Here is a 115343-nt window from a genome sequence, read left to right as displayed (position 1 = left end):
GACATGCAGCTCATCCCGGACGTGACGACGGCCTACGTGGACCCGTTCCGCGCCGAACGCACTCTGATCATGGTCTTCGACATCTACAACCCGCGGAACGGCGAGATCTACGCCCGCGACCCGCGCCAGGTGGCGAAGAAGGCGGAGAAGTACCTCGCGTCCACCGGCATCGCGGACACGGCGTTCTTCGCGCCCGAGGCCGAGTTCTACATCTTCGACGACGTCCGCTACGAGGTGAAGCAGAACTCGAGCTTCTTCGAGGTCGACTCGGAGGAGGGCGCCTGGAACACCGGTCGTCGCGAAGAGGGCGGTAATCTCGCGAACAAGACCGCGTACAAGGGCGGCTACTTCCCGGTCTCGCCGGTCGACAAGACGGCGGACCTCCGCGACGACATCTCGCTCAAGCTCATCGACTCGGGCCTCGAGCTGGAGCGCGCGCACCACGAGGTCGGCACGGGTGGTCAGCAGGAGATCAACTACCGCTTCGACACCATGGTCCACGCGGCGGACGACATCCTCAAGTTCAAGTACATCGTGAAGAACACGGCCGAGCAGTGGGGCAAGGTCGCGACCTTCATGCCGAAGCCGTTGTTCGGCGACAACGGGTCGGGCATGCACACCCACCAGTCGCTCTGGAACGGCAGCGAGCCGCTCTTCTACGACGAGAACGGCTACGGCGGCCTGTCCGACCTGGCACGGTGGTACATCGGCGGGCTGCTGAAGCACGCGCCGGCCGTCCTCGCGTTCACGAACCCGACCATCAACTCGTACCACCGGCTGATCCCGGGCTTCGAGGCTCCGGTCAACCTCGTCTACTCGGCCGGCAACCGCTCGGCGTCGATCCGCATCCCGATCACCGGGACGAACCCGAAGGCCAAGCGCATCGAGTTCCGTGCACCGGACGCCTCGGGCAACCCGTACCTCGCATTCGCCGCCCAGATGATGGCGGGCCTCGACGGCATCCAGAACCGGATCGAGCCGCACGAGCCGGTCGACAAGGACCTCTACGAGCTCCCGCCGGAGGAGGCCAAGAACATCCCCCAGGTGCCGTCGTCCCTGCAGGAGGCCCTCGCGGCCCTCGAGGCGGACCACGAGTTCCTGCTCAAGGGCAACGTGTTCACCGAGGACCTCATCCGCACGTGGATCGACTACAAGTACGAGAAGGAGATCCTCCCGTACGCGCAGCGCCCGCACCCGTTCGAGTACGAGATGTACTTCGGCGTCTGAGCTGTCGCCAGAAGGGCCCCGCATCCGACAGGTTGCGGGGCCCTTCCTCGTTGGTGGCGGTCGGCCGCACGGCGAGCAGGAACCGGACGGGAGGCGCGGGTCGGCGCCGCCCCGTGCCTCCAGTTCGGTGGTGGCGCCCACCTGCACCCCGTGAGTGAGCAGCAATCGTCGGGTGGGGGGCCCGGAGGCGACGATTGCTGCTCACTCGCGGGAGCAGGGCCCGGCCGGGACCCGGCCGGGCCCGGTGCCCGACTAGCGGGACGTGGCGAGGAGGTCCGACGCTCCGGCGGCGACGCTCACGGGTGCACCCGTGACCGGGGTGGCCCGACCCAGGGACCGCACCGTCCAGCCCGCTGCGACCCAGTCCGCGACCGGGATGCAGTTCCGGGCGTCGATGACGACCGGACGGCCGACGATCGTCGCGAGCGCGACCGGGTCGGCCCCGATGATGTCGTCCCATTCGGTGAGCACCAGCACCATGTCGGCGCCCTCGATCGCACCCGCCATCGTGTCGGAGTACGTCAGGGTCGGAAAGCTCCGCCGTGCGGTCTCCACCGCCTCCGGGTCCCACAGCGAGACCTGCGCACCGCGGAGGTGCAGCGCCGCGGCGACGTTGAGCGCCGGCGAGTCCCGGACGTCGTCGGTCAGGGGCTTGAACGCCGCGCCGACGACCGCGATCCGACGGTTCAGGACGGAGCCCTGCGCGGCCTCGATCGCCATGTCGATGACCCGCTGCCGCTGCCCCATGTTGATCTCGTCGACCTGCTGCATGAGTCCGACGACACGCTGTGCGCCGAGCTCGGTCGAGCGGTGCATGAGGGCGCGGATGTCCTTCGGGAGGCAGCCACCACCGAACCCGAGACCGGCGTTCAGGAACTTCCGACCGATCCGTTCGTCGTGGCCGAGCGCGTCGGCCAGCGTGCTGACGTCCGCCCCGGCGATGTCACACAGCTCGGAGATGGCGTTGATGAACGAGATCTTCGTCGCGAGGAAGGCGTTCGCGCTCACCTTGACGAGCTCGGCGGTCGCCAGGTCCGTCGCGATGACCGGCGTGCCCGTGGCGAGCGGCTCGGCGTAGACCTCGCGGATGACGGCGTCGGCGGCCGGCGACGCCCCGCCCCAGACGAGGCGGTCCGGGCGGAGCGTGTCCTCGACCGCCTTGCCTTCGCGCAGGAACTCGGGGTTCCAGATCAGCTCAGCCTCGATGCCCTGCGGCGCGAACTCCGCGACGAGGGTCCGGAGCCGCGCCGCGGTCCCCACCGGCACCGTCGACTTGCCGACGATGAGGCCGGGGTGCGTCAGGTTCTCGGCGACGTTCCGCGTCGCGGTCTCGACGTACGTCAAGTTCGCGGCGTGCGATCCCGCGCGCTGGGGTGTGCCGACGCAGATGAAGTGCACGTCGCTCGCGGCGACCGCCTCGGCGATGTCCGCGGTGAACCGGAGCCTGCCGGTCGCCACGTGCTTCGTGATGAGCTCGGGGAGCCCGGGCTCGAAGAACGGGACCTTGCCGGCCGCGAGGGCGGCGAGCTTTGCGGGATCGACGTCGACGCCGATCGTGTCGAACCCCATCTCGGCCATCGCCGCCGCGTGCGTGGCGCCGAGGTAGCCGGTGCCGATGACGCTGATGCGGGGTGCCGGCCGCGTGTCCGCGGATGTCGAGTCGGTGTCGTTCGTCATTGCGTGACCTCCTGCAGGTCGAAGTTGGTGTCGGTTCGCCGCATCCCGGCCGCGAACGCCGCGAGGCTGTCCGGGCGGGAGTTGAGACGCCAGTCGTTGGTGCTCCGGACGCCGTCGACGTAAGTGGTCGCCACCTCGCTGAAGTACGCGAAGCCGATCACGTCGTCGTTCGCGGGGTCCGCCAGGGCGTCGAAGAGGGAGCTGAGCCACGCGGCCTTCTGCGTGGTCGTCCCGGACTCGGTGGCGCCGATCTCGGCGAGGAAGATCCCCTTGCCGGGCGCGATGCCGCGGACCTGGGCCAGGGTCGCGCCGAACGTGTTCGCGAACGTCGGCGTCTCGGTCGCGCTGCGGTAGTACCCGCTCATCCCGACCCAGTCGACGTACTCCGGGCCCGGGTAGTAGGCAGCGAGGTACGCGGGCGTCATCCGGTCCTTGTTGCCGAGCTTGTCGATGCGTGACGGGGACCAGTCCCAGATCACGTAGTCGTTCGCGCCCTGCTCCTGGAAGATCGTGTGGACGTACTGCCACATCGCGACGTAGCTGCCCTTGGCGTTCGGGTAGGTGACGGCTCCGGTGACGGGGTCCTTCCGCGGCGCACCCTCGGACCAGTTGTACCAGGTGCCGTTCATCTCGTGGTCGAACCGGATGACCATCGGCTGCCCGTTCGCGGCGACCGCCTTCGCGTACTGCGTGATGTAGTCCTTGAACGCCGGTCCCATGATGTCCGCGTTCGTGTAGCCGGCGACGTACGGCGCGTCGTTCCCGGACAGGGCCGGCGTGGTCTCCCACGTCATCACCGGCAGGCGGCCGTTCGCCCACGAGCGCTGTACGGCGCTCGCGTTGAACGCCTGGTCGAAGCCCTGGAAGTACCCGTCCATGTTCGTGGCGGTCCCGACCTGTCGGGACACCTGGTCGTACTCGGCCCAGTTGAAGGGCGACTGCGCCGTGTAGAGCCCGTACCAGCGGGACTGCTGCGCGAGGACCTCGGCCTTGGTCGGTGCCACGGGTGTGCTCGCCGTTGGGGTCCGGGACGGTCCGGCGGTCCCGGTCGCCGCGGGCTTGGTGCCGGCGGTCACGGTGTGCGACGCTCCTCCGGCCCTGCTCCCGGCGGCTGCTCCGGCGCCGCCCGTGCCGATGCTCGCGGCGGCCGCCTTCGCGCTCCCGAGTGCGGACTGCGCGGATCGGAGCTGCTGCTGGAGGGTCGCGATCTGCTCGGCGCGGGAGGCCCCGGAGGTGTTCGCGGTGTGCAGCTGACCCTCGAGCTTCCAGATCTGCTGCTGCGCGGCGTCGAGCTTGACCTGCAGTGCGTCCGCCGTCGCGGCCTTCCGGGCGGTCTTCTCCGCGGCGGTGTCGACGCCGAGTGCGTGGTGCACCGCAGTGCTCACCGGGCCGGACGGGGACGCCCAGACGGTCCAGGTGATGAGGGACAGGGCGACGACGATCGCGGCGGTCCCGACGGCGGTGCGCTTGGCGTGCTTGCTCGACGGGGCCCACCACGATGCGGTGTGGTGCATGGGACTAGACAATGGTGAGTGCCTCCAGGACGAGGATCGCCGCACCGATGAGGTACGGGATCACCGCGTAGGGGTTGACGCGCTTGGCCGGTGTCACGGCGGCCTTCCGCGCGATGCGGGCTTCGCGGGTGGTCTCGCGACGTGTGGCGAGCGCCGTGGCGGTGGATCGGGTGGTGACGTCCGCGTCCGCGGACACGGCCGGGCGCGGTGCCGCGAACCCGAACATCGCGTCGAACTCGTCGTCGACGGCGGGCTGACGCACCTCGTCGATCCGGTCGATCGGACTGACCGGTGTCTGGTCCATCCCGGGGACCGGCGAGGCCGGTCCGGACTCCATCGGGCCACCGGCGTAGGCGCCGGCCCGGGTCCCCCAGCCGCTCGCGTGGGCGAGCCGGAAGAAGCCCAGCAGCCGGATCGGCATCAGGAAGAAGGTGGAGACGATGATGAACATCGGGAGCCGGAAGAAGTCCGACGGCTTCTCGGCGAGGTGCCGCATCTGCCGGATCGCCATGCTCAGCACACTCGAGACCACCATCAGCGCGGCGACGTAGACGAACCCCGTCGAGAACCCGTACTGCTGGAGGATGCCCTGGTACAGGTTCTCGCCCTGCCCGGTGAACGCGCGGTAGATCCACCCCGCGATGACGCCGAAGAGCATGAACGGCAGGATGATGTCGGTGAGGAAGAACGCCGCGAGGACCGGGGCGTGCCCGAGCATCCACGGCAGCATCCGGAGCGTGTTGTACTGCGAACCGCGGGCCCACCGGAGCTGCTGCTTGAACAGCTTCTTCACCTGCAGGGGCGCGTCCGTGTAGACGAGCGACGTGTACTGGTAGACGGTCCGGTAGCCCTCCTTCAACGTCAGGTTGGTGAGCGTCCGGTCGTCGGAGACCTCGAGGAACACGCCCATGAACTTCTCCGTCATGAACTTGTCCATGACCCGGGCGAGGATGTTCCGCCGGAACGCGATCGTCCGGCCGGGCAGGCACCCGATCTGCCCGAGCACGCTCTGCGCCGGCATCGAGTAGAGGGCCCGGGAGTTCTCGAGCCAGTCCGCCCACCGGGTGATCCAGCTGCGCTCGGGCTCGAGGATCCGCTGGCGGGTGGTGACACCGCCGACGGACTCGTCCGCGAACGGCTTGACGAGCTCCTCGAGCGTGCCCGACGTCCAGACCGTGTCGGAGTCGACGAGGATCGTGATGTCGCCTGTCGACATCTCGGTCCCGATCGCCACGGCGTTGCGCTTGCCGGGGATCGGGGTGTGGGTCCAGGTGACGAGCGGCGCGAACTCCTCGCACACCTCGACGAGGCCCTCGTTCGGCTTCCCGTTGATGACCACGATGATCTCGCCGGGACGCTGCTCGACCATGCGGCCGATGACGTCGCGGAACAGGTCGAGGGGTTCGTCGACGACCGGCACGACGACGCTCGTCGTGCCGGTGTAGGTCCCGGTGAACGGGCGGTAGCGGGCGGAGAGGACGACCTTGGCGATCCAGAGCACCCAGATGATCGCCGAGTACACGGCGAACAGGTAGAACTCCGGGTGACCGTCGACCATCTGTCGGATCTGGAGGATGAAAGTGAACATCGATCCCTGCTTCAACGTTCGAGGGGGAGATTTCGCACCATCGGGAAATCGGGGTCGGTTCGGGTGCCTCCATTTGACCCGGCGGGTGCGACATCCCGCAACGCGGCCCGCACACGGGGGTGTTACCAACGCGTTACGGGGTACATGTCAGTCCACCGTTCTGTCCACATCGGTTGTCCACCGTGGTGCTGACGGCAGATCGGAGGACACGCCGGGAGCCGGTCCCGGACTCAGACCGACGCGACCGGAGGGTCCCCTCAGGCTCGAGCCATCCCGAAAACCCCTGGTCAGGCGGCGTTCCGGCGTTGCCATGCGCCCCGTTCGGGGGTGGAATCCTGCGCGGTGGCCGTCATCGAGGTCGGAACCTGCCCACAGTGCCGGACGCACGATGAGCAGGGGTACAGGTCCCGCCGGAACGGGGGACGGTTCCCGACACGAGGATTTAACCTCGGGAGCCTCGCCGCCCGCCACCCGAAATTGACATCCCGGGCGTGTCGGACGGGTCCTCAGGGTGTCGGCTGGTCGTCCGGCCGCCCGTAGAACTCCCGCTCGAACACCTGCCGCGCCCGTCGTGTGGTGGCGAGGTAGTCCTGCTCGAGCTCGGACGCCGACCCCGGCGGGTACTCGAGCAACCGTGCCACCCCGTCGAGCTGGGAACGATCCGACGGCAGGACGTCGGTCGTCCGGCCGGACCACAGGACGAGCGCGCTCCTCGCCCGCGACGCCAACAGCCACGCCGCCTCCAGCCGCTCGGCGTCCACCGGCAGCACCAGCCCGGCGGTCGCGGCCGCCCGGAGCGCCGAGAGCGTCGCCGTGGTGCGGAGACCCGGCACGTCCAGCGCGTGCCGGAGCTGGAGGAGCTGGACGAACCACTCGACGTCGCTCAGTGACCCGCGGCCGAGCTTGAGGTGCCGTGCCGGGTCGGCGCCGCGCGGCAGCCGCTCGGACTCCACCCGGGCCTTGATCCGCTTCACCTCGCGGACCTCCTGCGCGCCGATCCGTTCCGGGTACCGGGTGAGGTCGGCGAGGTGCTCGAAGTTCCGGAGCAGCCGCTCGTCACCGACGGCGCCACGAGCCCGGAGGAGCGCCTGCGCCTCCCACGTCAGCGACCACCGCGCGTAGTACGCCGCGTACGACTCGAGCGTGCGCACCGGCGTGCCGTTCTTCCCCTCCGGCCGCAGGTCGATGTCGAGGTCGAAGGGGAACAGCGCGTCCTCGGTGAAGCGGTTGATGCGCGTCACGATGCGCGCGGCGGCCTGTGCGGCGACCTGCCGGTCCCACCCGTCGGCCCGGTAGACGTAGAGGATGTCGGCGTCCGACCCGAACCCGAGCTCCCGTCCGCCGAACCGGCCCATCGCCACGATCCCGAACTCGAACGGGGCGGGCGAGGCGTCGACCACGGCCGGGACCGGGTCCGGAGTGCCCCGACGGGCCAGGGCGAGCGCGCCGGTGAGCATCGCCTCGGACACGTCGGTGAGCGCGGTGCCGAGGTCGGTCACCCGGATCCGGCCGATCACCGCCGTGATGCCGAGCCGGAGCGTCTCGCGTCGGCGGGCCGCGCGCAGGGTCGCCGCCGCCGCGTCGTCGTCGTCGCGGTGCCGCGCAAGCGTCGCGGCGACCTCGGCGAGGAGCGAGGCGGACGATCGCGGCCGGAGGGCCTCCGGGTCGTCGAGCCACCGCGCCGCCTCCGGGATGCGCTCGAGCAGCCCGGACAGGAACGCCGATTCCGACAGCACCGTCATGAGGCTGTGCGCGGCGCCGGAGGAGTCCCGGAGCATCCGCAGGAACCAGTTGGACTCGCCGAGGGAGTCGCTGAGTCGTCGGAACGCGAGCAGCGCCCGGTCGGGGGCCGGTCCCTCCGCCATCCACCGGAGGAGCACGGGCAGGAGGGTCCGCTGGATCGTGGCACGCCGGGACACGCCCTGGGTCAGCGCCCGGATGTGGTCGAGCGCGCCGTCCGGGTCGAGGAACCCGACGCCGGCGAGGCGATCGCGCACCTGGTCGCTCGTCAGCACGATGCCGTCCTCGGTCGTGGACGCCACGGCGGAGAGGAGCGGGCGGTAGAACAGCCGCTCGTGGAGCCCGCGCACCTCGAGCTTCACGGCGCGCCACCGTTCGACGAGGGAGGCGGCACCGACCGCGAGGCCGCTCGACCGTGCCAGGATCCGCAGGTCCTCCTCGTCGGAGGGCATCAGGTGCGTCCGCTGGAGCCGCCGCAGCTGGATGCGGTGTTCGAGCACGCGGAGCAGCGCGTAGTCCGGGCCGAACCGCGCGGCCTCGGGACGACCGACGTACCCGGCCTCGGTGAGCGCCGCCATCGCGTCGAGCGTCGCGCGCTGCCGCACGGTGTCGTCGGTCCGGCCGTGCACGAGCTGCAGGAGCTGGACGGTGAACTCGACGTCGCGGAGTCCGCCCGGACCGAGCTTCAGCTGCCGATCGACCTCGTCGTCCGGGATGTGGTGGGTGACCCGCTCCCGCATGTGCTGCACCGACTCGACGAACCCCGGGGATGCCGACGACCGCCAGACGAACGGTGCGACGGCCTCGACGTAGCGCTCCCCCAGCTCGACGGAGCCCGCGATCGCCCGCGCCTTGAGGAGCGCCTGGAACTCCCACTGCCGCGCCCACCGGCCGTAGTACGCCAGGTGCGAGTCGAGGGTGCGGACGAGCGCCCCGTCCTTGCCCTCCGGCCGGAGGTTCGCGTCGACCTCCCACAGGGCGGGTTCGACGGCGAGGTCGGTGATCGCGTGCGTCGCCGCGATGGCCAGTCGCGTCGCGATGAGGACCGCCCGGTCCGTGCCGATCGCGGGCGTGCCCGCGGCGTCGTCGGCCGCGACCGGCTCGGTCACGAAGATGACGTCGACGTCGCTGACGTAGTTGAGCTCCCGCGCGCCGGCCTTGCCCATCGCGATGACCGCGAGCGGGGTCGCCCGGACCTCCGCCGCGGGGAACGGGACCTCGCGTCGCGCGATGTCGACCGCGACGTCGAGCGCCGCCCCGGCGAGGTCGGCGAGCCCCCTGGCGACGGCCGGGAACGCCGCGGTCGCGGACAGGCTCAGGACGTCGAACAACGCGATCTGCGCCAGGTGGCGGCGGTACCGGACCCGCAACCGGAGTCGCGCCTCCTCTCCGGTCCCGCCGTCCACCGCGGCCGCCAGGGAGTCGCGGTACGCGTCCTGGGTCCACGGTGCGATGACCGGCTCGAGGAGGAGCGTCAGCTCGGCGGGGCGTCGGTGGAGGAAGTCCGCGAGACCGACCGACGCGCCCGTCAGCCGCACGAGCCGCTCGGTCGCCGCGTCGTCCGCGAGGATCGCGTGCATCGCGCCGGGCGCGACCTCGAGGAGCCGGTCGACCGCACGGAGCGCCCCGTCCGGGTCGGCGGTCTGGCCCCAGAGCTCCGGCCACTCGACGACCCGGAACGGAGCCGCGAGGTCGGTCCGCGCCTGGAGTGCCGCGATCCGGTCCCGGCTCTCCGACAGGTCGGCGAAACCGAGCCGGGCGAGCACGCTCCTCGACGCCGTCGTCGTGGTGTCGCTCATGTCATCCGTCCGATGGGGGCCCGGAGGCCTCAGAGCATCCCGAGGTTCGTGTCCAGCTCGAACGGCGTGACCTGGTCGCGGTACGCCTTCCACTCCTGCCGCTTGTTGAGCAGCACGAAGTTGTACACCTGCTCCCCGAGCGTCTCCGCGACGAGCTCGGAGTCCTCCATCAGGCTGAGCGCGTGGTCGAGGCTCGCGGGGAGCTGGCTGTACCCGAGGGCACGGCGCTCTGCGTCGGTGAGGCTCCAGACGTTGTCCTCGGCCTCGGCCGGGAGCTCGTAGCCCTCCTCGATGCCCTTGAGGCCGGCCGCGAGGAGCAACGAGAACGCCAGGTACGGGTTCGCAGCGGAGTCGATGGCGCGGTACTCGACGCGGCTCGACTGGCCCTTGTTCGGCTTGTACAACGGGACACGTACGAGCGCCGATCGGTTGTTGTGCCCCCACGTCACGAACGAGGGGGCTTCGTCGCCGCCCCAGAGCCGCTTGTAGGAGTTCACGAACTGGTTCGTGACGGCGGTGATCTCAGGCGCGTGCCTGAGGAGCCCCGCGATGAACTGGCGCCCCATCGTCGAGAGCTGGTACTCGGCACCGGGTTCGTAGAAGGCGTTCTGGTCGCCCTCGAACAGGGACAGGTGCGTGTGCATCCCGGAACCGGGCTGGCCGGAGATCGGCTTCGGCATGAACGTCGCGTAGACGCCCTGCTCGATGGCGACCTCCTTCACCACGGTGCGGAAGGTCATGATGTTGTCGGCCGTCGTCAGGGCGTCGGCGTAGCGCAGGTCGATCTCGTTCTGCCCGGGGCCGGCCTCGTGGTGGCTGAACTCCACGGAGATGCCGAGGTCCTCGAGCATCCGGACGGACCGACGACGGAAGTCGTGCGCGCTCCCGCCCGGGACGTTGTCGAAGTACCCCGCGCTGTCCACCGGGTCCGGCTTGCCGTGCTTGAGGTTCCGCGAGTTCAGCAGGTAGAACTCGACCTCGGGGTGGGTGTAGAACGTGAACCCGCGCTCCCCGGCCCGGGCGAGCGTCCGCTTGAGTACGTTGCGGGGGTCGGCGACGGCGGGCTGGCCGTCCGGCGTCGTGATGTCGCAGAACATCCGGGCGGTGGGGTCGACCTCGCCGCGCCAGGGCAGGATCTGGAACGTGGAGGGGTCCGGGTGCGCGAGCACGTCGGCCTCGTAGGAGCGGGTCAGGCCCTCGATCGCGGAGCCGTCGAACCCGATGCCCTCGGCGAAGGCGCCTTCGACCTCGGCGGGAGCGATCGCCACGGACTTGAGCGTGCCGATGACGTCCGTGAACCAGAGTCGGATGAACTTGATGCCGCGCTCCTCGATGGTGCGGAGCACGAAGTCCGTCTGCTTGTCCATCAACGCCCTCTCCCACAGCACGCGGGACGCTCCCCGCGGTCCTCACTAGGGTAGTGGTCATGCCCCGACTCCGCTTGGCGCTCGCCCAGACCAACCCCGTCGTCGGGGCCTTCGCACGCAACGCGGACGGCATCCTCGCCGCGACCAGGGACGCGGCGGCGCAGGGCGCCGACCTCGTCGCCGCCGGCGAGATGGCGATCTCCGGCTACCCCATCGAGGACCTCGCGTCCCGGCCGTCGTTCCTCCGTGCCGCACGGGAGGCCGTGGAGACCCTCGCACGTCGCCTCGAGGAAGCAGGCCTCGGCCACGTCCCCGTCGTGGTCGGCCACCCGGACGGACCCTTCGAGCCGCGTGCCGTCGACGTCTCGACGGCGCCGACCGCGATCGCGAAGAACTGCGCGAGCATCCTGCAGCACGGCCGCGTCGTCGCGACGACGGCCAAGTACCACCTGCCGAACTACTCCGTGTTCGACGAGTACCGGGTGTTCATCCCCGGCGACGACCTCCTGGTCGCACGCATCGCGGACGTCGACGTGGCGATCATCATCTGCGAGGACCTCTGGCGCGACGGTGGCCCGGTCGCCCGCGTGCTCGACGCCGACGCGGGGCTGCTCCTCGTCGTGAACGCGTCCCCGTGGGTGGCCGACAAGGACGAGGTCCGACTCCCCCTCGTCACCCGCCGGGCCACCGAGTCGGACACCGTCGTCGCGTACGTCAACATCGTCGGCGGCCAGGACGACCTGGTCTTCGACGGCGACAGTGTCGTCGTCGACGAGCACGGCACGATCCTCGCCAGGGCACCGCGGTTCGAGGAGCACCTGCTCGTCGTCGACGTCGAGCCCGCGGCCGCGACCGATCCGGTGGTGACGGAGGACGTCCAGCGCGTCAGCCTCGACGCCCCGGACACCACCGCGGGTGACCGGGGACCCGGCGACCGTCCGGCGCGTCCCGCCGACATCGCCGTGGAGACCGAGGACCTCCGGCAGATCTGGGACGCGCTCGTCCTCGGGACGCGCGACTACGTCCGGAAGAACGGGTTCCGCTCGGTCATCCTCGGGCTCTCCGGCGGCATCGACTCCGCGGTGTGTGCCGCGATCGCCGTCGACGCCATCGGCCCGGACAGCGTGTTCGGCGTCTCGATGCCGTCGCAGTGGTCCTCGGACCACTCGCGCTCCGACGCCGACGACGTCGCCGAGCGCCTCGGCGTCCAGTACCGGACCGAGGCGATCGTCGACCTCGTGCGGCCGTACGAGGACCAGCTGCACCTCACCGGGCTCGCGGCGGAGAACATCCAGGCCCGCGCCCGCGCACTCGTCCTGATGGGGCTGTCGAACCTCGACGGACACCTCGTGCTCACCACCGGCAACAAGACCGAGCTGAGCGTCGGCTACTCGACGATCTACGGCGACTCGGTCGGCGGGTTCGCCCCGATCAAGGACGTCCCGAAGACCATGGTGTGGGACCTCGCCCGCTGGCGGAACGCGCACGCGGCGAGCCTCGGGCAGACCGAGCCGATCCCGGAGAACTCGATCTCGAAGCCGCCGTCGGCGGAGCTCCGCCCCGACCAGAAGGACGAGGACTCGCTGCCGCCGTACCCGGTGCTCGACGCGATCCTCGACCGCTACATCACCAAGGCGCAGGGTGCGGCGGACATCGTCGCGGACGGGTTCGACGCCGACACCGTCGCCGAGATCACGAAGCTCGTCGACCGCTCGGAGTGGAAGCGCCGGCAGGGTGCGATCGGCCCGAAGATCTCCGGCATGGCCTTCGGCCGCGACCGCCGCCTGCCGATCACGTACCGGCCCGAGTCCTTCGAGTAGGCCACCGACGGACGGGAGGGACGGTGCATGCCCGCACCGTCCCTCCACTCCGTCATCTGGTCGCGTCAGCGATCGTCAGGATTCTGCGTCCCACTGCTCGTTGTTCTTCGCGATGCGGTCGAGGGCGTGCTCGGCCTCCTCGCGCGTCGCGAACGGACCGATCCGGTCGCGCTGCGGGGACTGCGGGCCCTGCTCGGCCTGGCCGGTCTTGTCGTTGAACCACCACTGGGACTCGATGCGCTCGTCACTCATGCGCCAGAGCGTACCCATAGCGGACGGACCGCGACCGAGCCGCCCCGTCGCGCTGGCTAGACTCGTCACCATGCCCCGGGACGAACACGGACACCTGACCGCCGGCCGGATCTCCCCCCTCCGCCAGGTCCCGCAGGGCATCGCGCGGCCGGAGTACGTCGGCCGGGTCGAACCACACGAGCACGGCCTCGGCGACACGTACACCCCCGACGAGGTCGAGCGGATCCGCACGGCGGGCCGGATCGCGTCCCAGGCGATCGACGCCGTCGCCGCCGCGATCGTCCCCGGGGTCACCACCGACGAGCTCGACCGGATCGGCCACGAGTTCATCGTCGGCCACGGTGCCTACCCGTCGACGCTCGGCTACCGCGGGTACCCGAAGTCGCTCTGCGCGAGCGTCAACGAGGTCATCTGTCATGGCATCCCCGACGACACCGTGCTCGAGGACGGCGACATCGTCAACATCGACGTCACCGCCTACAAGGACGGCATGCACGGCGACACGAACCGCACGTTCATCGTCGGGAGCGCGTCCCAGGAGGTCCAGGACCTCGTGACACGCACCGAGGAGGCCATGCACCGCGGCATCCGCGCCGTCGCCCCCGGTCGCCAGGTCAACGTCATCGGCCGGGCCATCGAGTCCTACGCGAAGCGCTTCGGCTACGGCGTCGTCCGCGACTACACCGGCCACGGCGTCGGTCGTGCCTTCCACTCGGGGCTCATCATCCCCCACCACGACGCCCCGCAGTACGACACCGTGATCGAGACCGGCATGGTGTTCACCATCGAACCGATGCTCACCCTCGGCGGCATCGCAGCGGACATCTGGGCGGACGACTGGACCGTCTCCACCCGCGACAAGTCCGTCACCGCGCAGTTCGAGCACACCATGCTCGTCACCGAGCGCGGTGTCGAGCTCCTCACCGTCTCCTGACCCCCTCCCCTCCCAGCTGGACCTCCCGGAAGGCAACACACCATGGCATCTCTCGCGGTCGGCGTCGACATCGGCGGCACGGGCATCAAGGGGGCGATCGTCGACACCGAGTCCGGCGAGCTGACCACCGATCGGATCAAGAAGGCGACCCCGGACGGCGGCAAGCCGCACGACATCGTCGCCGTCGTCGTCGAGATCGTCAACGAGCTCGGCGTCGACGCGGATGCCCCGGTGGGCGTCTGCTTCCCCGCGGTCGTGCAGCAGGGCCGGACGATGTCCGCGGCGAACGTGTCGAAGAAGTGGATCGGCTTCGAGGCCGAAGCACTGTTCGAGAAGGAGCTCGGCCGGCAGATCCACTTCGTCAACGACGCGGATGCCGCCGGGTTCGCCGAGCAGCAGTTCGGGGCGGCCAAGGGCGTCGACGGGCTCGTCATCATGACGACGCTCGGGACCGGCATCGGCACCGCGCTGATCAACGACGGCGTGCTCATCGTCAACGCCGAGCTCGGACACATCGAGATCGACGGCGTCGACTACGAGACGAAGGCCTCCTACGCCGCCAAGGAGCGCGACGACCTGTCCTGGAAGCACTGGGCGAAGCGCCTGCAGAAGTACTACTCGCACCTCGAGGCGTACCTCTCCCCCGAGCTCTTCGTGGTCGGCGGTGGCATCTCGAAGCACCACGAGGAATTCCTGCCGCTCCTCGACCTGCACGCGAAGATCATCCCCGCGACGCTCCGCAACAACGCCGGCATCATCGGCGCGGCGGCGCTCGCCTCGGGGTCCAAGGCCTGACGCCGAGGGAACCCGGCGGCGGCGCCCCGCGTGCGGACCCCGCGGATGCGGACCCCGCGGATGCGGGGTTCGTGCAGACGGGCCGGCCGTACGCCGGGTTCTGTCCCGCCGCTCTCGCGGCGGTGACGGCCATCTATCTCGGACCGACGTCGCCGTCGGCCTCCAGCGGTCCACCCGAGGACTCAGCGAGCAGCTTCGACGTCCTCTGTCTGACCTTGCTCCGGGCGAGGTTTACCGAGCGGATCCGGTCACCCGGACCCCTGGTGGTCTCTTACACCACCGTTTCACCCTTACCGCCGAGTTGCCCCGACGGCGGTCTGTTCTCTGTGGCACTGTCTCGCGGGTTGCCCCGGGTGGGTGTTGCCCACCGCCCTGCTCTGCGGAGCCCGGACGTTCCTCGGCACCTCCGGAGAGGTGACGCGACCGCCTCACCGACCCGTCTGCAGAGAGCAGCCTACCGGCTGGCGGGACCGCTACAGCCCGGACTCGTCCGTGCGGACCAGGATCGCCTCGCTGTCGGGGCACAGGAGGACGTCGTCCGGCGCGGACGCACGGACCGCGGCGAGGTCCGACGAGCCGAGCGCGACCCCGGACGCCAGGGACACCCCACCCTGGAGCAGGCTCGCCCCGAAGCCGTACCGGGCACGCTGCCGTTCGTACAGCGCCAACAGGTCGGCGGGGACGCGGTCGGCGATCGCCGCCCGGTTCGCCTCGATGTGCGCACGGTCCTCGGTCAGCGACGCGATGCCGCTGTCGCGGTTCCTGGCGAGGGTCGCCTGGCGCGCGTCGAGCTCGGCGAGCTGCGTGCCGAGGTCGCCGACGCGGGCACGGAGGGTGTCCATCCGCTCCATGAGTTCGAGCTCGCTGGTCTCGAGGTCCCCGAGGCGACGCTGCAGACTCGACATCTCGCTCTCGAGCCCGGCGACGTCCTTGCTGCTCGAGGCGTGCTGGAGCAGGGTGGTGTCCCGTTCCAGGCGCGCCTGCACGGTGGCGGAGTCCGACTCGAGGCGGGCGAGGTCGCGCTCGGCGTCCTCGACGTCGCCGGTCGCCGAGCCGTACTCGGAACGGACGGCGGCGGTCCGCTGTCCGAGCTCGGCGAGCTCCGCACCCTTCTGCAGCGCGGTGATGCGGTGGGCGATGCGCGTGACGTCGTTGTCGTGGCGCTGGAGGTCGAGGAGGAGGACCTGGTCCTCCGGGGCTGCCTTCATGCGGAGGCTCCTTCGGTGTGGGTGGAGGTCTGGACGGGCAGCACCGCGAAGTCCCACGGGTCGGTCCGGAGGTCGCTCACCGTGACGCGCACACCGGCCGCGGCCCGCAGTTCGGCTGCGGCGACGTCGAGCCACAGCCACTCGGTCGCCCAGTGGGACGTGTCGACGAGCGCCGGCCCGCCGGTGAGCATCGCCTGTTCGCGGAACTCGGACGCCGGGTGGTGCCGGAGGTCGCTCGTCACGTAGACGTCCGCTGCGAGCACCTCGGCGTTCCGGAGCAGCGAGTCGCCCGCGCCCGCGCAGAGTGCGACGGTGCGGATCGGTCGGTCGTGGTCGCCCGACACCCGGACGCCCGAGGCCGTGGCCGGGAGGACGTCGGCGAGGCGTCGTGCCAGGGCGCCGAGCGTGGTCGGTTCGGCGAGCACGCCGACCCGGCCGAGACCGTCCGCGTCGGCGCCGCGTTCGAGGGGGCGCTGCTCGGTGAGCCCGATCGCGTCCGCGAGCACCGCCGACGTGCCGGTGGCGACGACGTCCGCGTTCGTGTGGGCCGCGACGAGCGCACACCCGCCGCGGATCAGCGTCGCCACCACGGCGCCCTTGGCGGTGGACTCGGCGACGGTCGTCACGCCGCGCAACAGCAGCGGGTGGTGCGCGAGGAGCAGGTCGGCGCCGGACGCGACGGCCTCGCGCGCCGTGGCCGGGACGGCATCGACGGCGAGGTGCACGTGCTCCACGACCGCGTCCGGATCGCCCGAGACGAGCCCCACCGAGTCCCACGACTCCGCACCGCCGAGCGGCCAGAGCGTGTCGACGACATCGAGGACCTCACGGAGCGTTGGCACGGACCGAGTCTACCGACGAGCGCCCCGGGGCCGGACCGGCGCCCGACGACGACCGGTCCGCCAGCCGTCAGCGGCGCACCACGCGGAGCAGACGGGCGACGAACCGCGCCCACCAGGACGGCCGCGCGGTGGCGACCGTGGTGGCCGGGGTCTCGTCGACGACGGGACCGAGCGGGAAGACCGTCGGGACCTCGCCGGTGTTCCCGGAGTGCGTGCGGACCGCTTCCTCGAACGCGGCCCGGTGGATCGCGTTCGGGCCGGTCGCGGGCTGCACGAGCGGCGTCGGACGCTGCGGGCCGAGCACGGGCTGCAGGATGCCGTCGGCGTCCGGTGCCGTCCGGAGCGTGGCCGTGATGATCGAGGAGGGGCCCGTCGCGGACGACCCCACGATCGCGGACGTTCCCTCGGTCGCGGACGACCCCACGGTCGCGGACGACCCCACGGTCGCGGTCTGGAGGCGCGGCGCTGCGGCGCGGCGACGCGCCCGGCCCGCGAGTTCGGTGCGTTCCGCGAGCGCGTCGGCCAGGATGTCGGCGAACGCCTCGGCGGCGAACGCGCGCGCGGCGACGACCTCCGGGTCGTCGCTGTCGTCGACCTGCGCCTCCCACGCGGCGAGCCGAGCGAGGTCCGCGTCGCGTCGGTCGAGTTCCTGCGCCATGAAGTCGATGCGTTCGATGGTGGTGCGCCCGCTCGACGCGCCGACCTCGACCGCGAGGTCGCCGAAGGCCAGGGCCATCCGCGCCGGCGGCTCCGGGAACGAGGGGGCGCAGACGGACGCGTGCCGACCGCGGTCGCGTCGGAAGGCCGGGGCATCGTCCGCGGGATGGTCGTCGGTCGGGACGGACAGGTGCTGCTCGACCTCGTCCCCGTGCGGCTCGTCCGCGGGCATCTCGTCCGCGGGCATCTCGTCCCCGGGGACGTCGGGTCGCCGCACCGGCCCGGTGACCGGCGGGACGACCAGGTCCGGCATGTACGGCGAGGTGGTCGCGGGAGCGTCGCGGAGCCACTGCTCGAGCTCACGGCCGAACGGGTCGACGAGGGCCGTGCGCGTGCCTGGCTGCGTGTCCATAGGCGGATGATAAATATCGGGACGGACGATCTGTGGGAGATCCGCGGTGTGTCGCCGGAGTCCGTGTCATGTCGCACCTCGCCACGGCACCCGTCGGCCTGTCCGCTCGGACCGGTTCGTCAGCGCGCGGTGCCCGCCGTCACGACGAGGAGTCCGCCGCCTCGCCGAGGAGCCGGCCGAGCAGGTCGCGTCCCGCGGGCCAGGCGCCGAGGCCGCTGGCGACGTTGACGTGACCGAGGTCGCCGACGTCGACGAACGTCGCTCCGAGCGTCGCCGCGAACCCCCGTGCCCGATCGATCGCGCAGAACGGGTCGTCGGCGCTCGCGACGAGGAGCACCGGGGTCGAGACCGCCGCGTGCGGGGCACCGAACCCCGTCGCGTCGTCCGGGAACGCGGACGCGTCCGGGTCGGGCGGCGCGACGAGCAGTGCGCCCCGAACGGCGTCGTCATGCCCGCCGACGTCGTGCTGCTCGAGCCAGGCCCAGGCCGCGAGGCACCCGAGGCTGTGCGCCACGATGACCGTCGCGCTGCCCGGGGCCGCCGCCGCACTCGCCCGGACGGCGTCGTCGATCGCCGCGACCCAGTCGTCGCGGTCCGGGTGCTCCCACGACGACGGAGCGATCCGGGCCGCCCGGTCCCCCCAACTCCGTTCCCAGAGCGTCTGCCAGTGGGTGTCGCCGGAGTTCCAGATCCCGGGGACGACGACGTAGCGGACGGAGGCGGGTTCCCGGGTCACCGGTGCAGCGTATCGCGGGGGAACTCGCCGAAGCGGGCCGCGTACGACGCCGAGAACCGCCCGAGATGCCCGAAGCCCCACCGCCGTGCGATCGCTGCGACCGTCGTGTCGGACGGGCCGGAGCGTCGCAGGTCCTCCCTGGTGCGGTCGAGCCGGATGCCGCGGAGCACCGCGTTCGGGGCCTCCCCGAGCTGCCGCTGGAACGCCTGTTGGAGCCCGCGGACACTCAGGCCGACCGCGCGCGCGACGTCGGTCGTCGTGATCCCCCGGTCGGCGTTCGCGTGCATGTACTCGACCGCGGCACCGACGCGTCCGGTCCTGCCCCCGGCCGGCGTCGCGGGCGCGAGCACGCGGTGCGGGAAGGTGGCGAGCAGAGTCCGCGCGGTGGCCAGCGACACCTCGGTGAGCAGCACGGGCGTCGGCGCGTCCCGACCGGCGAGGGTCCGCGCGGCGACGGAGACCGCCTCACGCCACCGGACGAGCGCGTCGCCGTCCGGCGTGGCCTGGTGGTCGAACCACAGCGGTCCCGGTTCCGTGCCGGCACGTTCGGCCGCGAGCTCTTCGAGGAAGCGCCGCTCGAAGTGGACGAGGTTCTGCTCGACGTCCGCGAGCGCGAACCCGTAGGGACGCCCGGTGGGGAACATGTGCGGCCGTCCGACGCGCATGCGGACCTCGTCGCGACCGATGTCCAACACGCCGGAACCGCGCGTCAGCCAGTTGACGACGTAGTCGACGTCCGGTTCGATCTCCCCCTCGATCGCAGCGCCGAACCGGGACCCGCGGAGCTGCATCCCACCGCCGCCGATCATCGTGTGCCGGTACGAGAACGCCCCGGTCTCCCGGACCCGGAACCCGCTCCCGCGGTACTCGGCCGCGAACAGGGCGACCGCGTCGTCGGCATCCGACCCGGCCGCCTCGAACCGTTCTCGGGGGTCGTGCTCGCTGCTCATCGGCAGGATCATGACATGTCACGACATCGTGGCCGAAGCCGATCTTGGACGCAGTGCGGAAACCGGCTACCGGTGCACTGCCGGACGGGAGGATCGTGGCCGGACCGCCCCGCGCCTCCCGGCCGACCCGTGGTCCGGTCGGTCCGTCGGGCGGTTCAGTCGGCGGTGACGTCCCAGAGCCGCCGCGTCCCGAGCCCGACGACGTCGAGCGCCAGCTCGGCGTACATCGCGTTCGCCCAGGAGAACCACGGGCGGGTGTACTCCGTCGGGTCGTCCATGTGGAACGACTCGTGCATCGCACCCGTCCCCGCGTCCGTGTCGAGCAGCGTCCGGAGCCGCTCGAGGCGGACGTCGGGGTCGAGGCTCGTGAGCCCCTCCACCGCGATCGCGATCGGCCAGATGTGGTCCGGCGGCGTGTGCGGGCTGCCGACGCCGTGTGCGGCGGTGCCGGCGTACCAGGTCGGGTTCGCCGGGGACAGCACGAAGTCCCGGGTCGCGAGGTACCGGGCGTCATCGGCCGGGATGCCGGCCGTGAGCGGGAGGGACAGCAGGCTCGGCATGTTCGCGTCATCGGTGCGGAGGACGCCGCCGAGACCGTCGACCTCGTAGGCGAGCGTGCCGTCCACGACCCCGTGGCGCTCGACGCCCTCCCGGAGTTCCGCGGCGAGCTCGGACGCCGACTCGGCGAGCGCGTCGTCGCCCCGAACCTCGGTGGCGAGCCGCGCGACACCGTCGAGCACCGCGGCGGCCGTCAGGTTGGCCGGGACGTTGTAGCCGTACACGCAGGCGTCGTCGCTCGGACGGAACCCGCTCCACGTCATGCCGGTCACGCCGACCGGGGCTCCGGCACCGTCCCGGGCCAGCGTGTCCGTCACGGGGACGTCGCGGCGGACGAACCGGTACGCGGAGCGAGCCGCGTGGTCCTGCTCGGTGCGCCACAGGTCGATCACCGTGCGACACGTCGCCGCCCAGTCGTCGTCGAGGTGGTCCGTCCGTCCGGTCGCCCGGGTGAACCGCTCGGCGAGCTGCAGGGGGAACGCGAGGGAGTCGACCTCGTACTTCTCCTCCCAGACCCAGGGGTCGTCGCACAGGTCGGCGTGGTCGTGCGCGGCACCGGACGGCTCGGCGTTGAACGCGTTCGCGTACGGGTCGCTCCGGATCTGCGCGTACTGGCGCCGGAGGACGGCGACGACGAGGGCCTGGAGCGACTCGTCGCCGTCGACGAGCGCGAGGTAGGGAGCGAGCTGCACCGTCGAGTCCCGGAGCCACATCGCGGGGATGTCGCCAGTGAGGACGAAGGCGGTGCCGTCGGGCATCCGCGTGATCGTCGTCCGGAGGGTGTCGTCGAGCGCGCGGACGAGGGTCGCGCCGAACCGCCGGTCGCCGAGGGCGTCGAGGCGCCGGACGGCTTCGTGCACGACGGGGTGGTCGGCGACCGAGACGGGGAACGCGGGGGCGTCGGGGATCGCGTGGTCGTCGGCCATGGTGCTCCCCCGGTGTCGTCCGTCGTCGTGGACGGAGCCACGATACCGTGGTCCGACCGCACCGAGGAAGGCACGCCGTTGTTTACCGATCTCCCCGAGGACCAGCTCCGCTCCTACACCGGGAGTGTCGTCGAACCGCCGGACTTCGACGCCTTCTGGACCGCGACGCTGTCCGCCGCTCGCGCGTTCCCGATCGACGTCCGCCTCGTCCCCGTCGACGCCGGCTTGACGACGCTCAGCGTGTTCGACGTGACCTTCGCCGGTCACGACGGCCAGCCGGTGCGGGCGTGGCTCACCGTCCCCGCGGGTGCCGACGGCCCGTTGCCGGCGGTCGTCGAGTACATCGGCTACAACGGCGGCCGCGGACTCCCGACGGAGCGGCTGTTGTGGGCCTCCGCGGGCTACGCGCACCTGCTCATGGACACGAGGGGCCAGGGCGCCGGGTGGGCGGTCGGCGACACGGCGGACCCGGTCGGCTCGGGCCCCGCGGTCGGCGGGATGATGACCCGCGGCATCGAGTCCCCGGGCACCTACTACCACCGCCGCCTCACGACGGACGCGGTGCGGGCGGTCGACGCCGCACGGGCGATCGACCTCGTCGACGCCGAGCGCGTCGCGGTCCTCGGCGTGAGCCAGGGCGGCGGTCTCGCCATCGCCGTCGCCGGACTCGTCGAGGGGCTCGCGGGCGTGTTCCCGCGCGTGCCGTTCCTCTGCGACTTCCCGCGGGCGGTCGTCGTCACGGACAACGACCCGTACAAGGAGATCGGCCGGTACCTCGCGGTGCACCGTCCCCGGACCGAGCAGGTGCTCGCCACGCTCGCCTACTTCGACGGCGTCGTGCACGCCCGGCGGGCCACCGCGCCGGCGTGGTTCTCCACCGCCCTGATGGACCCGATCTGCCCGCCGTCGACGGTCTTCGCGGCGTACAACGCCTACGCGGGACCGAAGGAGATCACCGTGTACCCGTTCAACGGCCACGAGGGCGGCGGCCAGCACGAGGACGCGGCGACCCTGCCGGTGCTCGCGGAGCTGCTGCGCGGCGGACGCACGTCGTAGCGGGCCCCCGCGCCGCTCACCCGGCCCGGTGCCGGGCCCACAGCTGGGACGCGAGACCGAGTCCGATGAACCCGAGCATCACCACGCCCATCGCGACCGCCGTCCCGCCGAGCACCCCGGCGAGGGGCGTCCCGAGCCCGCCGAGCCCGAACGTCAGGCCGCCCTGCAGCGCCGCGGCCGTCCCCGGCACCGCCCGGCCGATGGCCTGCGTCCGCGTCGCCGCTGCGGGGAGCACGAAGCCCCACCCGGCCGTCACGAGCGACAGCGACGGCCACACCACCGCCGCCCCGAGCCCGGCCACCGCCCCGACGAACACCCCCGCCGCCCCGATGGTCCCGGCGAGCAGGCCGATGACGAGCAACCGGTCCTCGTCGACCCGCCCGACGATCCGCCGGAACACGAGGGTCGTGACGATCATCATCGTCGCGTTCGTCGCGAACACGATCGTGTACAGCCCCTCGCTGAAGCCGAACTGCTCCTGGAACACGAAGGAACTCGTCGCGATGTAGCCGAAGAACCCGATCGTCGAGAGGCACCCCGTCACGAGGTACCACCGGAACCGCGGGATGCGGAGCAGCGACTCCATCCGGCGGAGGTTGGCGCCGATGCCGACCCCGCCGCGTCGGTCGTGCGGGAGTGTCTCGGGGAACCGGAGGAGCACCGTGACGAAGAGCACCGCCCCGAACGCGGCCAGGACGACGAACATGAGCCGCCACGTGCCGACGGTGAGGAGCGCTCCGCCCGCGAGTGGCGCGACGACGGGCCCGACGGCGTTGATGGCGGCGAGCGTGCCGAAGACCCGTGCGAGCACGGTCGGTCCTGCCACGTCGGTCACCATCGCCCGTCCGGCGACCGTGCCCATCGCCCCGGCGAGCCCCTCGAGCACCCGCGCGACGAGGAACGTGCCGATGTCCGGCGACAGCGCACAGACCACCGAGGCGAGCGCGAACACGGCGGTGCCGACGAGGAGCATCCGCCGCCGTCCGATGCCGTCGCTGATCGGCCCGGCGAGGACCTGGCCGACCGCGAACGCGACGAGGAACGCCGTCAGGGAGAGCTGCACCGTGCCGGTGGTCGTGTGTAGTTCGCGAGCGATCGCCGGCAGGGCCGGGATGTACATGTCCGTGGCGAACGGCGACACCCCGACGATGAGCGCGAGGGGGAGGATCGGTGGGAGCCTCGCGACGATCCGCTCCCCCGTCGTCCTCGCCGTCATGCGCCCAGGCTATGCCCGACGAGGACGACCCGGTCTGGCGTCAGCCCGTGTTCTGCAGGCCGGCCGCGATCCCGTTCACCGTGAGGAGGAGGAGCCGGTGGTCGGCGTCGTCCGGGTCGCGCCCTGCCGCGGGGTCCCCGCCGCGGATCGCGCGGAGCGCCCGGAGCTGCAGGTGCGACAGGGCGTCGACGTAGGGGCTGCGGAGCCGGACGGCGCGGCTGAGCACCGGCCGGGCGGCGAGGACGTCCGCCGAGCCGCTCGTCGCGAGGACCCACTTGCGGGTGAGTGCCATCTCGTCGAGGACCTTCGCCGCGAGGTCGTCGCGGTCGGAGAGGGAGAGGTACTCGCGCGCGATCGCCTCGTCGGTCTTCGCGAGCGACATCTCGACGTTCTTGATCATCGCCGAGAACAGCGGCCAGGACCGGTAGGCGTCCTGCAGGACCTCGACGTCGCCGACCGCGGCGAGCGCCGAACCGAGGCCGTACCACCCAGCGAGGTTGATGCGCGCCTGCGTCCAGGAGAACACCCACGGGATCGCCCGGAGGTCCTCGAGCGACTCGACCGACAACCCCCGCCGGGCCGGACGGGAGCCGAGCGGCAGCAGCCCGATCTCCTCCATCGGGGTCACGGTCGCGAACCACGGCGCGAACCCGTCGGCCTCGACGAGGTCGAAGAACGCCGCCCGGGAGACGTCGTCCATGCGCTGCGCCAACGCCCCGAAGCGCTCCGCGGCGGCCGACGTCACCGCCTCGTTCGACGGGCTGGACGCGAACAGGGCGGCGGCGGCCATCTGCTCGATGTGCCGGGCGCCGATCGTCTTGTCGCCGTATTGCGCGAAGATCACCTCGCCCTGTTCGGTGATCTTGAACCGGCCGTCGACGGATCCCGGCGGCTGCGCGAGGACCGCTTCGTTGGCCGGACCGCCGCCACGGCCGAGGGACCCACCACGACCGTGGAACAGCGTCAGGTCGATGTCGTTCTCCTGCGCCCACGCAGCGATCCGCGCCTGGGCATCGTGGAGCGCGAACGTCGCGGACACCGGGCCGACGTCCTTCGACGAGTCCGAGTACCCGAGCATGACCTCGAGCTGTCGGCCGGTGGCCGCGAGCCTGGCCTGGACGGCCTCGGTGCGGACGACCTCGGCGAGGATCCCGGGTGCGGCGTGCAGGTCCGCGAAGGTCTCGAACAGCGGGACGACGTCGAGCACCGGCACGGCGATCCCGTGCCGCTCGGCGGCGGCCTCGGCGAGGGCGTGCACGTTCGCGAGGTCCTCGGCCGACCGGGTGAAGGACACGACGTACCGGCGGGCCGCGTGCACGCCGTAGCGGGTCTGCAGGTGCGCGATGGTCGCGAACACGGCGAGGACCTCGACGGTCATCGGGTCGAGTCGGTCCGACGTCGGACCTGCCGCGCGGACGTCCTCGAGTGCTGCGCGGTGCACCTGGGAGTGCTGACGGACCTCGAGCTCGGCGAGGTGGAACCCGAACGTCTCGACCTGCCAGACCAGGTTCTGCAGCTCGCCGTTCGCGGTGCGGTGCGCGCCTGCAGCCCGGAGGGAGTCCTGGACGGTGCGGAGGTCGGCGAGCAGTTCGTCGGGCGTGCCGTACGCGAGCGGGGTGTCGCCGCGCCGGGTGGCGTCGATGCGCGCCGCGGCGAACAGCAGGACGCGTCGATGGACCTCCTGCGGCGACCGGATCCCGATCTGGTCGTGGACGTCCGCGTCGAGCCCGTGCTGGGCCGCGGCGAGCTCCGCGAGCGCTGCCGACGCGGGGGTGTCCTGGTCGCTCAGCGTCAGCGTGGCACCGATGCGGCTCGTCGCACGGAAGAGCCCGAGGAGGACGTGCTCGGCGGCGATCTCGGCGGCCTGCCGGGTGACCGCCGCCGTGACGTGCGGGTTGCCGTCGCGGTCGCCGCCGATCCAGGTGCCGAGACGGAGGAACGCGGGCGCGCGCACCGGGCGCCGTCCGGCGTCGACGCCGAGCAACCGGTCGTCGAGCAGCCGGTAGACCTCCGGCACGATCTCGAAGAGCGTCTGGTCGAAGACGCTCATCGCGGTGCGGACCTCGTCGAGCGGCGTCGGCCGGGTGGTCCGGAGCGGTGAGGTGCGCCAGAGCGTCTCGATCTCCTCGAGCATCCGGCGCTCGGTCTCCGCGGCCGCGACCTCGTTGCCGGGTCGGTCGCGCGCGTCCAACAGGTCGGCGATCCGGCGGATGGTGGTCGCGACCGCCCGGCGTCGGGCCTCGGTCGGGTGGGCGGTGAGCACCGGGTGGAACCGCAGGTTCGCGAGTCGTTCCGCCGCGGCGTCGGCACCGACCTCGTCGACGAGCCGGGCGAGGGTCGCGGAGAAGGAGTCGGCCGCTGCGCCGGAGGAGTCCGAGCGGGTCCGGAGCACGCGGACGCGGTGGTGCTCCTCGGCCAGGTTCGACAGGTGGAAGTAGCACGTGAACGCCCGGGCGACCTCCTCGGCGCGCTCCTGGTCGAGGCCCGCCACGAACGCCTGAGCGCGGTCCACGGCGTCGTCCGCACGGCCCTCGTACGCGTCGATGACGGCGGCGCGCAATGTCTCGACGTCGTCGTACAGGGCGTCGCCGCCGGACTCGCGGAGCACCCGGCCGAGCAGGTTGCCGAGGACCCCGACGTCGCGACGGAGGTCGGCGTCCACCGCGCCGCTGACGTCGTCTCGGGCACGGTCGAAGCGTGCGCGGGACCGGGCGGCGTCGTCGATCGTGCTCATGTCGTCCTCTCGGGCGGGGGTCGGCGTCGGGTTCGAGTGTAGGGAACCGATCCGTTCCGTGACGACCGCGCGGCGCGCGGCAGACACACAGCCACTGCACCTACGGTTGGGCAACCGCACACGCGGGAACTCGACGTCGGCCGAAGGGCCGTTCCCGACGGAAGCAGTCGCCATGACGACCAATCCGCTCATCTCCGGACGCGGCACAGCCGAGTCCGCCGGACGCCGCCCCGCGGCGCTCATCTCGGTCCCCACCGACCTCGCAGCCCAGACGACCGCTGCGGTCCGCATCACCCGAGCATCCGGCTTCATCAAGACCCGCCCGCGCGACGGCGCCCCGAACGGCACGTCGTCGTACTCGGCGATCCTCGCGCTCGTCAAGGACGCGGGCCTCCTGCAGCGCCGGACGGGTTTCTACTGGAGCGTCTTCGGCGTGCTCGTCGCGACGCTCGCCGCCGCGTTCGTGCTCTTCGCGGTGCTCGGCGACTCCTGGTACCAGCTCATCGTCGCCGGGGCGCTCGGCATCCTCTTCACGCAGTTCGCGTTCCTCTCCCACGAAGCCGCGCACCGCCAGATCTTCGCCTCGCAGAAGTGGAACGACCACACCGGCCGGTACCTCGGGGTGTTCGTCGCCGGGCTGAGCTACTCCTGGTGGATGAACAAGCACACCCGCCACCACGGGAACCCGAACACGGTCGGCAAGGACCCGGACATCGCGCCGGACACCATCTCGTTCCTCGAGGAGGACGCCGCGAAGACCTCCGGGCTCGTCCGCTGGCTGACTCAGCGCCAGGGGTACGCGTTCTTCCCGCTGCTCATGGGCGAAGGACTCAACCTGCACATCGTGGCCGTCCGGTCGCTCATCACGGGGCAGAACACCAAGGGCAAGGCGAAGGACCGGATCATCGAGTCGTCGCTGCTCGTGGCGCGGTTCGGCATCTACCTCGGCGCGGTCTTCACGTTCCTGCCGTTCGGCATGGCGTGGGCGTTCCTCGGGGTGCAGCTGGCGGTGTTCGGCATCTACATGGGAGCGTCCTTCGCTCCGAACCACAAGGGCATGCCGATCATCGCGCACGACGCCAAGGTCGACTTCTTCTCCCGCCAGGTCCGCACCTCGCGCAACATCCGCGGGGGTGCGTGGGTGTCGCACCTGATGGGCGGGCTGAACTTCCAGGTCGAGCACCACCTGTTCCCGAGCATGGCCCGGCCGAACCTCCGTGCTGCACGACTCCTGGTCCGCGAGCACTGCGCCACGCTCGACGTGCCGTACACCGAGACGACGCTCGTCAAGTCCTACGGCATCGTCGTCCGCTACCTGAACCGGGTGGGCCTCGCGGCCCGCGACCCGTTCGACTGCCCGCTCGCCGCGGAACTCCGCGTCGGCTAGCTCCGGCGGCACTCTGCGTCGCGCGCGACGGGGACAGACGGGAGGCCCGGTGCAGGTGACCTGATCAGGTCGCGTGCACCGGGCCTCCCGTCCGTGTCGGGCGATGTGGGGAGGTCAGGCCTCCACGTCGCCGCGCCAGCCGGCGCCGGTCGGTGCGGCCGACTCGACCCGCTCCTTGAAGTTCTGCAGGTCCTTCTTGATGGCGGGACCGCCGACGCCCGCCGCGGACCCGACCTTCTCGAGGAACCCGGTCGGCTCCCAGTCGATCTGCGCAGTGACGCGGGTCTGTGCGTCGCCGAGCTTGTGGAACGTGACGACGCCGGCGTGCTCCGCGTCGCCGTCCTTCGTGGTCCACGCGACGCGCTCGTCGGGGTGCTGCTCGGTGATGATCGCCCGGAACGAGCGGGTGACCGGCCCGATCTTGACGGTCCAGTCGGTCGTCGTGTCGTCGACCTGCGTGATCGACTCCACCTCGTCGAGGAACGTCGGGAACTCCTCGAACCGGGTCCACTGGTCGTAGGCCTGGCGCACGGGGACGTCGACGTCCACGGTCTCGATGATCTGGGTCATGGGTGCTCCTCTGGTCGGGTCGCGACCCGGTCCGGGTCGCGGTCGCGTCGTCCCGACGGTAGGCGCGCCACCGCGTGCCGTTCCCAGGACGCTGTCCCCCGGCACCGCGTCCGGTACCGGCCGTGGGTGGCGTCGGCGTCGGCGTCGGCGGTCGGCGGTACCGTCCGGGCGTGACCACCACAGCGTGCGCGGCGGAGCGGTGCCGAGGACGAGTGCCGGGCGACGCCCCCGTCCCGCTCTGCGCCCAGCACCTCGACGTGGCACGGGACTTCGCGGACCGGTCCCTCGGCACCCCGGACGTCCTGCCCACCCCCTGTCCGCTCTGCCGCTCCCGGGTCGGCGTGCGCTACCCGTCGGCCTGGATCTGCGCCGTGTGCGAGTGGCGGTACGGGGAGGTCCCGGATGCGGAGCTCCCACCGCCGCGCGTCGACGTCGTCTACTACATCCGGTTCGACGACCGCATCAAGATCGGCACCACCGCGAACCCCCGGCAGCGGCTCGCACGGCTCTGGCACCAGGAGCTTCTCGCGTTCGAGCGCGGCGACCGGACCGTCGAACGCGTGCGGCACGAGCAGTTCGCGGCGTTCCGGCACCCGGGGTCGGAGTGGTTCGCGGTCCACGCCGAGCTCGATGCGCACGTCGAGCTGCTCCGCGCCGGACAGCCGGACCCGTGGGCACGCCACGCACGCTGGACGAGCGAGGCGCTCGCGCTCCGGACCTGACCCCGGCGCGCGGCACCGGCGCGCGGCTCCGGCTCCGGCTCCGGCTCAGCGGAGGTACGCGTCGACGAACAACGGACCGCGGATCTCCCGGAGGACGTCGAGCAGCCGCGGGATCGTCTGCCTGGTGAGCCCGGACGTCTGCAGGTCCCACGGTCCGAGCGGCTCGAGCTTGCCGGTGCGGATGCGGACCACCTCCCAGCCGACGGCGCGGAGCGCCCGGTCCTTCCGACGGTCCGAGTCCTCGCGTCGCCCGACGTGCTCGAGGCCGTGCCGCCCCGTGGAGTCGTACTCGATCGCGACCTGGAGCTCCGGCAGGACGATGTCCGGCCAGGCCTCGACGTGGTCGTGGAACGGCCGCGCGAGTCGGACGGCGTTCATGCCCTCGGTGTGCTCCAGGCGGGCCGCGAGGTCCGACCGGAGCTGCGCCTCGACCGCGGACGCCGGGGCCGGTGCACACTCGCTCCGGAACGGGACGCCGTCCGCCAGGCGCGGGGTGCGGTCACAGACCGGCCGGGAGGCTCGCGGTCGCGTCCGCCCCGGCCGTCGCGGAGGTCCCGGGGTCGCCACGAGCGGGCCCGGTGCCCCGCCCGGTCCTGCGGGCGGTGCGGGGAACGCCGGCGCCGGTCTCGGCGAGGCCGACTCCGGGAGCGGCGGTGCGCCCGCCGGGACGGTCGCACCGAGGCGCGCCCAGGCCTCCGCCGCCGCACGCACCACGCGGGTGGAGCCAGGGCGGGCGAGCGCGGTGCACTCCGGACACCACGAGCTCCGCCGGCGTTCGCGACCGGGCCGGGCGCGCTGCTCGGCCGGTGTGGCGACGAACCGGTGTCCGGCATCGCACTCCCACGTGAGCCAGACGTCGGCCGCGGGCGGGATCTGGGTCAGGACGATCCAGTGGTTGAGGTCGGGGTGGTACTGCCGGACGAGCACCGGGTAGGGCGCCCACGCGTCGCGGAACTCGCCGACCGCGTAGGGCTCGGCTCGGTCGCGCGACCACTGTCGTCGCGCCCACCACATCGCGATCGGCTCCGGCACGGCGGCAGCGTACGTCGCGCCACCGTCACTCCCGGGGGCAGCCCACGGCTCCCCGGGCCGCAGGCCGGTCCGGGCATACTGCTGTGATGGCGTCCCGCAGTGTCCTCGACCGTCTCCTCGCCGCCGTCCCGGAGGACCTCGCCGGGGCTCGTCGGGTCGCGCGGTCGGTGGCGGACGCCGGGGGCCTCGGCGACGCCGACCTCGACGAACTGCTGGGGAGCGAGGCGCACGGACTCCGTCTCGTCGCGGTCCTCGCCCTCGTCCAGCGGTACGCCGACGCCGACGGCGACGAACGTGCGCAGCGGGCCGTCGTGGAGCGGTTCCTGGACGCCGCCCGGGCCGAGCGCCTCGACAGCCGGGAGCTCGTCGACCTCGGTGCCGAACGGATCGTCGGCGACTGGTACGTCGATCGTCCCCGGAACGGGATGTTCGCCCTCGCGAAGAGCGACGTCGTCTGGGTCCGCCGCGCGGCGCTCGTGGCGACGCTCGCGTTCGTCAAGCGCGGGGACGCGTCGACGAGCCTCGACATAGCCGGGCGGCTCGTCCGCGAGACCGGAGCCGACGTCCAGACCGCCCTGGGACTCGTCCTCCGGGAGGTGGGCAAGCGGGCCGACCATGAAGCCCTCCGCGCGTTCCTCGACCGGAACGCCGGTCGGATGCGGCCGCTCGCCCTCGCCGGTGCGACCGAGCACCTGCCCGACGTCGACCGGGAGCGCTACGGGGTGTCGTGACCCGGCGTGCCGACTTGCACTCCGTATCCATCTGGTGAAGTATCAGCAGACCACCCGGTCGACGGTGACCGGGACCACGGAACGGGGCACACCATGACCAGGACGACCACGTCGGCGCAGCCGGAGCCGTACACGATCACCATCTCGACCGCCACGGCGGATCCGCTGAGCGTCCTCCTCGCGGGCGGGTGCCGCGAGGACGACTGACCGGTCATCGAAACCACTCAGTGAGTGGTTTCGGGTAGGCTCGTCGGAGTCGTGCCGCGGCATCGAGGCCTCGGCGCACCCCGAGAAGGAGTTCCCATGTCAGGACCATCAGTGCAGATGTACTCACTCCGCGACGCCGCCGCGGTCGACCTCCCCGGCACCGTCGCCCGCGTGCGCGAGATCGGCTACGAGCACGTCGAGCCGTACGCGTTCCAGGACAACGTCGACGCGTACACCACTGCGTTCGCGGACACCGGCATCACGGCACCGAGCGGCCACGCGGCCGTGATCGACGCCGACGCCCCCGAGTCGATCTTCGACGCTGCGGCCGCACTCGGGATCGGCACGGTCATCGACCCGTTCATCCCGACGGAACGCTGGCAGAGCGCCGACGCCGTGCGGTGGATCGCCGACCGCGTCAACACCCTCACCGAGCAGGCGACCGCGCGCGGCCTCAAGTTCGGGTACCACAACCACCAGTGGGAGTTCACGAACCGGGTCGACGGCCGAACCGTCTACGACCTGTTCGTCGAGCAGCTCTCCCCGGACGTCGTGCTCGAGCTCGACACGTTCTGGGCCACCGTCGGCGGCGCCGACACGCCTGCGGTCCTCCGCTCCCTCGGCGACCGCGTCGTCGCCATCCACGTCAAGGACGGCAAGGTCACGGGCGACATCGCGACCGCGCTCCCGTCGAGCGAGAGCGCGCTCGTCGTGCCGGATGCGCTGAAGGCCGCGTTCGAGAACCAGACGCCCGCCGGCCAGGGGGACGTCGACGTGGCATCGATCCTCGCCGCCGCGCCGCATGCCCTCCGCGTCGTCGAGTTCGACGCCTACAAGGGCGACGTCTTCGAGGGCATCGCCGAGTCGCTCGCGTGGCTCCGGGACAACGACGCCGCGGGCGCCACCGCATGAGCGGCTCCGGCATCGCCGGCGTCGGCATCATCGGCGCGGGCGTCATCTCCGACCAGTACCTCGCGAACCTCACGCAGTTCCAGGACGTCGAGGTCCGGTTCGTCGCGGACGTCCTGCTCGACCGTGCCGCGTCGCAGGCCGCCGAGTACGGCGTCGCTGACCACGGCACGGTCGAACAGCTGCTCGCCCGTGACGACATCGAGGTCGTCGTCAACCTGACACTCCCCGCCGGCCACGCCGACGTCGACCTGCAGATCATCGCCGCCGGCAAGCACGTGTGGAGCGAGAAGCCGGTCGCCACCGACCACGCGTCGGCGGCCGCGGTGCTCGACGCGGCGGCGGCCGCGGGCGTCCGCGTCGCCTGTGCACCCGACACGGTGCTCGGCGCCGGCATCCAGAGCGCGCTCCGGGCGATCGCGCGGGGTGACATCGGGACGCCGCTCACCGCGACGACGATGTTCCAGGTCCCCGGCCCGGACCTCTGGCACCCGAACCCGGACTTCCTCTACGCCGAGGGTGCCGGCCCGCTGTTCGACATCGGTCCGTACTACATCACGACCCTCGTGCACGCCTTCGGCAGCGCGAGCCGGGTGCACGCGGTCTCGTCGAAGTCCCGCGAGACCCGGACGGTCGGTTCCGGCCCCCGTGCCGGCGAGGAGTTCCCGGTCGAGGTGCCGACGCACCACGCGGCGCTCATCCAGTTCGCCGGCGGGGAGTCCGCGCAGACGACGCTGTCGTTCCAGCACGCGCTCCCCCGCTTCGGGTTCGTTGAGATCAACGGCACGGACGGCACCATCTCGCTCCCCGACCCGAACGTGTTCGAGGGCGAGTCGACCCTCTGGACCCTCGGTCGGGACGAGCCGACGACGCTGCCCGCGGTCGGCTCGACGTGGGGTCGGGGTACCGGTGTCGTCGACCTCGTCCGCTCGGTCCGTGCCGGTGTCGACGAGCATGCGTCCGGCGCGACCGCGATGCACGTCCTCGACGTGATGCTCGCGATCCGTGACGCGGCCGCGTCCGGCGACCCCGTCGACGTCGCGTCCTCGGTCGGTCCGATCGGCACCCTGCCGGAGGACTTCGACCCGGCCGCACGCACCCTGTGACGGAGCCGACGCTCGCCTGACCGGGACGCTCCGGACGGACGGACGGGAGGCGGGGTGCCAGCTGGCACCGCGCCTCCCGTCCGTCCGCTGGTGCGGCCTCGCGCTACTGGTCCGTCCGCGGGCCGGAGGCCGGCATGATCGTGCCGAGCACCCGGAGCACCCGCTCCGCGTCGACCTGGTCCGGGTCGAGCAGCCACTGCACCTGCAGCCCGTCGGAGGCGGCCATCACGAGCGACGCGAGGTCCTCGGCATCGAGGTCGTCACGGAGTCGAGCCTGCCGCTGGTCCCGCCGGATGACGTCGGCGAGCTCGGCGCGGAGGGCGCGGAAGCGGGCCCGGATGAAGTCGCGCGCCACGGGATGGCCGTCCTGCACCGCGGCGGCAGCGAGCGCGGTGTAGAGCTGCACGAGCCCCGGGACCGTCCGGTTGCGGTCGGCGCTCGCCCGCATGTCGTCGACCGCCGAGAGGAGCGGGTCGTTCGACTCGACGACGTGCTCCTCGTACTCGCGGTACACGGCGACGAGCAGGTCGTCGCGGGTCGGGAAGTAGTGCCGGAGGGCTGCCTGGGAGAGCCCGAGCCCGCTGGCGACGGTCCGGAGCGACGACGCGTCGACGCCGTGCTCCCCGATGAGGCGGATCATCTCGGCCAGGATCTGTGCGCGCCGGACCGTGCCCTTCGGCGATGACGGCGACGGGGCGGTCGAGGGGGTCGACGGACGGTCCTCGTCGGGATCCGGTGCGCTCGCCATCCCCCCAACGTACCGGGCGGCGAACTTGGACATGTCCGAGAGTTCCGTTCCGGCGCGGGAGTGCGTAGCCTGTCTGGCATCGGCCATTCCCCCCAGTGGCCGGTCACGCCCCCGGGTTCCAGACGCTGTCCCCCCACAGCCGTCGGAGCCGCGGGGGCTCCTCGCGCCCGGCCCGGCCCCGGGCGGGCTCGGTGTCGGTGTCGTCCGGGTCGGAGTCGTCAGGGTCGGTGTCGTCCGGGTCGGTGTCGTCCGGCTCAGAGCAGCTCGTACCGGCCGACGAGCGTCTCACCGCGGACGAGCAGCCGCTCCTCGGCCGACGTGGGCGTGAACTGCGGGTCGAGGAACATCTCGTCCCGCACCTCGACGACGAGCCGGTGCACCTCGTCGAGCCGGGTCGCCGTCGCGCCCGGCGCGCGGACACCACTCGGCAGCCGCAGGCGTCGATCGGCGCGGGACACCCGGTCCCGGAGCGCCTCGAGCCCCACGATCAGCTCCGGGAGCTCCAGGGCGACGCGACGTCGGACGACACCGCCGGCAAGGGCCGGGATCGCGAGGCCCGCCGCCACCAGCACCACCGAGACCAGCAACAGCGGCGCGTACGCGCGGTTGACGGTGTCGGCCGTGTCCGTCCGGCCGGTCACGGCGATCACGTCCCGGACGACGAGCAGCACCGCGGTGACCACGGACGACGCGCAGCCCGCGATCAGGATTCTGATCCCGAGCCGGACCGCCCGCGGCGCGGACGCGTACCCGGAACCGAGGCACGCGATCCCGGCCGCACCGAGCGTGACTCCGAAGTAGACGAAGTGCGACATCGAGTAGACCATCGCGGCGAACTGGTCGCCGTAGTGCGACATGAACGCCGTCTGCGTGCCGTCGACCATGTCCACGTGCGCGAACGCCACCGTCTGGACCGCGACGACGCCGAGCGGGACGACCCAGGCCGTCCCCGGGCGCGGGACGCGGCCGCCGACGGCCGTGGTGATGCCCCGGGACAGGAACGCCACCGCACCGACGAAGAGGGTCTGCTTCAGCAGCTCCGCGCCGTTGCCGCCGCCGAGTGCATCGTCGATCGCGATCGCGAGGCCGTGCACGGCGACGGTGAAGGCCAACGCCATCAGGGTGGCAGCGGTCAGCACGGACGTGTCCCGCCCACGGCGGACCGGGAAGACACACGCGCCGACGACGATCCACATCACGGCCGGCAGAGCGAGCTCGATCACGGGGTCGTCACGAGAACACGCTGAGGAACTGCGACAGCCGAGGGGGCCCACGACGGATCAGACGGGCGAACGCGTCGGCGAGGAGCTCCGCGGCGATCTCGGTCGCGTCGTCGAAGTGCGATCGACGGGCTCGGAGGACACCGCCTCGGTCGTCGGTCACCGTGCCGGGGAGCACCGTGGTGTCCGCGGCGACCACCACCCCGGTCAGGTCGAGGACGAGGTGGCCGATCTCGTGCAGGACGAGCGCGTCGCGGTGGCGGGCGGACCGGGTCGGTGCGATCAGGATCTCGTCGTCGTGCTCGCGTGCGTTCCACCAGCCGCAGGTCGTGGTGCCGGCGAGCGTCGGCAGTTCGACGACGCTGATCGGCCGCCGACGCAACGTCGCGACGTGTGCGACGATCCCGTCGACCGTCAGCGTCTCCGGCGACGGCAGGCGGGCGAACGCGGTCGACGCCATCTGCTCACCGTCGTGGTGCGCCTGGAGCCGAGGGTTCCTCGCGGACATGACGCAATCCTACGTGCTCAGTCGCGCCCGGCGGCCTGCTGGTCGAGGTACTGCGCGATCGCCTCGTACGCAGCCGGATCGGTGTCGCCGAGGTTCCGGGCCGCGAAGTGCTGCACCCGGGCTCGTCGGAGTGACCGGACGAGGTGCATCTCCGCCGCGATCGACGCCGGGAGGTCGTCGTCCCCGCGCAGGTACGCGACGTCCACACGGAAGAGCTCTGCCAGCCCGTCGAGGACGTCGACGTCGCGGATGCGCCACGAATCGCCGCTCAGCATGTACCCCCAGCGGGCACGGGAGAGGGGGATGCCGCGTTCCTCGAGGAACGTGTTCACCTCGGCGAACGTGTACGGGGTGCCGCGGACGGCCTCGACGTGGTCGAGCAACAGTGCCAACCGCTGCGCGAGCCGGCGGGGCTCGGGACCTTCCGCACTCTGCGGGTCGTTCATGACGGACGGCGCCTCCCCGTTGTCGGTACGGATCCGGATGCCGGCATCGAACGGACTCGCACAGCACTCTGTCTACCATGGTGCGATGGCCGACCGCTCCACACCCGCCGTGATCGGATCATCGCTCTCCCCCGCCGACGAGGCGCTGTTCGGGCCCTACCGTCGCGCCGTCCTCACCGAGCTCGGCCCCGACTTCCGGCTCGGGTTCAAGCTCGCCTACTTCGCGAACTTCGCGTCCCCCGCGATCGCCGGTCCGCTCGACGCGTCGGCCGAGATCATGCGGGAACCGATGCGACGCGCGAAGGACACGTCGATCGTCGTGTACGAGATCATCGCGAACGGGTTCGAATCCGCACGAGGGAGCCGGATGACCGAGCTGCTGCGGCGTGTGCACCGCGACGTCCCGGGGTCCGCGGACGACTTCCGGTACGTGCTGCTGGCGCTCCTCGTGATCCCGATCAGGACCGTCGACCGGAGTGGCGCCCGGCGGACCACGGCGGCCGAACGAGCGGCGGCCACCCGGTTCTACGACCGGCTCGGCACCGCGATGGGCCTCGACGACATCCCGGGCACCTACGCCGAGGCCGCCGCGTTCTGCCGCCGCTACGAGCGAGCGAACGCGCGGCGGAGCGAGGCCGGCGACCGGCTCATGGCGAGCACGCTTGCCGCACTGCTCGGTTCCGTCCCGCAGTCCCTCCGGCCGGTGGCGGGCGGGGTCGCCCGGTTCGTCGTGAGCGCGCTGTTCGGCGACCGGACGCTCGCGCTCGCGCTCGGGCTGCCGGTCGTTCCGACACCGGTGGCGCGGCTCGTCGCCGCCGTGCGGCGCGCCGGCCGACGTCGCGGAGCCGGACGGGAGGCGCGGGTCGAGTTCACCAGCGGGGAACGTTCCCGGGTGTACCCGGCCGGGTACGTCCTCGACGACATCGGCCCGGCCGCCGGCAGGCACCGCTCCGTTCCCGGAGCGATGCCTCCCCCCAGTGGCGACCCGACGACCTGGACATGTCCAGGTCCGGTCGAAGACTAGCCCAGATCGGGTGTCCGCACCCGCATCGATGATGCTGAGCGTCCGTACAGTTCCGTCCGTCATGGTCGACGCCATGTCTCGGACCCTCGCCATCGCGGGCGCGCTCACGGCGCTCATGCTCCTCGCCGGCTGCACCGCGGGCGGTGGGCCGGACCGCCCTCGTCGGACGAGCGTCCCGGAGCCGACCGGCCTCACACGCGGGGAGTCCGCCCCGACCGGCACGCCGCGCGACGTCCTGACCGGACTCGACGCTCCGTGGTCGGTCGTGCTGCACGACGACGTCGTGCTGCTCAGCGAGCGCGACTCCGGCGCGGTGCTCGAGATGACGGCGGACGGAACCCGGACCGTCGGGACCGTGCCGGGTGTCCGCCACGGCGGCGAAGGCGGCCTCCTCGGACTGGCCGTGCGCGACGACGACCTCTTCGTGTACTCCACCGCGACCGACGGCAACCGGATCGAACGGTTCCCGCTCCGGGGCGGACCGGGCGCACTGGCACTCGGCACGCCGACGACGATCCTCGACGGGCTGCCCGCGAACACCTTCCACGACGGCGGCCGCATCGCCTTCGGACCCGACGGCATGCTCTTCGCGTCCGTCGGGGACGCAGGCGTGCCGACCGACGCCCAGGACCGGTCGTCGCTCGCGGGCAAGATCCTCCGGATGACGCCGGACGGCGACGTGCCGATGGACAACCCGTTCGACGGCTCGCTCGTCTGGAGCCTCGGACACCGGAACGTCCAGGGTCTCGGGTGGCTCGCGGACGGTCGGATGGTCGCCGCCGAGTTCGGGCAGGACGACCGGGACGAGCTGAACGTGATCGAGCCGGGGTCGAACCACGGCTGGCCCGAGGTCGAGGGCACCGGGGGGACGTCGCGGGGGTTCGTCGACCCCGTGCAGGAGTGGGCCACGGACGACGCGAGTCCGAGCGGACTGGCGGTGATCGGCGACACCGTGTTCGTCGCGAACCTCCGCGGGGCGATGGTCCGCGGGATCCCGGCGTCGGACCTCGGGTCCTCGCACGAGTACTTCGCCGGCGAGTACGGGCGGATCCGCACCGTCCTCGCCGCGCCCACCGGCGATGCACTGTGGTTCGTCACGAACAACACCGACGGGCGCGGCGATCCGCGTGCGGGCGACGACCGGATCGTGTCGGTCGACCTCAGCCGCTGACCGGCACCCGCGCCGGGGATCCCGGCTCGGATGCCGTCGCACCGGTGCCCGGGGTCGGGACGACGGCCGGCACTGCGAGCTCGAACACCGTGCGCGCACCCGGCAGGCAGACCAGGTCGCCGCCGTGCGCCCGCGCGATCCCCCGGGCGATCGGCAGCCCGAGGCCCGCTCCGCCGCTCCGGTCGTCGCGACCGGCGTCGAGCCGGACGAGTCGGTCGAACACCCGTTCGCGGTCGCCCTCCGGGATGCCGGGTCCGTCGTCCGTCACACGCACCACGCCGACCGCGCCGTCCTCCCGGTCGCCGGTCGTCACCTCGATCCGCACCGTGCCGGCTCCGCCGGTCGCGCGAGAGGCGTTCTCCACCAGGTTGCCGATGACCTGTCCGAGTCGGTCCCCGTCGGCGCGCACCGACACCGGCCCCTCCGGTTCACGCACGTCGACGACGAGGCGTGGCGACCGGAGCCGCGCCCGCTCGGCCTCGACACGCGCGACGGACCCGAGCGACACCGGCGCGATGTCGAGCCGGAGTCCTCGGTCGACGCGCGCCATGAGCAGCATGTCGTCGACGAGGCGCGACGCCCGACCCGCCTGGCGGACGACGTGCACCGCCAGGTCTTCACGCTCCGCCCGGTCGAGCGGCGCCCGCACCAGCGTGTCCGCCGCCGCGCGGATGCCGGCGACCGGGGTGCGGAGCTCGTGCGCCGCATCGGACAGGAACGACCGCATCCGCGCCTGCGCGTCGAGTGCGTGTCGTTCGGCGCCCTCGACGGCGTCGAGCATCTCGTCGAACGCGACCGCGACCCGCCCGATCTCGGTGGTGCGCCGCGCCGGCTGGAGACGCCGTCCGCGGTCACCGCTCGCGATCGACCTGGCCGCGAGCGTCATCTCGTCGAGCGGCCGCATGGTCCGACGGACGACCAGCACGAGTCCCGCGGCGGCGACGAGCATGAACGCGGTCGAGGCGCCGAGCATCACCCAGCGGAGCTCGCCGAGCACCTCGTCCACGGACCCGGTCCCCGCCGTGAGCCGGATCGTCGACCCGTCGCTCAGGTGCGAGACGAGCGTCACGATCCGCCCCTCCTCGGTGACCGTCGACGAGGTGACGCTGACGCGGGACGACGCACGACCGGCCGCGGCGGCGGCACCGGAGCCGGCCGTGCCGGAACCGCCGGCCGACGTCGATCCGGCGGCCGATCCTCCAGGCCGCCCGTTCGTCGGAAGCGGGACGGCCGCCGGGTCCGGCGGCCCCTTCTTGAGCTGTGCGGGCGTGGGGCCGGCGTTCACCGACCCGCCGTCGGCAGCGGTGATCGTCACCGACAGGCCCTGCATCGACAGGCGGTCCGCGAGGTCGTTCGAGTCGACGGTCCCGACGAGCGCTGCCGCGGCGGCCGCGCGGTCGTGCAGGCGGTCCTCGATCTGGCCGCGGAGACGGTCGCCGAGCACCGTCTCGACGGTGACGCACAGCGCGCCGAGGAGGACGGCGAGCAGCACCAGGACGGCCACCACCGTGCGGGCGCGGAGCGACCCCGTGCGGAGCGACGCGCTGCGGAGCGACGCGCTGCGGGGCGACGCGCTGCGGGGGGTGCGGGGGCTCATACGGCGTCCGCACTGAGCCGGTAGCCGAGCCCGCGCACGGTGTGGATCAGCCGCGGACCACGCACCTCCATCTTGCGACGCACCGCGCTCAGGTGCACCTCGACGAGGTTCGGGTCGACGCTGTCGTACCCCCACACCTGGGTGAGGATCTGACCCTTCGAGACGGTGCGCCCCCGGCTCTCCGCCAGGAAGGACAGCAGCCGGAACTCCGTCGCTGTGAGGTCGAGCGCCACCCCGGCGCGCCGGGCCACGGCGGCCTCCGGGTCGAGGACCAGGTCCCCGATCTCCAGCACGGACGGGATCCGTCCGCGTCGGCGGAGCACGGCCGTGACGCGGGCGACGAGTTCCGCCATCGAGAACGGTTTGACCACGTAGTCGTCGGCGCCCTCGGCGAAGCCACGGAGCCGATCGTCGACGTCGTCGCGGGCGGTGAGCATGACGATGGCCGCGTCGGACGAGGTGCGGACCCGTCCGGCGAGCTGGATCCCGCTCGCACCGGGCAGCATCCAGTCGAGCAGGACCAGGTCCGGCACGAAGCGGACGATGTCCTGCAGGAGGGCCGAGCCGTCCGCCGCGTCGAGCACGACGAGCCCCGCGTCACGGAGGGATCGGGACACGGACACGCGGATCGTCTCGTCGTCGTCGACGACCAGGACGCGGGCAGGAGTGGTCACGGCGGACACCGTACGTCGACGCGGCAATCACGAAGCATGGAACGAGCTGGGACGACCCTGTGCTTCAGTCATGCTTCAGATTCGGTCTCGACCGTGGAGTTCGTCGGCAGGAACGCCGACCCGGCCGCACGCCGGACGACGAACGGGAGACATCATGACGAACAAGGACGAGCACGGTGAGGACCAGCCAACCCGCGAGTACCCGCGGTCGGCGCAGCCGACCGAGCAGTTCCCGGCATCCCTCGGATTCGAGGACACCGCCCACGACGAGCGTCGGACGGGAGGCGCAGGATGGTCCGCGTCGTCGGCCGCCGGCGAGCAGGGCGGTCGCCGGGTGCACCTCGGGCGGCGGATCGGGATCACGGCGGCGGTCGCCGCGGTGATCATCGGCGGCGGTGTCGGGGTGACCGCTGCGGTGGCGGCGGGCAACGCGGGCGGCGGGTCGCCGGTGGCGATCGCCTCGGGCGCACCGTCGGGTGCCCCGTCCGGTGCGCCGAAGGGCGCGCCCTCCGGTGCCCCGTCGGGTGCGCCGAAGGGTGCACCCTCGGGCGCTCCCTCCGGTGCGCCGAAGGGCGGCAAGGCCGGCGACCCGGCGGTCGGGCCGGCCGGTGGACCGGCGGCCGGCGGCGGGGCGTGCGCCCCGGGCGCCCCGGCAGCCGGTGGCGCTCCGGCCGGCGGTCCCGGTGCGGGTGGACCGGCGGCGGGCGGACCGGCGGCGGGCGCGGACGGTGCCACGGCACCGTCGACTGATGCTCCGACGCCGCCGAAGGGTGCTCCGAAGGACGCGCCGAAGCCGGGCGCGGACGCATCCGGCGCACCGTCGGCTCCGGCGGATGCGCCGAGCGGGCAGCCGACGTCGGGGTCCTGACCCGAGTCCTTGCATCGACGCCGGCGCGGGCCGTGCTGCTCTCGGGCGGTGCGGCCCGCGCCGGCGTGCATGCCTGCTTCGTCAGGCCGTCGGGACCAGCACCCGGGAGGGCCGCGTCGCCGCGCCGAGTCCACCGGCGTGGTGGGCCCGGCCGGGCTCGAACCGACGACATCCACGGTGTAAACGTGGCGCTCTACCAACTGAGCTACAGGCCCCCGCACGCACCGGGCGCACCCACCGGGCAGACGCACCGGGCGGACGCGTCGAGTCTAGCCGCGCACCGCCGCTCCCCCGGCTCGCCTTGTAGCGTCGACCGCAGCGCTCGGCAGCGCTCGGCGACACACGACGACGACGACGAAGGTGGATGCATGACGATCGCACACGACCCCGACCAGCACGGCGACGCGGCGGGAGACCCGGTCAGCCGACCACGCCGGGCGCTCGTCGTCCGTGGCGGGTGGGACGGACATGTCCCGGTCGAGGCCACCGACTCGTTCCTCCCGTTCCTGCGGGAGCACGGGTTCACGATCCAGGTCGAGGACTCCCCGGCTGCGTACGCTGACGAGGCCGTGATGGCCGACGTCGACCTCGTCGTGCAGAGCGTCACGATGTCGACGGCGACCGACGCCGAGGTCTCCGGTCTCCGGGCGGCGGTGGCGCGCGGCGCGGGACTGGTCGGCTGGCACGGCGGCATCGCGGACTCGTACCGGGCGAGCGCCGAGTACCTGCAGCTCATCGGCGGCCAGTTCGTCGCGCACCCCGGTGGCGCGGTCGAGCACACGATCGCGTTCACCGACCTCGGACGCGCCCACCCGGTCACGGCCGGCCTCGCCGACTTCACGCTGGTCACCGAGCAGTACTGGGTCCTCAGCGACGACCTCGACGACGTCCTCGCGACCACCACGCACGCGGCACGCGACCAGTGGGCCCGGGCGGTGACGGTCCCCGCGGTGTGGACACGGGCCTGGGGTGACGGCCGGGTCGTCGTGGTCAGTCCCGGGCACGACCTGGCGGTCCTCGACCACCCGAGCGTCCGGACCATGATCGAGCGCGGTGTCCTCTGGGCCGCCGCCGAGCACGCGGAGTCCGGCCGATGAGCGCCCGGCACGGCATCGGCATCGTCGGGCTCGGCGTCATCGCCCAGGCCTACCTCGAGACGCTGCGGGACCATCCCCGGATCCGCATCGCCGCCGTCGCCGACCTCGACGCCGCGCGCGCCGAGGCAGTCGCCGCGACGCTCCCCGGCACCGACGCCGTCCCGGTCGACGACCTCCACCGCCACCCCGGCGTGCAGACCGTCCTCAACCTCACCATCCCCGCCGCGCACACGGAGGTCGCCCTCGCCGCGATCGCCGCCGGCCGGTCGGTCTACGGCGAGAAGCCCCTCGCGGTGACGATGGCGGACGCCGACCGGGTCATCGAGGCGGCCGACGGTGCCGTCGCTGCCGATCCGGGCCGGAGGGTGCGCGTCGGCTCGGCGCCGGACACCGTCCTCGGGACCGGGACGCAGACGGCCCGAGCGGCGATCGACGACGGCATGATCGGCCGCCCCACGGCCGCCGTCGCGACGATGGTCACCCCGGGGCACGAGGCCTGGCACCCGAACCCGGACTTCTACTACCGGGAGGGCGGCGGTCCGCTCCTCGACATGGGTCCCTACTACGTCACGGCGCTGGTGCACCTCCTCGGGCCGGTCCGCGCCGTGGTCGGCTCGGCGAGCGCGCTCCGCGACGTCCGGACGATCGGCAGCGGTCCGCGCGCGGGAGAGGAGATCCCGGTCTCGACGCCGACCCACGTCACGGGCATCCTCGAGCACACGAACGGCGCACTCTCGACGATCGTCACGAGCTTCGACGCGGTCGCGACGACGGCGGCGCCGATCGAGGTGCACGGCGAGCGCGCCACGCTGCAGGTCCCGGATCCGAACGGCTTCGCGGGCGAGGTCCGGCTCCGCGAACTCGGGGCGGACGACTGGCTGGTGCTCGAGCCGTCGGCGGGCTACGTGGACGGCGCTCGGGGCGTCGGGCTCCTCGACTTCCTCGACGCGGGCACGTCGGGACCGACGAGCACGGACGGCAGGGAGGGCACGGACAGCACGGCGGGCCGCGCGAACGGTGCGCTCGCCCGCCACGTCCTCGAGGTCATGACGGGCGTCCTCCGCTCCGCCGAGACCGGCACCCGTGTCGCGATGGTCACCACCACCGAGCGGCCCGCGCCGGTGCCCCTGACGCCTGCGGCCGCGTGGCGCGCATGACACCCCGCTGCCGTGGCCGGCGGGGTCGCACCGTCCGGGCCGCCGAGCCGGACGGGAGGCGCGATCTGCGTCCGACACGTCGCCGCGCGGTGACGGGGCTGGTCGCGGTGACGCTCGTGGCCATGACCCTGTCCGGGTGCGCGGTCCCCGGCGGCGGCGCGGACGGGACCGCCGGCGTCGCAGCGGGCCCGGCGAGCGCCATCGGCGCGTCCGGCACGGTCCCGGTCTGGCCCGCGCCGACCGGGCTCGCCGCGCTGCAGGGCCACGCCGACGCGGCGGGCCTCCACGACGTCTGGGGCCGGAAGCTCGCGGAGCACGTCCACGCGCACCTCGCGATCACCGACGACGGCGTCCCGATCACGGTCCCGGGCGACATCGGTCACAGCGCCGCACGGAAGTTCGCCGCGGAGATCCACACCCATGACACCTCGGGAATCATCCACGTCGAGAGCCCGACCCGGCAGGACTTCACCCTCGGACAGTTCTTCACCGAGTGGGGCGTCGACCTCGGGCGCGGCCGGATCGGGGACCTCGTCGGCCCCGGCCACGGCGGCGCACTGACCGTCTGGGTCGACGGCCGTCGCGTGTTCGGCGACCCGGCGGACATCCGGCTCGACGACCTCGAGCAGATCGACCTCGCGATCACCCACGTGGGTCACGTCGCGCGACAGGCCCCGGCCTTCGACTGGCCGCCGCAGTACCACTGAGTGCGCGCGGCCCTGCCGTCGATCCCCTAGGCCAGGTGCCGTTCCGGCGGTCCGTCGTACTCGGACAGCGGCCGGATCAGCGCGTTCGACGCCCGCTGCTCCATCACGTGCGCCGTCCACCCGACGACGCGCGCCGCGACGAACACCGGGGTGAACGACTCGGTGTCGAAGCCCATCAGGTGGTAGGCCGGCCCGGACGGGTAGTCGAGGTTCGGCTCGATGCCGGTGCGGTCGCGCATCGCCGTCGCGAGGGCGTCGTACAGGGCGAGGACGTCCGGCCGGTCCATCGACTCCGCGACCCGGACGAGCGCGTCGTGCATCGTCGGGACACGGGAGTCGCCGTGCTTGTACACACGGTGCCCGAACCCCATCACCTTGCGCTTCGCGGCGAGTGCCTCGGACAGCCAGGCGTCGGTCCGCGCGGCGACCTCCGCGGCCGTGCCGTCGGTGCCGATCTCCTCGAACACACCGAGCACCGCCTCGTTCGCGCCACCGTGCAGCGGCCCCTTCAGCGCACCGATCGCCGCCGTGACGGCCGAGTGCATGTCGGACAGCGTCGACGTCACGACGCGCGCGGTGAACGTCGAGGCGTTGAACGAGTGCTCGGCGTAGAGCACGAGCGACTGCCGGAACGCGTCGACCACCGTGTCCGACGGCAATGACCCGAACGTCATCCAGAGGAAGTTCTCCGCGTACCCGAGGTCCGCGCGCGGCGGCACCGGTCCCTGCCCGTGCGCGCGTCGCTGCGCCGCGGCGACGATCGCGGGGAGGACGGCGAACAGCGACTCCGCCTTCGCCAGTTCCGCGTCCGACGAGGAGTCGCCCGCGGACGGGTCGGCGGCCCCGAGCGCCGACACGGCGGTGCGCACGACGTCCATCGGGTGCGCGGTCGGCGGGAGCGCGTCGAGCACCGCGAGGACGGCGGGCGGGAGCGCCCGGGCCCCGGCGGACCGCGCCGTGAACGCCGACAGCTCGTCCGGGTCCGGCAGCGACCCGTGCCAGAGCAACCACGCGACCTCCTCGAAGGAGCACGATGCGGCGAGCTCCTGGACCGGGTACCCCCGGTACAGGAGCGAGTTCGTCTCCGGGTTCACCTTCGAGATCGCCGTCGTGTCGACGACGACCCCGGCGAGGCCCTTGTGGATGTCCGTCATGATCGCTCCTTCGCGCGTGCGGATGGTGCTGGAAGCCGGACGGGAGGCGCGGGGCGGGACCGGCCCGCGCCTCCCGTCCGTCACGGGGTCGCGTCCGCCGGACGCTGGCCGACGTCGAAGACGTCCGCGTCGAACGCCGCGTAGCCGGCGTAGTCGACGAGGTCGTAGAGCTCGGCACGGGTTTGCATCTCCGGGACGACCCGGTCGAGCGTCCCGTCGGCGGCGAGCGCGTCGAGGGCGCGGTCGACGGCACCCATCGCGATCCGGAGGAGCGACACGGGGTGGATCACCATCGCGACCCCGACGCCCTCGAGCTGCCGGTGCGTGAAGAGCGCGCTCTTGCCGAACTCGGTCATGTTCGCGAGCACCGGGACGTCGATCGCGCTGCAGACGGCCTCGAACTCGGCGAGGTCAGCCAACGCCTCTGCGAAGACGGCGTCCGCCCCGGCGTCCACGAGCCGCTTCGCCCGGTCAGTCATCGCCGTGACCCCCGCGATGGCGCGGACGTCGGTGCGTGCCATGACGACGAGCGACGGGTCCCTACGGGCGTCCACGGCGGCGCGGATCCGGCCGACCGCGGTGGCGTCGTCGACGACCTGCTTGCCGTCGAGGTGCCCGCAGCGCTTCGGGTTCACCTGGTCCTCGATGTGCAGTCCCGCGACGCCGGCGTCCTCGAGCGTCTGGACGGTGCGCGCGACGTTCATCGGTTCGCCGAACCCGGTGTCGGCGTCCACGAGCACCGGCAGGTCGGTGTTCCGGACCACCTGGGCGGACCGGGTCGCGACCTCGGAGAGCGTCGTGAGGCCGATGTCGGGCATCCCGAGCTCGTTCGCCATCACGGCGCCCGACAGGTACACGCCGTCGAACCCCTTGCGCTCGACGAGCCGGGCGGTCAGCGGGGTGAAGGCGCCCGGGAACACCGCGATCCCCGGCGCGGCGAGGAGCTCGCGGAACCGTGTGCGCTTGGCGGACGGCGTGACCGTGGACGACAGCATCAGAACAGTCCCTGCGTCGACGCGGCCTGGTCCACGTCGTCGAGGTACCCGTCGGGCGCGACGACCTGCAACTGACGGACACCCGCGGCGTCGAGTGTCGGCAGGGAGTCGGCGAGGGTGAGGAACCGGTCGAGCTCGGCGCCCGGCAGGATCCCGTCGGCGAGGGTGCGGAGCTTCCGCTCGTACTCCCCGCGACCGAACGGCCGTGCGCCGAGTGGATGGGCGTCCGCGACCGCGATCGACTCGTCGATCACCGTGCCGTCGGTGAACGTCACCACGATCCGGCCGCCGAACGCCTGCTCCGCGGGGTCGAGCGAGTGGTAGCGCCGGGTCCAGTCCGGGTCCTCGACGGTGGTGATCCGGTTCCAGAGCGCGACGGTGTCCGGTCGGCCGGCCCGCTCGGGCGTGTAGGAGGCCTCGTGGTGCCAGGTGCCGTCCTGCAGGGCGACGGCGACGATGTACGGCACCGAGTGGTCGAGTGTCTCCCGGCTCGCGGTGGGGTCGTACTTCTGCGGGTCGGCCGCGCCGGAGCCGATCACGGTGTGGGTGTGGTGGCTGGTGTGGATGACGATCGACGCGACCCGGTCGGCATCGGCGGCCTCGGGACGCTCGCGGTGCAGCCGTCGGGCGAGGTCGATGAGTGCCTGCGCCTGGTACTCGGCGGAGTGCTCCTTGGTGTACGTGTCGAGGATTGCCCGCTTCGGCGTGCCCGGCGTCGGGAGGGCCACGTCGTACGATCCCGACGGCCCGTCGAGGAGCCACGCGATGACGCCGTCCTCCCCCTCGTAGATCGGGTTCGGACTCGTCTCGCCACGCATCGCGCGGTCGACGGCCTCGATCGCGACCTTGCCGGCGAACGCGGGTGCCGACGCCTTCCAGCTCGAGATGAGGCCCTTCCGGGACTGCCGCGTGGCCGTCGTCGTGTGGAGCGCCTGGCCGACGGCGTGGTAGACGGTCTCGGTGTCCAGGCCGAGCATCGTGCCGATCCCCGCCGCGACGCTCGGACCGAGGTGCGCGACGTGGTCGATCTTGTGCGCGTGCAGGCTGATCGCGCGGGCGAGGTCGACCTGCACCTCGTAGCCGGTGAGGATCCCCCGGAGGAGCGCCGCACCGTCGAGCCCGCGGTGCTGGGCGACGGCGAGCATCGGTGGGATGTTGTCACCCGGGTGCGAGTACTCCGCGGCGAGGAACGTGTCGTGGAAGTCGAGCTCCCGGACGGCGACGCCGTTCGCGTACGCGGCCCACTCCGGGGAGACGGTGCGGTCCGCCGGGAGCCCGGTCACGGCGGCGCCCGCCCCGCCCATCGACGGGGGGTGCGACACCGCCTGGGCGCGGGCGGTGACGACGGGGCCGCGGCGAAGCGAGGCGGTGCTGACGGCGGCGTTGTCGACGATCCGGTTCGACACCATGAGCGCCGCGTCGATGTCCGCCGGCGCGCGGTCGGTGGCGATCTCGGCGATCCGCCAGGCGAGCTCCGCCGTCCGGGGGAAGCCCTCGTCGCTCGGGTGGGTGCGGACCGTGCTGGTCGTCATCGACATGCCTCCTGTCTACACGACCGGCGCTGTCCCGCCGTCGAGGGCCAGCACCGTCGCGACGGGCCGCTCGACGTGCGCGAAGTGCCCGCAGTCCCGGAGCAGCACCGTCCGCGCGCCGGGGAGCATCGCAGCGAGTCGCCCGAGATCGGCCACGTCGGCGAAGATGTCGTCGGCGCCCGCCACCGCGACGACCGGGCACGCGATGGCGGCCCACCGACGCGGGTCGTACGCGGCACCGGCGCGAGCCGCCGACGCGAACCCCACCGGCCGGACCTCGTCGAGGAAGGTCCGGGTGATCGACGGGTCGAGCCGCCGCACGTGGCTGAACACCGGTGCGGCGAGGAGCGGCAGCAGCCCGATGCGGGCGAGCGCGCGGAGCAGCCGAACCGAGATCGACGGCAGGACCGCGAACCCGGCGCGGAGCAGGACGAAGGCGGGCAGTCGGACGAGTCCGTGCAGGGGGCGGCGTGCGGCGTCGATCGCGGCGAAGGTCGTGCCGGACACGATCGCGATGCGCGCCACCCGCTGCGGCAGGGCCACACCGAGGTGCAGGGCGATGAACGCACCCATCGAGTGCCCGACGACCCCGAAGCGGTCGACGCCGAGCGCATCGGTGACCTGCTCGACGACCGACACCGCCTGGTCGAGGGAAAGCGGTCCCGCGGCGGGCAGCGCAGAGCTCCCCCATCCCGGCAGGTCGACGAGCACGAGCGGGCCGCGCGGACGGCCGAGCAGGTCCGCCGCGGCGAGCATCGGCGTCCACGTCGTCCACGACCCGGCCACTCCGTGCACCATGAGCTCCGGGAGGCCCGGGAGGCCCGGTCGCGGGAGCCGGTGGTGCACGACGACGTCGCCGGAGGTCGTCGGGACCACGGTGCGCGTCAGGCCGAGCGACGCGGGGTCGTGCGTGATCGGGAGCGGGGCGTACCGCTCGGGATCGAGGAGTGCAGGCCTCAGGGCGACGGGTCAGACGTGCGCGGGGACGAGACGGTCGAGGGCACCGCGGTACTCGGCGACGTCGCGCGCCCGGCCCGGCTCGGTGATGATCGAGGCCCGGATGCGGCCGTCGACGTCGATCACGAAGGTCGCGCGGGTCGCGAAGCCCTTCTGCTCGAGGAACACGCCGTACTCCTTGGAGACGGCGCCGTGGGGCCAGAAGTCGGCGAGCAGCGTGAAGTCGTACCCGTTGGTCTCGGCGAAGCTCCGCAGGGTCGCCTTCGAGTCCACCGAGATGCCGATGAGCTCCACGCGGTGGTCGGCGAACATCGCGATGTTGTCCCGGAGGTCGCAGAGCTCGGTCGTGCACGTGGACGAGAACGCGAGCGGGAAGAACACGAGCGCGACGGGGCGCAGCCCGAGGTGATCGCTCAGCCGGACGTGCTCCCCGAACTGGTTCGGGAGTTCGAAGTCCGGAGCGAGCGAGCCGATCTCCAGCGCCATTGCGGTTCTTCTTCCTGGGGCGTGGTCCCCTGTCGGAACCGCGGCCCGTAGCACGTCGGGCACGCCGGTGGGCGTGCGCACGAGGAGCGATCCTACGCCTGCCGCGGACGAATGCAAGGGCGTCTTCGTCGCCGTCAGTCGGCAGTCGGTGTCGGCAACTAGAGTGGGGGCGCCCGTGCACCCGGTCGCGACCCGACCGACAGCCGGGCCGACATGTCCACCACGAAACGAACGAGGTCAAGGGTGACGGTGAACGACCAGGACCCATACAGCGCCGACCACAGGGACCAGGACCCGGAGGAGACCGCCGAGTGGCGCGAGTCCCTCGACGGCCTGGTCGCGGCGAACGGGCACGAGCGTGGGCGTGATGTCATGCTCAGCCTGCTGAAGCGGTCCAAGGAACTCCACCTGAACGTGCCGATGGTCCCGACCACGGACTACGTCAACACGATCGCTCCGGAGAACGAGCCCGACTTCCCGGGCGACGAAGAACTCGAGCGCCGCTACCGCCGGTGGATCCGCTGGAACGCCGCCATCACCGTGCACCGCGCGCAGCGCCCGGGCATCGCGGTCGGCGGACACATCTCCACCTACGCCTCGAGTGCCGCCCTGTACGAGGTCGGGTACAACCACTTCTTCCGCGCGCAGGACCACGCGTCCGGCGGCGACCAGGTCTTCTTCCAGGGCCACGCCTCCCCCGGCATGTACGCCCGCGCGTTCCTCGAGGGCCGTCTCGGCGAAGACCAGCTCGACGGCTTCCGCCAGGAGCACTCGCACGCCGGCGGCGGCCTGTCGTCGTACCCCCACCCGCGCCTCATGCCGCACTTCTGGCAGTTCCCGACCGTGTCGATGGGCATCGGCCCGATCAACGCGATCTACCAGGCGCAGCAGGCCAAGTACCTCACGAACCGCGGCATCAAGGACGCCTCCGACCAGCAGGTCTGGGCGTTCCTCGGCGATGGCGAGATGGACGAGGTCGAGTCCCGCGGACAGCTGCAGGTCGCCGCGAACGACGGCCTCGACAACCTCAACTTCGTCATCAACTGCAACCTGCAGCGCCTCGACGGACCGGTCCGCGGCAACGGCAAGATCATCCAGGAGCTCGAGGCGTTCTTCCGCGGCGCCGGCTGGAACGTCATCAAGGTCGTCTGGGGTCGCGAGTGGGACGACCTCCTCGCCAAGGACACCGAGGGCGCGCTCCTCAACCTGATGAACCGCACGCCGGACGGCGACTACCAGACGTACAAGGCCGAGAACGGCGCCTACGTCCGCGAGAACTTCTTCGGGCGCGACCCGAAGACCCTCGCGATGGTCGAGGACTACACCGACGACCAGATCTGGAACCTCAAGCGCGGTGGCCACGACTACCGCAAGGTCTACGCGGCGTTCAAGGCGGCGGCGGAGCACAAGGGCCAGCCGACCGTCATCCTCGCCAAGACGGTCAAGGGCTACGGCCTCGGCCCGAGCTTCGAGGGCCGCAACGCGACCCACCAGATGAAGAAGCTGACCCTCGACAACCTCAAGCAGTTCCGCGACGAGATGCGCATCCCGGTCTCCGACGCGCAGCTCGAGGAGAACCCGTACACCCCGCCGTACTACCACCCGGGGAACGACGACGAGGCGATCCAGTACATGCACGAGCGTCGTCGCGAGCTCGGCGGGTACGTGCCGGAGCGACGGACGAAGTACACGCAGGTGTCCCTGCCGGACGACGCGCGCTACGCGATCGCCAAGAAGGGCTCCGGCAAGCAGGAGATCGCCACGACCATGGCGTTCGCCCGGCTGCTCAAGGACCTGCTCCGCGCGCCGGACTTCGGCAACCGCATCGTCCCGATCATCCCGGACGAGGCGCGCACCTTCGGCATGGACGCCTACTTCCCGACGGCGAAGATCTACAACCCGAACGGCCAGCACTACACGTCGGTCGACCGCGAGCTCCTCCTGGCGTACAAGGAGAGCCCCGAGGGCCAGCTCATCCACGTCGGCATCAACGAGGCGGGTGCCGTCGCGGCGTACACCGCCGTCGGCACCTCCTACTCGACGCAGGGCGAGCCGCTCATCCCGGTCTACGTCTTCTACTCGATGTTCGGGTTCCAGCGCACCGGCGACGCCCTGTGGGCCGCCGGCGACCAGATGGCCCGCGGGTTCATCATCGGCGCCACGGCCGGTCGCACCACGCTGACCGGCGAGGGCCTGCAGCACGCCGACGGGCACTCGCTGCTCCTCGCGGCGACGAACCCCGCGGTGGTGTCCTACGACCCGGCCTACGGGTACGAGATCGGCCGCATCGTGCAGGCCGGACTCGACCGCATGTACGGGGTCGACGACGACGGCGAGCCGACGCACAGCGACCCGAACGTCTCGTACTACCTCACGGTGTACAACGAGCCGATCGTCCAGCCGGCCGAGCCCGAGGACGTCGACGTCACCGGCATCGTCAAGGGCATGTACCTGCTCAAGCCGAGCGAGCACGACGGCCCGAAGGCCCAACTGCTCGCGTCCGGCGTCGCCGTGCCGTGGATCCTCGAGGCGCAGCAGCTCCTCGCCGAGGACTGGGGCGTCTCGGCCGACGTCTGGAGCGTCACGAGCTGGGGCGAGCTCCGCCGCGACGGCCTCGCCGCGGACGAGCACGCGTTCCTCAACCCGGGCGAGCAGCCCCGGACGCCGTACGTCACCGAGCGGTTGCAGCAGACCGACGGCCCCGTCGTCGCGGTCTCGGACTTCATGCACGCCGTCCCGGACCAGATCCGGCAGTTCGTCCCGCGCGACTTCGCGACGCTCGGTGCGGACGGCTTCGGGTTCTCGGACACCCGTGCCGCCGCGCGCCGCTTCTTCAAGATCGACGGACCGTCGGTCGTGGTGCGCACGCTCCAGCAGCTCGCCCGCCAGCAGAAGGTCGACCCGTCGGTCGTCCAGGCCGCCATCGACAAGTACCGGCTGCACGACGTCACGGCCGGCACGACCGGGTCCGCGGGCGGCGAGAGCTGACCGGGTGGTGACACTGCGCGCGGACGCCGCGGGCCGGGAGGGCGACCGGGAACGGACCCTCGCCTGGCTCCGCGGCGTCTCCGGCGAACTCGCGAGCGCAACGATCCAGCGTCTCGAGGACACCCTCCCGTGGTACCGCGAGATGCCGCCTGGCCGACGCTCGGCCGTCGGGCTCGTCGCCCAGGCCGGCATCACGTCGTTCATCTCGTGGTTCGAGGACCCGCAGGCGTCGCCGTGGGTCGCCGCGGACGTCTTCGGCGCCGCACCCCGTGAGCTCCTCCGCTCGGTGAGCCTGCAGCAGACGCTGCAGCTCATCCGCGTCGTGGTCGAGGTCGTCGAGGATCGCGCCAAGGACGGCGACGACGTCTTGCAGGAGGCGATCCTGATGTACTCGCGGGAGATCGCGTTCGCGTCGGCCGACGTCTACGCCCGCGCCGCCGAGGCCCGCGGGCTCTGGGACGCCCGTCTCGAAGCACTCGTGGTCGACTCGATCCTCTCCGGTGAGTACGACGACGAACTGCCCTCGCGGATCGCCGCCCTCGGGTGGCACGGGCACGGCGAGGTCGCAGTGCTCGTCGGGACGGCGCCGCGGCAGCTCGAGGTCGACTCGGTGCGACGGACCGCTCGCCACATGGACGCCGACGTCCTGATCGGGGTCCAGGGCTCCCGGCTCGTCGTCGTGATCGGCCGGGCGACGCCGCGGGACGACACCCCGGACGGCGAGGAGCCCGTGTCGTTCATGACGATCGCCACCGCGCTCGAGCCGCTCTTCGGCGACGGCCACCTGGTGCTCGGCAACGAGGTCCCCGGCGTGGTCGACGCGTCGACGAGCGCGAAGGCCGCCCTCGCCGGGTTCGCCGTCGCCCGCGCATGGCGCGGTGCGCCGCGGCCGGCCCTCGCGGACGACCTGCTCCCGGAACGGGCGTTCGCCGGCGACCCGCTCGCCCGGAGCGCCCTGGTGCAGCGGATCTACACGCCGCTCAAGGACCAGTCGACCGAGCTGCTCCAGACGCTCTGGTGCTACCTCGACACGGGCCGGTCGCTCGAGGCCACGGCCCGCGAGCTGTTCGTCCACCCGAACACCGTCCGGTACCGCCTCCGCCGCGTCGCGGACGTCATCGGCTGGGACGCCACGCACGCCCGGGACGCCCTCATCGTCCAGTCCGCACTCATCATCGGCGCGATGTCGGAGTCCGCGGCCACGCGCCGCCGGCCGCCGCGCCGCTGAGTCCGACCACGAGCGGTACCCGTCCGTTTGTGGAGTCCAGCCAATGTCCGAGGAGTTTCTTGTGCTGATGCGCACACACGCCGGGTCCTGTCCGCCGGAGAGGATTGTCCGGTGATCGTCGTCGTCGCGCCCGGACAGGGCTCCCAGACCCCCGGCTTCCTGGCCCCCTGGCTCGAGGACGCCGCCGTCCGCGACCGTGTCGGCGCCTGGTCCGACGCGATCGGCATCGACCTCGCCGAGCACGGCACCGCGTCGGACGCCGACACCATCCGCGACACGGCCCTCGCCCAGCCGCTCATCGTCGCGGCGGGTCTGATCGCCGCGGACGCCCTGCTCGCCGAGGGCCGTCGCGCCCTCGTCGGAGGCGTCGCGGGACACTCGGTCGGCGAGTTCACCGCTGCGTCGATCGCCGGCGTCATCGCGCCGACCGACGCCGTGTCGCTCGTCGCCGAGCGCGGTCGGGCCATGGCCGCCGCCGCGGCGCTCGAACCGACCGGCATGAGCGCCGTCCTCGGCGGCGACGAGGACGCACTCGCGGCAGCACTCGACGCCGCCGGACTCGTCCCCGCGAACCACAACGGCGGTGGCCAGACGGTCGTGGCGGGCAGCCTGGAGGCGCTCGGCGCGTTCTCGACGAACCCGCCGGCCCGGACACGGGTCGTCCCGCTCAGCGTCGCCGGTGCGTTCCACACGCGGTACATGGCGCCGGCGGTCGAGCGCGTGGCGCCCGTCGCGGCTGCGGCGACCGTCAGCGACCCGACCCTGCCGATCTGGACGAACGCGGACGGCACGCGCATCGAGGACGGCCGCCGCTTCGTCGACCTGATGGTGCGCCAGATCGCGAACCCGGTGCACTGGGACCTCGTCATGCGCACGTTCGCCGACGCCGGTGTGACCGGGATCATCGAGCTCGCACCGGCCGGAGCCCTCGTCGGCCTCGCCAAGCGCGGGCTCCGCGGCACCCCGGCCATCGGGCTCTCGACGCCCGACGACCTCGACGCCGCCGTCGCCCTGCTCACCGATGCGGACGTGACCGCATGACGATCGAGACCGACCTGCCGGACGCCACCGCGGGCCTCCCGTCCGGCCCGGCCGCGGCACCGGCCCTGCCGGTCCTGCAGCAGCAGCGTGGCCACGCGTTCACCCGCATCCTCGGGATCGGCGCGGCACGCGGCGAGAACGCCGTGCCGAACGAGGACCTCGTCGGTCCGATCGACTCGTCCGACGAGTGGATCCGGCAGCGCACGGGCATCGTGACCCGCGCCCGCGCCGGGGCCGACGTCGGCGCCGTCGACCTCGCGGAGGCCGCATCGCGCGAAGCCCTCGCCAAGGCCGGGATCACGGCCGACCAGCTCGGCGTCGTGCTCATCTCGACCGTCACGAACACCGTCGCGACGCCGTCCATGGCGTCCCTCCTCGCCGAGCGGATCGGTGCCACGCCCGCCGCCGCCTACGACATCAGCGCCGCCTGCGCCGGGTACGCGTACGGGATCGCCCAGGCCGACTCCTTCGTGAAGAGCGGTGTCGCGGACTACGTCCTCGTCGTCGGGGCCGAGAAACTCAGCGACATCGTCGATCCGACCGACCGTTCGATCTCGTTCCTGCTCGGCGACGGTGCCGGTGCCGCGGTCGTCGGACCGAGCGACACCCCGGGCATCGCCCCGACCGTGTGGGGGTCGGACGGGTCCAAGTGGGACGCGATCCGGATGACGTCGACGTTCTCCGAGTGGCGCTCCGGCGGTGAACAACCGACGATCCGCCAGGAGGGCCAGACCGTCTTCCGCTGGGCCGTCTGGGAGATGGTCAAGGTCGCCCAGCGTGCCCTCGACGCCGCCGGCGTCACCGCGGACCAGCTCGCCGCCTTCGTGCCGCACCAGGCGAACATGCGCATCATCGACGAGTTCGCCAAGCAGCTCGGGATCCCCGAGCGCGTCGTCATCGGGCGCGACATCACCACCACCGGCAACACGTCGGCCGCGAGCATCCCCCTCGCGACCCACCGGCTGCTCGAGGAACACCCGGACCTGCACGGCGGTCTCGCGCTGCAGATCGGGTTCGGTGCCGGCCTCGTGTTCGGTGCACAGGTCGTGGTCCTGCCCTAGGCCCGCCCCACTCCCGTCCCATCCGTCCCAGTCAACCGAACCCGTCGCCCGCGCGTGCCCTAGGCTTGTCCACGGTCAACGACACCCCCCATCAAGGAGAAGAACATGGCAGCGTCCACTGACGAAGTCCTCGCCGGCCTGGCCGAGCTCATCAACGACGAGACCGGCATCGCCACCGACACGGTCGAGATGGACAAGTCGTTCACCGACGACCTCGACATCGACTCGATCTCGATGATGACCATCGTCGTCAACGCCGAGGAGAAGTTCGACGTCAAGATCCCCGACGAAGAGGTCAAGAACCTCAAGACCGTCGGCGACGCCGTGCACTACATCACCAAGGCACAGGGCTGACACGAGTCACCGGTCCCGCCAGGGACCCGCGAGCGCCGTGGCCCGGTTGACCCCAGGGTCGGTCGGACACGGCGCTCTCCTGTCCCCGGCGGGGGCCACCCTCCGTCCCACCCACGCAGAAGGATCGTCGTCATGACCACCACCTCCACCGTCGTCGTCACCGGCGTCGGCGCCATCTCCCCGCTCGGCGCGTCCGCCTCGGAGTCGTGGGACGCGCTCCTCGCCGGCAAGTCCGGCATCAGCACCATCGAGGAGGACTGGGTCGAGCGCTACGAGCTCCCCGTCCACTTCGCGGGGCAGGCGCGCAAGTTCATCGGCGACCAGCTGACCCGACAAGAGGTCAAGCGTCTCGACCCCGGCTCGCAGCTCTCGCTCATCGCGGCGCGTGAAGCATGGGCCGACGCCGGCATCGACGACACCACCGTCGACCCGGAGCGGCTCATCGTCGACTGGGCGACCGGCATCGGCGGTGTCAACACGCTGCTCGACGGTTGGGACACCCTGCGGGAGCGCGGCCCGCGTCGGATGCTCCCGATGACGGTCCCGATGCTCATGGCGAACGGCCCGGCCGCGGCCATCGAGATGGCCTTCGGTGCCCGTGGTGGCGCCCGCACCTACATCTCCGCGTGCGCCTCGAGCACCGAGTCCCTCGCCGAGGCGTACCGGCACGTGTCGACCGGCATCGCGGACATCGTCATCGCCGGCGGCTCCGAGGCGGCGCTGCACCCGATGCCCCTCGGTGCGTTCTCGGCGATGCAGGCGCTCTCCCGCCGCAACGACGACCCCGAGGGCGCGTCCCGCCCCTACGACGTCACCCGGGACGGCTTCGTGCTCGGCGACGGCGCTGCGGCGCTGATCCTCGAGACGAAGGAGCACGCCGTGGCGCGCGGTGCCCGGATCTACGCCGAGATCGCCGGTGGCGGGATCACCTCGGACGCGTTCCACATCACCGCGCCCGACCCGGAGGGCAGTGCAGCCGCCCGAGCGGTCATCCAGGCACTCGAGCACGCCGGCGCGTCGCGGTCCGACGTCGTGCACGTGAACGCGCACGCCACCTCCACCTCGGTGGGTGACATCGCCGAGTACCACGCGATGCGTCGGGTGTTCGGCGACGGACTCGACGACATCGTGGTGTCCGCGACGAAGGCGTCGACCGGGCACCTGCTCGGGGGCGCCGGCGCGATCGAGGCGATGTTCACCGTCCTCGCCCTGCACAACCGGGTCGCACCACCGACGATCAACCTCGACGAGCAGGAGCCGGAGATCGTGATGGACGTCGCCCGGGCACCGCGCGACCTGCCCGCGGGCGACCTGCTCGCGATCAGCAACTCGTTCGGCTTCGGCGGGCACAACGCCGTCGTCGCGATCCGGACGGCGTAGCGGATCCGGGTCAGCCGACCCGGTGCAGCCAGACGACGGGGTTGTCCTCGCCGGCGTGACGGAACGGCTCGAGTTCGTCGTCCCAGGCCTGCCCGAGGGCCAGTCGCAGCTCCCGGTGGAGCTCGAGGGCGTTGCTGCCGGCGACCTCCATCGCGTAGCGGACGCGGTCCTCAGCGACGACGACGTTCCCCGAGACGTCCGTCTGCGCGTAGAACACACCGAGGTCGGGCGTGTGCATCCAGCGTCCACCGTCGGAGGCGTCGGTCGGGTCCTCGGTCACCTCGTAGCGCAGGTGCTCCCAGCCGCGGAGCGCCGACGCGATCGCCGCACCTGTGCCGACCGCGCCGGTCCAGGTGTACTCGGTCCGTCGGGCACCGTCGAGCACAGGCTGATCGAGCCACGAGAAGTTCACGGCACGACTCATGGCGCGACCTGCGGCCCATTCGACATGGGGGCAGAGCGCGCGGGGTGAGGAGTGCACGTAGAGCACTCCACGTGCCGCCCCGTGCTGGTGTTTCCCTTGCTGCGTCACGATTCCTCCGCTCATCAGGTGCGACTTCCCCATCGACCTGGCAGAGGCTCGTCCGCGCTCAGGATGCAGCGTGGCGGCGTTCGATATGCGATTGTGATGTCCTCGGACAGGCCCATTATGCAGGGTCACGGCTGAGAACGGCAAGCACCGGTGGGCGCGGACGCGTCTCCGCGCCGAGCGGTCAGTGCACGGCGTTCCCGTCGACGTCGTACCCGCGGGTCTCCCCCGCCGTCACCGCGATCGGCAACCGGTTCTGCTCCGGCGGGATCGGGCACGCGAACTGGTACGAGAACGCACATGGCGGGAGCACGGCGCGGTTGAAGTCGAGGACGACCGGACCAGCCGATCCAGGGTCGTCGAGGAACAGGAAGCGTCCCATCGAGTACGTCGTGTCGCCCGAGGTGGCGTCCTGGAAGGTGACCTGCAGCCGGGCCGACCCGGCGAACGTCGGCGCTCCGACCGCGACGAGGTCCGCATGGACGTCGCCGAACTCCACCGCGATGTGTCCGGCGACCGTCAGCGGGACGCCGGCGGCGTCGAGGACGGTGCCCCGACCCTCCGTCCCGGAGTCGTCCTGTCCACCGGACGCGACCGGCGTGTACGCGCCCTGCACCACCCACTCGGGCGAGGGGTCGAAGACGCCGATGCGGGCGAAGCGCGCGATCGCGTCCGCGGCCGGGTCCCAGATCCGGAGCGACTGCCCCTCCGGCACCGACCCGATCGTCGCCGACCGGCCGTCCGCGAACGCGATGCTCGACGGGACGACCGCGGAGTCGCCCGCCGCGACGACGGTGCCGTCCACGGGGATGCCGTCGACCACGATGCCGTCCGAGGCCGTCGCGGTCACGGCGAGCCCGCCGAGCGTCGGCGACCAGCGACCCGGAACCGGCCAGACCACGGTCGCGTCCCGGGTGACGGTCTGCGCGTTCACGAGGGCGAGGGGACCGCGAGGTGCACGGACGGCCCGCTCCCGTGCCGCGCGGAACTCGGCGAGCGACCCGGGACCGGCGGACGTCACAACTGGTCCTGGCGCGGGTAGATGACCTGTTGCACGATGATGATCACCGATGCGGCGACCGGGACGGACACGAGCGCGCCGAGCACCCCGCCGATCGTGCCGCCCGCGACCGCGGCGATGACGACCAGTGCACCGGGGACCTGCACCGCCCGCGACATGATGCGCGGCGCGATGACGTACGCCTCGACCTGCATGTAGATCAAGTAGTAGATCGCGGCGAACAGCGCGGTCGCGGGTGACGCGAAGAGGCAGATCAGACAGATGACCACCGCGGCGCTCAACGTGCCGACGAGCGGGATCAGCGCCCCGAGGAACGCGAGCGTCGCCAACAGCACGGGCAGCGGCGCGCCGATGATCGACAGGAAGACCAGGCTGAGCACACCGTTCAGCACGGCCTCGGCGACCTGTCCGACGACGTACCGACCGACCGATCCGGTGATCTGCTCGGTCACGACCGCGAAGTTCTCGCGACGGGTGGCCGGCACGAACCGGTAGGTCATCTGCTTGATCCCGCGGAGCGATGCGAGGAAGTACAACATCAGGATGAGCACGATGATCGCGCCCGTCAGCCCGGACGCGATGCCCGCTCCGACCGCCAGGATGCCGCCGAAGATGCCGAGGACGTTGCTCGGGTTCTCGACGAACGTCTGCACCGACTGCAGCGCCTTGTCGACGTCGAACGTGCCCTGGAACTGCTTCGACAGGTCCTGCACCCACTCTTGCTTCGAGATGTCCTGCACGAAACCGGGGACGTTGCCGATGAGGTTCGTGGTCTGGTTCACGAGCACCGGGATGATCGCGAACAGGATCGCCACGAACACCCCGATGACGGCGAGCACGACCAGGAGGATCGCGAGCCACCGCGGGATGAACCGCTCGAGCCACGTGACCACCGGGTCGAGACCGAGCGCGATGAACACCGCGACGCCGATGTAGACGATGACCGTGGAGAGCTCCGACACGAGCACCCCGGCGAGCAGGGCCACGAGGACCCCGATCCCGCCCATGAACCCGAGCCGGAACGCGTTGATGCGGAGCCCGGTGCCGCCCTTGGTGCTCTGGAACGTCACGTTCGGCGCGGGCGTGTTCGGGTGCTCTGCCTCGGCGTGCCGTTTCCTCATGCAACGACCTTATCCGCGGGCGTCGCCCCGGTCCGCATCGACCAGCCCCTCCGCATCGCCGACGCGGGCATCGCCGCCTTGCGCGTTCCCGACACGGTAGGGCGGGCGGGACTCGAACCCGCGAATCGTTCCGTTATGAGCAGACTGCCTTGACCAGCTTGGCTACCGCCCCGCGTCGGGGCCGTCGGCCACCGGCTCTCCACGATACAGGGACTCGAACGTCTGGAGCGTGCGCTCGATGTCGTGCGGCGCGATCATGGCGAGGCTCCGGTGCTTCATGCGCAGGTACTCCTCGTCGTCCGCGGTGAGCACGGCCGTGAGCTTCGCCGCCATGTCGCGCTCGTCCCCGGCGCGGAACAGGTAGCCGTTGCCGTCGACGAGGTGCGGGAGTGCCATCGCGTCCGCGGCGACGATCGGCAGGCCGGACGCCATCGCCTCGAGCGAGGCGATGCTCTGGAGTTCTGCCGTCGACGGCATCGCGAAGACGGTCCCGTTCGTCAGTGCGGCGCGGAGCACCTCGTCGGAGCTGAACCCGGTCAGGGTGACGCGGTCGCCGATCCCGAGCTCGGTGATGAGCTTCTCGATGGTGGACACGTGGTCGCCACCGCCGACGATCGTGAGCGTCGCACCGATCGCCGGGTCGAGCAGCGTCATCGCCCGGAGGAGGACCTCGATCTGCTTCTCCGCGGCGATCCGGCCGACGAAGACGATCTCGTTGTCCGCCGGCCGGACGTCGCGCGAGGTGTACCGCGACGCCTCGATGCCGCAGGACACCGCGAGGACGTCGTGGACGTCGACAGCGGCTTCGAGGTACTCGGCGGCCCGACGCGTCGGCGCGGTGATGGCGTCGACCAGGCGGTAGGTCTTCGCGGCGTCGCGCCAGGCGATCCGGATCGCGAGCGGGATGATCCACTGGGGCAACGGCGCCTGGTCGAGCACGTTCTCCGGCATGAAGTGGTTCGTCGCGATGACCGGGATGCCACGGTCGATCGCCTCACGCGTGACGGCCCGGCCGATGACGATGTGCGACTGCAGGTGCACGACGTCCGGGTGGAACGCGTCGAGGATCCGGGCGGTGTTGCGCCGCGCGGTCCAAGGCCAGGCGAAGCGCAGCCAGTGTCCGGGCCAGCGCAGCGAGAACAACCGGTGCACGGTGAGCGTGACGCCGCCGTGCTGCTCGAGGACCGTGCCCGGCCGGGTCCCGGTCGGGGCCGGTGCGACGATGTGCACATCGTGCCCGCGCTCGGTGAGCCCGACGGCGAGACGTTCGCAGAAGTTGGCGGCACCGTTGACGTCCGGCGGGAACGTGTCCGCCGCCATCAGGACACGGAGACGGCCGGAGCGCGGCGACGGGGGCGGGGGCGGGGTGGAGTCGTCCTGTCCTGACACGGAGCGCGTGGTCCTCTCGTCCTGCGGGGTCGATGCCCTGGGTGCGGGTGGAACGCTACCGTACGGCTCCTCCGAAGCTCCCTCACCGCGCGGACGACCCCGACGCCTGCGCCACAGCCTCCCTCACCGGCATCGGCACCGGAACCGGCACCGGCACCGGAACCGGCACCGCGGACACGGACCGGAGCCGCTCATCGTGCCGACTGCGGGTGGTGCTTCGCGAGCTGGAACACCCCGGTGATCGCGATCGCCGCCGCCACGAGGAACCCGATGACCGCGATGGGCGGCGCCCCGGCGGCCTCCTGCAGGACGATGACGCCGATGCCGACCGCGACGATCGGGTCGATCACGGTGAGTCCGGCGATCACGAGGTCCGGCGAGCCCGATGCGTACGCGTTCTGCACGAAGTACCCGCCGAGCGCCGACGCGACGACCACCCCGAGCACCGCGAACACCGTCACCCAGTCGAACGAGTGGTTGACGAACCGGTTCAACGACACCTTGGCGAGCGTCGCCACGAACCCGTACAGGATCCCGGCCCCGATGATGTAGTACAGCGCGCTCTTGTGCCGCTGGACGACCTTGAAGGACAGCAGCACGATCGCCAGCACGATCGCGAGGACGACGAGCACGGTGATGAGCTGGGCGCGGGAGATGGCGGTCTCGTGCCCGACGAGTGCGGCGATCGCGACGAAGATCGCGACGCCGACGATGCAGGTCCACACGGCGCGACGGGACTTCGGGCCGAGGGGGATCCCGGACGACCGCGTCGAGAACCAGGTCGTGATGACGAGCGCGACGGCGCCGAGCGGCTGCACGACGATCAGCGGGGCGAACGTGATGCTGATGAGCTGGAGCACGACGGCCATGCCGAGCATGAGCGTGCCGAGCACCCAGTTCCCGCTCGACACGAGCGCGAGCATGTGCGACACGCTCAGCCCCTTGGTCTGCTTGCCGAGCCGCGACTCGACCCGTCGGACTCCACGACTCTGGAACTGCGCACCGAGCGACAGGAACACCGCGCCCACGAGCGCCACGGGGATCATGAGCGCCTGGAAGGGCGTGAGGTTGATGTTGACCGCGTCGGTCAGGCCGGCGATGTCGGACGTCACGCGCCGGCGTCCGTCGGTTCGATGGAGTCCCGAGTCACGCGTCGAGGCTATCCCGCGGCCGGCCGATAACCTGGACGAATGGCCGTTCTTCCGATCCGCATCTCCGGCGAGCCCGTGCTCCACTCCGTCGCGTCGGAGGTCACCGACTTCGGCGACGAGCTCCAGGAACTGGTCGCGGACATGTTCGAGACCATGGACCTGGCGCCCGGGGTGGGTCTCGCCGGCCCCCAGGTCGGTGTCGGGAAGCGCGTGTTCGTGTTCTCATGGACCGATGATGACGGCGTCCTCCACCGGGGTGTCGCGATCAACCCCGTCCTGTGGATCACACCGGCCGGACCGGAGTCCGTGCAGGAACTCGACGAGGACGACGAATCCGAGGGCTGCCTGTCGGTCCCGGGCGAACGGTTCCCGCTCCGACGCTCCGACGGCGCCCTGCTCCGCGCCGTCGACGAGCACGGCGAACCGTTCGAGGTCGAGGCGCACGGGTGGTTGGCGCGGATCTTCCAGCACGAGTACGACCATCTCGACGGGTTGCTCTACGTCGACCGCCTGACCCACCCGTACGGCAAGCAGGCGCTGAAGGCCGTGAAGAAGCAGAGCTGGGGCGTTCCGGGCAAGAGCTGGCTGCCGGGTCGCGACCACCCGGAGGGCTGACGGCCGCGGACACCGAGGGAGCCCTCACCGCAACGCGAGGAGCCCCCACCGCAACGCGAGAAGCCCCCACCGCATGGTGAGGGCTTCCGGCATCGGGTCTGTCGGCACCTAGTCTGCCGACTCCTGCTCCCCGAGTTGGACTCGAACCAACAACCTGCCGGTTAACAGCCGGCTGCTCTGCCAATTGAGCTATCGAGGAATACTGTCTGGGCTTCAACAGCGGGGCCAAGCATAGCAGGACGGCACCTCACCGTTCACCATCCGCGACGAAGCCCGGGCGCGTCGCTCCGGCTCAGTAGCCCGCAGCCGGATCCACGACGCCGATGAACCCCTCGCCCGTCCCGGCGAGGAACGCCGTCGTGTTCGCCGCGATCCGTTCCGCGAGCAGCGGCGCCGTCATCTCGGGGGTGTCGGCCTGATGCGGCGTGATGACGGCACCGGGTTCGTCCCAGAGCGGGTGCCCGTCCGGCAGCGGTTCCGGATCCGTGACGTCGACACCCGCCGCCGCGATCGCACCGCTCCGCAGGGCCTCGACGAGCGCGTCCGTGTCGACGAGTCCGCCGCGGGCGACGTTCACCAGGCGGGCACTCCGCCGCATCATCGCGAACTCCGGCGCGCCGAACAGCTTCGCCGTCCCGTCGGTCATCGCGGCCGCGATCATCACGACGTCGGCGGTCGGCAGGACCTCGTGCAACCGGTCCGACGTGATCGTCCGGTCCGCACCCGGCACGGGTGCTGCGGACCGCCGGACGACCGTGACGCGCGTCTCGAACGGCGCGATGAGCCGGATGTACTCCAGCGCGATCCCCCCGGCGCCGATCACGACGACGTGGCGCCCGTAGAGCGACACGCCCTCCGGTTCGGTCGCCCACGTCCGGGCGCGCGCCCGCCGCTGGAGGACGCGGAGCGTGGCGAGCGTCAGCGCGAGCGCATGCTCGGCGACCGGCTCCGCGTAGGCGCCCTTGGCACTCGTGAACAGGACGTGGTCCGCGTGCGCCGCGATGACGTGTGCGAACGCGTCGACGCCGGCGAACGGGAGCTGCACCCAGGTGACGGACGGTGCGGACGCGAGTGCCGCCTCCAGTCCGTCCGGGTCGCGCGCGTCCAGCCAGACGACCGCGGTCGTCGCGTCCGACAGCGGCGCGACCGTCCCACCGGCCCGTTCGACCGCGTGCACGTGCAGATCGTGCTCGGACGGGAGGATCGCCACCGGTCCGGCGGTCGGCACCGGTCCGGCGAGTGGCCGGCCGGCATCGGTCACGACCGCGCGGTGGCCGCGCTCCGAGGTGGTGGCGGGCGTCGTGGTCACTGCACTCCTCCGGTGGGCGTCGCTCCGGCACGCGGGGTGGACGACCGGCGTGCGGTCGGTGCGGCGCGCTTCGTGGTGCGTGCGGCCGTCGCCGCGAGCACCTTGACGTACGGGTCGACCGGCGCGTCGAAGACCTCGTCGAACGTGCCGAGACCGACGAGCCGACCCTCGTTCATCACGGCGACGCGGTCGGCGAGCGCACGGGCCTCGCGGACCTCGCTCGACACGACGACGGCGGAGAACTGCCGGTTGCGCTGGAGCGTCGCGAGGGCCTCGAGCACCGACTGGCGGACGAGGACGTCGACACCCCGAGCCGGTTCGTCGGCCACGAGCAGTCGTGGTTCGAGCACGAGCGACCGCGCCAGGGCGACGCGCTGCCGCTGCCCGCTCGACAGCTCCCAGGTCGCCGCGCGCATGATCCCGAGCGGCAGGTGCACCGCGTCCACCAGCCGCGCGACCATGAGCCCGGCGGCCCTCCGGTCGAACCGGCGGTCCCGGGCGTAGATCGGTTCCGCGATCGCCTCGCCGACGGTGAGGTCCGGGCTCAACCGGTCGGCGGCGTCCTGCGACAGGTACCCGATCGACCCGAGCAGCCGCGTCCGTCGGCGCGAGTGCACCGGGAGTCGGCGGACCCCCTGGCCGAGGACCGTGAGCTCGCCGCCGACGATCCGACGTCGCGCGGAGGCCTCGCCGTCCTGCCCGCTCCCGAGCTGCGCCGCGACCGCCGCCGCGAACGTCGACTTGCCCGAGCCGGACTGTCCGAGCAGCGCGAGGATCTCACCCTGCCGCACGGTCAGGCTGACACCGTCCACGGCGCGGACCGGCCGGTGCGACGCCGTCCCCCGGTACTCGATCGAGACGTCGTCCGCCACGACGGCCGGCCCGTCGACCCCGATCATGCTGACCCCTGTCCCGCTGTCCGGCCCGGCACGATGTCGCTCACGCCGTCGCTGCTCCGTCCAGCTCCGCCAGGGTACGCCGTCGCTCGGCCTGCTCCGCGGGGTCCGGGACGGGCAGCGACGCCAGCAACCGCTGCGTGTAGGGATGCCGGGGCGCGCCGAGGACCTCCGCCGCGGTGCCCTCCTCGACCAGGTCCCCGCGGTAGAGCACGGCGATCCGATCGGAGAGCGCACCGACGACGGCGAGGTCGTGGCTGATGAACAGCGACGCGAAGCCGAGGTCCTGCTGGAGTTCGAGGAAGAGCTCGAGCACGCGCGCCTGCACGGAGACGTCGAGAGCGCTCGTCGGCTCGTCCGCGATCAGGAGCTTCGGCCGGAGCGCCAACGACCGCGCCAGCGACGCGCGCTGCCGTTGTCCGCCGGAGAGCTCGTGTGGGTAGCGGTCGCCGTACGCCCGCGGGAGCTGGACGGCCTCGAGGAGCTCGTCCACCCGTGCCCGGGCCTGACTCGGCGACCGCGCCTCGCCGTGCACGACGAGCGGTTCGGCGACGGCGTCCGCGATCGTCAGCAGCGGGTTGAAGCTCGACGCCGGGTCCTGGAACACGAACCCGATGTCCTTGCGCAGCCGCTTGAAGTCGCGTTCGCGGTACCCGAGCATCTCGGTCCCGAGCACCTCGAGCGACCCGCCGGTGACCCGGGTGAGCCCCGCGATCGCCCGACCGATGGTGGTCTTGCCGGAGCCGGACTCCCCCACGAGGCCGAGGACCTCGCCGGGACGGATCGTCAGGTCGACGCCCTTCACGGCGCGGAACGCCGGGCTGCCGAGGCGTCCCGGGTACTCGATCTCGAGCCCCCGCGCCGCGACGACGGGCGCGACCGACCCGTCGACCAGCGCGCGTCGGTCGGACGTGGTCGCCGCCTCCAGCCTCGGGACGGCGGCCAGGAGGCGCTTGGTGTAGTCCGCCTGCGGGCTCGCGAACAGCGAGCGCACGTCCGCCTGCTCGACGACCTGCCCCTGGTACATGACGGCGACCCGGTCGGCGAGGTCGGCGACGACGCCCATGTTGTGCGTGATGAGCACGATCGCCGCGCCGAACTCGTCACGGCACCGGCGGAGCAGGTCGAGGATCTCGGCCTGCACCGTGACGTCGAGGGCGGTCGTCGGCTCGTCGGCGATGATCACGCTCGGCTCGAGCACGAGCGCCATCGCGATGACGACGCGCTGCTTCTGCCCGCCGGAGAACTGGTGCGGGTAGTGGTCCACCCGGGTCTCCGGGTCGGGGATGCCGACACGGCGCAGGTACTCGATCGCGCGCTCGCGCGCCTCCTTCTTCGAGACGCCGCCGTGCGCGCGGATCCCCTCGGCGATCTGCCACCCCACCGTGTACACCGGGTTCAGGGCCGTCGACGGTTCCTGGAAGACCATCGCACCGGCGGTCCCGCGGAGCTCGCGGAGCCGCTGCTGCGACACCCGGACGACGTCCGACCCCCCGATGACGACCGCGCCGGACACGGTGGCGGTCTCCGGGAGCAGCCGCAGCATGCTCCTGGCGGTGACGGACTTGCCGGAGCCGGACTCGCCGACGAGCGCCAGGACCTCGCCGGGCCGGACCTCGACGGACACGTGGTCAACCGCGGAGACGTCCCCGTTGTCGGTCGCGAACGTCACGGACAGGTCGTCGACGGACACGACGGCGTCGCGGTCCTCGACGGCACGGCCGGCCATGTCCCGGTCGGCGGCCTGGCGGCGTTCGATGCCGCCGGATCCTCGCGTCTCACTCATGCGCCGGCTCCTTCCGGTGCGGCGGCACCCGTCGCCCCGACGGCGGGACCGCCCGGGGTCGGCGCCACACGCTGCTTGGCCCGACGTCGGGCACGGAGCCGCGGGTCGGAGATGTCGTTGAGGCTCTCGCCGATGAAGGTCACACCGAGGACGAGCAGCACGATCGCGACACCCGGGTAGACGCCCGTCCACCAGATGCCGCTCGCCGTGTCGGAGAGCGCACGGTTGAGGTCGTAGCCCCACTCGGCGCCGGCGGTCGGACCGATGCCGAACCCGAGGAACCCGAGACTCGCCAGGGTGAGGATCGCGTCGCTCGCGTTCAACGTGAGGATGAGAGGCAGCGACCGGGTGGAGTTCCGCAGCACGTGCCGCGTCATGATCCGCCACGGGTTCGTACCGACCACGCGGGCGGACTCGACGAACGCCTCGCCCTTCAGCCGCACGGCCTCGGCGCGGACGACCCGGAAGTACTGCGGCACGTAGACGACGGTGATCGAGATGCCGGCCGAGATGATGCCGCCCGCGTAGCTCGACTGGCCGCCGGAGATCACGATCGACACGACGATCGCGAGGAGCAGGGACGGGAACGCGTACACCGCGTCGGCGATCACGACGAGGATCCGGTCGAGCCAGCCGCCGAGGTAGCCGGAGACGAGCCCGAGCAGGACGCCGACGACGATGGAGACGACGACCGCGACGATCACGACGAGGACGGCGGTCCGGGCACCGAACACGACCCGGCTGAAGACGTCGTACCCGCCGACGGTGGTGCCCCAGATGTGCGCGGCACTCGGTGCGCCGGTCCGCGGGAACGACTGCCCGGAGGCACTCTGCAGCTGCGCGAAGCCGTACGGCGCGATCAGGGGCGCGAACACCGCGATGAGGATGAACGCTGCGCAGATGACCACACCGGTGGTGAGCATGGCGCGCTGCCATCCGACGCTGCGGCGGAGCTGCACCACGACGGGCAACCGCTTCCACCAGGACTCGTGACGGTCGACGAGGCTCGTGTCGGCCATGTCAGTACCTCACTCTCGGGTCGATGAGCGCCGCGACGACGTCGACGACGAAGTTCGTGACGGCGACGATGACGGCGAGGACCGCGACGATCCCCTGCACCGCGACGAAGTCACGTGCCGACAGGTACTGCTGGAGCTGGAACCCGAGCCCCCGCCATCCGAAGGTGGTCTCGGTGAGGACGGAGCCACCGAGCAGCATCGCGATCTGCAACCCCATCACCGTGATGATCGGGACGAGTGCCGGGCGGAACGCGTGGGACCGGACGAGCCGCCCCTCGCGCACCCCGCGGGACCGGGCGGCGTCGACGTACTCGGAGCCGAGCGTGCCGATCATGTTCGCGCGGACGAGCCGCAGGAAGATCCCCGCCGTCAGGAGGCCGAGCGTGAACGCCGGCAGGATGGCGTGCAGCAGGACGTCGCCGATGATCTGTCCGTTGCCGGTGCGGAGCGCGTCGATGATGTAGATGCCGGTCGCTCCGGGCACCTGGTTGAGCGCGAGTTCCACGCGCGTCGACGCCCGGTCGCCGAGTGGGAGGACGTTCAACCAGATCGAGAACACCAGCTTCAGGAGCAGGCCGCCGAAGAACACCGGGGTCGCGTACGTCAGGATCGCGAGCGCCCGGAGGAGCACGTCGGGCCAGCGGTCGCGGCAGTACGCGGCGAGCATGCCGAGCGGGATGCCGAGCACGAGCGCGATGATCAGTGCGTAGAACACGAGCTCCACGGTCGCACCGCCGTACTGCAGGATGATCTCGCTGATCGGGCGGTTGTCGGTCACGGTCGTGCCGAAGTCGCCGCGGACGATCTGCCCGAGGTACTCCAGGTACTGGACGATCACCGGGCGGTCGTAGCCGGCGGCGTGCAGGCGGGCCTGCAGCTGGTCCGGGGTGAGTCGACCGCCGACCGACGCGACGATCGGGTTCCCGATGACGCGCATCAGGAAGAACACCAGCGTCACGAGGATGAACACGGTCGGGAAGATCAGGAGGAACCGGATGAGGACGTACCTGCCGAGTCCCCCGCCGCCGACCCGCTTCGTCGCGGTCGGCTTGATGGGGTCCTGGAGGGTGTCCGCGGTCGTCACGGTCACGAGGGGTCTGCCTTTCTGCCGCTCCCGGACCGATGCCGATGAGCAGCGAGAGGGGGTGCCTCGTGGTGAGGCACCCCCGCTCGGTGGTGCGTGTTACTTGGAGAGCGTCCCGTAGCGGAACTTGAACGACGCGTCGAGGACGAGTCCCTTGACGTCCTTGCCCGCGACGGCGACCGACTTGCCCTGCAGGAGCGGCAGGGTCGAGATCTGCTCGGCCTCGCGCTGCTGCGCCTGCTCGATGAGGTCGGCGCGCTTGGACTTGTCGGACTCGGCCTGCTCCTCGGCGATCAGCTTCTGGATGGTCGGGTCGTCGTAGTGGTTCTGCACGAAGTTGTCCTTCGTGAAGAACGGCGACAGGTAGTTGTCCGCGTCCGAGAAGTCCGGGAACCAACCGAGCTGGTACTCGGGGTACTGATCCTCGGTGCGCTCCTTGGAGTAGGTCGTGTACAGCGTCGACTGGATGTTGACGGTGAACAGGCCGGTGTTCTCGAGCTGCGTCTTGAGCAGCGCGTACTCGTCATCGCTCGAGGAGCCGTAGTGGTCCGGCGCGTACTGGATGTTGAGCGCGACCTTGCCGGTGATGCCGGCGTCCTGGAGGGTCTTCTTCGCCTTGTCGACGTCGGCGCCGCCGTTGCCGTTGCCGTACAGCGACTTGAACGGCGTCGCCGCACCCGTCAGTCCGTCCGGGACCATCGAGTAGAGCGGCGAGTACGTGTCGTTGTAGACCTCCTTGGCGATCGCCGCCCGGTCCACCGAGTCGGCGACGGCCTTGCGGACCGCGAGTGCCTTGTCCGCGTTCGCGTCGGAGGTCGTCGCGCCGAAGGGCATCGTGTTGAAGTTGAACACGACGTACCGGATCTCGCCGCCGGGGCCGTTGTAGACCTTGAGGTCGGACTTCTTCGACAGGCTCGTGATGTCGGTCGGCGTCAGGGAGCGGTACGCCACGTCGACGTCGCCCTTCTGCACCGCGAGCTTGAGGTCGGTCTCCTTGGTGAAGTACTGGGCGGTGACCTCGTCCGACTTGGCCTTGTTGAGCACCCCGTCGTACTTGTCGTTCGCCTTGTACTGGATCAGGTCGTTCTCCTTGTAGGAGGTGATCGTGTACTGCCCGGCGAACGCGTTGCCGGAGACGATGGCCGACGAGCTCGTCAGCTTGGTCGGCGAGAAGACCTGCTCGTCGACGATCGGGCCGGCGGGGCTCGAGAGCACCTGCGGCCAGGTCTGGTCCGCGTGGTCGAGGTGGAACACGACCGTCGTGGCGTTCGGCGTCCTGATGCTCTTCATGTTCGCGAGGAGCGACTGCGGCCCGTTCGGGTTGTTGATCTTGACCTCGCGGTCGAACGAGAACTTGACGTCGCTCGACGTGAGCTTGTGGCCGTTCGCGAACTCGAGGCCCTTCTTGAGCGTCACCGTGTACGTGGTCGGGTCCGTGAAGACGCCCTTCGTCGCGATGTCCGGCTTGACGTCCGGGCTCCCCGACGGGGTGTTCATCAGGAAGGGGAAGACCTGGTTCTGGACGGCGAACGACCCGTTGTCGTACGAGCCGGCCGGGTCGAGCGACACGATCTTGTCGGTCGTGCCCACGATGAGCCCGTTCAGGTTGCTGGACGAGCTCCCGCCGCCACCCGCGCAGCCGGTGAGCGCGAGCGATACTGCCGCTGCTCCGCCGGCGAACACGAGTGCGCGCTTGCTCCACTTGGTCACGGATGCCATCTCCGGTGCCTCTCTGTCATTGGTGCAGGGGTGCCCTGGGCAGCCGGAATCGATCTGCTGTGACCGCCCGAGGACAACTATTGCTAACACTCGGGGTCCGCACGCAACGAATCGCCGCGTGTTTGTTTACACGCGCGAAATGCGCGAACGGACGGTCCGTGACTCAGGCGGGGTTCGCGTCCGCCCGCAGACGCATCCGCTGGGCGTCGATCTCGACCAGCTGACGCTGGAGCTCCGCGCGGCGATCTGCCTGCTCGTGCGGGTCGGCGCGCTGCAGCTGGCCGAGGAGCGCCGCCTTCCGCGCCAGGAGGTCCCGTTCGACGAGCGCGACGACGATGCTCCGCGCGTAGATCGCCAGGTTCTCCGCGGACCGCGACGGCAGCGGCGCGACGGCGAGCTCCTGCACGACGTTCTGCACGGCCTGCGGGACGTCGGCGATGATCCGGTCGAGCCAGTCGACGCCGTCGATGCGGTCGAGGTTCGCGACGACGGCGTCGCGGACGACCGCGAGCATCGGCGCGCTGAAGGTGGCCCCGGCGGTCAGCGCGAGCAACGGGCCGCCGACCTGGGCCGGCTGCTGCACCATCGCCATCAGCGCCTCGATCTCCATCCGCGTGATCGGGTCGTTCGGGAGGGCACGGATCGTCGCGAGCGACTCCGCGGAGTGGTCGTCGGCGAGTCCACCGTCACCGCCCGGCCGTCCGGAGCCGGACTGCCGCGCGCCCCCGGCGCCTCCTGTCCGACCGTCGTGGCCGCCGCCGCCGTCGGAGGCACGTCGTCGAGCGGTCTCGACCGCCCGACCGACGTCGGCGATGTCCATGCCGAGCCATCCGGCGAGCTCGCGGACGTAGCCCTGGGTCATCGCGCGGTCGCGGATCGTCGCGAGCACCGGTGCGGCGGACCGCAGCGCAGCCACGCGCCCCTCGACGGTCTCGAGGTCGTGGCCGTCGAGGTTCCGGCGGATCATGAACTCGAACATCGGACGCCGGCTCGTGATGAGTCGGCGGATGGCATCGTCGCCGCGAGCGAGCCGCAGGTCGCACGGATCGAGGCCGCCCGGCGCGACGGCGACGAAGGTCTGCGCTGCGAACCGCTGCTCCTCGGCGAAGGCCCGGGAGGCCGCGCGCTGGCCGGCCTCGTCGGGATCGAACGTGAACACGACCTCGCCCGTCGCGGAGGGGTCACCGCCCGCGAGGTCCCCGAGCATCGGCCGGAGCACCTTGATGTGGTCGACGCCGAACGACGTGCCGCAGGTGGCGACCGCGGTGGTGACACCGGCGAGGTGGCAGGCCATGACGTCGGTGTAGCCCTCGACGATGACGACCTGCTTGCCCTTCGAGATGTCGCGACGGGCGAGGTCGAGCCCGTAGAGCACCTGGCTCTTGTGGTACACGGGCGTCTCGGGGGTGTTCAGGTACTTCGGGCCCTTGTCGTCGTCGAGCAGTCGACGCGCGCCGAACCCGATCGTCGCACCGGTGACGTCGCGGATCGGCCACGTCAGCCGACCGCGGAACCGGTCGTACGGCGATCGGTCGCCCTGGCTGACGAGCCCGGCGCTGATGATCTCCTCCGTCGTGAAGCCGCGGCCGGAGAGGTGGTCCTTCAGGGCGTCGAACGACTTCGGGGCGAACCCGACGCCGAAGTGGGCGGCGGCCGCCGGGTCGAAGCCCCGCTCGCCGAGGAACCGGCGCGCCGGCTCCGCACCGGGGCTCGTCAGCTGCGACACGAAGAACGCCGCGGCGGCCTCGTTCGCAGCGAGGAGACGGGCACGCGTGTTGTGGTCGGTCCGGGGACCGTCGCCGTCCTCGTAGTGGAGCGTGAAGCCGATCTTCGCCGCCATCCGCTCGACGGCCTCCTGGAAGGTGGTGTGGTCCGTCTTCATCAGGAAGCTGTAGACGTCGCCGTCCTCGCCGCAGCCGAAGCAGTGGTAGCGGCCGACCTGGGGACGGACGTGGAAGCTCGGGCTGCGTTCGTCGTGGAACGGGCAGAGTCCCTTGAGGCTGCCGACGCCGGCCGACTTCAGCGTGACGAAGTCCCCGACGACGTCGGCGATGTTCACGCGGGCGCGAACCTCGTCGATGTCGTTCCGCACGATCAGTCCCGCCACGACACCGATCCTAGTTCGCCGGGCCGACGTTCCGACGTGGTCGATCCGCGCCCGACGGCGGTGCCCACAGCAGGATCGGCGGTGCTCACACCAGGATGTGGACGGGCTCGCCCACGCCCGCGACGAGCCGCCGGTGCCACGCGAGCGCCCCCTGATCGGTGAGCGTCGCGACCTGGTCGACGACCGCGCGACCCCGTCCCTGGTCGTCCGTGGCCGCACGCCAATCGGCCGCGAACCCCGGCTCGAGCTCGGCGTCGCCCCGGCCGGCCAGCGCGTCGAGCAGCTCGGTGAGGATCGTGCGCTGGTCCTGGTACACCGGCTGCCGGTCGCCGTGGGTCATCACGAACGCGGCCACGATGCCCTTGAGGACCGCGATCTCGCCGATGATCTCGGGCGGCGTCACGACGCTCGCCGCGAACCGCACCAGGCTGCCGGATGCGTACGCCTGCCGAGTCGCCGCGGTGGCCGTCCGGGCGAAGCGGCCGATCAGTTGGCTCGTCAGGTTCTTGAGGCGGGCCTGGTCGAACCGGGAGCCGTCGTACGAGCTGATCCACCCGGACATGCCGCGGAGCCGCTCGAAGGCCTCGATGAGCTCGTCGCGGCTGAGGTCGTCGCCCACCCAGGCGTGCATCGCGGAGACGATGTCGTTCTCCCCGACGCGGTCGTCGAGCGCCGCGACGTCGATGAACCCGGCGACGACGGCGTCCTCGAAGTCGTGCACGGAGTAGGCGATGTCGTCGGACAGGTCCATCACCTGGGCCTCGATGCAGCGCTGGCGCCGGGGTGCGCCGCGCCGGAGCCACTCGAACGCCGGGGTGTCGTCGTCGTAGAAGCCGAACTTGCGCCGTCCGGACGGGTCCGCGATGCCCTGCGCGGCCGGCCACGGGTACTTGCAGCTCGCGTCGAGACTGGCCCGGGTCAGGTTCAGGCCGAACACCTGGCCGTCCGGACCGACGACCTTCGGCTCGATCCGGGTGAGCAACCGCAGTGTCTGCGCGTTGCCCTCGAACCCGCCGAAGTCCGCCGCCCATGCGTTCAGTGCGGTCTCGCCGTTGTGTCCGAACGGCGGGTGGCCGATGTCGTGCGCGAGGCAGGCGGTGTCGACGACGTCCGGGTCGAGCCCCAGGTTGTCGGCGAGCTCGCGACCGACCTGCGCGACCTCGAGCGAGTGCGTCAGGCGGTTGCGGGCGAAGTCGAGCCCCGTCGTCGGACTGAGCACCTGCGTCTTGGCCGCGAGTCGTCGGAGCGCGCTCGAGTGCAGGAGCCGGGCGCGGTCGCGGGCGAAGTCGCTGCGGCGGTTCGAGTGCTGCTCCGGGAGCCAGCGCTCGGCGTCGGCGGGGCCGTAGCTGCCGGACCCGGCGCTGCCGAACGCGTGCGACCCGCTCATCCGCCGGAGTGGTGGAGCTCGGCGGCGGCGAGGACCTTGCGGAACTCGGTGTCGAGGTCGCGGGAGTCGAGCCAGCCGTCCGGCAGCGCGGTCCGCTTCGGGTGTCCGGCTCGCCCGCGCGGCCCTTCGGCGTCCTCGCCCGGGTACGGCGCGGTCCAGTCGAGCTGTGCGAGCAGGTCGTCGATCTCCTGGAGGCTCGACGCCATCGCCAGGCCCGAGCGGACGTCCCCGCCGATCGGGTAGCCCTTGAAGTACCAGGCGACGTGCTTGCGGACGTCGCGGCAGCCGTGGAGCTCCGACTCGAAGAACTCGACGAGCAGCTCGGCGTGCCGACGGAAGGCGACCGCGACCTCGCCGAGGTCCGGCATCGCCGTGGTCGACTCGCCGCGGAACGCCGCCGCGAGGTCCCCGAACAACCACGGACGCCCGAGGCACCCACGGCCGACGACGACGCCGTCGCAGCCGGTCTCGGCGACCATCCGGAGGGCGTCGGCGGCGGACCAGATGTCGCCGTTGCCGAGGACCGGGACGTCCGTGATCGTCTCCTTGAGCCGTGCGATCGCGGACCAGTCGGCCTGTCCGGAGTAGTGCTCGCTCGCCGTCCGGGCGTGCAGGGCGATGCTCGCGACGCCGGCGTCCCGCGCGATGCGTGCCGCGTCGAGGTAGGTCAGGTGGTCGCCGTCGATGCCCTTGCGCATCTTGATCGTGAGCGGGACGTCGCCCGCCGCGCGGACGGCCTTGGTGACGAGGTCGCGGAACAGGTCGAGTTTCCACGGCAGCGCGGCACCGCCGCCCTTCCGCGTGACCTTCGGGACGGGGCACCCGAAGTTCAGGTCGATGTGGTCCGCGCGGTCCTCGGTCACGAGCATGGTCACGGCTTCGGCCACGGTGTTCGGCTCGACGCCGTACAGCTGGATCGAGCGCGGCGTCTCCGACTCGTGGTGCTGGATGAGCCGCATCGACTCCGGGGTGCGTTCGACGAGCGCCCGGCTCGTGATCATCTCGCAGACGTACAGCCCGGCACCGTACTCCCGGCACAGGCGGCGGTAGGCCATGTTCGTGATGCCCGCCATCGGTGCGAGCACGACGGGGGCGTCGACCTCGATCGGGCCGATGCGCAGCGGGGCTGCGGGTGCAGTGGTGATGGTCATCGTGTCTTCATTGTCCCATCGTTCCCGCTGGTACGGTCACGGGATGACGACACCTGTGGACGACACGGCCGGCCCGGCGCGGTTCACCGCCGACGCGGCGGCGCGTGGACTCCGGGTGGAGGTCGTCGAACGGCCCGCCGCGAACTCCCTGCACGAGGCCGCGGCGCTGCTCGGGATCGGGTCCGCCGACATCGTCAAGACCCTGGTCGTCAAGCAGCGCGACGGCTTCCTCCTCGCACTCGTCCCGGGTGGTCGGAGCATCGCGTGGAAGAAGCTCCGCGCGGTGGTCGGCGTCAACAAGCTCTCGATGCCGGACGCCGACGTCGCGCTCGACGCCACGGGGTACGAGCGCGGGACCATCACCCCGATCGGGACGCTGACCCCGCTCCCGGTGTTCGCCGACGAGCGCATCCGGGGTCGTCGGATCAACCTCGGCGCCGGCCGGCACGGGGCGAGTGCGTTCGTCGACGCCGACGCCCTCGTCGCCGCCTACGATGCGGTCGTCGCGGACATCACCGACGAGGAGCAGCCCCGCGGCTAGTCCCCAGCGGTCAGTCGGGGACCTCGGCGGAGCACGCGTCGCCCGCGCAGACCGGCGCCCCGCCCGACGGGAGCAGCGAGACCAGGGCGGATCGCGCCTCCAGGCCGGGACCATCGGTCTGGAGGCCCGCAGCCGGCCCGCCGGAGCGGGTCACGTCCGTCATCGGGTCGCCTCCTGCGCTGCGCCGGCGTCTGCCGTGGCGTCCTCCGCGGCTCGCGCCGCACCCTCGGGGTCGGCGTCCCGGAGGGCCATGACCTGCTCGAGGACCTGTGTGAACGTCGCCGGGTCCTGGGCGCCGGAGACGCCGTACTTGCCGTCGATGACGAAGAACGGGACGCCGTTGATGCCGAACGCCTGCGCCTCGGCCTGGTCCTCCCGCACCGCGGCGAGCTGCCCGTCGGTCGCGAGGGTCTCGCGGACCTCGTCGGGGTCGAGCCCGACCTCGGCACCGAGCGCCGCGAGGTCGTCGTCGTGGCCGACGTGGCGTCCTTCGACGAAGTACGCCGCGAACATCCGCTCGACCATCGGGAGCTGGAGACCCTTGGTCTTGGCGAGGTGGATCACCTGATGCGCCTTGACGGTGTTCGTGTGGTGCAGCGCGTCGTAGTCGTACGCGAGGCCGACGCTCCCGGCGATCCCGATGACGCTGTCGATCATCTGCTGCGCCTGCTCGACGGGGAGCCCCTTGTGGTGCGACAGGAACTCGGCCTCGGTGCCCTCGAAGTCGACGGGGGTGTCGGGGCTCAGTTCGAACGAGTGGTACTCGACCTCGACCACGCCCGCGAACGCAGCGACTCCCGCCTCGAACCTGCGTTTGCCGATGTAGCACCAGGGGCAGGCGATGTCGCTCCAGATGTCGACCTTCACGGAGTCGTTGCTCATGCTCTGCCGCAACGGGGACGTCCGGCGTCGCATTCCCGTGCCCGGCGCTGCTCGGGAGGCCGGGGTGCGGCCGTCACGCGCCGAGCAGCCTCGTCGCGAGGTGGCCCTGCAGCTGGTCGAGGGACACCCGCTCCTGGCTCATCGTGTCGCGCTCCCGCACCGTGACGGCCTGGTCCTCGAGGGTGTCGAAGTCGACCGTGATGCAGAACGGCGTGCCGATCTCGTCGTTCCGGCGGTAGCGGCGGCCGATCGCCCCGGCGTCGTCGAACTCGACGTTCCAGAACTGGCGGAGGTCGTCGGCGAGCTTCCGCGCGACGGGCGAGAGCTGCTCGTTGCGGGACAACGGGAGCACGGCGGCCTTGACCGGGGCGAGTCGCGGGTCGAGCCGGAGCACCGTGCGCTTGTCGATGCCGCCCTTGGCGTTCGGGGCCTCGTCCTCGGAGTAGCTGTCGAGGAGGAACGCCATGAGCGCCCGCGTCAGACCGAACGACGGCTCGATGACGTACGGCACGTAGCGGTCCCCCGACGCCTGCTCGAAGTACCGGAGGTCCTGGCCGGATTCCCGGATGTGGTTGTTGAGGTCGAAGTCGGTGCGGTTCGCGATGCCCATGAGCTCGCCCCACTCGCTCGACACGAACCCGAACCGGTACTCGATGTCCGCCGTGGCGTCCGAGTAGTGCGCCCGCTCGCCGTCGGGTACGTCGAAGCGGCGGAGGTTCTCCGGGTCGATGCCGAGGTCGGTGAACCACGCCACCGCGTCCTCGATCCAGCGCTCGTACCAGTCGCCGGCCTCGGCCGGGGGCACGAAGAACTCGATCTCCATCTGTTCGAACTCGCGCGTCCGGAAGATGAAGTTGCCGGGGGTGATCTCGTTGCGGAACGCCTTGCCGACCTGGCCGATGCCGAACGGGGGCTTCATGCGGGAGGTCGTGACGACCTGGGCGAAGTCGACGAAGATGCCCTGCGCGGTCTCGGGGCGGAGGAAGTTCAGCCCCTCCTCGTTGTCCACCGGGCCGAGGTACGTCTTCAGCATCCCGGAGAAGTTCTGCGGCTCCGTCCACTCACCGCGCGTGCCGCAGTTCGTGCACGCGATCTCCGCCATGCCGCCCTCGGGCTCGCGGTCCTTCTTCGCCACGAACGCCTCGATGAGGTGGTCCTGACGGAACCGGTGGTGGCAGTGCAGGCACTCCACGAGCGGGTCGGTGAAGGTCGCGATGTGCCCGGAGGCCTCCCACACCTTGCGGGGCAGGATCACGGCGGAGTCGAGCCCGACCATGTCGCCGCGGCTGCGCACGAACCGCTGCCACCACTGCCGCTTGATGTTCTCCTTGAGCTCGACGCCGAGGGGCCCGTAGTCCCACGCCGACCGCGATCCCCCGTAGATCTCGCCGGACTGGAACACGAAGCCGCGGCGCTTCGCGAGGGCGATGACGGCGTCGAGACGGGTGGGCTGTGCCAAGGAGAGCTCCTCCAGGTCGCCGAGCTGGATGCCCGGTGCGGAAACGTACCGGGCAATCGTAGCGGGCGGGTCGGGTCCGCCGAGACTGCGCGAGATCGCAGTGCGGGCGGACTCCGACACCGCTTCTCTGCATCTTCTCTGCATCTTCGACGGCTGGACGACCGCGCTGATGCCCGAGAACGGACGCACCGCCTCAGCGCCCGAGTGCCGCCACCACCGCGTCGACGTCCGACTCGTCGTTCCACAGGTGGAAGGCCACGCGCACACGCCCGGCACGCCCCGACACCGTGAGCCCCGCGTCCTGCAGCAGCGCGAGGTCCCGGCCGGACGGATCCGCCCACGTCACGATCGCCTGCCCCTGCGGGACCAGCCCGAGGCGGACGGACAGCCGGTCCGCGAGACCGATGGCGTGCCTCCAGACCGAAGCCATGTCGAGTGCGGCGAAGAACCGCAGCGCGGGGACGGCGCCGGCCCACGCCTGCCACGCCGGCGACACGTCGAAGCGCCGAGCGTCGGCGGCGAGCGCCATGGTCGGTCCGTAGCACGACGACCACACGTCCGCGCCCGCGTACCACCCGGCCTGCACCGGACGGAGCTCGTCGAGCGCACGGTCGGACACCGTCATGAACGCCACACCCCGCGGGCAGCAGAGCCACTTGTACGCGTGTGTGACGGTGACGTCGTACCGTGTCGCATCGACGGGCAGCACACCCGCGGCCTGCGTGAGGTCGCACACCGTCAGCGCGCCGACCCCGGCCGCGGCGGACCGGACGGCGCCGTCGTCGGCGAGCGCGCCCGTCGCGGACTGCACCGCCGACCACGCGACCACGGCCGTCTCGGGGGTGACGGACGCGGCGAGCGCGGCGAGCGGTACCGAGCGGACGCGGACCCCGCGATGTGCCTGCGCGAGGAACGGGAACACGACGGAGCTGAAGTCGCCGTCGACGAGGAGCACCTCGGCGCCGTCCGGGATCGAGCAGGCGACGACGCTCATGAAGCCGGACGTCTGCGAGCCGATCGCGACGCGGTCCGGCACCGTGCCGACGATCGCGGCGAACGTCGCCCGTCCGTCCTCGGCGAGTGCGCCGTACACGGCCGGGTCGACGATCCCGCGCTCCCACCGTGCCGTGTCGGCGCGGATCGCGTCGACGGTGGCGCGCGTGGGGAGGCCGCCCGTGCACGCGGCGAGGTACCCGCGTCCGGCGGAGAACGTGTCGACGTCGCACGGTGCGACGGCGGGGAGGGACTCGGACCTGGCTGTCGTGTCGCGCATGATCCGAGACTCCGCCATCGGGATGCATCACGGAAGGGCCGATCCGAAGGGCATGCCATAACATGACGTGATGCATGAGCTCGATCCGCAGACCCTCCGGGTGCTCCGCGCCCTCGCCGACGCGGGGTCGATCACGGGTGCGGCGACCGCGCTGGGGTCCAGTCAGCCTGCGGTGAGCCAGCAGCTCCAACGCGCCGAGGCACGGCTCGGGCAGCCGCTCGCGCTCCGCGGCCCGCGCGGGATCACCCTCACCGACGCCGGACGCCTGCTCGCCGGCCACGCGGTCCACGTGGACGCAGCGCTGGCCGCCGCACGCGAGGAACTCGACGCCCTCGGTGGGCTTGCCCGGGGTCGGGTGCGGCTCGCAGGCTTCCCGACCGCGTCCTCGACGCTCGTGCCGGACGTCCTCGCCCGACTCTCCAGGACGGCCCCGGGGCTCGACGTCAGCTACGTCGAGGTGGAGCCGCCCGAGGCCGCGGCAATGCTCCAGGAGGGCGAGGTCGACCTCGCCCTGACCTTCACCTACGTCGGCGAGGAACAGCGCCCGGAGCCGTCGCTCCGTTCCCGGCCGATCGGGACGGACCCGCTGGTCCTCGTCACGCCGGTCGACGGTGTTCACCGGTCCGGCGGAGACGACCGGACGGGAGGCACGGCGCCGGACCCGACGGTGGGCACCTCCGCGGTGGGTCAGGTCCGGACCGACGGTCCGGTCGACCTCGCGGCCCACCGGGACTCGCGCTGGATCGGCGGGTGCCCCCGGTGCCGCGGACACCTGCTCGCGTCGTGCCGTGCGTCGGGCTTCGCGCCGGACATCGTCCTCGAGACGGACAACGCCTCGGCGGTCCTCGGCCTCGTCGGCGCGGGACTCGGTGTCGCGCTCCTGCCCCGGCTGGCCCTCGCGAGCTCGATCGTGCCCGCGACGGTCCGCATCGACCCCGTCGACGATCTCCTCGCCCGGCGCATCGAGGTCACCGTCGTCCGTGGCACCACCCGCGTGCCGAGCATCCGGGCCGCGCTCGAGGCCGTCGGGACCCTCGACACCGTGGCCCTGGGCCTGGCCGTCTGACGGCTGCGGGTCGGCGGCGGGTCGGCGGCGGCTCGGCGGGTGCCGAGAATGCACGAACCCGGAGTCCAGCGCCGCCGCCACCCCGAGTTCGTGCAGTCTCGCCGGGGTGTCCGACTACCGGATGGTCGGCGCGTCGACCGCCCCGCCGAAGCGTCGGTCCCGGCTCGCGTACAGCTGGATCGCATCCCAGAGGTCCTGCCGCCGGAAGTCCGGCCACAGTCGGTCGAGGAACACCATCTCGGCGTAGGCGGACTGCCAGAGGAGGAAGTTGCTCGTCCGCTGCTCCCCCGAGCTCCGGACGAACAGGTCGACATCCGGCATCTCCGGCGTGTACAGCCGCCGCGCGATCGTCGTCTCGCTCACCTGGCTCGGCTTCAGCCGGCCGGCGGCGACGTCGTCCGCGATGCCCCGGACGGCGTCGGCGATCTCGGTCCGGCCACCGTAGTTGACGCACATCGTCAGGGTGAGCACGTCGTTGTCGGCCGTCATCCGCTCCGCGACCTGCAGCTCGTCGATGACGCTGCGCCACAGTCGAGGTCGTCGCCCGGCCCACCGGACGCGGACTCCCCACTCGTGGAGCTGGTCGCGCCGGCGGCGGATCACGTCGCGGTTGAAGCCCATCAGGAACCGGACCTCCTCGGGTGAGCGCTTCCAGTTCTCGGTGGAGAACGCGTACGCCGAGATGTGCTTGACGCCGACCTGGATCCCTCCGGCGACGACGTCGAGGAGCGATGCCTCCCCGGCGCGGTGCCCCTCGATCCGGGTGAGCCCCTTGCCGTTCGCCCACCGGCCGTTGCCGTCCATGACGATCGCGACGTGCTCCGGGACGGCGCCGGACGGCAGCACCGGCGGTGTCTCGCCGGTCCAGTCGATCGGACGGAACGGTTCCGGATCGACGCGGCGGCGGGGGCTCATGCGGAGGGGACTCCTTCGGGAGGCGCGACTGGTGCGTCGGCGGCGGGCGGGACGGCGGCGGAACGGACGGCCGCTGGTGGGGCCGCGACCGGCTCCGGGACGGACGCGACGCCGTCCATGGGTCGGAGGTCGTGCCTCCCGTCCGTCGGCAGGCGGGCCGGGCGCTCGGTCCGGTCGACATGCGGGAGCGACCGGAGCGATCGCTCGAGGTGCCACTGCGCGTAGGCCGCGACGACCCCGGATGCCTGCGACCGGGTGCGCTCGCTCGACGCCTCGGCGGTGGCCCAGTCACCGGCGAGCAGCGCCCCGAGGAGCGCGAGCGTCACGGGGTCGAGCCGCGGCGTGCCGGGTGGCGCGGCCCGGTCGGCGACGACCCCGCCGAGCTGCACGACGAACGCGGAGTGCGGCCCCGGGTCGCCGGTGACCGCGCACACGCTGAAGCTCGGAGCCCAGCCGGCGATGCTCATGGCGCGGAGCAGGTACGAGTCGAGCGTCAGGGTGCTCGCGTGCTCCTGTCTGGACAGCGACCGGAGCGCGCCGACGAGGAGCAGGTACTGCTGCAGGCCGACGTCCGCGTCGCTCAGGCGGTCCGCGGTCTCGACCATGGCGCTCGCGGCGGTGTAGCTGCCGTAGTCGGCGGCGATCTGCGCCCCGTACGACCCGAGCGACTCGGCCTGCGTCACGATGTCGAGCGAGCGGCCCTCGTAGAACTGCGCGTCGACGACCATGAAGGGTTCGAGCCGGGACCCGAACTTGCTCGCCGTGCGCCGCACACCCTTGGCGACGGCGCGGATCTTGCCGTGCTGACGGCTCAGCATGGTGACGATCCGGTCGGCCTCGCCCAGCTTGTGGGTGCGGAGGACGACGCACTCGTCGCGGTACAGGGGCACGGCTCCAGTATCCCCCGCGCCCCTGACGCCCCGTGCCCTCCGGCCCGTGCCTCCGGCCCGTGCTCTCCGGCCCGTGCCTCCGGCCCGTGCCTCCGGCCCGTGCTCTCCGGCAGAACACCAAGTCGGCCGCGTCGCGCAGTGCTGTGGCGCTGCGCCGAGCGGCCGACCTGGCGTTCAGCGGCAGGGCCTACGCCCCGACGAGCTCCGGCGCCCCGGCCGAGGAACCAGCCCCGGCGCGGACGGCGCGGTTCACGGCCGACACGATCGCCTTGAGGCTCGCCGTGGCGCTGTCGGCATCGATCCCCACACCCCACAGCCGGTTCCCGTCGACGTCGAGCTCGACGTACGAGGCGGCCTTGGCATCGCCGGACGCGCTCATCGTGTGCTCGACGTAGTCGTACAGCGACACGACGACGCCCTGCTCCCGCAGCACCGTCAGGAACGCGTCCATCGGACCCGTGCCGTCAGCGGCGGCGTCGACGGTGCCGTCGTCGACGCGCATCGCGACCGTCAGGTGCGTCGTACCGCCGAAGTCGCTCGACGTCGCCGTCTTCGTGAGCTCGTACCGGCCCCACTTGTCGTCGGACTCGCGCGCGGGCAGGTACTCGTCGCTGAACAGGTCCCAGATCGCCGCCGAGGTGAACTCGCCCCCGTCCGCGTCCGTCCGCCGCTGGACGACGCCGGAGAACTCGATCTGCAGCTTCCGGGGCAGGTCGATCGCGTGGTCCTCCTTGAGGAGGTACGCGACCCCGCCCTTGCCGGACTGCGAGTTGACCCGGATGACGGCCTCGTACGACCGGCCGATGTCCTTCGGGTCGACCGGCAGGTACGGCACCGCCCAGACGATGTCGTCGACGCCCTTGCCCTGCGACGACGCCGAGGCCGCCATGGCCTCGAGACCCTTCTTGATCGCGTCCTGGTGCGACCCCGAGAACGCCGTGTAGACGAGGTCACCCGCCCACGGCTGCCGCTCGGGCACCGGGAGCTGGTTGCAGTACTCCACCGTGCGCTTGACCTGGTCGATGTCGGAGAAGTCGATCATCGGGTCGACGCCCTGCGTGAACAGGTTCATGCCGAGGGCGACGAGGTCGACGTTCCCGGTCCGCTCGCCGTTGCCGAACAGGCAGCCCTCGATGCGGTCCGCACCGGCCATGTACCCGAGCTCGGCGGCGGCGACGGCAGTGCCGCGGTCGTTGTGGGGGTGGAGCGACAGGATGACGTTCTCCCGGTGGTCCAGGTGTCGCGACATCCACTCGATCGAGTCGGCGTAGACGTTCGGGGTCGTCATCTCGACGGTCGCCGGCAGGTTCAGGATGATCTTCCGCTCGGGCGTCGGCGTGAGGACCTCCATCACCGCGTTGCAGATGCGCAGTGCGACGTCGAGCTCGGTACCGGTGTAGGACTCCGGCGAGTACTCGTAGTACACGGTCGTCCCGTGCTGCAGCCTCGCCTCGGCCGCCTTGCAGAGCTTCGCCCCGTCGACGGCGATGTCGACGACGCCCTGTACGTCGGTGCGGAAGACGACGTCGCGCTGGACGATGCTCGTCGAGTTGTAGAGGTGCACGATGGCCTGCTCGGCGCCGTCGATCGCCTCGAACGTGCGGTCGATGAGGTGCTCGCGCGCCTGCGTCAGGACCTGGATCGTGACGTCGTGCGGGATGGCGTCCTGCTCGATGAGCGACCGGACGAAGTCGAAGTCGGTCTGCGACGCGCTCGGGAACCCGACCTCGATCTCCTTGTACCCCATCCGCACGAGGAGGTCGAACATCGCGCGCTTGCGGTCGGCGTCCATGGGGTCGATGAGCGCCTGGTTGCCGTCGCGGAGGTCGACCGCACACCAGCGGGGCGCCTCGGTGATGCGCTTGGACGGCCACGTCCGGTCGGGCAGCTCCACGGTGATCTGCTGGTCGAACGGGACGTACTTGTGGATCGGCATCCCGGAGGGGGTCTGCGAGTTCTGCATTGCTCTGCGCTTTCGTCTCAGGTGGTGTTCGGCCGACGACGAAGCCCCGCGACGAGGAGGGCCGGTGTCAGGCCTCGTCGCGGCGGCGAAGGAGGAGGAGCGTGGAGCACATCGGGACCAACGGTAGCACTGGTGACTCACGGGTGCCGTCTGCGATCAGTCGACCGCGAGCGCCTCCGTCGGTGCGACCCGCATCACGTTCCGCACCGGTGCGACCGACGCCGCGACCGCGAGCACGAGTGCCCCGACCACCACGATCACGACGGTCGACAGCGGCAGGACGGGTGCGATCCCGCCGTGCACCTGTGTCCCGAAGAGCGCGACGGCACCGGCCCAGCCGTAGAGCGTCCCGAGCACGAGCCCCATCACGAGAGCGGTGACCACCATCTGCAGGGCCTCGACGACGATCATCGTGCGGACCTGCGCCCCGGTGAACCCCAGGGCGCGGAGCAGACCGATCTCGCGGCGCCGCTGCAGCACGCCGAGCGCGAGGGCGTTGACGACCCCGACGGCGGCGATCACGCCGGAGAAGCCGGTGAGGAACCCGACCACGGCGTTCAGGGTCGCGAACGTCGAGGAGAGGGCCGCGCGCTCGCCGGCGTTGCCGAGCTGCATCTCGATCTGGTGCTGGAACGTCCCGAGCGCGACCGCGAAGGTGACGAGCAGGGTCACGCCGATGACGAGGCCGATCGTCGCGCGCGACGTCCGGCCCGGTGCGCGGAGCGCGTTCCGCCCGGAGAGCAGCACGGCCGGGTTCCCGGACCCGATGCGCCCGACCAGCGCGAGGACCGGCGGGACGAACAGGGTCGCGCCGACAGCGATGCCGGTGAAGGAGACGAACCCGCCGAGCGCCGCGACCAGCACCCCGTAGGGCGAGTCCGCGCCGATGACCAGCCCGAGCACGAGCAGCCCGGCACCGACCACGACAAGCAGGACCGCCGTCACGATGCGGGGCGTCGACGACCGCAGGTCCTCGCGACGCGGTTCGATGGTCGAGGACAGCGCTTCGAGCGGCCGGACGGTCAACACCCGTCGGGAGCCGGTGGCGAACGCACCCCAGGTCGTGAGCACCACCGCGACGAGCGGGACGAGGAGCGTCGGCGGTGCGGACGAGTACGTGGTGTCGGGGAGCGTGCCGTCGGCGACGAGGAACCGGACGGCGACCACCGCGAGTCCGATCGCGACCACCGTCCCGGACACCGCGCCGACGACCCCGACGAGGACGCCCTTCCGCGCGACGGCTCGGCGGAGGGTCGACCCGGACGCGCCGATGAGCCGTTGCAGGGCGATCATGCGGGTCTGTCCGGCGATCACCGTCGAGCACGTGTTCGCGGTGACGACGGCGGACACGTAGAGCGCGACGGCGAGGAACAGGTACCCGACGACGTCGAGCAGCGTGGTCACGGTCTGCCGCTCGGCGAGACCGTCGACCGACCCGACGACCGATCCGATGGTGCTCGATGCGATGAGCATGACCGAGCCGAACAGGGCGCCGAGTGCCGCGACGACGACCGTGGACGAGAACTCCCGGAGGGTCCTCATGCGATCGACTCCATCCCGAGCATGATCTCGGAGATCTCCGGTGCGGTCAGCCCCGAGCGGTCGTCACGGATCCGGCCGTCGGAGAGGAACACGATGCGGTCCGCGGTCGCGGCGGCGACCGGGTCGTGCGTCACCATGACGACGCTCTGCCCCCACTCGCGCGTCGCGCCGCGGAGGATCCCGAGGACGTCGCGACCCGTGCGGGTGTCGAGGGCGCCGGTGGGCTCGTCGGCGAAGACCACCGACGGTCGGGTGGCGAGCGCCCGGGCGATGGCGACACGCTGCTGCTGGCCGCCCGAGAGCTCGTTCGGCCGGTGGTCCAGACGGTCGCCGAGCCCGAGCCGCCGGACGAGGTCGTCGATCCAGCGCTGCTCGTCCGCGGTGGGGCGGCGGCCGTCGAGGATGATCGGGAGCCGGACGTTCTCCGCGACGTCGAGGGTCGGCACGAGGTTGAACGACTGGAACACGAAGCCGATCCGTCGACGACGGAGCTCGGTGAGCTCCTTGTCGCCGAGGTGCGTGATGTCCACGCCGTCGACGACGATCCGGCCGTCGGTCACGGTGTCGAGTCCGGCGGCGACGTGCATGAGCGTCGACTTGCCGGATCCGCTCGGACCCATGATCGCGGTGAACTCCCCGGACGCGATGTCGAGGTGCACTGCGTCGAGCGCGGTGACCGTGCGGCCGTACCGCTTGGTGACCGCGTCGAGGTGGATGATCGGTTCGGTGTGCATGCGTCCACGATGACGGACGGGAGGCCCGGCCCGCGTCGGCCGAGCGGCTCGCGTCGTGTCCGCCGCTGGGATGACACGGTGGCACCGCCGTCCTCCCGTGGTCGGCGGCCCGACGGACCCCATGCCGGCCCGGAACGGATCGACGGGGTCAGTCGGCGCGCGCGACCAGTCCGTGCTCGTGGGCGAACACGACGAGCCGCACCCGGTCCCGGAGCCCCAGCTTCGTCAGGACCCGCGAGATGTGCGTCTTCACCGTCGCCTCGCTGACGAACTCGTGCTGCGCGATCTCCGCGTTGCTGAGGCCCTTCGCCGCGAGGTCGAAGATCTCCCGTTCCCGAGGCGTCAGCTCGGCGAACGCGGCGGGTGCCGTCGGGGCGGCGGCGCGGTCCTCGAACCGGCGGAGGAGGTCCCGGGTGGCAGCGGCGGCGAACACGGTCGTGCCGGCGTGCACCGTCCGGATGGCCGCGAGCAGGAACTCGGGGTCGGCGTCCTTCAGCACGAAGCCGCTCGCCCCGGCACGGATCGCCTTCGCGGCGGCCTCGTCGAAGTCGAACGTGGTGAGGACGAGCACGTACGGTCCCCCGGTGCCGGCGTCGTCCACGATCCGCGACGTCGCGGTGATGCCGTCCATCACGGGCATCCGGACGTCCATCAGCACGACGTCGGGGCGGGCCCGGCGGACCAGGTCGAGCCCGGCGGCACCGTCCCCGGCCTCGCCGACGAACAGCAGGTCGGGCTGGGAGTCGATGAGCATCCGGATGCCGGTCCGGAACAGCGCCTGGTCGTCGACGAGCGCGACACGGATCCGTGGGACGGCGTCCGCCGCGGTCTCGGGGGCGGTGGTGCTCATGCGGTCTCCGGTTCCTGGGTGCGGCCGACGGCGGCCGGGACGGTGGTGATGGGGATGCGGACCTCGACCCGGAAGTCGTCGCCGCGGATGCCGGCCGACATCGACCCGCCCGAGAGCGCCGCACGCTCCCGCATGCCGACGAGTCCGTGGCCGGTGCCGAGTCCCGCCATGCCGCGGTCGATCATCCCGCGGTCGAACTGCCCGGTCCCGGCACGACGGTTCGCCACGGTGATCGCGACGTGGTCCGTCCGGTAGTCGAGCCGGAGCTGCACCGGGTCGTCGGCGTCGCCGTGCTTCAGCGCGTTCGTCAGGCACTCCTGGACGATGCGGTAGACGGCGAGCTGCGACGTCGTCGGCAGGTGCCCCGGGTCCCCGCTCCGCTCGAGCCGGACGTCGAGACCGACCCCGCGCATCTCGCCGACGAGCAGCTCGATGTCGTCGATGTCCGGTGTCGGCGCGGTCCCCTGCTCGTGCCGGAGCGCGCTCAGGAGGTCGCGGACGTCGGAGAGCGCGCGGCGGGCCGTCGTGCCGATCGTCGTCAGTGCGGCGTCGGCGTTCTGCGGGGACGCTCGCAGTGCGTACCGGGCGCCGTCCGCCTGGGCGATCACGACGGCGAGCGAGTGCGCCACGATGTCGTGCATGTCGCGCGCGATCCGCACGCGTTCCTGCTCCACCGCCACGGCGCGGTCCGAGCGGGCGGCGTCACGCTCGGCGAGGAGCTGGGCCTCGCGGCTCATCCGCGCGGCTCCCCGGGTCCGCACGACGAGACCGGCGAGCCAGGGCAGGACGAGGATCGCGACGATGACGATGAAGTACGCGACCCCCTGCACGGCCTCGCGGAGGAGCTGCGACGGGTTGTCGATGAGCGACCCGGCCAGGTCGTACCGCTGCAGGTACTCCTTGATCATCAGGTAGAGCGCGCCGACGACGGACCCGACGATCGCCGAGACCAGACCGGCCGTCCGGACGCGGTCGCTCCCGTACGCGGCGGTCGCGTACACGACCCCGGGGATCATGAGGTCCGCGATGTCGACCGTCTGGCCGGAGAACATCTGCACGAGCGCGAACGCCCACGCGATCGTGAGGGCGAGTCCCGGGGCGAGCCGCCGGAATGCGAGCGCGATGCCGAACCCGACCGCGATGACGATCCCGCCGCCGTCGAACCGTCCGGCGACGACCGCGAACAGCGCGACGAGCGCGGCGACGACGACGTCGAACACCAGCTGGCTGCGCAGGAGGCTCCGGAACACGGGTGCAACGCTACGACGTGGCGGCGGTTCCGGCCACGCCGGACGCGGGATGTCCCTCCAGGCCCGGACCGGATGTCATCCGCACGGATGACGGGGTGGGACCGGTCGGCTCAGAAGCCGAGCCGACCGAGGAGCTTCGGGTCGCGCTGCCACTCCTTGGCGACCTTCACGCGGATGTTCAGGTAGACGTGCCGCCCGAGCAGGTGCTCGATCTCCGCGCGGGACCGTGAACCGACGTCGCGGAGCCGCTCGCCGCCCTTGCCGATCACGATCGCCTTCTGGCTGTCGCGCTCGACGTAGAGGTTGACGTAGACGTCGAGCGTGTCGTCGTCATCGTCGTCGCGTTCGACCATGTCCTCGATCGACACCGCGAGGGAGTGCGGGAGCTCGTCGCGGACGCCCTCGAGCGCGGCTTCGCGGATGAGCTCCGCGACCCGGTCCGTCGACGTCTCCTCGGTCACGGCGTCGGCGTCGTAGAGCGGCGGCGACACCGGCAGGAGCCCGATGATCTCCCCCAGCAGGTCGTCGAGCTGGAGGCTCTTGGTGCCGGAGGTCGGGATGATCGCCGCCCAGTCGTCGCGGAGCTGCGACACGGCGAGGAGCTGCTCGCCGACCTGCTGCTTCGAGACGCGGTCGATCTTCGTGACGATGGCGATCTTCTTCGCGCGCGGGTAGTCGTCGAGCTGGGCGGTGATGAACCGGTCGCCCGGACCGATCGGCTCGTTCGCCGGCAGGCAGAACCCGATGACGTCGACGTCGCCGAGCGTGGACTGGACGAGGTCGTTGAGCCGCTCGCCGAGGAGGGTGCGCGGCCGGTGGATGCCGGGGGTGTCCACCACGATGACCTGGCCGGTCTCGCGGTGCACCACGCCGCGGATCGCACGACGTGTGGTCTGCGGCTTCGACGACGTGATGGCGACCTTCTCGCCGACGAGCGCGTTCGTCAGCGTCGACTTGCCGACGTTCGGCCGGCCGACGAAGGAGACGAAGCCCGCGCGGAACGGCGTGGTGTCAGTGGTGCTCATGCGGATCGATGTCCCGTGCTCGTGGTGCGGTCCTCGTCGAGGGCCTCCTCGGCGTCTGCTGCCGCCTCGGAACGCTCGACGAGCATGGTGATGAGGTGCCGCCGCTTGCCCTCGACGCGCTCCGCGGTGAGTGCGATCCCCGCCACGGTCACGGACTCGCCGCGGACCGGCAGGTGGCCGAGCCCCTTGGTGAGGAGACCGCCGGCGCTGTCGACGTCGTCGTCGTCGAGCTCCAGTCCGAACAGGTCGCCGAGCTCGTCGATCGGCAGACGTGCGGAGATCCGCCAGACGCCGGGACCGATCTCGGCGCGGTCGACGACGGTCCGGTCGTACTCGTCCGAGATGTCGCCGACGAGTTCCTCGATGAGGTCCTCCATCGTGACGAGCCCCGCCACGCCGCCGTACTCGTCGACGACGAGCACGAGGTGGTTGGTCCCGGCCTGCATGAGCCGGAGGGTCTCGTCGGCCGGTTTCGACTCCGGCACGAACTCGACGGCGCGCACCCGGTTCCGGACCTGCATGCCCGTCGCGTCCGGCCGCTCGTACAGCGTCCGCGCCACGTCCCGCAGGAAGACGACGCCGACGACGTCGTCGCTGTCGCGGCCGATCACCGGCATCCGCGAGACGCCGCTCGCGAGGAACTGCTCCATGGTCGCGGCGAGTGTCTCGTCCGCGTCGACCGTCGTCATGGCGGTGCGGGGCACCATGACCTCGCGGACCAGCGTGTCGGAGAACTCGAACACAGAGTGGATGAGCTCGCGATCGTCGGCCTCGAGCACGCTGCGTTCGGCGGCTTCGTCCACCAGGGAGAGCAGCTGCTCCTCGCTCGACACGCTCGACCCGCCTCCGCGGCCCGGCGTGACACGGTCGCCGAGTGCGACGAGCAGCCCCGCGAGCGGACCGAGGGTGATCCGGATGCCCCGGACGAGTCCGCCCGTCCAGAGCAGGAGCCCGTCCGCATGGGCACGACCGACGCTCCGCGGACTGGACCCGACCAGGACGAACGACACCGCGGTCATCACGGCTGCGGACACGAGGAGCGCCACCCACCAGGTGTCGAAGACCTCGACGAGCGCGATCGACACGAGCACCGCCGCCGCGGTCTCCGCGAGGACGCGGAAGAAGTTCAGGGCGTTGACGTGGGCGCCGACGTCGTCCGAGATCGCGGCGATGTGCCGGCGCCAGCGGGTGCTCCGCTCGGCGAGGTCGTCGAGGTCCGCCCGGGACATCACCCCGAGTGCGGCGTCGGTGGCCGCGAGCAGCCCGCCGAGCACGACGAGGAGGAACGCCACCGCCAGCAGGACGACGACGAGCACCACGGTGCTCACCGACCCCGCTGCGCTGCGGCGAAGGCCGTCAGGATCTCGCCCTGGATGCCGAACATCTCGGCCTTCTCGTCCGGCTCCGCGTGGTCGAACCCGAGCAGGTGCAGGATGCCGTGACAGGTGAGGAGCAGGAGCTCGTCGAGCGTCGAGTGCCCCGCCCCGACGGCCTGCTCCGCGGCGACCGCCGGGCAGAGCACGATGTCGCCGAGCAGCCCGGCCGGGGTGGGGTCGTCCTCGGTTCCCGGGCGCAGCTCGTCCATCGGGAAGCTCAGGACGTCGGTCGGGCCCGGTTCGTCCATCCACTGCACGTGCAGCTGCTCCATCGCGGCGACGTCGACGAGCACGATCGCGAGTTCGGCGTCGGCGTGCACGTGCATGGCGTCGAGCGCGAAGGCGGCCAGGCGCTGCACGGCGTCCTCGTCGACGTCGATCCCGGACTCGTTGTTCAGTTCGATGCTCACCGGTTGCCTCCTCGGGCGGCCGTCGGGTGCTGGCGGCCCTGCTCGGCGAGCCGGTGCTGCTCCGCGAGGCGCTGTTCGTCGTGGACCGAGTAGGCGTCGACGATCCGCCCGACGAGCGTGTGCCGGACCACGTCGGCGCTCGTGAGCAGGGCGAAGTGGATGTCATCGACGTCGTCGAGGATCTGCGTCACGAGCCGCAGACCGCTCGCCTGCGCCGGGAGGTCGACCTGGGTGATGTCACCCGTGATCACCATCTTCGAGCCGAACCCGAGCCGCGTCAGGAACATCTTCATCTGTTCGGGCGTGGTGTTCTGCGCTTCGTCGAGGACCACGAACGAGTCGTTGAGCGTCCGACCGCGCATGTAGGCGAGCGGCGCCACCTCGACCGTCCCGGCGGCGAGCAGCTTCGGGACGATCTCCGGGTCCATCATCTCGTTGAGCGCGTCGTACAGCGGTCGCAGGTACGGGTCGATCTTGTCGGTGAGCGTCCCCGGCAGGAACCCGAGCTTCTCACCGGCCTCGACCGCGGGGCGGGTCAGGATGATCCGGTTGACCTCGCGGCGCTGCAGGGCCTGCACGGCCTTCGCCATCGCGAGGTAGGTCTTGCCGGTGCCGGCCGGGCCGATGCCGAACGTGATCGTGTTCTCGTCGATCGCGTCGACGTAGGCGCGCTGGCCGTCGGTCTTCGGTCGCACCGACTTGCCGCGGCTCGAGACGATCGGTGTGCCGAACAGCTCGGTCGGCCGCCGGTCGTCCTCGATGACGCGCGCGGACGTCGAGACGTCGGCCTGTCCGAGGTCCTGGCCCCGGCGGACCATGGTCACGAGCTCGTCGACGAGCGCGCGGGCGCGACGGACGTCCCGCTCCGGGCCGGCCAACGAGACCCGGTTGCCCCGGACGAGCACCCGGACCTCCGGGTACTGCCGCTCGACGGTCTTGAGCAGCCGGTCCTGGGGACCGAGGAGCTGGACCATCGCGATGCCGTCGACCGACAGCTCGGAGACGGTCTCGGGAGGGGCGGGCTGCGACAGCGGCGTCGTGGCGGGTTCGGGACGAGCGGCGTTGCTATCCGGCAAGGGAGCCTTCCTGCAGGGGGTGGCCTGCGGTGCCTGCGAGGACGTGAGCGTGGACGTGGAACACGGTCTGACCGACGGTCGGACCGGTGTTGAAGAGGAGCCGGTACTCGCCGCCGGAACGGTCGTCGGCGATCCGCTGGGCGGTCGCGATGACCTCGGCCAGGAGGTCCGGATCACCGGCGGCGAGTTCCGTGACGTTCCGGTACTGCTCGGTCTTGGGGACGACGAGCACGTGGACGGGTGCCTTGGGAGCGATGTCCTCGAACGCGATCACACGATCGGTCTCGGCGACGATGGTCGCCGGGACCTCGCGCGCGACGATCCGCGAGAAGACGCTCGGTGCTGCGGTGCTCATGCGTCCATCGTAGAACGCCCTGCCGACACACTCCCACACTCCGCGAGCGCGATGCGGTGCGGTGCGGTGCGGAGTCCACGTCGCCGACCGGGGACCGGAGGCGGTGGGGAGGGCCAGGGCTACCAGCGACCGAGCCGGACCTGCAGCACGGCGAGGGCGGCCGGGCCGGCGGTGGAGGTGCGGAGGACGGACGCACCCAGCCGGACACGGACGGCCCCGGCGGACTCGAGCGACGCGAGCTCGCCGTCGCTGATGCCGCCCTCCGGACCGACGACCAGGGCGATCGCCGTCGCCTCGACCGGTGGTTCCCAGGTGCTCAACAGCTGGTCAGCGGTCGGGTCGAGCACGACCAGGGTGGTCCCTGCCTCCATTCCGAGCCCGGCGGCGCCACCGGCGACCGCGGCCAACGCGCTCGTCGACGCCAGCGGTCCCACTGCCGGGACGCGGGCACGCAACGACTGCTTGGCGGCCTCGTGCACGATCGCGCCCCAGCGGGCACGGCCCTTCTCGGTCTTCGGGCCGTCCCACCGGGAGACGCTCCGCGACGCCGCCCACGGCACGACCGCGTCGGCGCCGATCTCGGTCGCCGCCTGCACCGCCATCTCGTCCCGGCCGCCCTTCGCGAGTGCCTGGACGAGGACGAGGGCCGGGCGTCCGACCTGCTCGACGTGGACCGAGGACACCGTGAGCGCCAGGGAGTCCTTGCCGATCGACGCCACCGCACCCGTCACGACCGTGCCGTCGCCGTCCGCGATGCGCAGCGTCTCGCCGACGCGGACCCGGGTGACGGTCACGGCGTGCCGACCCTCGGGGCCGTCGAGCGTCACGACGGACCCGGGGACCACGCCGTCGAGCGTGTCGACGAGGTACTGCGATGCCACGCGGACGCCCTAGAAGGTGAAGAACCGGTCGCGGAGCTTGCCGAACAGCCCCTGCTGGAACCGGGCGAGCTGCGGCTTCGGCGCCCTGCGGGCCTTGGCGAGCGACTCGACGAGTTCGCGCTCCCGGTGCGACAGCTTGGTGGGGGTGACGACCTGCACGCCGATCTTCAGGTCGCCGCGGCCGTTGCCGCGGAGCTTGGTGACGCCGCGGTCCTTGATGGTCAGGACGTCCGCGCTCTGGACCCCGGCCCGGATCTCCAGTTCCACGGCGCCGTCGAGGCCGTCGATCGTGGTGGTCGTGCCGAGGATCGCGTCCGTCATCTGGACCTCGAGCGTCGCGAGGAGGTCGTCGCCGTCGCGGCTGTAGACGTCGTGGTGCCGGACCTTCATCTCGAGGTACAGGTCGCCGGACGGTCCACCCGCCGGACCGACCTCGCCGTTGCCGGGCATCTGCAGCCGCAGACCGCTGTCGACGCCTGCGGGGATGTCGACCTCGATGGTGCGACGCGCCCGGACCCGGCCCTGTCCCTGGCACGTCGGGCAGGGGTTCGGGATGACCGTGCCGTACCCGCGGCATGTGCCACAGGGCGCACTCGTCACGACGTTGCCGAGCAGGGACCGGACGGTGCGCTGGATGTGGCCCGAGCCACCGCAGATGTCGCACGTCTGCGGGGACGTGCCCGGTGCGCAGCACGAGCCGCCGCACGTCTCGCAGAGCACCGCCGTGTCGACCTCGAGCTCCTTCCGCGTGCCGAAGACGACCTCGTCGAGGTCCACCTCGACCCGCAGCAGGGCGTCCTGACCGCGTTCGGCACGCGAGCGGGGCCCGTTGCCGCGACCGCCGCCCGCGCCGCCGCCGAAGAAGGCGTCGAAGATGTCGCCGAACCCGGCCGCGCCGCCCCCGCCGAACGGGCTGTCCTGCGGGCCGAGGTCGTAGCGCCGACGCTGCTCCGAGTCGCTCAGGACGTCGTACGCGTGCGTGACGTCCTTGAACCGCTCGGCGGCTTCCGGGGCTGGGTTCACGTCCGGGTGGAGTTCCCGGGCGAGGCGTCGGTACGCCTTCTTGATGTCGGCGTCGGACGCGTCGCGGGTGACGCCGAGAACGTCGTAGTGGTCTGCCACAGCACCTCAGTCGGTCGGGATGGATCTGGTCAAGGGAGCCGCACTGCGCGGCGTCGTGGTCGCGAGGGCGACCGCGGGGTCAATTCTCGCCGAGGAGCCCGGAGAGGTACCTGGCCACGGCTCGGACCGCAGCCATGTTCGTGCCGTAGTCCATGCGGGTCGGGCCGAGGACGCCGAGTCGTGCGAGCTCGCCGCCGGCCGCGCGGTACCCACCGGCCACGACGCTCGTGACGTCGAGGCCGTCGTACTCGGCGTTCTCCGCGCCGATGCTCGCGGTCACCGCGACGGCGTCGAGCTGCATCTCGCCGAACAGCCGGAGCAGGGTCACCTGTTCCTCGATCGCCTCGAGCACGGGGAACAGGCCGCCGGCGAAGTCGTCCTCGGTCTTGGCGAGGTTCGCCGCCCCGGCCATGACGAGCCGGTCCTGCCGGTTCGCACCGACCTGCTCGACGAGGGCCGCGACGACGAGCCCGCCGAGCGCCTGGAGTTCCGGCCGCACGCGTTCCGGGACCCCGCGGAGCACGGCCGAGACGTCCTGGAGGAGCAGTCCGCCGGTGGCCGCGTTGATGGTCGCCCGGAGCTCGGCGAGGGCGTCGTCCCCGATGTGGAGGTCGGTGTCGAGGATGCGCTGCTCGACCCGCGCGGTGTCGGTGATGAGCACGGTCATGAGCCGCGCGTCGCTCAACCGGACGAGTTCGACGTGGCGGACGCGCGCCCGGACCATCGAGGGGTACTGCACGAGGGCGACCTGGTTCGTCAGCTGGCTGAGCAGCCGGACGGTCCGGGCGAGGGTGTCGTCGAGGTCGGTCGAGGAGCCGAGGAACGTCTCGATCGCGTGGCGTTGGGCGCTCGAGAGCGGTCGGGCCTCCGCCAGGTGGTTCACGAACACCCGGTAGCCCTTGTCGGTCGGCACCCGCCCGGACGAGGTGTGCGGCGCGACGATCAGCTGCTCCTCCTCGAGCAGGGCCATGTCGTTCCGGATCGTGGCCGCGGAGACCCCGAACGCGTGGCGCTCGACGATCGACCTGGACCCCACCGGCTCCCGGGAGTCGACGTAGTCGCGCACGATCGCCTTGAGGACCTCGAGGCTGCGGTCGCTGACCATGCGCGTCCCCCTCCTGGCTCGTCCCGGGCCGTGCCGACCCGGCCGTTCTGGCACTCGTCGATGCCGAGTGCTCATCCTACGCCCGGCTGATGCGGCGTCCGAGTCCCGGCCGATACGCTCTCGGCATGACCGCGACACCGCCGAACGACAACGGACCGCACGGCCAGCCCGACCACGGCCAGCAGGCACCCGGGAACGGCCACCAGAGCGAGGGCCAGGGCTCCGGACAGAGCTGGCAGCAGCAGCCGGGGTACGACCAGGGCTACCAACAGGGCTACGGGTACGCGCCGCCGCCGCCGCTCCGCCCCGAGGACCAGCGACTGTGGTCGACGCTGACGCACCTCAGCGGGATCTTCTTCAACTTCGTCGGGCCGCTCGTCGCCTACCTCGTCCTCCGCGACCGCGGTCCGTTCGTCCGCGAGCACACCCGTGTCGCGCTGAACTTCCACATCACGATGGCGATCGCCTACTTCGTCGGCGGACTGCTCTCGATCATCTTCATCGGGTTCCTGGTGGTCGCCGCGGCCGGCATCGTGTCGCTGGTGTTCAGCATCATGGCGGCCGTCAAGGCGAACGCCGGGGAGTTCTACCGCTACCCGCTGTCGATCGAGTTCTTCAAGCAGTAGCCCCCCTCCGCTGAACACCAGGTCGGCCGCGTCGCGCAGAGGTACATCCCTGCGAGACGCGGCCGACGTTGCGTTCCGCGGAACCACCTCCCGGACTGGAGGGACGGTGCGGGCCGGCACCGCGCCTCCAGGGCGACAGGGCGTCAGTCGAGCAGCTCGCGCACCACGGCGTCCGCGAGCAGGCGGCCGGTGAGCGTCAGGTCGATCCGGCCGGCGAGCGCCGCTCGTCCATCGACGAGCCCGCGGGCGATGAGCCCGCCGATGCGCTCGCGCGCCGGGTCCCGGAGCTCGGACGTCCGGAGCTCGCCGCGCACCCGCGCTGCGAGGAGCACCCGCTCGACGTACCGGGTCTCGGCGTCGAGGGTCTCACGCCCGGCAGCCGGGGAGACGTCGGCGAGGACCCGGTCGGCGTACGCGGCGGGGTGCTTGACGTTCCACCAGCGGGTGCCGGCGACACTCGAGTGCGCCCCGGGACCGACGCCCCACCAGTCGTGGCCCTTCCAGTAGGACAGGTTGTGCCGGCTCGCGTGCTCGTCGCCGCGCGCCCAGTTCGAGACCTCGTACCAGCCGTACCCGGCGGCGCCGAGCCGGGCGTCCGCGGCTTCGTACATGTCCGCCGCGACGTCGTCGTCCGGCGCGGGCAGGATGCCCTTCGCGACGTCACGACCCATCTTCGTGCCGTCCTCGACGATGAGCGCGTACGCCGAGACGTGGTCCGGCTCGCACGCGATCGCCGCGTCGAGCGAGGTCTGCCAGTCGGCGAGCGACTCCCCCGGCGTCGAGTAGATGAGGTCGAGGCTCACGTCGAGACCCTCCTCCCGTGCCGCACGGACGACGAGCGGGACCCGGTCCGGGTCGTGGGTGCGGTCGAGGGTCGCGAGCACGTGCGGGACGGCGGACTGCATGCCGAAGCTGATCCGCGTGAACCCGCCGCGGTGCAGGGTCGCCAGCGCGTCGGCGTCGACGGAGTCCGGGTTCGCCTCGGTCGTGACCTCGGCGTCCGGCAGGATCCCCCAGGTGTCGTCGATCGCCCGGAGGACCGCGACGAGGTCCTCCGCCGGCAGCATCGTCGGGGTGCCGCCGCCGAAGAACACCGTCGACACCGGCCGCGGGGCCACACCGGAGCGTTCGAGGGTCTGCCGGGCGAACGCGAGCTCCCGGAGCGCGTGCCCGGCGTAGTCGTCGCGGCGGACGCCCCGGAGCTCGGACGCCGTGTACGTGTTGAAGTCGCAGTAGCCACAGCGGACCCGGCAGAACGGCACGTGCACGTACACCCCGAACGGCACGGGCGCGAGGCCGTCGACGGGCGTGACCAGCCCGTCGGCCGGGGCGGGGTCGGCGATCGGCAGGGCGCTGGGCATGGACTCCATTGTCCGCCATGATGGTCGCCATGGAGCCCAGCACCAGCCCGTCGGCCCTCGACGCCGGCACGGTCGTCCTGTGGGACATCGACGGCACGCTCGTGTACAACGCGACCTCGCCGGGCAACCTCTACCACCTGGCGCTGGAGCGGACGGTCGGGCACGACCTCGAACAGCTCGTCGGACACCAGCACGGGCGGACCGACGCCGGCATCATCCAGAACCACCTCGAGGCGCACGGGCTCGACCGCGGCCTCCAGGACACGGTCAGCGGGCACCTCCAGGAGCTGTCGGCGGAGCGGAGCCGCGCCGCGGACCACCGCACGGCCGCCGCCGGGGTCGTCGCGCTCATCGGGCGGATGACCGGACGTGGGTGGCACTCGGGCCTCCTCACCGGGAACTCGTCGTTCCGCGCCGAGATCAAGCTCCGGGGCGCCGGACTCGACGTCGGTGCCTTCGACTGGGAGCACTCGTACTTCGGCGAGGAGGACGTCGACCGTACCGACATCACCGCACGCGCCGCAGCCGGGCTGCGCGGCCGGCGTGCCGTCATCGTCGGGGACACGCCGCGCGACGGGTCGGCCGCCGAGGCCGCCGGCATCCCGTTCCTCGCCGTCGCGACGGGGGTCTACGACGTCGCTACGCTCCGGGCCACGTCGGCGGTCGCGGTCGCGCGGGACTGCGTCGTCGACGCGGACCTCGTGCTCGACGCGATCGCGGCGCTGCCGGTGCTCGACTGACGCGGCGGTCGGTCGGTCAGTCGGTCGGCGCCTCGGTGCCGACGAGCGCCTGGAGGTACGCCTCGGCCATCCGACGCTGCTCGCGTTTCAGGAGCGGGGCGGCGAGCGCCCACTTGCGGCTCGCGGGCTGGGAGAACTGCCGGATCTGCAGCCAGACGGAACCGTCGGCGGTGCGCTCGATGACGAAGGACTCCTCGCCCGAGATCGGGTGACCCGCGAGCGTCCCGTAGGCGAAGCCCTTGCGGTCCGGCTCGTCGTACACCGCGACGACACGGACCGGCGCCTCGACCGTCCGCCCGAACGCGTGCATCGTGAGCGTCGCGACGGTGCCGGCGCGGAGGAGGGGCGTCCCGTCCGGGGCGAAGCGCGCCGTCGTCTCGGTGCCGACCGACGCGGCGGAGACGGGCTTGCCGTCGTCGTCGAAGGCGACCGGGGTGTACCCGACCTCGTCCTCCGGCGGGACGCTGTCGACACGCACGCCGATGCCGCTGCGCTCCTGGATCTGCCAGGTGAGCGTCTGGATCCACGCAGTCTCGAAGCGCTGGTCGCCGTGGCCGATCCGTGTGCGGTCCTCGGTCGGGACGAAGCCCGCCGGCGGGAACGTCATCAGGTCGGGGGCCTGGGTCGCGCCGACGGCGCCGTAGCTCAGGTCGGTCGGCCGGTGGGTGCCGCGGGTGCTCATGTCCGCCATCGTACCGATCGTGCGCTGACCGAGGACGCGACCGAGGACGCGACCGGGCAGACGCCGGACAGCGGCTCAGCGCGGTGTGACGGCGATGTTCCGCCAGCTCGCCGGCGCCCCGAGCGTCCGGATGCCGATCGACCCCGAGGACTGCGCGCAACCGCTGCCGTAGTCGTAGGAGTTCTGCACGGCGGGTCCGCCCTTCGCCGGAGACGCCGTCGCCGTCACCTTGCACCCGACGACCTCGACGGTGAGGTGCCACCACTCCCCGACGGTCACGGTCCGACCGAGCGACGTCGGGACGCGTCCGGAGTAGCCGTTGTTCTGCGCTCCGAGCACCAGGCCGGTCTTGCTGATGCCCGCGTAGAAGCCGGTGAGCGCGTCCGTGCCCCGCGCCGGGTTCGTCACCCGGACCACGTAGCCGACGTCCCGGTTGTCCATCGCCCCGTCGAACCGCACGTCGCCGGTCAGGGTCATGTCACCCCACGAGGTGTTCTCGACGTACTTGTCACCGCTGCCGCCGGTGGTGTCGGAGATCGTCTCCGCGGCCTGGTCGAAGGTCCACGTCCCGCCGTACGGGGTCGCGTTCGGGAACGAGCCGCCGCGGATCGCGACGTTGAGCGGCGAAACGCTCGTCGAGGTCGTCCCGCCCGCGGTCGCGGTGATGAACCGCCACGAGCCGGTGGAGTCCTGGTCGCGCACCCCGATCGCCCCGGCGGTCTGGGTGCATCCGGTGTCGGTGTAGGTGAACGCCGTCCACGTGTTCGCGCCCGTGGTCGTCTGGGAGACCGTGAACGTGCACCCCACTGCCTGGACGACGAGGTGGTACCAGGTGTTCAGGCTGATGCCGCTCGTCACGGACGCCGTCTGGAGGGACGTGTACGTGCCGTTCGTCATCATGCCGAGCACGAGGGTGTTGCTCGTGGTGATGCCCACCCAGTACCCGGTCAGGGCGTCCGTCCCGGTGCTCGGGGAGGTGACCCGGGCGAGGAGCCCGGCCTGCGTCCCGGAGTCGATCTTGACGTCGGCCTGCAGGGTGTAGTCGGTCCACGACGTCGACCCGGTGACGGCCTTCTGCCCGCCGGAGCCGCCGCAGGTCTCGGAGTAGATCCCGAACCCGCTCGACACCGAGGTCCGCCAACAGCCGCCGTAGGTCGTCCACCCGGCGTCGCTCCCGGCGAACGCGGAGCGGAACGGCAGTGTCCCGGGGGTGAAGTTGGTGGCCGTCGACAGCGTGTTCGTGCCGTTCGCGACGGTGGCCACGAACGCGCCCTGCGTCGCCGGCAGGGTCAGACCGAGCACCACCAGGACGGCGACGACCACGGCCGCGAGTGTGCGCGTCATGTCGTCGCGCCGTGGTCGGGGACCAGGGACGGTCGCGGGAGCCCCACGACGAGACACCACAGGAGCGGCAGTGCGCTGACGAGGAGGCACACAGCCCATCCGCCGGGCGGGAGGTCGATGCCGATCGTCAGGTGCTGGGTCAGGCCCCCGCCCGGCGGCAACGGGATGCGGCCGACCTCGCCGGACAGCAGGTGCACGGCGGGACCGCCATCGACGGCCACCCGTGCGGGCAGGATGCCCGTCGACACCACGACCGCCACGGGACGGTCGGTGTTCGTCGTGGTCTCGACGAGCGTCCCGGCGACGAACGGTCGGAGGACGGCGCTCGTGATCGCGACCACGAGCGAGACACCGAGGACGCGCGCCGCGGCGCGGTGGTCGGCGCGACGGAACGACGTGGTGCCGGCCCAGACCGCGAGGACCCCGCCGGCGAGGAACGGCAGCGCGCGGAGCGCCCACCCGACCCCGGGGACGATCACGTCCGCCCGTCCGACGAGGTCCGCCTGGTGCAGCGTCCACGGATCGTCGGCGCCGTTGACATCCCCGCGCGTCCGGACGCTCGCCGGGGTCGGGTGCGCGACGACCCGGTGCGTGTGCGTCGCGCCGCCTCCGCTCGGCGGGGTGAAGCTCACGACGTCGCCGACCCGCAGGCGCTCGATCGCGACGGGCCGGGTCACGACGATGCTCCCGACCGGCGCAGCGGTGCCCATCGAGGGTGTCCGGACGTCGAACCACCGCGCGCCGGACGACGCCGCACCCGCCACCGCGGCGAGTGCGAGGGCGACGAGCACCAGGAGGGACGCGCCGACGGGCAGCAGCGAGCGTCGGCCCCGCCTGGTCGTCCGGGACGACGCCCGGACCGACCTGGCCACCGACGTGCTGCGCGGTGCTCGGGTCGCACGCCGACCACCGGTACCGGCACTGCTGGCCGGTCCGGCGATCGCTGCGTGGCTCCCGCTCATCGAGGACGCGTCGTCTCAGCTGGAGAACGTCCAGGTGAGCGGCATCGACGCGGTGAGGCCCTGGTAGCTGTTCCCCGCACTCGAGTCGAGCGTCACCGTCAGCACGAGCGGCACCGTCGAGTTGGCGGCCGCCCCGCCCGGGATCGTGACCGTCGACGAGGCCAGGGCTCCGAGGGTGGTGAGGCCGCTCACCGCGGTGCCGTTCGCGGTGAGGCTGACGTTCAGCTTGCTGCAGAGGTCCGTCGCGCCGCCGTTCGCGCTGCTCACGGTGCCCTGCGTGCAGGTGCCGCCGAGCAGCGTGAACGTGCTCGCCCTCGCCGAGCCGCTGTTCTTGAAGGACAGGTTCGTGGTGATCGCCTGGTTCGGCACCACGCCGGTCGTCCCGCCGAACTTGTTGATGGACGAGCAGGTGTACGAGTTCGACGCGACCGACGCGCTCGACCCGTCGTTGCTGTTGCACGTCGTCGACCCCGACGTCTCCTGCATCGTGATGGTCCCGGTCGAGAGCGTGTTCGTGTCGTTCTTGATGCTCGCGGTGAACGCGGACATGGTCCCGGTGAGCGACATCGAGAGGGCGACGGCCGCAGCGAGTCCGGTCGCGATGGCGATCGGGGCGAACCGGAGGCGCCCGCCGCGGAGCGGTGGGACGGCGTGCTTCGACATGGGAACTGCACCTCAGCTGACATCGGGGTCGGGTTGCGGGCCGCGGACGCGGACGGGAGCGCAGCGGTCCCCCGAGGTCGACCACTGCGCGGTCACGGGCCGGATGCCGACCCGATGCCGAGAATGTGCACAGGTGTACCCCGTCGAGTCCCCCACTCCGCGGGTACACCGCTCGGTCGGCCCGCGTCCGAGGGTCGCCACGGAGTCCGGATCCCGCACGGCACCGCGTGTCACCCCGTGAACTGGGGTGCCCGAGGAGCCGCCCAGTAGTGGGGCACGCGCCGCTCCGCACCGCCACGTAGCGTCGACGGCATGACCACGGACGGTGCTGCAGTTCCGCCGCGGCGCCGCACCCTCGACCTCGTGCTCGTCGGCGGCACCGCGGCGATGATGCTGCTCGCCGTCGTGCTGCGGTGCATCGCCGCGATCGAGCGAGGCTCGTTCTTCGGGCACCGCATCACGGACCCCGGTGCGCGGCACGCCGCCGTCCGACCCGACATCGACGAGGTGACTCTCGCGAACTGGGCCTCGGGCGCGGCCGGCGTCGGGGTGCTGCTCCTCGCGACGACCCTCGTCGTCCTCGCGCTGCGCCCCTCCGGAGGTCGGTTCGCGATGGTCGTCGGCTGCACGGCGGTGGCACTCAGCCTCGGGGCCGTCGCAGCCGCCGTGATGTCGTCGCACGCGGTCGATCCGGGAACGGCGTTCCGACTCGACACGTGGCGGACCGGACTCGCGGCGATCGCCGGGGCGTGCCTCCCCGCCGTGTTCGCGGCCGCGGTGCGGGTGTCCGACGGCGTGGAGCGTCGCTGACCGCGCGCTACTTCTTCTTGGCGTCCTTGTTCTCGGTGTCCCCGGAGAGCGCGGCGATGAAGGCCTCTTGCGGGACCTCGACCCGGCCGATGGTCTTCATCCGCTTCTTGCCCTCCTTCTGCTTCTCGAGGAGCTTGCGCTTCCGGGTGATGTCGCCGCCGTAGCACTTCGCGAGGACGTCCTTGCGCATCGCACGGATCGACTCGCGGGCGATGATCCGCGCGCCGATCGCAGCCTGGATCGGGACCTCGAACTGCTGCCGCGGGATGAGCTCGCGGAGGCGCCCGGTCATCAGCACGCCGTAGGCGTAGGCCTTGTCGCGGTGCACGATCGCGCTGAACGCGTCGACCTGGTCGCCCTGCAGCAGGATGTCGACCTTGACGAGGTCGGCCTCCTGGTCGCCCATCGGCTCGTAGTCGAGGGAGGCGTACCCCTGCGTCTTGCTCTTCAGCTGGTCGAAGAAGTCGAACACGATCTCGCCGAGGGGCATCGAGTAGCGGAGCTCGACGCGGTCCTCGCCGAGGTACTCCATGCCGAGCAGCGAGCCGCGACGCTGCTGGCAGAGCTCCATGATCGACCCGACGTAGTCCTTCGGGGCGAGGATCGCCGCGCGTACCACCGGCTCCTTGACGCTCGCGATCTTGCCACCCGGGAACTCGGACGGGTTCGTGACCTCGACGGACTTCCGGTCCTCGGTCGTGACCTCGTAGATGACGCTCGGCGCGGTGGTGATGAGGTCGAGCCCGAACTCGCGGGAGAGTCGCTCGGTGATGATCTCGAGGTGCAGGAGCCCGAGGAACCCGCAGCGGAACCCGAACCCGAGCGCCACCGAGGTCTCCGGTTCGTAGACCAGCGCGGCGTCGGACAGCTTCAGCTTGTCGAGGGCTTCGCGGAGGTCCGGGTAGTCGCTGCCGTCGATCGGGTAGAGGCCGGAGAACACCATCGGCTTCGGGTCGGTGTACCCCGCGAGCGCCTGCGTCGCGGGCTTCTGCGCGCTCGTGACGGTGTCGCCGACCTTGGACTGCCGGACGTCCTTGACGCCGGTGATCAGGTACCCGACCTCGCCCACCGCGAGCCCCTTCGACGGGGTCGGCTCGGGGCTCGACACCCCGATCTCGAGGATCTCGTGCGTCGACTTGGTCGACATCATCTGGACCTTCTCGCGCGGCGAGATGCGGCCGTCGACCATCCGGATGTAGGTGACGACCCCGCGGTAGCTGTCGTACACGGAGTCGAAGATCATCGCCCGGGGCGAGGCGTCCATGTCACCGGTCGGCGCCGGGATGGTGCGGACCACACGGTCGAGCAGCTCCGGCACACCGACACCCGTCTTGCCGCTCACCCGCAGGACGTCGTCCGGGGACCCACCGATCAGCTGCGCGAGTTCGGCGGCGTACTTGTCCGGCTCCGCCGCGGGCAGGTCGATCTTGTTGAGCACCGGGATGATCTCGAGGTCGTTCTCGAGCGCCAGGTAGAGGTTCGCGAGGGTCTGGGCCTCGATCCCCTGGGCCGCGTCGACGAGCAGCACCGCACCTTCGCACGCCGCCAGCGACCGGGAGACCTCGTACGAGAAGTCGACGTGCCCCGGCGTGTCGATCATGTTCAGCGCGAACGTCTCGCCGTCGAGCTCCCACGGCATCCGGACGGCTTGCGACTTGATGGTGATGCCCCGCTCGCGCTCGATGTCCATCCGGTCGAGGTACTGGGCGCGCATGGCACGCTCCTCGACCACGCCCGTCATCTGCAGCATGCGGTCGGCCAGGGTCGACTTGCCGTGGTCGATGTGCGCGATGATGCAGAAGTTGCGGATCGCGGCGGCGTCGGTCGACGCCGGCTCGAGCGGCTTGGATGCGAGTGGGCTCACGGTTCCTCGTTGCAGGTCATGTGACCGGGCAGGTCGTGCGTCCTGGTCGGACACCTGTCGATTCTCCCATGCCCGCGCGACCGCGCTCGCAGCGCGGGCATGCCGGGAGACCGAGGCCGTCGCTCCCGTGGGTGTGCAGGGATCGGTCCCCGGACGGGAGGCCGGGGCCGGTCCGTCAGACCGCGGCACGTCCCGAGGGCGTCGCCGACCCCGGCGCCGGCAGCGCACCGAGACCGTGCCGGATGTCCTCCGGGTCCGCGGCCAGGCAGATCCGGATCCATCCCTCGCCCGTCCTGCCGAAGGCGCTGCCCGGCGCGACCGCGACCCTGGACTCCGTCAGGAACCGCATCGACCACGACGCGACGTCGCCCTCGCTCGCGTGCGAGACGTCGATCCACAGGTAGAAGGCGCCCCGGGGGTCGTTGTACCGGATGCCCGCCGCGTCGAGGACCTCGCGTGCGATGTCGAGGTTCGACCGGTAGTGCTCCCGGGCGTCGCGCACCGCCGAGTGGTCGCCGACGATCGCCGCGAGGGCCGCGAACTGGTCGGGTTCCGCCACGCAGCTGATCATCGCCTCCTGCACGGTGCGCATCGTCGCGCCCAGGCCCTTCGGCGTGACGAGGTAGCCGACCCGGACCCCGGTCATCGCGTACGTCTTGCTCAGCGAGAACGCGGAGAACACCCGGTCGTCCTCGTCGAGCGCCGCGAGGCTCGTGTGCCGGACGCCGTAGGTGAAGTACTCGTAGACCTCGTCGCTGATCACCCACAGGTCGTGCCGCTTCGCGAACGCGAGGACCCGCCGGAGGGTCTCGTCGCCGAACACCGAGCCGAGCGGGTTCGACGGGGAGTTGACGACGATGGCACGGGTCCGCTCGGTGACACTGGCCTCGAGGGCGTCGAGGTCGGGCTCGAACCCGAGGGCCGGGCTGAGCTGGTACGGCACCGGCACGGCGCCGAGGATGTGCGCGTTCATCGTGAACGTGGTGTACCCGGGGTCCGGCACGAGGAGCTCGTCGCCCGGCGTGAGCACGAGCGTCATCGCCTGGAACAGGGCCTGCGTCGCGCCGATCGTCACCCAGATCTGCTCGAGGTCGACCTCGATCCGGTTCTCCCGGGCGAGCTTGTCCCTGATGGCCGCGCGGAGGGGTGCGATGCCGCCGTTCGGCGTGTAGTCGGTCCGGTCCGCCGTCCAGGCACGACGGGCGGCCTCGCCGATGTGCGGAGCGACCGGGACGTCCGGCTCGCCGACCACGAGCATCGTGACGTCGTCGAGCAGGGCGGCCTGTTCGAAGACCCGTCGGATCCCGGACGCAGGGACGGTCTCGATCCTGGGCGCGAGGGACGGCATGTCGCAACGGTATCGCCCGGGTGCGCCCTGGTCTCGTCGATGCGGTCCGCGCGGGTCGTGTCGGTGCGGACACCGGGTGCGGCGCGGGCTCCGGCGACGCACCGGAGTCGCTGCGTTGAGTGCGTCGCCCGATCCTGGTAACGTTGCTGGCTGGCTTGCGTGTTCCATCTCCCACAAGGTGGAGCGCGATCCGCGATCGGATCCTCTCATCCACTGTGATCGCGTTCAACGACCCGGGACACCCTGTGTCCGCTACTCGAAGTGAGGAACACCGCATGGCGAACATCAAGTCGCAGATGAAGCGCATCAAGACCAACCTCAAGGCCCAGGAGCGCAACAAGGCCTACAAGTCCGAGCTCAAGACCTGGATCCGCTCGGCCAACACGGCGATCGCCGCCGGCGACAAGGACAAGGCGCTCGCTGCCGTGGCCACCGCGTCGAAGAAGCTCGACAAGGCCGTGAGCAAGGGCGTCATCCACCGCAACCAGGCAGCGAACCGCAAGTCGGCCATCGCCAAGAAGGTCGCTTCGCTCTGAGCATCGGCCCAGAGCCTTGCGCTCGAAGCCTTGCGCTCGGAGCCGCCGACGCCCCCGGTACTTCGGTACCGGGGGCGTTCTGCATCATCAGGGGTGCCCGTCGGAGCGCCGTGCGCGTCGGAGCGCCGTGCGCGTCCGGAACGCCACGCCGGTCCTCGTCCGGCGTTCAGCCCCGCGACTCACCGCGCCGGGCGATCACCCGCACCATGACCTCGAGGGCGTAGTGGGCGTCGCGCGAACCGCCCTTGACCGCGGCATCCGCCGCCGCGATGCTCAGGATCGCGTTCGCGAGCCCGGACTCGCTCCACCCCTGGACGTCCCGCTGCGCACGCTGCACCTGCCAGGGGGCCATGCCGAGTGCCGACGCAGCCTGCCCCTGCGAGCCGCGGAACGAACTCACCTTCGCCATCGTCCGGATCTTGCTCGCGAAGGCGGCGACGATGGGGACGGGGGCCTCGCCGGTCGCGAGGGCGTGCCGCAGCTGCACGATCGCCGGGCCGGACCGGCCGGCGAGCGCGATGTCGGCGACCTTGAACGCGTTCGTCTCCACGCGGCCGCCGTAGTAGCGGTCCACGGTCCGGTCGGTGATGTCCTGGTCGTCGTCCGCGAGGAGCTGTCGACACGCAGCCGCCAACTCGGCCAGGTCGTCGGTGAAGGCGGACACGAGCGTCCGGACGGCCGACGGGGCGATCCGACGCCTCGCCGCCCGGAACTCGGCCTGGACGAACTCGATGCGGTCGGTGTCCTTCTTGAGCTCGTCGCAGAGGACCTCGATCCCGCCGCCGACACCGCTCCGGATCGCGTCGAGCAGCTTCTTGCCCCGGACACCACCGCCGTGCCGGAGCACGAGCGTGACGTCGTCGGCCGGCGCCGAGAGGTACGACAGCGTCTCGGTGATGAACGCGTCCGTGCACTTCTCGACGTTCGTCACCCGGAGCAGCCGTGGTTCACCGAAGAGCGACGGGCTGGCGAGGGTGGCGAGCATGCCCGGGGCGTACTGGTCGGCCTCGATGTCGTGGACCTCGAGCGCCGGGTCCTCGCCGACGAGCAGGTCGCGGAGCGTCCCGGTCGCGCGCTCGGCCAGGAACGTCTCCGGGCCGGTCACGAGCACCACCGGCGCCGGCCGGATCCCGGACCACGGCACCTGGTCGATCTTGGCCGCCGCGCGGGTCGCTCTCTTGACCGCCATCTGTTCCTCTCCGTGCCGGCACCGGACATCGTGCGTCGAGCGCGCCGTCGTCCCACTCCGGGAACGAGTGTACGGGCGTGCGCCGACGCACCGGGGCCACCGCCGCGCTCCTGCCACACGAGGACGTCGTCCGGTCCGGCGACGAGCACGGTCGTCCCGCCGAGGTCGGTCCGCACCGCGGTGGTCCCCGCGGCCGCGAGCATCTCCAGGGCGGACGCCGTGGGGTGCCCGTAGTTGTTGTCCGCGCCGACGCTCACGATCCCGACGCGGGCCTGGACGAGCCGGTAGAGCGCGGGGTCCTGGTCTGCGGAGCCGTGGTGCGCCACCTTGACGACGTCCACCGGGCCGAGGTCCGCTGCGGCCACCGACCGGACGAGGAGTGCCTGCGACCGTTCCCCCAGGTCGCCGAGGAACAGACCCGACAGACACCCGGCGCACCGCGGACCCGGGCCGGGCCGCACGGCGAGCACGAGGCTGGCGTCGTTCCCGCCGGTCCGGGTCCCCGGTGGAGGCCAGAGGATGCGCCACGCGAGTCGTCCCAGGGTGCCGGAGGTCCCCGCGGACGCACGCTGGACGTCCGCGCCGGCGCGCTGCAGGGTCGAGACGATCCGGTCGTCCTCCGAGCGGCCTTCCGGACCGACGAGGGCGACGTCGACCAGGTGCGCGACCGCGCCCACCGCCCCGACGTGGTCCCGGTCGAAGTGCGAGGCGACCAGGACGTCGATCCGGTCGATCCCGAGGAGGTCGAGACAGGAGCGCAGCCGGTCTTCGTCGTCACCGGTGTCGACGAGCAGCACGGCGTCCGCGTCGCGCACGAACACGGCGTCGCCCTGCCCGACGTCGCACGCAGCCACGCCCCAGGCCGCCGGGAGACTCGCCCGCAGGACGGCGGCCGGCACGACGACGACCCCGACCCCGACCACCGCGACGACGGTCACGCCCGCGACGACCACCGCGCGCACCGGCCGACGCCGGAGCAGCGCCGCGACGACGATCCCGCCGCAGAGCAGTGTCGCGTCGACCGCCCCCGCCACGCCGTCCGGCCACGGGACGTTCGCGAACGGCAGCGACGCGAACCAGCCGGCGATGCCGGCGATGGCCGTCGCCGGCACCCACGCGACCGCGGCGAGTACGGACGCACCACCCGGCCAGGACGGGGCGAGGAGGCACGCACCGAGCCCGATGACCGTCCCGACGGGTGCGAGCGGCTCGGACACCAGGTTCGCCGGGACGGCGTAGGTCGGGATCACCGGCGCCAGGAGCACCGTGACCGGCCAACAGGCGGTCTGCGCGGCGATCGGCACCGCGACGAGCGCCGCCACGGGTGTCCACAGGCGGCGCGCGAGCAGGGCGGTCAGTGGCGGTGCGACGACCACGATCCCGGCCGTCGCGAGCACCGACAGCACGAACGCGAACGAGCGGGCGTACCACGGGTCCCACACGAGCATGACGAGCACGGCGACGGCGATCAGCGGCGCTCCGCGGACCGGACGCCCGACGACGTCGACGACCAGCACGATCGTCGCCATCACCGCCGCACGGACGATGCTCGGATCAGGTCCGACGAGCAGGACGAACCCGACGAGCACGCTGATCGCACCGACCGCGCGGACCGACCGGGGTGCCCGCACCCCGCGTCCGGCCAGGACGACGAGGCCCACCAGCACGGCGCAGTTCGACCCCGACACCGCCGTGAGGTGGGTGAGCGCCGTCGTCTCCATCGCGCCCGACGTCTGTTCGTCGAGGTCCGAGCGGTCGCCGATCGCGAGGCCGCGGAGGAGTCCTGCACCGGGCTCCGGCAGCGACCTGGTCACGGCGGCGAACGCGGTCCGCGCCCGGTGGGTCGCCACCCCGAGCGGACCCGGCGGGTCGACCCGGCCCGGGTGCCCCCGCACGAAGAGCACGAACGCCGCCGTGCCATCGGCAGGTTCGGCCTGGAGTCGCCCGTCGACGTGCGCGGTGGAACCGGCCGCGAGCCGGAGACCCGTCGCCACCACCCGGATCGGCACGTGCACGCCGTCGGTCGTCGCGCCGCCACCGGACAGTGCCGTGAGCTCGGCCGGGAACGAGCGGTCGCTCGGGGCGACGTCGTGGGCGACCCGCACCGTCGCCCCGATCCGGGGCCGGGAGGCCGCGCGGTCGAGCTCCGCCGGCGCACGGGTGCCGGCGCCGACCCCGACCGCGAGCGCGACGAGGGCGACGAGGGCCACCGCGAGCAGCGCCACGCTGCAGCCGGCCGCCAGCGACGACCGGGCGACCAGGAGCACCACGGTCCCGATGAGGGTGACGACACCGGCGGTGAGCGCCGTCCACCACGCCACCGTCCCCGGGACACCGACGAGCACGGCCGCGGTGACCCACATGCAGCCGACGGGGACGACGAGCCGCAGGTCGGTGCCGCGGCCCGGACGGACCCCCGCCACCGCGGCGATCACCGCCGACGCGATGCCCGCCGCGTCCGCGTCCGGCCCGGACCGCGCCCGTCTCACACACGCACCAGCGGCTCGAGCTCGCTGAACCGGACGTCGCCGATCCCGGCGACGTCACGCAGGTCCTCGACGCTCGAGAACCGTCCGTGCTCCGTCCGCCAGGCGAGGATGCGCCCCGCGAGCGACGGACCGATCCCGGGGAGCGTCTCGAGCGCAGCCTGGTCGGCACTGTTCAGGTCGACGACGTCGCCCGGAACGCCCGCAGCGTCCGCTCCCCCACGACCGGCCGGGGCACCGCCGCCGGCGCCGAGCACCTGCGGGACCTGGTCCTCACCCACGCGCGGCACGTAGACCTGCTCCCCGTCGACGAGGACGCGAGCGAGGTTGACCCGCGCCGTGTCGGCACCGTCGACGACCCCGCCGGCGGCGTCGACGGCGTCCTGCACGCGCGCACCGGCACCCAGTGCGCGGACGCCGGGCTGCGCGACCGCACCAGCGACGTGGACGACGACCGCAGCCGGCGTGCCGGACCCGGCTGCGCCTCCGGTCCGGGCTCCGGCACCACCGGACGCACCGGCGTCTCCGGGCGCGCCGGCCCCAGCGGACGACCCTGCCCCGTCGGCCGCATGGGCCCCGCCGCGGTCACCGGACGACGGCACCGCGCTGCCGACCGGCGTCGCGCCACCCACCGTGACCGCGCCGGACCCACCGGCCGACGACACCGCCGGCGCGCGGGCTCCGAGCAGCACCACGACGAGCGCGACGAGCGCGATCACCGCCGCCGCGATGACGAGTGCGCGCGGTGTCAGCGCGAACCGCGCCCCCGGTGGTCGGTCGTGCTCCGGTTCCTCGTCCATGCGAGCACGGTACGGGGGCTCCGCACGCCGCGGGCCCCGCACCCTCGACGCTGTGGACGGCGAGGGTGCGGGGCCCGGGTGGGGAGGGGTCGCTACCCCTTGATCGCGATGTTGACGAGCTTCGGGGCGCGGACGATGACCTTGACGATCTCGCGCTCCCCGATGAACCGCTGCACCGACCTCGACGCGCGTGCGAGTTCCTCGAGCGCATCCGACTCGATCGACGGGGGGACCTCGAACGAGTCGCGGACCTTGCCGTTCACCTGCACGACCGCGGTGACCGACTCCTGCACGAGCAGTGTCGGATCGGCCTTGCGCCACCCGTGGGTCGCCACCGATGCGGGGTACCCGAGACGCTCCCACATCTCCTCGCCGGTGTACGGCGCGAACACGCTCAGCCCGAGCGCGATGGTCTCGGCGGCCTCGCGCACGGCGGGGTCGGCGGGGCCGGCCCCGGTGTCGATGGCCTTCCGGGTCACGTTGACGAGGTCCATCAGCCGGGCGATGACGACGTTGAACTTGAACGCCTCCATGAGCCCCGGGGCGTCGGCGAGGAACCGGTGCGTCACCTGCCGGAGCGCACGGTCGCCCTCGGCCCAGACGGCGTCCGGCGCCGAGGTGACGTCGACGGACAGCCGGTACGCCCGCGCGAGGAACCGCGCCGACGCCGCCGGGGAGACGTCCTCCCAGTTGATGTCGTCCTCGGGCGGCCCGGCGAACCCCATCACCATGCGGATCGCGTCGACACCGTGCGCGTCGAGCTCGTCGCCGAGGCTCACCCCACCCTTGCTCTTGGACATCTTCGAGCCGCCGGAGAGCACCATGCCCTGGTTGAGCAGCGCGTTGAACGGCTCGGTGAAGTCGACGTACCCGAGGTCGAAGAGGACCTTGGTGACGAACCGTGCGTAGAGCAGGTGCAGGATCGCGTGCTCGACACCGCCGACGTACTGGTCGACGGGCGCCCACTTGCGCGCTTCGGCCGGGTCGAACGCCTGCGTGTCGTCGTTCGGGCTGAGGAACCGTAGCGAGTACCAGGACGAGTCGACGAACGTGTCCATCGTGTCGGTGTCGCGCGTGGCTGGCGAGCCGTCCACCGGGTTCGGGACGTTCACCCAGTCGGTCGCACCACCGAGCGGGCTGGTCCCGCGGGGCTTCAGGTCGAGACCCTCGGTGGACGGCAGCCGGACGGGCAGCTGGTCCTCGGGCACCGGGTACTCGGTGCCGTCCGCGCCGTGGATGATCGGGATCGGGGTGCCCCAGAACCGCTGGCGGGAGATGAGCCAGTCGCGGAGGCGGTACGTCTTCGCGGCGCGGCCGGTGCCGGCTGCCGTCAGCTCGGCGATCGCGGCGGTGATCGCATGCTGCTTGCTCATCCCGTCGAGCGACCCGGAGTTGATCATCCGACCGGTGCCGGTGAGCGCGAGCCCCGTGGTGGCGGGGTCGAGGGGCGGCAGGTCGAAGTCCTCGATGCTCGCACCCGGCGGGATGACGGGGATCGCACCCGTCACCGCGGCGTTCGTGTCCACGACGACGGTGATCGGCAGCCCGAACTCGCGCGCGAAGTCGAGGTCGCGCTGGTCGTGCGCGGGAACGGCCATCACGGCGCCGTGTCCGTAGTCGGCGAGCACGTAGTCGGCCGCCCAGATGGGCAGTCGCTCTCCGGTCAGCGGATGGATCGCGACGCGGCCGAGCGGCACGCCCGTCTTCGGCCGGTCCGCGTTCTGCCGGTCGATCTCGCTCGTCGCCTGCGTCTCGGTGAGGTACTGCGCGAAGGCGGACCGCGTCTCGTCGTCGACGAGCTCGGAGTCGACGAGGGACGCGGCCAGGTCCGAGTCCGGCGCGACGACGAGGAACGTGACGCCGTGGATCGTGTCCGGACGGGTGGTGAACACCGTCACGGGCTCGTCGTGGCCCTCGATCACGAAGTCGACGTCGGCACCGACCGACCGGCCGATCCAATTGCGCTGCATCGCGATGACCTTGTCGGGCCAGGACCCTTCGAGCTGGTTGAGGTCGTCGAGCAGCCGGTCCGCGTACTCGGTGATGCCGAAGTACCACTGCGTCAGCTTCTTCTTGACGACGACCGCCCCGGAGCGGTCGGAGGTGCCGTCCGGCAGGACCTGCTCGTTCGCGAGCACCGTCTGGTCCACCGGGTCCCAGTTCACCCAGCTGTCCTTGCGGTAGGCCAGACCCTTCTCGTACATCTTGAGGAACAGCCACTGGTTCCATTTGTAGTACTCCGGATCCGAGGTGTGGATCTCCCGCGTCCAGTCGAAGGACGGCGCGTACCGCTTGAACGAGGCCTTCTGCTGGGCGATGTTCGCGTAGGTCCACTCGGCCGGGTCGACGCCCCGCTTGATCGCGGCGTTCTCCGCGGGCAGGCCGAAGGAGTCCCAGCCGATCGGGTGCAGCACGTTGAACCCCTGCTGCCGCCAGTAGCGCGCGACGAAGTCCCCGAGTGCCCAGTTCTCCGCGTGGCCCATGTGCAGGTCGCCGGACGGGTACGGGAACATCTCGAGGATGTACTTCCGCGGTCGGTTGTCCGCCGGGTCGACCGTGAACAGCCCGAGTTCGTCCCAGACACCCTGCCACTTGTCCTGGATGCGTCGGAAGTCGTACGCGTGCTCGTCCTCGAACGGTGGCTCGGCGTGCTGCTCGGTGGTCACGGAACTCTCAATCGTCATCGGCGGCCCTGGCAGAGCACCGGGTCCGGTCATCAAGGATATGCGCAAGCCCCGCCGACCCCGGTCCGGGCCGGACAGACGGACGGGAGGCACGGTGCCAGCTGGCACCGTGCCTCCCGTCCGCCAGGTGGGGCGGTCGCTGCTAGAGCAGACCCTGGTCCGTCAGGAACTTCTTCGCGATGGTCGACGCCTTGTCCTTGTCGACCGTGCTCTCGGTGTTCAGCGTGATGAGCGCCTTGGTCGTCAGCACCTTGTCGACCTTCTCGATCGCGGCGGCCGCCTTCGAGTCGACCTTCTTCGAGACGATCGGGGTGACGTTCTGCGGCAGGATCAGGTGCTCCGGGTCGGCCAGCGAGACGAAGTCGTTCGCCTTGATGCTCGGGTCGGCGCTGTAGATGTCGGCGAGCTGGACGGTGCCGTCCTTCAGCGCCTTGACCGTCAGCGGACCACCCGAGTCCTGGACCGTCGTGAAGTCGACCGTCGCGCCGTAGACCGACTTGAGGCCTTCCGGTCCGTACGGACGGCTCTGGAACTCGGCGTTGCCACCGACCGTCAGGGTCTTCTTGATGTTCTTGAGGTCGGCCAGGCTCGTCAGGTCGTTGTCCTCGGAGAACTGCTTCGTGACGGTGTAGCTGTCCTGGTCCGTGGCCGGGGCCGCCGGCAGCGCGCGGATGCCGCTCGGGAGCGCCGTCTTCAGGCCGTCCGCGATCTCGGACGCCGTCTTGGCCGTCGACTTGGCGTCGTAGTACTGCAGGAGGTTGCCGCTGTACTCGGGCAGGACGTCGATCTTGCCCTTCTTCATCTGCGGGAGGTAGACGTCGCGCTGCCCGATGTTGTAGTCGCGGTCGACCTTGAAGCCGTCCTTCTCGAGCACCTGGGCGTAGAGCTCGGCGATGATCTCGTTCGAGTAGTACTGCTGCGAGCCGATGACGATCGTGCCGGAGCCCGAACCACCGCCGCTCGACGTGGGGTCGGACGAGGAGCAGCCGGACAGTGCGGCGGCGACGCCGACCGCCAGCGCGGCGGCGATGCCGACGCGGAACTTGGTTGCTGTGATCACGAGGGGGTTCCTTCCGGGAGGGGTGTGCGGGCACGTTCCGACGTGCCCTGACGTCGCCGACTGGTGCGGCCGGAGACGCCGGCTGGGACCACCGCACGCTCGAGGACCGCGAACACGATCTCGA

101 protein-coding genes, 3 tRNA genes, 1 other RNA gene and 1 pseudogene (2 of these 106 only partly in view) are annotated in these 115343 nt (G+C 71.7%); 29 read left to right on the top strand and 77 right to left on the bottom strand.

The window, feature by feature from the left end; all coding sequences use genetic code 11:
- Positions 1-1227, top strand: partial view of a type I glutamate--ammonia ligase gene (gene glnA, locus ACO0E0_RS07260; RefSeq protein ID WP_422870730.1) — the 3' portion only. Its footprint begins 198 nt before the window's first position; 1227 of the gene's 1425 nt are visible here — the last part of the coding sequence; its start codon lies beyond the left edge, outside the window; its stop codon occupies positions 1225-1227.
- A 252-nt stretch (positions 1228-1479) separates the two neighbouring features.
- Here the strand turns inward: glnA and ACO0E0_RS07255 are convergent, their stop codons facing one another.
- From ACO0E0_RS07255 to ACO0E0_RS07235, 5 genes are all read right to left on the bottom strand, one after another.
- Positions 1480-2904: a UDP-glucose dehydrogenase family protein gene (locus tag ACO0E0_RS07255; protein ID WP_422870729.1), complete on the bottom strand. Its 1425-nt coding sequence runs from the start codon at positions 2902-2904 to the stop codon at positions 1480-1482.
- Positions 2901-4418, bottom strand: coding sequence for a glycoside hydrolase family 26 protein (locus ACO0E0_RS07250; protein ID WP_422870728.1), 1518 nt, complete (start codon positions 4416-4418; stop codon positions 2901-2903). The genes ACO0E0_RS07255 and ACO0E0_RS07250 overlap by 4 nt, the downstream gene beginning before the upstream one ends.
- Before the next feature lie 4 nt (positions 4419-4422).
- On the bottom strand, positions 4423-6006 hold the full coding sequence (locus ACO0E0_RS07245; RefSeq protein ID WP_422870727.1) for a glycosyltransferase family 2 protein: 1584 nt from the start codon (positions 6004-6006) through the stop codon (positions 4423-4425).
- A 506-nt stretch (positions 6007-6512) separates the two neighbouring features.
- Entirely contained in the window at positions 6513-9545 is a 3033-nt protein-coding gene (locus ACO0E0_RS07240) for a bifunctional [glutamine synthetase] adenylyltransferase/[glutamine synthetase]-adenylyl-L-tyrosine phosphorylase (protein ID WP_422870726.1), read from the bottom strand.
- Positions 9546-9574: 29 nt separating this feature from the next.
- Positions 9575-10912: a glutamine synthetase family protein gene (locus ACO0E0_RS07235; protein WP_422870725.1), complete on the bottom strand. Its 1338-nt coding sequence runs from the start codon at positions 10910-10912 to the stop codon at positions 9575-9577.
- Positions 10913-10971: 59 nt separating this feature from the next.
- On the opposite strand from ACO0E0_RS07235, the gene ACO0E0_RS07230 reads away from it, so the two are divergent.
- Positions 10972-12732, top strand: a complete 1761-nt coding sequence (locus ACO0E0_RS07230; RefSeq protein WP_422870724.1) for an NAD+ synthase — start codon at positions 10972-10974, stop codon at positions 12730-12732.
- Between the two features lie 75 nt (positions 12733-12807).
- On the opposite strand, the gene ACO0E0_RS07225 is transcribed toward ACO0E0_RS07230, so the two are convergent.
- Positions 12808-12984 (bottom strand): SPOR domain-containing protein, encoded by a 177-nt coding sequence (locus ACO0E0_RS07225; protein ID WP_422870723.1) that lies wholly within the window; start codon positions 12982-12984, stop codon positions 12808-12810.
- 70 nt (positions 12985-13054) lie between these two features.
- Between ACO0E0_RS07225 and map the strand changes: the two genes are divergently transcribed.
- A complete protein-coding gene (map, locus tag ACO0E0_RS07220) occupies positions 13055-13918 on the top strand; it encodes a type I methionyl aminopeptidase (RefSeq protein WP_422870722.1) in 864 nt (287 codons plus the stop codon).
- 42 nt (positions 13919-13960) lie between these two features.
- Positions 13961-14713: a polyphosphate--glucose phosphotransferase gene (gene ppgK, locus ACO0E0_RS07215; protein WP_422870721.1), complete on the top strand. Its 753-nt coding sequence runs from the start codon at positions 13961-13963 to the stop codon at positions 14711-14713.
- Between the two features lie 74 nt (positions 14714-14787).
- Here ppgK and rnpB read toward each other — a convergent pair.
- The 7 genes from rnpB to ACO0E0_RS07180 all read right to left on the bottom strand — a co-directional run bounded on the left by rnpB (position 14788) and on the right by ACO0E0_RS07180 (position 21002).
- An RNA gene (gene rnpB / locus ACO0E0_RS07210) (RNase P RNA component class A) lies at positions 14788-15152 on the bottom strand.
- 34 nt (positions 15153-15186) lie between these two features.
- Positions 15187-15921: a zinc ribbon domain-containing protein gene (locus tag ACO0E0_RS07205; RefSeq protein WP_422870720.1), complete on the bottom strand. Its 735-nt coding sequence runs from the start codon at positions 15919-15921 to the stop codon at positions 15187-15189.
- Positions 15918-16763: a Nif3-like dinuclear metal center hexameric protein gene (locus tag ACO0E0_RS07200; RefSeq protein ID WP_422870719.1), complete on the bottom strand. Its 846-nt coding sequence runs from the start codon at positions 16761-16763 to the stop codon at positions 15918-15920. Before ACO0E0_RS07200 ends, ACO0E0_RS07205 begins: the two co-directional genes overlap by 4 nt.
- 67 nt (positions 16764-16830) lie before the next feature.
- The gene (locus ACO0E0_RS07195; protein WP_422870718.1) at positions 16831-17832 is read right to left on the bottom strand and encodes a hypothetical protein; all 1002 of its coding nucleotides are present in this window, start codon (positions 17830-17832) and stop codon (positions 16831-16833) included.
- Between the two features lie 139 nt (positions 17833-17971).
- Positions 17972-18568 carry an RBBP9/YdeN family alpha/beta hydrolase gene (locus ACO0E0_RS07190; protein ID WP_422870717.1) on the bottom strand — a complete coding sequence of 199 codons (597 nt, stop codon included), beginning with the start codon at positions 18566-18568 and terminating at the stop codon, positions 17972-17974.
- On the bottom strand, positions 18565-19518 hold the full coding sequence (locus ACO0E0_RS07185; RefSeq protein ID WP_422870716.1) for a helix-turn-helix transcriptional regulator: 954 nt from the start codon (positions 19516-19518) through the stop codon (positions 18565-18567). Before ACO0E0_RS07185 ends, ACO0E0_RS07190 begins: the two co-directional genes overlap by 4 nt.
- Positions 19519-19673: 155 nt before the next feature.
- Positions 19674-21002: a glycoside hydrolase family 125 protein gene (locus ACO0E0_RS07180; protein ID WP_422870715.1), complete on the bottom strand. Its 1329-nt coding sequence runs from the start codon at positions 21000-21002 to the stop codon at positions 19674-19676.
- Positions 21003-21080: 78 nt separating this feature from the next.
- On the opposite strand from ACO0E0_RS07180, the gene ACO0E0_RS07175 reads away from it, so the two are divergent.
- Entirely contained in the window at positions 21081-22058 is a 978-nt protein-coding gene (locus tag ACO0E0_RS07175) for an acetylxylan esterase (protein ID WP_422870714.1), read from the top strand.
- 16 nt (positions 22059-22074) lie between these two features.
- Here the strand turns inward: ACO0E0_RS07175 and ACO0E0_RS07170 are convergent, their stop codons facing one another.
- Both ACO0E0_RS07170 and ACO0E0_RS07165 read right to left on the bottom strand, forming a co-directional pair.
- Positions 22075-23274, bottom strand: a complete 1200-nt coding sequence (locus tag ACO0E0_RS07170) for a multidrug effflux MFS transporter (RefSeq protein ID WP_422870713.1) — start codon at positions 23272-23274, stop codon at positions 22075-22077.
- Positions 23275-23314: 40 nt separating this feature from the next.
- Positions 23315-26008 (bottom strand): phosphoenolpyruvate carboxylase, encoded by a 2694-nt coding sequence (locus ACO0E0_RS07165; protein WP_422870712.1) that lies wholly within the window; start codon positions 26006-26008, stop codon positions 23315-23317.
- Between the two features lie 172 nt (positions 26009-26180).
- Here ACO0E0_RS07165 and ACO0E0_RS07160 point away from each other — a divergent pair, with 172 nt between their 5' ends.
- A complete protein-coding gene (locus tag ACO0E0_RS07160; protein WP_422870711.1) occupies positions 26181-27395 on the top strand; it encodes a fatty acid desaturase family protein in 1215 nt (404 codons plus the stop codon).
- A gap of 114 nt (positions 27396-27509) precedes the next feature.
- Here the strand turns inward: ACO0E0_RS07160 and ACO0E0_RS07155 are convergent, their stop codons facing one another.
- Positions 27510-27965, bottom strand: coding sequence for an SRPBCC family protein (locus ACO0E0_RS07155; RefSeq protein WP_422870710.1), 456 nt, complete (start codon positions 27963-27965; stop codon positions 27510-27512).
- Between the two features lie 170 nt (positions 27966-28135).
- Here ACO0E0_RS07155 and ACO0E0_RS07150 point away from each other — a divergent pair, with 170 nt between their 5' ends.
- Positions 28136-28687, top strand: coding sequence for a GIY-YIG nuclease family protein (locus ACO0E0_RS07150; protein WP_422870709.1), 552 nt, complete (start codon positions 28136-28138; stop codon positions 28685-28687).
- 45 nt (positions 28688-28732) lie between these two features.
- Here the strand turns inward: ACO0E0_RS07150 and ACO0E0_RS07145 are convergent, their stop codons facing one another.
- Complete coding sequence (locus tag ACO0E0_RS07145) at positions 28733-29719, bottom strand: hypothetical protein (protein ID WP_422870708.1); 987 nt, start codon at positions 29717-29719, stop codon at positions 28733-28735.
- An 86-nt stretch (positions 29720-29805) separates the two neighbouring features.
- On the opposite strand from ACO0E0_RS07145, the gene ACO0E0_RS07140 reads away from it, so the two are divergent.
- From ACO0E0_RS07140 to ACO0E0_RS07130, 3 genes are all read left to right on the top strand, one after another.
- Complete coding sequence (locus ACO0E0_RS07140; RefSeq protein WP_422870707.1) at positions 29806-30450, top strand: DNA alkylation repair protein; 645 nt, start codon at positions 29806-29808, stop codon at positions 30448-30450.
- A 303-nt stretch (positions 30451-30753) separates the two neighbouring features.
- Complete coding sequence (locus tag ACO0E0_RS07135; RefSeq protein WP_422870706.1) at positions 30754-31569, top strand: sugar phosphate isomerase/epimerase family protein; 816 nt, start codon at positions 30754-30756, stop codon at positions 31567-31569.
- On the top strand, positions 31566-32672 hold the full coding sequence (locus ACO0E0_RS07130; RefSeq protein ID WP_422870705.1) for a Gfo/Idh/MocA family protein: 1107 nt from the start codon (positions 31566-31568) through the stop codon (positions 32670-32672). The genes ACO0E0_RS07135 and ACO0E0_RS07130 overlap by 4 nt, the downstream gene beginning before the upstream one ends.
- A 103-nt stretch (positions 32673-32775) precedes the next feature.
- On the opposite strand, the gene ACO0E0_RS07125 is transcribed toward ACO0E0_RS07130, so the two are convergent.
- From ACO0E0_RS07125 to ACO0E0_RS07110, 4 genes are all read right to left on the bottom strand, one after another.
- Positions 32776-33420 (bottom strand): TetR/AcrR family transcriptional regulator, encoded by a 645-nt coding sequence (locus tag ACO0E0_RS07125; RefSeq protein WP_422870704.1) that lies wholly within the window; start codon positions 33418-33420, stop codon positions 32776-32778.
- A 254-nt stretch (positions 33421-33674) separates the two neighbouring features.
- Positions 33675-34643 (bottom strand): hypothetical protein, encoded by a 969-nt coding sequence (locus ACO0E0_RS07120; RefSeq protein ID WP_422870703.1) that lies wholly within the window; start codon positions 34641-34643, stop codon positions 33675-33677.
- 7 nt (positions 34644-34650) lie between these two features.
- On the bottom strand, positions 34651-35148 hold the full coding sequence (locus tag ACO0E0_RS07115) for a hypothetical protein (RefSeq protein ID WP_422870702.1): 498 nt from the start codon (positions 35146-35148) through the stop codon (positions 34651-34653).
- A gap of 17 nt (positions 35149-35165) precedes the next feature.
- Complete coding sequence (locus tag ACO0E0_RS07110) at positions 35166-35594, bottom strand: hypothetical protein (RefSeq protein WP_422870701.1); 429 nt, start codon at positions 35592-35594, stop codon at positions 35166-35168.
- 85 nt (positions 35595-35679) lie between these two features.
- On the opposite strand from ACO0E0_RS07110, the gene ACO0E0_RS07105 reads away from it, so the two are divergent.
- Positions 35680-36618, top strand: a complete 939-nt coding sequence (locus ACO0E0_RS07105; protein ID WP_422870700.1) for an oxygenase MpaB family protein — start codon at positions 35680-35682, stop codon at positions 36616-36618.
- A gap of 61 nt (positions 36619-36679) precedes the next feature.
- On the top strand, positions 36680-37789 hold the full coding sequence (locus ACO0E0_RS07100) for a PQQ-dependent sugar dehydrogenase (RefSeq protein ID WP_422870699.1): 1110 nt from the start codon (positions 36680-36682) through the stop codon (positions 37787-37789).
- Here ACO0E0_RS07100 and ACO0E0_RS07095 read toward each other — a convergent pair.
- Together ACO0E0_RS07095 and ACO0E0_RS07090 are read right to left on the bottom strand one after the other, a co-directional pair.
- A complete protein-coding gene (locus ACO0E0_RS07095) occupies positions 37779-39386 on the bottom strand; it encodes a HAMP domain-containing sensor histidine kinase (RefSeq protein WP_422870698.1) in 1608 nt (535 codons plus the stop codon). The genes ACO0E0_RS07100 and ACO0E0_RS07095 overlap by 11 nt on opposite strands.
- Positions 39383-40060 carry a response regulator gene (locus tag ACO0E0_RS07090; RefSeq protein ID WP_422870697.1) on the bottom strand — a complete coding sequence of 226 codons (678 nt, stop codon included), beginning with the start codon at positions 40058-40060 and terminating at the stop codon, positions 39383-39385. The genes ACO0E0_RS07095 and ACO0E0_RS07090 overlap by 4 nt, the downstream gene beginning before the upstream one ends.
- Positions 40061-40214: 154 nt before the next feature.
- On the opposite strand from ACO0E0_RS07090, the gene ACO0E0_RS07085 reads away from it, so the two are divergent.
- On the top strand, positions 40215-40928 hold the full coding sequence (locus ACO0E0_RS07085) for a hypothetical protein (RefSeq protein ID WP_422870696.1): 714 nt from the start codon (positions 40215-40217) through the stop codon (positions 40926-40928).
- A 139-nt stretch (positions 40929-41067) separates the two neighbouring features.
- On the opposite strand, the gene ACO0E0_RS07080 is transcribed toward ACO0E0_RS07085, so the two are convergent.
- Positions 41068-41143, bottom strand: a tRNA-Val gene (locus tag ACO0E0_RS07080).
- A 153-nt stretch (positions 41144-41296) separates the two neighbouring features.
- Between ACO0E0_RS07080 and ACO0E0_RS07075 the strand changes: the two genes are divergently transcribed.
- The 3 genes from ACO0E0_RS07075 to ACO0E0_RS07065 all read left to right on the top strand — a co-directional run bounded on the left by ACO0E0_RS07075 (position 41297) and on the right by ACO0E0_RS07065 (position 43889).
- Positions 41297-42025, top strand: coding sequence for a ThuA domain-containing protein (locus ACO0E0_RS07075; protein WP_422870695.1), 729 nt, complete (start codon positions 41297-41299; stop codon positions 42023-42025).
- Complete coding sequence (locus ACO0E0_RS07070; RefSeq protein WP_422870694.1) at positions 42022-43182, top strand: Gfo/Idh/MocA family protein; 1161 nt, start codon at positions 42022-42024, stop codon at positions 43180-43182. The genes ACO0E0_RS07075 and ACO0E0_RS07070 overlap by 4 nt, the downstream gene beginning before the upstream one ends.
- 122 nt (positions 43183-43304) lie before the next feature.
- Positions 43305-43889, top strand: a complete 585-nt coding sequence (locus tag ACO0E0_RS07065) for a hypothetical protein (RefSeq protein ID WP_422870693.1) — start codon at positions 43305-43307, stop codon at positions 43887-43889.
- A 26-nt stretch (positions 43890-43915) separates the two neighbouring features.
- On the opposite strand, the gene ACO0E0_RS07060 is transcribed toward ACO0E0_RS07065, so the two are convergent.
- From ACO0E0_RS07060 to ACO0E0_RS07040, 5 genes are all read right to left on the bottom strand, one after another.
- Positions 43916-45043, bottom strand: coding sequence for a bifunctional 2-methylcitrate synthase/citrate synthase (locus ACO0E0_RS07060; protein WP_422870692.1), 1128 nt, complete (start codon positions 45041-45043; stop codon positions 43916-43918).
- Positions 45044-45123: 80 nt separating this feature from the next.
- Positions 45124-46038, bottom strand: a complete 915-nt coding sequence (gene prpB, locus ACO0E0_RS07055; RefSeq protein ID WP_422870691.1) for a methylisocitrate lyase — start codon at positions 46036-46038, stop codon at positions 45124-45126.
- Complete coding sequence (locus ACO0E0_RS07050) at positions 46038-47570, bottom strand: MmgE/PrpD family protein (protein ID WP_422870690.1); 1533 nt, start codon at positions 47568-47570, stop codon at positions 46038-46040. Before ACO0E0_RS07050 ends, prpB begins: the two co-directional genes overlap by 1 nt.
- Positions 47571-47585: 15 nt before the next feature.
- Complete coding sequence (locus ACO0E0_RS07045; protein ID WP_422870689.1) at positions 47586-48446, bottom strand: alpha/beta fold hydrolase; 861 nt, start codon at positions 48444-48446, stop codon at positions 47586-47588.
- 93 nt (positions 48447-48539) lie between these two features.
- Complete coding sequence (locus ACO0E0_RS07040) at positions 48540-49013, bottom strand: peroxiredoxin (RefSeq protein WP_422870688.1); 474 nt, start codon at positions 49011-49013, stop codon at positions 48540-48542.
- A gap of 243 nt (positions 49014-49256) precedes the next feature.
- Here ACO0E0_RS07040 and aceE point away from each other — a divergent pair, with 243 nt between their 5' ends.
- The 6 genes from aceE to ACO0E0_RS07010 all read left to right on the top strand — a co-directional run bounded on the left by aceE (position 49257) and on the right by ACO0E0_RS07010 (position 57065).
- The gene (aceE, locus tag ACO0E0_RS07035; RefSeq protein WP_422870687.1) at positions 49257-52001 is read left to right on the top strand and encodes a pyruvate dehydrogenase (acetyl-transferring), homodimeric type; all 2745 of its coding nucleotides are present in this window, start codon (positions 49257-49259) and stop codon (positions 51999-52001) included.
- Positions 52002-52008: 7 nt separating this feature from the next.
- The gene (locus tag ACO0E0_RS07030; RefSeq protein ID WP_422870895.1) at positions 52009-53229 is read left to right on the top strand and encodes a PucR family transcriptional regulator; all 1221 of its coding nucleotides are present in this window, start codon (positions 52009-52011) and stop codon (positions 53227-53229) included.
- A 111-nt stretch (positions 53230-53340) separates the two neighbouring features.
- Entirely contained in the window at positions 53341-54270 is a 930-nt protein-coding gene (locus tag ACO0E0_RS07025; protein WP_422870686.1) for an ACP S-malonyltransferase, read from the top strand.
- A complete protein-coding gene (locus ACO0E0_RS07020; protein ID WP_422870685.1) occupies positions 54267-55331 on the top strand; it encodes a beta-ketoacyl-ACP synthase III in 1065 nt (354 codons plus the stop codon). The genes ACO0E0_RS07025 and ACO0E0_RS07020 overlap by 4 nt, the downstream gene beginning before the upstream one ends.
- A 105-nt stretch (positions 55332-55436) precedes the next feature.
- Positions 55437-55685 carry an acyl carrier protein gene (locus ACO0E0_RS07015; RefSeq protein ID WP_422870684.1) on the top strand — a complete coding sequence of 83 codons (249 nt, stop codon included), beginning with the start codon at positions 55437-55439 and terminating at the stop codon, positions 55683-55685.
- Between the two features lie 132 nt (positions 55686-55817).
- Positions 55818-57065, top strand: a complete 1248-nt coding sequence (locus tag ACO0E0_RS07010) for a beta-ketoacyl-[acyl-carrier-protein] synthase family protein (RefSeq protein WP_422870683.1) — start codon at positions 55818-55820, stop codon at positions 57063-57065.
- A gap of 10 nt (positions 57066-57075) precedes the next feature.
- Here the strand turns inward: ACO0E0_RS07010 and ACO0E0_RS07005 are convergent, their stop codons facing one another.
- The 6 genes from ACO0E0_RS07005 to ACO0E0_RS06980 all read right to left on the bottom strand — a co-directional run bounded on the left by ACO0E0_RS07005 (position 57076) and on the right by ACO0E0_RS06980 (position 62237).
- A complete protein-coding gene (locus ACO0E0_RS07005) occupies positions 57076-57612 on the bottom strand; it encodes a DUF3145 domain-containing protein (RefSeq protein WP_422870682.1) in 537 nt (178 codons plus the stop codon).
- 166 nt (positions 57613-57778) lie between these two features.
- Positions 57779-58615 carry a DUF1684 domain-containing protein gene (locus tag ACO0E0_RS07000; RefSeq protein WP_422870681.1) on the bottom strand — a complete coding sequence of 279 codons (837 nt, stop codon included), beginning with the start codon at positions 58613-58615 and terminating at the stop codon, positions 57779-57781.
- Positions 58612-59736 carry an AI-2E family transporter gene (locus ACO0E0_RS06995; protein ID WP_422870680.1) on the bottom strand — a complete coding sequence of 375 codons (1125 nt, stop codon included), beginning with the start codon at positions 59734-59736 and terminating at the stop codon, positions 58612-58614. The genes ACO0E0_RS07000 and ACO0E0_RS06995 overlap by 4 nt, the downstream gene beginning before the upstream one ends.
- A gap of 97 nt (positions 59737-59833) precedes the next feature.
- A tRNA-Ile gene (locus ACO0E0_RS06990) sits at positions 59834-59908 on the bottom strand.
- Positions 59899-61125 carry a glycosyltransferase gene (locus ACO0E0_RS06985; protein ID WP_422870679.1) on the bottom strand — a complete coding sequence of 409 codons (1227 nt, stop codon included), beginning with the start codon at positions 61123-61125 and terminating at the stop codon, positions 59899-59901. Before ACO0E0_RS06985 ends, ACO0E0_RS06990 begins: the two co-directional genes overlap by 10 nt.
- Positions 61126-61316: 191 nt before the next feature.
- Positions 61317-62237, bottom strand: coding sequence for a DMT family protein (locus tag ACO0E0_RS06980; RefSeq protein ID WP_422870678.1), 921 nt, complete (start codon positions 62235-62237; stop codon positions 61317-61319).
- A 78-nt stretch (positions 62238-62315) separates the two neighbouring features.
- Here ACO0E0_RS06980 and def point away from each other — a divergent pair, with 78 nt between their 5' ends.
- Complete coding sequence (gene def / locus ACO0E0_RS06975) at positions 62316-62891, top strand: peptide deformylase (protein WP_422870677.1); 576 nt, start codon at positions 62316-62318, stop codon at positions 62889-62891.
- A gap of 126 nt (positions 62892-63017) precedes the next feature.
- On the opposite strand, the gene ACO0E0_RS06970 is transcribed toward def, so the two are convergent.
- From ACO0E0_RS06970 to dusB, 10 genes are all read right to left on the bottom strand, one after another.
- A tRNA-Asn gene (locus tag ACO0E0_RS06970) sits at positions 63018-63090 on the bottom strand.
- Positions 63091-63183: 93 nt separating this feature from the next.
- Positions 63184-64200, bottom strand: a complete 1017-nt coding sequence (locus tag ACO0E0_RS06965) for a D-isomer specific 2-hydroxyacid dehydrogenase family protein (RefSeq protein WP_422870676.1) — start codon at positions 64198-64200, stop codon at positions 63184-63186.
- Positions 64197-65099 (bottom strand): ATP-binding cassette domain-containing protein, encoded by a 903-nt coding sequence (locus ACO0E0_RS06960; RefSeq protein WP_422870675.1) that lies wholly within the window; start codon positions 65097-65099, stop codon positions 64197-64199. The genes ACO0E0_RS06965 and ACO0E0_RS06960 overlap by 4 nt, the downstream gene beginning before the upstream one ends.
- Before the next feature lie 40 nt (positions 65100-65139).
- Positions 65140-66825 carry an ABC transporter ATP-binding protein gene (locus ACO0E0_RS06955; RefSeq protein WP_422870894.1) on the bottom strand — a complete coding sequence of 562 codons (1686 nt, stop codon included), beginning with the start codon at positions 66823-66825 and terminating at the stop codon, positions 65140-65142.
- A 53-nt stretch (positions 66826-66878) separates the two neighbouring features.
- Positions 66879-67901, bottom strand: coding sequence for an ABC transporter permease (locus ACO0E0_RS06950; protein WP_422870674.1), 1023 nt, complete (start codon positions 67899-67901; stop codon positions 66879-66881).
- A 1-nt stretch (position 67902) separates the two neighbouring features.
- Positions 67903-68985, bottom strand: a complete 1083-nt coding sequence (locus ACO0E0_RS06945) for an ABC transporter permease (protein WP_422870893.1) — start codon at positions 68983-68985, stop codon at positions 67903-67905.
- A 99-nt stretch (positions 68986-69084) separates the two neighbouring features.
- Entirely contained in the window at positions 69085-70704 is a 1620-nt protein-coding gene (locus ACO0E0_RS06940; protein WP_422870673.1) for an ABC transporter substrate-binding protein, read from the bottom strand.
- A gap of 163 nt (positions 70705-70867) precedes the next feature.
- Positions 70868-72811 carry a DNA primase gene (gene dnaG / locus ACO0E0_RS06935; protein ID WP_422870672.1) on the bottom strand — a complete coding sequence of 648 codons (1944 nt, stop codon included), beginning with the start codon at positions 72809-72811 and terminating at the stop codon, positions 70868-70870.
- An 85-nt stretch (positions 72812-72896) separates the two neighbouring features.
- Entirely contained in the window at positions 72897-74198 is a 1302-nt protein-coding gene (locus ACO0E0_RS06930; RefSeq protein ID WP_422870671.1) for a deoxyguanosinetriphosphate triphosphohydrolase, read from the bottom strand.
- Positions 74195-75349 (bottom strand): tRNA dihydrouridine synthase DusB, encoded by a 1155-nt coding sequence (gene dusB / locus ACO0E0_RS06925; protein ID WP_422870670.1) that lies wholly within the window; start codon positions 75347-75349, stop codon positions 74195-74197. The genes ACO0E0_RS06930 and dusB overlap by 4 nt, the downstream gene beginning before the upstream one ends.
- Positions 75350-75392: 43 nt before the next feature.
- Between dusB and ACO0E0_RS06920 the strand changes: the two genes are divergently transcribed.
- Positions 75393-75890 carry an aminoacyl-tRNA deacylase gene (locus ACO0E0_RS06920; protein ID WP_422870669.1) on the top strand — a complete coding sequence of 166 codons (498 nt, stop codon included), beginning with the start codon at positions 75393-75395 and terminating at the stop codon, positions 75888-75890.
- A 10-nt stretch (positions 75891-75900) separates the two neighbouring features.
- Here the strand turns inward: ACO0E0_RS06920 and ACO0E0_RS06915 are convergent, their stop codons facing one another.
- The 4 genes from ACO0E0_RS06915 to ACO0E0_RS06900 all read right to left on the bottom strand — a co-directional run bounded on the left by ACO0E0_RS06915 (position 75901) and on the right by ACO0E0_RS06900 (position 79504).
- Positions 75901-76053, bottom strand: coding sequence for a hypothetical protein (locus ACO0E0_RS06915; protein ID WP_422870668.1), 153 nt, complete (start codon positions 76051-76053; stop codon positions 75901-75903).
- Positions 76050-76772: a DsbA family oxidoreductase gene (locus ACO0E0_RS06910; RefSeq protein WP_422870667.1), complete on the bottom strand. Its 723-nt coding sequence runs from the start codon at positions 76770-76772 to the stop codon at positions 76050-76052. Before ACO0E0_RS06910 ends, ACO0E0_RS06915 begins: the two co-directional genes overlap by 4 nt.
- 73 nt (positions 76773-76845) lie before the next feature.
- On the bottom strand, positions 76846-78231 hold the full coding sequence (locus tag ACO0E0_RS06905; RefSeq protein ID WP_422870666.1) for a glycine--tRNA ligase: 1386 nt from the start codon (positions 78229-78231) through the stop codon (positions 76846-76848).
- Between the two features lie 193 nt (positions 78232-78424).
- On the bottom strand, positions 78425-79504 hold the full coding sequence (locus ACO0E0_RS06900) for an aminotransferase class V-fold PLP-dependent enzyme (RefSeq protein WP_422870665.1): 1080 nt from the start codon (positions 79502-79504) through the stop codon (positions 78425-78427).
- Between the two features lie 70 nt (positions 79505-79574).
- On the opposite strand from ACO0E0_RS06900, the gene ACO0E0_RS06895 reads away from it, so the two are divergent.
- The gene (locus ACO0E0_RS06895; RefSeq protein ID WP_422870664.1) at positions 79575-80570 is read left to right on the top strand and encodes a LysR family transcriptional regulator; all 996 of its coding nucleotides are present in this window, start codon (positions 79575-79577) and stop codon (positions 80568-80570) included.
- 114 nt (positions 80571-80684) lie between these two features.
- Here the strand turns inward: ACO0E0_RS06895 and ACO0E0_RS06890 are convergent, their stop codons facing one another.
- The 15 genes and pseudogenes from ACO0E0_RS06890 to hrcA all read right to left on the bottom strand — a co-directional run bounded on the left by ACO0E0_RS06890 (position 80685) and on the right by hrcA (position 96064).
- On the bottom strand, positions 80685-81485 hold the full coding sequence (locus tag ACO0E0_RS06890; RefSeq protein WP_422870663.1) for an isoprenyl transferase: 801 nt from the start codon (positions 81483-81485) through the stop codon (positions 80685-80687).
- A gap of 167 nt (positions 81486-81652) precedes the next feature.
- A pseudogene (recO, locus tag ACO0E0_RS06885) lies at positions 81653-82375 on the bottom strand (DNA repair protein RecO); the annotation flags it as partial.
- A 187-nt stretch (positions 82376-82562) separates the two neighbouring features.
- Positions 82563-84338 carry a 2-isopropylmalate synthase gene (gene leuA, locus ACO0E0_RS06880; protein WP_422870662.1) on the bottom strand — a complete coding sequence of 592 codons (1776 nt, stop codon included), beginning with the start codon at positions 84336-84338 and terminating at the stop codon, positions 82563-82565.
- A 156-nt stretch (positions 84339-84494) separates the two neighbouring features.
- The gene (locus tag ACO0E0_RS06875; protein WP_422870661.1) at positions 84495-85880 is read right to left on the bottom strand and encodes an ABC transporter permease; all 1386 of its coding nucleotides are present in this window, start codon (positions 85878-85880) and stop codon (positions 84495-84497) included.
- Positions 85877-86614 carry an ABC transporter ATP-binding protein gene (locus ACO0E0_RS06870; protein ID WP_422870660.1) on the bottom strand — a complete coding sequence of 246 codons (738 nt, stop codon included), beginning with the start codon at positions 86612-86614 and terminating at the stop codon, positions 85877-85879. The genes ACO0E0_RS06875 and ACO0E0_RS06870 overlap by 4 nt, the downstream gene beginning before the upstream one ends.
- 148 nt (positions 86615-86762) lie before the next feature.
- Entirely contained in the window at positions 86763-87464 is a 702-nt protein-coding gene (locus ACO0E0_RS06865; RefSeq protein WP_422870659.1) for a response regulator, read from the bottom strand.
- A complete protein-coding gene (locus tag ACO0E0_RS06860) occupies positions 87461-88714 on the bottom strand; it encodes a sensor histidine kinase (RefSeq protein ID WP_422870658.1) in 1254 nt (417 codons plus the stop codon). The genes ACO0E0_RS06865 and ACO0E0_RS06860 overlap by 4 nt, the downstream gene beginning before the upstream one ends.
- A gap of 110 nt (positions 88715-88824) precedes the next feature.
- Complete coding sequence (era, locus tag ACO0E0_RS06855; RefSeq protein WP_422870657.1) at positions 88825-89739, bottom strand: GTPase Era; 915 nt, start codon at positions 89737-89739, stop codon at positions 88825-88827.
- Positions 89736-91058 (bottom strand): hemolysin family protein, encoded by a 1323-nt coding sequence (locus tag ACO0E0_RS06850; RefSeq protein ID WP_422870892.1) that lies wholly within the window; start codon positions 91056-91058, stop codon positions 89736-89738. Before ACO0E0_RS06850 ends, era begins: the two co-directional genes overlap by 4 nt.
- A gap of 5 nt (positions 91059-91063) precedes the next feature.
- Positions 91064-91525, bottom strand: coding sequence for an rRNA maturation RNase YbeY (ybeY, locus tag ACO0E0_RS06845; protein WP_422870656.1), 462 nt, complete (start codon positions 91523-91525; stop codon positions 91064-91066).
- Complete coding sequence (locus ACO0E0_RS06840) at positions 91522-92499, bottom strand: PhoH family protein (RefSeq protein WP_422870891.1); 978 nt, start codon at positions 92497-92499, stop codon at positions 91522-91524. Before ACO0E0_RS06840 ends, ybeY begins: the two co-directional genes overlap by 4 nt.
- 91 nt (positions 92500-92590) lie before the next feature.
- The gene (locus tag ACO0E0_RS06835) at positions 92591-92956 is read right to left on the bottom strand and encodes a histidine triad nucleotide-binding protein (RefSeq protein ID WP_422870655.1); all 366 of its coding nucleotides are present in this window, start codon (positions 92954-92956) and stop codon (positions 92591-92593) included.
- Positions 92957-93075: 119 nt separating this feature from the next.
- On the bottom strand, positions 93076-93837 hold the full coding sequence (locus tag ACO0E0_RS06830; protein WP_422870654.1) for a 16S rRNA (uracil(1498)-N(3))-methyltransferase: 762 nt from the start codon (positions 93835-93837) through the stop codon (positions 93076-93078).
- Between the two features lie 9 nt (positions 93838-93846).
- Entirely contained in the window at positions 93847-94959 is a 1113-nt protein-coding gene (gene dnaJ, locus ACO0E0_RS06825) for a molecular chaperone DnaJ (RefSeq protein WP_422870653.1), read from the bottom strand.
- A gap of 79 nt (positions 94960-95038) precedes the next feature.
- Positions 95039-96064 carry a heat-inducible transcriptional repressor HrcA gene (hrcA, locus tag ACO0E0_RS06820; RefSeq protein ID WP_422870652.1) on the bottom strand — a complete coding sequence of 342 codons (1026 nt, stop codon included), beginning with the start codon at positions 96062-96064 and terminating at the stop codon, positions 95039-95041.
- Between the two features lie 125 nt (positions 96065-96189).
- On the opposite strand from hrcA, the gene ACO0E0_RS06815 reads away from it, so the two are divergent.
- Positions 96190-96690, top strand: a complete 501-nt coding sequence (locus ACO0E0_RS06815) for a DUF4870 domain-containing protein (protein ID WP_422870651.1) — start codon at positions 96190-96192, stop codon at positions 96688-96690.
- A 143-nt stretch (positions 96691-96833) separates the two neighbouring features.
- Here the strand turns inward: ACO0E0_RS06815 and hemW are convergent, their stop codons facing one another.
- Positions 96834-98051, bottom strand: coding sequence for a radical SAM family heme chaperone HemW (gene hemW / locus ACO0E0_RS06810; RefSeq protein ID WP_422870650.1), 1218 nt, complete (start codon positions 98049-98051; stop codon positions 96834-96836).
- A 29-nt stretch (positions 98052-98080) separates the two neighbouring features.
- Between hemW and ACO0E0_RS06805 the strand changes: the two genes are divergently transcribed.
- The gene (locus ACO0E0_RS06805) at positions 98081-98791 is read left to right on the top strand and encodes an HAD family hydrolase (protein ID WP_422870649.1); all 711 of its coding nucleotides are present in this window, start codon (positions 98081-98083) and stop codon (positions 98789-98791) included.
- Between the two features lie 16 nt (positions 98792-98807).
- Here ACO0E0_RS06805 and ACO0E0_RS06800 read toward each other — a convergent pair whose 3' ends face one another.
- The 4 genes from ACO0E0_RS06800 to ACO0E0_RS06785 all read right to left on the bottom strand — a co-directional run bounded on the left by ACO0E0_RS06800 (position 98808) and on the right by ACO0E0_RS06785 (position 102442).
- A complete protein-coding gene (locus ACO0E0_RS06800; protein WP_422870648.1) occupies positions 98808-99473 on the bottom strand; it encodes a DUF1990 family protein in 666 nt (221 codons plus the stop codon).
- 75 nt (positions 99474-99548) lie between these two features.
- The gene (locus ACO0E0_RS06795) at positions 99549-100817 is read right to left on the bottom strand and encodes a 3-keto-alpha-glucoside-1,2-lyase-like domain-containing protein (RefSeq protein ID WP_422870647.1); all 1269 of its coding nucleotides are present in this window, start codon (positions 100815-100817) and stop codon (positions 99549-99551) included.
- A complete protein-coding gene (locus ACO0E0_RS06790; protein WP_422870646.1) occupies positions 100814-101779 on the bottom strand; it encodes a S26 family signal peptidase in 966 nt (321 codons plus the stop codon). Before ACO0E0_RS06790 ends, ACO0E0_RS06795 begins: the two co-directional genes overlap by 4 nt.
- A gap of 15 nt (positions 101780-101794) precedes the next feature.
- Complete coding sequence (locus ACO0E0_RS06785; protein ID WP_422870645.1) at positions 101795-102442, bottom strand: hypothetical protein; 648 nt, start codon at positions 102440-102442, stop codon at positions 101795-101797.
- 312 nt (positions 102443-102754) lie between these two features.
- Between ACO0E0_RS06785 and ACO0E0_RS06780 the strand changes: the two genes are divergently transcribed.
- Positions 102755-103252, top strand: coding sequence for a hypothetical protein (locus ACO0E0_RS06780; RefSeq protein WP_422870644.1), 498 nt, complete (start codon positions 102755-102757; stop codon positions 103250-103252).
- Between the two features lie 7 nt (positions 103253-103259).
- On the opposite strand, the gene lepA is transcribed toward ACO0E0_RS06780, so the two are convergent.
- Positions 103260-105116, bottom strand: coding sequence for a translation elongation factor 4 (gene lepA / locus ACO0E0_RS06775; protein ID WP_422870643.1), 1857 nt, complete (start codon positions 105114-105116; stop codon positions 103260-103262).
- A gap of 175 nt (positions 105117-105291) precedes the next feature.
- Complete coding sequence (locus tag ACO0E0_RS06770) at positions 105292-106464, bottom strand: pyridoxal phosphate-dependent aminotransferase (RefSeq protein WP_422870642.1); 1173 nt, start codon at positions 106462-106464, stop codon at positions 105292-105294.
- Between the two features lie 275 nt (positions 106465-106739).
- On the opposite strand from ACO0E0_RS06770, the gene rpsT reads away from it, so the two are divergent.
- A complete protein-coding gene (gene rpsT, locus ACO0E0_RS06765) occupies positions 106740-107000 on the top strand; it encodes a 30S ribosomal protein S20 (RefSeq protein ID WP_422870641.1) in 261 nt (86 codons plus the stop codon).
- Between the two features lie 166 nt (positions 107001-107166).
- Here the strand turns inward: rpsT and holA are convergent, their stop codons facing one another.
- The 6 genes from holA to ACO0E0_RS06735 form a co-directional block, all read right to left on the bottom strand.
- The gene (gene holA / locus ACO0E0_RS06760; RefSeq protein WP_422870640.1) at positions 107167-108189 is read right to left on the bottom strand and encodes a DNA polymerase III subunit delta; all 1023 of its coding nucleotides are present in this window, start codon (positions 108187-108189) and stop codon (positions 107167-107169) included.
- On the bottom strand, positions 108102-110678 hold the full coding sequence (locus ACO0E0_RS06755; RefSeq protein ID WP_422870639.1) for a ComEC/Rec2 family competence protein: 2577 nt from the start codon (positions 110676-110678) through the stop codon (positions 108102-108104). The genes holA and ACO0E0_RS06755 overlap by 88 nt, the downstream gene beginning before the upstream one ends.
- Positions 110675-111475 (bottom strand): helix-hairpin-helix domain-containing protein, encoded by an 801-nt coding sequence (locus ACO0E0_RS06750; protein ID WP_422870638.1) that lies wholly within the window; start codon positions 111473-111475, stop codon positions 110675-110677. Before ACO0E0_RS06750 ends, ACO0E0_RS06755 begins: the two co-directional genes overlap by 4 nt.
- Before the next feature lie 92 nt (positions 111476-111567).
- Positions 111568-114159 (bottom strand): leucine--tRNA ligase, encoded by a 2592-nt coding sequence (leuS, locus tag ACO0E0_RS06745; RefSeq protein ID WP_422870637.1) that lies wholly within the window; start codon positions 114157-114159, stop codon positions 111568-111570.
- A 142-nt stretch (positions 114160-114301) separates the two neighbouring features.
- Entirely contained in the window at positions 114302-115219 is a 918-nt protein-coding gene (locus tag ACO0E0_RS06740) for an ABC transporter substrate-binding protein (RefSeq protein WP_422870636.1), read from the bottom strand.
- Positions 115216-115343: the end of an ABC transporter permease gene (locus ACO0E0_RS06735; protein ID WP_422870635.1), read on the bottom strand. It continues 601 nt past the right edge of the window; the window shows 128 of its 729 coding nt (coding positions 602-729); its start codon lies beyond the right edge, outside the window — the gene reads right to left on this strand; the stop codon is at positions 115216-115218. The genes ACO0E0_RS06740 and ACO0E0_RS06735 overlap by 4 nt, the downstream gene beginning before the upstream one ends.

It is taken from the genome of Curtobacterium phyllosphaerae, assembly GCF_049341865.1.
GTDB classification, from domain to species: Bacteria; Actinomycetota; Actinomycetes; order Actinomycetales; family Microbacteriaceae; genus Curtobacterium; species Curtobacterium phyllosphaerae.
The sequence above is the reverse complement of the archived record's forward strand: the minus strand, read 5'-3'. Positions and strand labels throughout refer to the sequence as shown.

Coding starts and splice junctions, on each gene's coding strand:
- ACO0E0_RS07255 (WP_422870729.1), bottom strand. CDS start 2,904: ATGACGAACGACACCGACTCGACATCCGCGGACACGCGGCCGGCACCC.
- ACO0E0_RS07250 (WP_422870728.1), bottom strand. CDS start 4,418: ATGCACCACACCGCATCGTGGTGGGCCCCGTCGAGCAAGCACGCCAAG.
- ACO0E0_RS07245 (WP_422870727.1), bottom strand. CDS start 6,006: ATGTTCACTTTCATCCTCCAGATCCGACAGATGGTCGACGGTCACCCG.
- ACO0E0_RS07240 (WP_422870726.1), bottom strand. CDS start 9,545: ATGAGCGACACCACGACGACGGCGTCGAGGAGCGTGCTCGCCCGGCTC.
- ACO0E0_RS07235 (WP_422870725.1), bottom strand. CDS start 10,912: ATGGACAAGCAGACGGACTTCGTGCTCCGCACCATCGAGGAGCGCGGC.
- ACO0E0_RS07230 (WP_422870724.1), top strand. CDS start 10,972: ATGCCCCGACTCCGCTTGGCGCTCGCCCAGACCAACCCCGTCGTCGGG.
- ACO0E0_RS07225 (WP_422870723.1), bottom strand. CDS start 12,984: ATGAGTGACGAGCGCATCGAGTCCCAGTGGTGGTTCAACGACAAGACC.
- map (WP_422870722.1), top strand. CDS start 13,055: ATGCCCCGGGACGAACACGGACACCTGACCGCCGGCCGGATCTCCCCC.
- ppgK (WP_422870721.1), top strand. CDS start 13,961: ATGGCATCTCTCGCGGTCGGCGTCGACATCGGCGGCACGGGCATCAAG.
- ACO0E0_RS07205 (WP_422870720.1), bottom strand. CDS start 15,921: ATGAAGGCAGCCCCGGAGGACCAGGTCCTCCTCCTCGACCTCCAGCGC.
- ACO0E0_RS07195 (WP_422870718.1), bottom strand. CDS start 17,832: ATGGACACGCAGCCAGGCACGCGCACGGCCCTCGTCGACCCGTTCGGC.
- ACO0E0_RS07185 (WP_422870716.1), bottom strand. CDS start 19,518: ATGAGCAGCGAGCACGACCCCCGAGAACGGTTCGAGGCGGCCGGGTCG.
- ACO0E0_RS07180 (WP_422870715.1), bottom strand. CDS start 21,002: ATGGCCGACGACCACGCGATCCCCGACGCCCCCGCGTTCCCCGTCTCG.
- ACO0E0_RS07170 (WP_422870713.1), bottom strand. CDS start 23,274: ATGACGGCGAGGACGACGGGGGAGCGGATCGTCGCGAGGCTCCCACCG.
- ACO0E0_RS07165 (WP_422870712.1), bottom strand. CDS start 26,008: ATGAGCACGATCGACGACGCCGCCCGGTCCCGCGCACGCTTCGACCGT.
- ACO0E0_RS07160 (WP_422870711.1), top strand. CDS start 26,181: ATGACGACCAATCCGCTCATCTCCGGACGCGGCACAGCCGAGTCCGCC.
- ACO0E0_RS07155 (WP_422870710.1), bottom strand. CDS start 27,965: ATGACCCAGATCATCGAGACCGTGGACGTCGACGTCCCCGTGCGCCAG.
- ACO0E0_RS07140 (WP_422870707.1), top strand. CDS start 29,806: ATGGCGTCCCGCAGTGTCCTCGACCGTCTCCTCGCCGCCGTCCCGGAG.
- ACO0E0_RS07135 (WP_422870706.1), top strand. CDS start 30,754: ATGTCAGGACCATCAGTGCAGATGTACTCACTCCGCGACGCCGCCGCG.
- ACO0E0_RS07130 (WP_422870705.1), top strand. CDS start 31,566: ATGAGCGGCTCCGGCATCGCCGGCGTCGGCATCATCGGCGCGGGCGTC.
- ACO0E0_RS07125 (WP_422870704.1), bottom strand. CDS start 33,420: ATGGCGAGCGCACCGGATCCCGACGAGGACCGTCCGTCGACCCCCTCG.
- ACO0E0_RS07115 (WP_422870702.1), bottom strand. CDS start 35,148: ATGTCCGCGAGGAACCCTCGGCTCCAGGCGCACCACGACGGTGAGCAG.
- ACO0E0_RS07110 (WP_422870701.1), bottom strand. CDS start 35,594: ATGAACGACCCGCAGAGTGCGGAAGGTCCCGAGCCCCGCCGGCTCGCG.
- ACO0E0_RS07105 (WP_422870700.1), top strand. CDS start 35,680: ATGGCCGACCGCTCCACACCCGCCGTGATCGGATCATCGCTCTCCCCC.
- ACO0E0_RS07100 (WP_422870699.1), top strand. CDS start 36,680: ATGGTCGACGCCATGTCTCGGACCCTCGCCATCGCGGGCGCGCTCACG.
- ACO0E0_RS07095 (WP_422870698.1), bottom strand. CDS start 39,386: ATGAGCCCCCGCACCCCCCGCAGCGCGTCGCCCCGCAGCGCGTCGCTC.
- ACO0E0_RS07085 (WP_422870696.1), top strand. CDS start 40,215: ATGACGAACAAGGACGAGCACGGTGAGGACCAGCCAACCCGCGAGTAC.
- ACO0E0_RS07075 (WP_422870695.1), top strand. CDS start 41,297: ATGACGATCGCACACGACCCCGACCAGCACGGCGACGCGGCGGGAGAC.
- ACO0E0_RS07070 (WP_422870694.1), top strand. CDS start 42,022: ATGAGCGCCCGGCACGGCATCGGCATCGTCGGGCTCGGCGTCATCGCC.
- ACO0E0_RS07065 (WP_422870693.1), top strand. CDS start 43,305: ATGACCCTGTCCGGGTGCGCGGTCCCCGGCGGCGGCGCGGACGGGACC.
- ACO0E0_RS07060 (WP_422870692.1), bottom strand. CDS start 45,043: ATGACGGACATCCACAAGGGCCTCGCCGGGGTCGTCGTCGACACGACG.
- prpB (WP_422870691.1), bottom strand. CDS start 46,038: ATGCTGTCGTCCACGGTCACGCCGTCCGCCAAGCGCACACGGTTCCGC.
- ACO0E0_RS07050 (WP_422870690.1), bottom strand. CDS start 47,570: ATGACGACCAGCACGGTCCGCACCCACCCGAGCGACGAGGGCTTCCCC.
- ACO0E0_RS07040 (WP_422870688.1), bottom strand. CDS start 49,013: ATGGCGCTGGAGATCGGCTCGCTCGCTCCGGACTTCGAACTCCCGAAC.
- ACO0E0_RS07020 (WP_422870685.1), top strand. CDS start 54,267: ATGACGATCGAGACCGACCTGCCGGACGCCACCGCGGGCCTCCCGTCC.
- ACO0E0_RS07015 (WP_422870684.1), top strand. CDS start 55,437: ATGGCAGCGTCCACTGACGAAGTCCTCGCCGGCCTGGCCGAGCTCATC.
- ACO0E0_RS07010 (WP_422870683.1), top strand. CDS start 55,818: ATGACCACCACCTCCACCGTCGTCGTCACCGGCGTCGGCGCCATCTCC.
- ACO0E0_RS07005 (WP_422870682.1), bottom strand. CDS start 57,612: ATGAGCGGAGGAATCGTGACGCAGCAAGGGAAACACCAGCACGGGGCG.
- ACO0E0_RS06995 (WP_422870680.1), bottom strand. CDS start 59,736: ATGAGGAAACGGCACGCCGAGGCAGAGCACCCGAACACGCCCGCGCCG.
- def (WP_422870677.1), top strand. CDS start 62,316: ATGGCCGTTCTTCCGATCCGCATCTCCGGCGAGCCCGTGCTCCACTCC.
- ACO0E0_RS06960 (WP_422870675.1), bottom strand. CDS start 65,099: ATGATCGGGGTCGACGGGCCGGCCGTCGTGGCGGACGACGTCTCGATC.
- ACO0E0_RS06955 (WP_422870894.1), bottom strand. CDS start 66,825: ATGGCCGGCCGTGCCGTCGAGGACCGCGACGCCGTCGTGTCCGTCGAC.
- ACO0E0_RS06950 (WP_422870674.1), bottom strand. CDS start 67,901: ATGGCCGACACGAGCCTCGTCGACCGTCACGAGTCCTGGTGGAAGCGG.
- ACO0E0_RS06940 (WP_422870673.1), bottom strand. CDS start 70,704: ATGGCATCCGTGACCAAGTGGAGCAAGCGCGCACTCGTGTTCGCCGGC.
- ACO0E0_RS06930 (WP_422870671.1), bottom strand. CDS start 74,198: ATGAGCGGGTCGCACGCGTTCGGCAGCGCCGGGTCCGGCAGCTACGGC.
- dusB (WP_422870670.1), bottom strand. CDS start 75,349: ATGACCATCACCACTGCACCCGCAGCCCCGCTGCGCATCGGCCCGATC.
- ACO0E0_RS06920 (WP_422870669.1), top strand. CDS start 75,393: ATGACGACACCTGTGGACGACACGGCCGGCCCGGCGCGGTTCACCGCC.
- ACO0E0_RS06915 (WP_422870668.1), bottom strand. CDS start 76,053: ATGACGGACGTGACCCGCTCCGGCGGGCCGGCTGCGGGCCTCCAGACC.
- ACO0E0_RS06910 (WP_422870667.1), bottom strand. CDS start 76,772: ATGAGCAACGACTCCGTGAAGGTCGACATCTGGAGCGACATCGCCTGC.
- ACO0E0_RS06900 (WP_422870665.1), bottom strand. CDS start 79,504: ATGCGCGACACGACAGCCAGGTCCGAGTCCCTCCCCGCCGTCGCACCG.
- ACO0E0_RS06895 (WP_422870664.1), top strand. CDS start 79,575: ATGCATGAGCTCGATCCGCAGACCCTCCGGGTGCTCCGCGCCCTCGCC.
- ACO0E0_RS06890 (WP_422870663.1), bottom strand. CDS start 81,485: ATGAGCCCCCGCCGCCGCGTCGATCCGGAACCGTTCCGTCCGATCGAC.
- leuA (WP_422870662.1), bottom strand. CDS start 84,338: ATGCAGAACTCGCAGACCCCCTCCGGGATGCCGATCCACAAGTACGTC.
- ACO0E0_RS06875 (WP_422870661.1), bottom strand. CDS start 85,880: ATGAGGACCCTCCGGGAGTTCTCGTCCACGGTCGTCGTCGCGGCACTC.
- ACO0E0_RS06870 (WP_422870660.1), bottom strand. CDS start 86,614: ATGCACACCGAACCGATCATCCACCTCGACGCGGTCACCAAGCGGTAC.
- ACO0E0_RS06865 (WP_422870659.1), bottom strand. CDS start 87,464: ATGAGCACCACCGCCCCCGAGACCGCGGCGGACGCCGTCCCACGGATC.
- era (WP_422870657.1), bottom strand. CDS start 89,739: ATGAGCACCACTGACACCACGCCGTTCCGCGCGGGCTTCGTCTCCTTC.
- ACO0E0_RS06840 (WP_422870891.1), bottom strand. CDS start 92,499: ATGGTCCAGCTCCTCGGTCCCCAGGACCGGCTGCTCAAGACCGTCGAG.
- ACO0E0_RS06835 (WP_422870655.1), bottom strand. CDS start 92,956: ATGAGCACCGCAGCACCGAGCGTCTTCTCGCGGATCGTCGCGCGCGAG.
- hrcA (WP_422870652.1), bottom strand. CDS start 96,064: ATGGTCAGCGACCGCAGCCTCGAGGTCCTCAAGGCGATCGTGCGCGAC.
- ACO0E0_RS06815 (WP_422870651.1), top strand. CDS start 96,190: ATGACCGCGACACCGCCGAACGACAACGGACCGCACGGCCAGCCCGAC.
- hemW (WP_422870650.1), bottom strand. CDS start 98,051: ATGCCCAGCGCCCTGCCGATCGCCGACCCCGCCCCGGCCGACGGGCTG.
- ACO0E0_RS06805 (WP_422870649.1), top strand. CDS start 98,081: ATGGAGCCCAGCACCAGCCCGTCGGCCCTCGACGCCGGCACGGTCGTC.
- ACO0E0_RS06800 (WP_422870648.1), bottom strand. CDS start 99,473: ATGAGCACCCGCGGCACCCACCGGCCGACCGACCTGAGCTACGGCGCC.
- ACO0E0_RS06795 (WP_422870647.1), bottom strand. CDS start 100,817: ATGACGCGCACACTCGCGGCCGTGGTCGTCGCCGTCCTGGTGGTGCTC.
- ACO0E0_RS06790 (WP_422870646.1), bottom strand. CDS start 101,779: ATGAGCGGGAGCCACGCAGCGATCGCCGGACCGGCCAGCAGTGCCGGT.
- ACO0E0_RS06785 (WP_422870645.1), bottom strand. CDS start 102,442: ATGTCGAAGCACGCCGTCCCACCGCTCCGCGGCGGGCGCCTCCGGTTC.
- ACO0E0_RS06780 (WP_422870644.1), top strand. CDS start 102,755: ATGACCACGGACGGTGCTGCAGTTCCGCCGCGGCGCCGCACCCTCGAC.
- ACO0E0_RS06770 (WP_422870642.1), bottom strand. CDS start 106,464: ATGCCGTCCCTCGCGCCCAGGATCGAGACCGTCCCTGCGTCCGGGATC.
- rpsT (WP_422870641.1), top strand. CDS start 106,740: ATGGCGAACATCAAGTCGCAGATGAAGCGCATCAAGACCAACCTCAAG.
- holA (WP_422870640.1), bottom strand. CDS start 108,189: ATGGCGGTCAAGAGAGCGACCCGCGCGGCGGCCAAGATCGACCAGGTG.
- ACO0E0_RS06750 (WP_422870638.1), bottom strand. CDS start 111,475: ATGGACGAGGAACCGGAGCACGACCGACCACCGGGGGCGCGGTTCGCG.
- leuS (WP_422870637.1), bottom strand. CDS start 114,159: ATGACGATTGAGAGTTCCGTGACCACCGAGCAGCACGCCGAGCCACCG.